The organism is Streptomyces sp. NPDC055013, assembly GCF_053608645.1.
On sequence record NZ_JBSGVW010000003.1, the window covers coordinates 283952 to 385015 of the forward strand.

The window sequence follows — 101064 nt, forward strand, 5'->3', positions numbered from 1 at the left end:
ACCCCGGCACCGAGGGCTACGGCGCCGAGGGGGCCGCCGCGGCCCGACAGCCGTACGAGGAACCGTATGCAGAGCCGTACATACCGCCCCCGGACGACGAGACGGTGGCCCTGCGGGTAGCTGATCCGCCGCCCCTCGGCGGCCGCGTATCGGCTTCTGACGCCTCCTCCGCAGCTTCCGCCACAGGAACCCCTACAGGCGGCCGTGCGGCCCGCAGAAAGGCCGCCAAGCGGCGTCACGGGCGCCATGGTGGCTCACATGCGGCGTCGGAACCCGCCGAGACGGGCTCGGAGCCCTCGCAGGCCCCACTCTCGCGCATGGAGGCACGCAGACAGGCAAGGGCACGCAAGCCCAGCGCGGGTGTCCTCGCCAGCCGGGCGATCGGCGAGGTCTTCATCACCACCGGCGTGCTGATGCTGCTGTTCGTGAGCTACCAGTTGTGGTGGACGAACGTCCGCGCGCACGCCCAGGCGGACAAGGAAGCCAGCAGCCTCCAGGACGACTGGGCGAGCGGCAAGCGCAACCCGGGAACCTTCCAGCCGGGGCAGGGCTTCGCCATCCTGCACATCCCGAAGCTGGACGTAGTCGTCCCGATCGCCGAAGGCATCAGCAACAAGAAGGTGCTCGACCGGGGCATGGTCGGCCACTACGCCGAGGGCAAACTGAAGACGGCGATGCCCGATGCCAAGACCGGCAACTTCGCGCTCGCCGGGCACCGCAACACCCATGGTGAACCGTTCCGGTACATCAACCGGCTCGCGCAGGGCGACGCGATGGTCGTGGAGACGCAGGACAAGTACTACGTCTACAAGATGGCGTCGATCCTGCCGGTGACATCGCCGAGCAACGTGAGCGTGCTGGATCCGGTCCCGCCGGGGTCGGGCTTCACCGGGCCGGGCCGCTACATCACACTCACCACGTGTACGCCGGAGTTCACCAGCAAGTACCGGATGATCGTCTGGGGCAAGATGGTCGAGGAACGGCCGCGCAGCAAGGGCAAGCCGGATGCGCTCGTCAGTTAAAGGCAGATGAAAAAGTGGCAGCGACCACCGACGGCACCGAAGAGCAGACGGCCGCCCCCGCAGCACCGCGCCCCCCGGCACGCCGCCGCGGCAGGGGCCGGATCGCGACGGCGGTCAGCGTCTTCGGCGAACTCCTCATCACGGCGGGCCTGGTGCTGGGCCTGTTCGTCGTCTACTCCCTGTGGTGGACGAACGTCCTCGCCGACCGCGCGGCGGACAAACAGGCCGACAAGGTGCGTGACATCTGGGCCCACGAGGACGAGGACAGCGGCCGGCCCGCCGAGTTCGACTCCAAGAACGGCATCGGTTTCCTGCACGTGCCCACGATGAGCGGGGACGACATCCTGGTCGAGAAGGGCACGACGTCGAAGATCCTCAACGACGGCGTCGCCGGCTACTACACCGACCCGGTCAAGGCGACCCTGCCGACCTCGGGCAAGAAGGGCAACTTCTCCGTCGCCGCCCATCGCGACGGCCATGGCGCGGAGTTCCACAACATCCACAAGATCAAGAAGGGCGACCCGATCGTCTTCGAGACGAAGGGCGACTGGTACGTCTACAAGGTCTACGCCGTCCTTCCCGAGACCTCGAAGTACAACGTCAAGGTCCTCTCCGACATCCCGAAGGAATCGGGCATGACGAAGGCGGGGCACTACATCACGCTGACGACCTGCACGCCGGTGTACACGAGCCGGTATCGGTATGTGGTGTGGGGGGAGTTGGAGCGGGTGGAGAAGGTGGATGCGGAGCGGACTTTGCCGGAGGAGCTGCGCGGCTGACAGACCTCCTTTGAGGAGGTCTGTCCCCTAGCCTGAGGGAGGCCCGAAGCCGCAACCTTCTCTTGCGGCTTCGGGCCTCTTCACGTCAGGCCGTGGGTTACTCCAGGACCTCCAGCGGTTCCCCTGCGCTCCATTCCTCCAGCACGCCACGGTGTACGGCGGTGATGCCGGCCTCGGCGGCGATGTTCAGGGCCTCAGGGGTGAAAGGGCACGTCGCCACGAAGAGCGCCACTTCCGCGCTGTGCAGGACCTTGGCCGAACCGACAAACCTCTGGACGTCAGGGCTTGTGATGTTCAGGTAGGGCGCGAACCTCTTGCACTGGGCGACGAGGCGCCTGCCGTCGGCGGTGAGCGCGATGATGTCGACGCCCCGGTCTCCGTGACCGCCCTGTACGACGACGTTGGTGCAGCCGTCGCGGCGCAGGAGTTTGGCGATGTGGTGCTCGAAGGTGCGGCCGTGCATGGCGTCCATGGCCGCCATGACCCCGATGGCGGGCCGGTCGTCTCGTAGGCCTTCGAGCCTCTGCAGCCGGGTGTGGTGCTGGTGGAGCCGTCGTTCGATGCGCTGGACGCCTGCGCGGAGCGCGATCAGCTCCTGGCGGTGCTCGCCCGACGTTTCGATCAGGGCGTTGAACATGGGGACGACCGTCTTGCCGAGGATGTGGGTGATGCGCTGGTCGATGCGGTCGTCAAGGGAGGCGATGTCGGCGGGGCCCGAGTTTTCCACAGGCTGTGTGCGCGCCCGGTACTCCATGTCGAGGAGGTACACACGCACCTGACGTGCTACTTCGCTGTCGCGGAGGAGCATGGCGACGTTGAGGACGGCACGGCGAGGGTAGAGAGTGAGGCTCGATCGCGGCTGTGGATAACCGTTCGGGAAGCGTGACAAGACGTCACGCTTAAATTCTGCGAGCTCAGGGCCCTGGAGGGTCACCATTCCATTGCTCGATAGCTCCTCGCGGTGGCGTGCCTTGAGCTGACGGATCGCCTCGGCGGTGACTCCGAAGTACGCCGCCAACATCGCCGTCGTCACATGCATACCGTCCGGCAGCAGTGACAGCGCCTTCACTCTGTCGAGGACGTCGGTTCGCTCCAACACGCTGTCGCGCAGGCTCTTCGATTCCAGCAGTGCCGAGTCGTTGATCACGTTCTGCCCTTCTGTTCGCGTTCTGGCCGTATGGCCGGGGCGGAGCGCTGACTCCTCACCCCATCCGATCAACGAGTCGTGAGATATGAAGACACGATCGAAGGGGGCACTGGTGCGCGACAGGGCGGACCGCTGAAGGAGCTGGGCTGGCTCAGTGAGCCGGGTAAGGGCTGCGAGATGAAACGCGAAGAGCCCCGGCACCTGCTGACAGGTGCCGGGGCTCTCTCGTGTCGGAGGAGGTGGCTTCAGTCCTCCGTGCGGGTCGACGTTCCCGTCACACCGCCGAAGATCCCGCCGTTGTCGCCGCCGCCGTTGTTGTTGCCTCCGTTGCCGCCTACGCCCAAGGTGGTCAGAGTGACCTGGGTGTTCGCGGGGTCGTCGACCGGCTGGTTGCCTGCCGGGTCCTGCTGGGTGACGAAGGCGTTGTCGTTCTGGTCACTGCCCTCGGCGAACTGAATGTTGGTGAAGCCGGCCTGCGCAAGGATCTGCTTGGCCTGAGCCACCCGCTGACCGACGACGTTCGGCACCTGCGTCTTCTGCTGGGCCTGCTTGCCGATCTGGATCGTCACCGTCGAGTTCTTGTCGGCGGAGCTGTTCGCCTCCGGTGAGGTCGCGATGACCTTGCCGACCTGGTTCGGGTCCTGGGTCTCCACATCGGTGCAGGTGCCGACCAGGTTGTTGGCCGTCATCTGCGCCTTGGCCTCGTCACAGGTCTTGCCGAGGACGTCCGGGACGGTGGACTTCTCCTCTTCCTTGGCGATGACGAGGGTGATCGTCGAGCCCTTCTCGACTTCCTCGCCCTTCACCGGGTCCTGACTGAGGACAGAGTTCGGCTCATCCGAGGACTCTCGGAACTTCGTCTTGACCACCAGCTCGTAGTCGTCGCCTTCGAGCTGGGACTTCGCTTCGTCCAGATCCAGCCCGATCACGCTCGGCACCGTAACCTTCGGCGCACCCGTCGACACCACCAGATCGACGGACGAATTCTTGTCGACCGTGGTCTTGGGCTCAGGGTTCTGTTCGCAGATCTTGCCCTGGGGCTGGGCCTCGCAGGGTTTCTTGGTGACCTCGCCCACCTTGAGGTCGCTGTTCGTCAGCAAACTCTCGGCGTCCTTCTGGCTCTGGCCGACCAGGTTGGGCACGGCCACCGTGCTGTTCCCGACGCCGTCGCCGCTGAACACCCACCGGCCGATCAGAACCGCGCCCACCAGTACCAGCACAGCCGCGACGACCAACAGGATCGTCGACGTGTTGGACTTCTTCTGCTGGCGGCGTCGGTCCGGGCGGTCGTCGTAGCCGTAGCCGCCGTCGTCCGGGTTCATGGGCGGCAGCATCGACGTGGCGCCGCCGTCGGCGGAGCGCAGGGCCGTGGTCGGCTGGTCGTCCGGGTAGCCGCCGTAGCCGACCGAGCCCATGGCCGCGGTGGCGGCGACGGGCTGGCCGTCGAGGCAGGCCTCGATGTCGGCGCGCATCTCGTCGGCCGACTGGTAGCGGTAGTTCGGGTCCTTGGTCAGCGCCTTCAGGACGATCGCGTCCATCTCGGGCGTGATCTCCGGGTCGAAGACCGAGGGAGCCTGCGGCTCTTCCCGCACGTGCTGGTACGCGACCGCGACCGGGGAGTCGCCCACGAAGGGGGGCCGCACCGTGAGGAGCTCGTACAGCAGGCAGCCGGCGGAGTAGAGGTCCGAGCGGGCGTCCACCTGCTCGCCCTTCGCCTGCTCCGGCGAGAGGTACTGGGCGGTGCCGATCACGGCGGCCGTCTGCGTCATCGTCATGCCGGAGTCGCCCATGGCGCGGGCGATGCCGAAGTCCATCACCTTGACCTGGCCGTTGCGCGTCAGCATGACGTTCGCCGGCTTGATGTCGCGGTGGACGATGCCGTTGCGGTGCGCGTACTCCAGACCCTGGAGGATGCCGATGGTCATCTCCATGGCGCGCTCCGGCAGCAGCTTGCGGCCACTGTGAAGCAACTCACGAAGCGTGGAGCCGTCGACGTACTCCATGACGATGTACGGGATCGACACGTTGTCGATGTAGTCCTCGCCCGTGTCGTACACCGCCACGATCGCGGGATGGTTGAGCGAGGCGGCCGACTGGGCCTCCCGGCGGAACCGGGCCTGGAAAGACGGATCGCGCGCCAGGTCCGCGCGCAGCGTCTTCACCGCCACGGTGCGGCCGAGCCGGGTGTCATGCGCGAGGTAAACCTCCGCCATGCCACCACGGCCGAGCACCTGGCCCAGCTCGTACCGGCCGCCGAGGCGACGCGGCTCTTCCATAGCTACCTACCAGCCCTCTCCGTCGGTCCCGCCGTCACCCTTGTGGGTGTGGCGGTGTGCCGTCCGGGCATACCGTACCCGGCTCATCTTGTGTGACCTGGCCAAGCCCGTAACCCGATACAGGACCGGTATCGCAACGTGCACCGATGTGAAGGGGACGTGAGCGGGGTCACTTCTTGCTGTCGATGACCGCCTCCATGACGCTCTTGGCGATGGGGGCCGCGAGGCCGCCGCCGGAGATGTCGTCGCGGACCGCGTTCTCGTCCTCGACGACCACGGCCACAGCCACCGGCGAGCTGCCGTCTTCGCCCTTGGCATAGGAGATGAACCACGCGTAGGGGTTCTCGCTGTTGTCCACGCCGTGCTGGGCGGTACCGGTCTTGCCGCCGACCTTGACGCCGTCGATCTGCGCCTTCTTACCGGTGCCCTCGTCGACGACCGTCTCCATCATCGACTGCAGGATCTGCGCGTTGGCCGCCGACAGCGGCTTGCTCATCTCCTCGGGGTCGGTCTTCTCGAGGGGGTCGAGGTTGTGGGTCTGGATCTCGTCGACCATGTACGGCTTCATCAGCGTGCCGTCGTTGGCGACGGCCGAGGCGACCATGGCCATCTGCAGCGGGCTGGCGGCGGTGTTGAACTGGCCGATGGAGGACAGCGCGGTCTGCGAGGGGTTCATGTCGTCGGAGAAGACCGACGCGCTGGTACGGATCGGCGTGAACTGCTCCTCGGTGAAGCCGAACTTCTTGGCCGTCTCCAGCATCTTGTCATTGCCGAGATCCGAGCCGACCTTGCCGAACACGGTGTTGCAGGAGTACTGCAGGGCGACCCTCAGGGTCGCGTTCTTGCAGGGGATGTTGCCCTCGTTCGGCAGCTTGGTGGTGGTGCCCTCCATGACCCACGGGTCCGGCGAGTCCGTCTTCGCGTCGGCGTCCGTGTACAGGCCGTGCTCCAGTGCCGCGGCGGCGGTGAGGACCTTGAAGGTCGAGCCCGGAGGGTAGACCTCGCGCAGCGCCCGGTTGAGCATCGGGTCGTCGGCGTTGTTCTTCTTCTGGAGCTTGTCCCAGGCCTCTTCGTCGGCGGTGCTGCCACCGGCGATGGTGGAGGGGTCGTACGACGGGAAGGAGGCCAGCGCCAGGATCTTGCCGGTGGACGGCTCGATGGCGGCGACGGCACCCTTGCCGCCCTGCTGCTTCAGTCCGTTGTACGCGGCCTTCTGAGCGGCGGCGTTGAGGGTCGTGACGACGTTGCCGCCCTCTTTGTCCTTGCCGGTGATCATGTCGAGGGTGTTGCGGAAGAAGAGGCGGTCGTCGGTGCCGCTGAGGATTCCGTCCTCGATGGACTCCAACTGGTTGGCGCCGTAGGCCTGCGAGACGAAGCCGGTGACGGGCGCCCACATCGGGCCGTCCTTGTACGTCCGCTTGTACTTGAAGTCGCCCTTGGTGGTCGCCGCGTAACCGGTGATCGGGTTGCCGCCGACGATTATGTCGCCGCGGGGCGTGGCGTACCGCGCGATGAGGACACGACGGTTCTTGGGGTCTTCCTTCAGGCTGTCGGCCTTCACGTACTGCAGCCAGTTGTCCCGGATCAGCAGCGTGAGGATCAGCAGGCCACAGAAGATCGCGATCCGGCGCAGGGGCTTGTTCACGGTCGGACCACCTGGGTCATCTCGGCGTCGGGGCTGGGAGCGGGGGCGGGCGCCGGACGGCGGGCGGTGTCGCTGATGCGCATCAGGATGCCGATGAGGGCCCAGTTGGCGAGTACTGAGGAACCGCCGTAGGCCAGGAACGGCATGGTCATACCGGTCAGCGGGATGAGCCCCATGACACCGCCGGCCACGACGAAGACCTGGAGCGCGAAGGCGCCGGACAGGCCGACGGCGAGCAGCTTGCCGAAGGGGTCACGGGCGGCGAGTGCGGTGCGTACGCCGCGCTCCACGATGAGGGCGTACAGCAGCAGGAGCGCCATGACGCCGGCCAGCCCGAGTTCCTCGCCGAAGGTGGCGAGGATGAAGTCGGAGTTCGCGGCGAACCGGATCAGCTCGGAGTGGCCCTGGCCCCAGCCGGTGCCGAGGGTGCCGCCGGAGCCGAACGCCCACAGGGCCTGCATGGCCTGCTCGGAGTGGCCGACGACGCCGTCCTGGCTCAGGGTGTACTCGCGCATCGGGTCGAGCCAGGCGTCGACACGCTGCTGGATGTGCGGCTCGAAGGAGGCCACGCCGACGGCGCCGACCGCGGACATCAGCAGACCGAAGACGATCCAGCTGGTCCGCTCGGTGGCGACGTACAGCATGATGACGAACATTCCGAAGAACAGCAGCGAGGTACCGAGGTCGGTCTCGAAGACCAGGATGAGGATCGAGATCGCCCAGACGACCAGGATCGGACCGAGGTCGCGGCCACGCGGCAGGTACAGCCCCATGAAGCGGCGGCTGGCGAGGGCGAGGGCGTCACGCTTGACCATCAGGTAGCCGGCGAAGAAGACGGCGAGGACGATCTTCGCGAACTCGCCGGGCTGGACGGAGCCGAGGCCGGGTACGCGGATCCAGATCTTGGCGCCGTAGATGTTGGCCCCGAGGCCGGGCACCAGCGGCAGCAGGAGCAGGACGAGGGCGACGAACATCGAGATGTACGTGTAGCGCTGCAGGACGCGGTGGTCCTTGAGGAAGATCAGCACGACGACGAACAGCGCGATGCCGAGCGCGGTGTACAGCAGTTGCCGGGGCGCGGCCGTGATGTACGTGGGCAGCGACTGCAGCAGCTTCGACTGGTCCAGCCGCCAGATGGCGACGAGCCCGAGTCCGTTCAGCAGCGTCGCCAGCGGCAGCAGCAGCGGGTCGGCGTAGGGCGCGAACTTCCGCACGACGAGGTGGCCGATGCCGGCCAGCAGGCCGAGGCCGATTCCGTAGCTGAGAAGACCGGCCGGCACCTCGTCGTTGATCGCCAACCCCACATTGGCGTAGGCGAACACCGGAATGACAACCGCGAACACCAGCAACGCGAGCTCGGTGTTGCGCCTGCTCGGCGCGCCGATTGCGCCGATCGTGGACGTGTGATGCGTCGGCGAGTTCGTAGTACTGCTCATCGTGTGACGGGGCCTCTCACGGCTTGCCTACTGCGTACCGCAGTTCGAGACGACCTTCTGCTCTTCCTCCGAGAGAGTGGGGCCGGGGTTTGGCGTCGCAGTCGGTGTCGGGGAGGTGGACGGGGGCGGGGACTTGGTGGACGCCGATGGATTCGGCGTCGGTGAGGCCTTGGACGTAAGGGAGGTACGGGTGGTTCCCGTGGTGCCTCCGGCCTCGCCCTCGCCCGTCTTGGAGTTCTGCTCGCTCTGGGCAGCCTGCTGATCGGAGCGCTTCTTGCACGCGGAGGCCTGAAGCGCCAGCTCGTCGATCTTCGCCTGGGCGTCCTTGAGGCCGCCCTCGGTGATGGTCCCCTCGACGAGTTTGCGCTGGTACGGCGGCAGGTACTTGAGTTCGATCTCGGGGTGATCCTTCTCCACCTTCGAGAGCGAGACCCAGGCCAGGTCCTGGCTGATCCCGCGGTACAGAGCGACGTGTTCCTCGTTGGTGCCGACGTAGTACTGGGTCTGCGTCCAGCGCCAGCCGCCGTACAGGCCGCCGCCGATGACGGCGAGCGCGAGGGCCGAGTAGAAGGATCTCTTCAGCCACTTGCGGCCCGTGCGGGGCTTGACGAAGTCGTCGTCGGTGTATTCACCGAAGCTGCCCGCCGGGACATAGCCGGTGGTGTCGCCGGAGCCGGGCGGGCCGAACTCGCCGCCCCCGCCGCCCTGTCCGGGCACCTGACGGCCGAGCCCGGAGGCGCGGCCGGCGGGGGTCTGCATGATGCCGTTGTCGTGCAGGTGGTGCTGCTGGTTCTCGGCGACCGCGCCGACCACGACCGGGGTGTCGGACAGCTGCCCGGCCAGGGTGTCGCCGGTGTCCAGATCGAGGACGTCCGCGATGATCACGGTGATGTTGTCGGGGCCGCCGCCGCGCAGTGCCAGCTGGATGAGCTCCTGGACGGTCTCCTGGGGGCCCTGGTAGCTGGCGAGGGTGTCCTCCAGGGTCTGGTGGGACACGACGCCGGAGAGGCCGTCGGAGCAGATCAAGTAGCGGTCGCCGGCGCGGACTTCGCGGATGGAGAGGTCGGGCTCGACATGGTCGCCGCTGCCCAGCGCGCGCATGAGGAGGGACCGCTGCGGATGCGTGGTCGCTTCCTCCTCGGTGATGCGGCCCTCGTCGACGAGGCGCTGCACCCAGGTGTGGTCCTGCGTGATCTGCGTCAGGACGCCGTCCCGGAGCAGGTACGCGCGCGAGTCGCCGACGTGGACGAGGCCGAGCCGCTGCCCGGTCCACAGCAGGGCCGTGAGCGTGGTGCCCATGCCCTCCAGCTGCGGGTCCTCGTCGACCATCCCGCGCAGCTGGTCGTTGGCGCGCTGTACGGCCGTACCGAGCGAGGTGAGGATGTCGGAGCCGGGGACGTCGTCGTCGAGGGCGACGATGGTGGAGATCGCCTCGGAGGAGGCGACCTCGCCCGCGGCGGCGCCGCCCATGCCGTCGGCGATGGCGAGCAGGCGGGGACCGGCGTATCCGGAGTCCTCGTTGCCCTCCCGGATCATGCCTTTGTGCGATCCGGCGGCGAAGCGCAGTGACAGACTCATGCGCACCTCGCCCGTCGGCTCCGGATACATCCGCACGGTGCCCACCCTCCGGTCGGGAGCGCGCCGGGGCCCCTGGTGGGGGCCGCCACTGCGTGCTCGCTCCGCTCGCTCATTGTCGTACTACTTCCGCAGCTCGATGACGGTCTTGCCGATGCGGATCGGCGCGCCCAGCGGAATCGGTGTCGGGGTCGTGAGCCGCGTTCGGTCGAGGTACGTGCCGTTGGTGGAGCCCAGGTCCTCGACGATCCACTGGCCGTCGCGGTCCGGGTAGATCCTGGCATGCCGGCTGGAGGCGTAGTCGTCGTCCAGCACGATCGTGCTGTCGTGCGCCCGGCCCAGGGTGATGGTCTGGCCCTGCAGCGCGACGGTGGTGCCGGTGAGTGTCCCCTCGGACACGACCAGCTTGGAAGGGGCGTTACGGCGCTGGCGGCCGCCGCCCTGCTGGCCGCGCTGCTGCGGCGGGGTCGCCGCCTGCCGTGCGGCCTGCTGCGGCCGTGCGGCCTCGCGACGCGATCCGCGCTGTGTGACGCGCGTACCGAACAGGTCGCTGCGGATGACCTGCACGGCCACGATCACGAACAGCCACAGGACGGCCAGGAAACCCAGCCGCATGACCGTGAGGGTCAGCTCTGACATTGCCCCCGCTTCACCCTTCGGCTTGCCGGTAAATGATGGTGGTGCTGCCCACGACGATCCGCGAGCCGTCGCGGAGCGTAGCGCGGGTGGTGTGCTGCCCGTCCACCACGATGCCGTTGGTGGACCCGAGATCCGCGATCGTCGAGGGCGTTCCGGTCCGGATCTCACAGTGCCGGCGGGAGACGCCGGGGTCGTCGATCCGCACGTCGGCGTCGGTGCTGCGGCCCAGCACCAGCGTCGCGCGGGAGATCTGATGGCGGGTGCCGTTGATCTCGATCCAGTAGCGGGTGCGGCCACCGGCCGCGGGTGCGGCGGGAGGTCGCTGGCCGCCCGCGGGCTGCGGGTAGCCGTAGCCGCCGGGACGGCCGCCGGGCGGCGGCGCGGCCGGCATGGGCGGTGCGCCGGCGGGTGCGGCGGCCGGCGGGTAGCCGTAGCCACCCTGGGCGCCACCACCGCCACCGGCACCGGGCCGCCCGGCCGGGGCGGCGGGTGCGGGGGCCGGCTGGCCGCTCTGCTGGTCGGTGGAGCCGGCGAGCGTACGGCTGCGCACGCGGTACAGGCCGGTGTCGAGGTCGTCGGCCTTCTCCAGGTGGACCTTGATCGGGCCCATGAAGGTGTAGCGCTGCTGCTTGGCGTAGTCGCGGACCATGCCGGCGAGCTCGTCGCCGAGCTGGCCGGAGTAGGGGCTCAGACGCTCGTAGTCCGGCGTGCTGAGCTCCACGATGAAGTCATTGGGGACGACCGTGCGGTCGCGGTTCCAGATGGTCGCGTTGTTGTCGCACTCGCGCTGGAGCGCTCCCGCGATCTCCACGGGCTGGACCTCGGACTTGAACACCTTGGCGAAGGTGCCGTTGACCAGACCTTCGAGACGCTGCTCGAACTTCTTCAGGACTCCCATGGGGCACCTCCTCCGTAGCCTGCTTCGTCCTTTTTCCCGCCGGGCGGGCACTGCCTTACCTGGTACTGCTTACTGATCGTATCCACGCGCCGGTGAATCGGCTGGTTCCCCCTGTCGGCCCGGTCGACGGGTGTCGACGCCCTCGAAGTTCCCTGTGGAGCTCCCCTTCGAACTCCTCACGGACACAGTCTTGCCATGGATCGTAGAGGCGGCCGCAGACCAGTGTCCCGCACCTGACTGTGGACCCCGACCCGCTCCTGGTGAGATGCGCGGTACCGGTACGAGGTTGATACGTGAACAGGTTCTCGCTGATACGGAGCGCGGGGCACCCCCGCGCGGCCGGTGCCGGGCGGGCCGTCCCGACTTGTGCTGGTGGGCGACTGTACGGCCGCCGCACGGCATCCGCATGGCCTCCGTACACCCGCTGAACGGCGGCTGCCTGGGGATAAGGGATGTGAATCCACCCTGGACGGCGTGCTAATGTTCTGCGTGTCGGAAGGCGCCGGACCGCAAGGGAAGAGCCCGAGGACACACCCAATGCGCGGGTGGCGGAATAGGCAGACGCGCTGGATTCAGGTTCCAGTGCCCGCAAGGGCGTGGGGGTTCAACTCCCCCCTCGCGCACCCTCGAAGAGGCGGCATCGTAATCACGATGCCGCCTCTTCTCGTTGTGCGGTGTTGCGTTCGACACGTCGTGCCTCTCGCTGCATCGATACGGCGCCCTCGGCGGCCGTGACCTGTGATGAAGCTCTCAGGCCACGGCGTCGGGCTCAGCCGCCGGCGATGACCGTGGCGAGGGTCACGGCTGCGGGCAGCGCCTGGGCGAAGAGGATGCGGCGGTTGGCGGTGGCCGCGCCGTAGACGCCCGCGACGACGATGCAGGACAGGAAGAAGATCTGGACGCGGTAGCCGGTCGGGTCGTCGGCGATCAGACCCCAGACCAGGCCCGCGGCGAGGAAGCCGTTGTAGAGGCCCTGGTTGGCCGCCAGCGGCGCGGTGGTGCGGGCCAGCTCGGCGTCGAAGCCGTGGAAGCGGCGCCCCGGAGCGCGCTGCCACAGGAACATCTCCAGGACCAGGATGTAGGCGTGCAGCACCGCCATGAGGGCGACGAGGACGACAGAGATCAGATGCATGCGGTGATTGTGCCGGTCGGTGTGCGGGCGCGGTGGGGCGGTGGGGCGGCGTGCGGTGACTGCGGTCGCCGGTGGGTTCTTCGGTATGCCCGGGACCCTGCGGGAGGCGGCCTGGTCGCCCGGTCGGTCTTTCGGCTGAGCGGCTTGCCGCGCGGGCTGTGAACGGTGGCCGTTCGGCCGAGGTGGCCGTTGCCGCCACGGCACGAGATTGGGGATCCCCTTCTCCGGGAGCCCGCCGATGCCACCCGAGTCCCTCTCCTTCGTCGCCGGAGTCCGGTCCGGTGGCGGCCCTGTCATCGCCCCAGTGCCGCAGGTGCCCGTCCGGAGTGGCCGTGATCGGTCGCGCCGGGCTCCCCGTGTTCGCCGCGACGTGCTGTTCTGGCTCGGATGCGCGGTCTTCGCGCTGTCGCTGGCCCTGGTCACGACCCTCACCCCGCACCGGATCTGGGGCGTCTGCGCCGCCGTCGGGTACGCCGTCGCCGCGGAGCTCGCCCGTAGGTCGCCGCGCCCTTGGAACGGCCGCGGTGCGTGTTGCCGCGCTGCTCGGATCCGTCGTCGTCCCGCTGGCGCTGATGATCGCGGCAGGTGCCGCGCAGTCGGAGGTGCGGGTGGTAGAGCACTCGGGCGCCTGCTGCTGGACTCCGGCAGCCCGTACGTGCCGCATCCGGCCGGCGTCGACGACTGCAACCCCTACCTGCCGGGCATGGCGATCTTCGGGATCCCTCACGCGCTGTTCGGCGGCACGCCGCTCGCGGATGCCCGGGTGTGGTTCGGCGGGGTGTTCATGGCGAGCATGCTCGCTGCCGCGCGGCGGGCCGTTCTCAACCGGCTTTTGTGGGGCGGGATTTCGGGCGGAGCCGGCCCGGGGCGAGCGGCTTCCGATCGATCGCCTTCCGACCGATCGGCTTCGGACCGGTCGGCTTCGAGCGCTGGGAAGGCGAGCCCGGACGCCGTACTCCTCCTCGCGTCCTTCCCCCCGGTGGCGCTCCCGCTGGCCGTCGGCGGAGTCGATCTGCCGGTGATCGGGCTGATGTGCCTCGGGCTGGCGCTGGCGGGCCGGGGCGGGTCCGGTACGGCGGCGGGGCTCGCGATGGGGGGTGCGGCCGCGCTGAAGTGGACGGCCTGGCTGCTGCTGCCGGTGGGGCTGGTGCTGCTCGCGGTGACGGCGGGGCGCCGGGGCGGCGATACGGGCCGGAACCGTCGCCGTGCTGGTGGCCGCGGTGGCTGTGGTGCCGGTGGCCCTGGCCGATCCGCATGCCTTCGTCGAGCATGTGGTGCTCTTCCCGCTCGGTGAGTGCGAGGGCGCACTCACCGGCGGCCAGCCCGCTGCCGGGGTACCTGCTGGCCACGTACGTCCCCGGCGGCTCCGTCCTCGCCATGGCCGGGCTCGCGGCCGCTGCCGTCGGCGTCGCGGTGTCGTTGGCGGTACGTCCGCCCAGGACCGTCGTCGCGGCCGCGGACCGGCGGGCGCTCGGGTTGGGGCTGGCGATGTGCCTGATGCCGGCGACGCGGTTCGGGTACCTGGTCTATCCGCTGGTGCCGGCCGACTGGTTCCGGAGGACGGAACTGGTGATGGCCGCTCGTGGGGCGGCGCGTTGGGTGGGGGCCGGACGTGGACGTGGGTGAGGGGCGGGGGCGCGCCCCTCAGGGAGTGCCCGAGCGCCGGGACGCGCATCTGGTGCGGGTCACCGTGCTCGCGGTGATCGGGCTGGTCGTGGCGCTGCGTTTGCCGTCGGCGGGGCGGGACTCGGCGGGAGCGGTGCCGGGGGCCTCGACCGGTGTTTCGGTTGTTTCGGGGCAGGGGGTTGGCGACGGCCCGTGACCGGTGGCCCGGGTGATCTGCTGGCCCGGTGTCCGGTGCCCGGTGCCGTGACCCGTGAAGCGTCGCGAGACGTTGCCTGGGCCGGCGGCTGGGCGTCGTATTCGACGTCGGGTTCGTTGCCGCATTCGTCGTCGTAGCGACTCTCGGCGTTGCGCACCGCCACGCGCGCGTGGAACCCGTTCGCCGGAGCGGGATCTCCCACGCGCGCGTGACTTCGATGCGGCGTTCGGCACGCGGCATGCGCGACTGTCCTTCGGCCGCGTGCGACGTGGCTACGCCGCGAGCTGCTGGGCCAACTGCTTCGCCCTCGCGGCGGCCTCGTCGAGGGCGCGCTCGCGGGAGGCCTCGAAGAGGGGGACCAGGTCGGCCATCTCCGGGTTGGCCGGGGCCATCGTGAGCTCCGGAACGATGAACTCGAGGTCGGCGCCGAGGAAGTCGGCCAGGACTGCCGACAGGTAGTTCTGCACGTACTCGTAGCCCTCGCGCGGGGTGCCCGGCCCGTACGCGCCGCCGCGGCTGGCCACGACGGTGACCGGGGTGCCCTTGACCGACTGGGCGTCGCCCGCGGTACGGCCGAACAGGACCACCTGGTCCAGCCAGGCCTTCAGGGTCGACGGGATCGTCAGGTTGTACATCGGAGCGCCGATCAGCACGGCGTCCGCACGCTCCAGTTCCTCGATCAGCGTCACGCGCTCGGCGAAGGCGGCGGCCTGCTCGGGGGTGTGCGTGGCCGGATCGGCGAAACCGGCGGTGTGGGCGTGGGCGGAGATGTGCGGCACCGGGTTCGAGGCCAGGTCGCGGTGGATCACCGTGCCCTCCGGGTGCTGTTCCTGCCAGATACGGCGGAAGGCGTCGGTGACGGCGCGGGAGGAGGAGGCGTCGGTCGGGAAGACCGAGGAGTCGATGTGCAGGAGCGTTGCCATGGGGGTCTCCAGAGGGACGGAAGCGGATGGGAAGCCGTTGGGAAGCCGTTGGGAAGCGGGCATGGGAAGGGCCGGGAGCCCGATGCACCTTCCGCAGTTCCTAAGCATTCGTACTCGACTATGAATAACACAGTCACTTACTTTTTTTCATCCCCGTACCGCAGGGCAGTACCCTGAAGGGCATGGCGGGTGAGCAGAGTCACGACGTATCGGCGTGCAAACGGGTCGACGAGGGCATCACTCGCGTCTTCCAGCTGCTCGGCAAGCGCTGGACCGGCCCGATCGTGTCCGTCCTGACCGCGGGGCCCGCGTACTTCGTCTCCCTGCGCCGGGCCGTTCCCGGCATCAGCGAGCGCATGCTGTCCGACCGGCTGACCGAGCTCGCCGCCGCGGGGCTGGTGGTGCGCGAGGTGTACGAGGGGCCGCCGCTGCGGGTGGTGTACCGGCTGACGGAGGCGGGCGCCGCGCTGGAGCCTGCGCTCACCGCGCTGGGACTGTGGGCGCAGGAACATTTGGCCGACGGTGTGGGGCCGGAGAGCTGCTGAGGCGAGGGCCTGATGACTGTCGATGCCCTGGTGGCTGCCGGTGCCCTGGTGACCGCCGGGGCGGACTCGCCAGAAACTGCCGAGGCGGATCGGGCTCCCTCGACCGGCGCTACGGCATCGCGCCAAGCCGTGTTTTCCACAACCACGGAGTTGTCCACAGGGTCTGACGTGTTTCGGCCACCGGCTGTAACGTCGGCACGAGTTGATGTTCGTGCGTGAGCGGGGGAGGCGGTCGGTATGACCGAGGTCGGTGCGGAGGCTACGGCGCAGGTGGCCGCGGTGGCATCGGAGTCGTCGTCGGATTCCGCGGCGCGTCGGCTGCCCAGCGTGCGCGGCTTCGCCGAGTGGCCCGGCGGTGGATCGCCCAAGGAGGACGGCAAGGCACTGCGCGGGCGGGTGCCGCGCGCTGACCACGCGGTTCTCGACCTCGACGACGCCCGCCCCGACGCCGTGGCCGCCGTCGAGGAGTCCAACCTCGGCCGGCTCCCCGAGCTCACGCCGATAAGGGTCGGCCGGATGGCGGCGACGCCCTTCGCGTTCCTGCGCGGCTCGGCGGGCCTCATGGCGTACGACCTCGCCCGCACCCCCATGACCCGGATCCGCGCCCAGATCTGCGGTGACGCGCACGCGGCGAACTTCGGCCTGTACGGCGACGCGCGTGGCGGCCTGGTCATCGATCTGAACGACTTCGACGAGACGCTGTACGGCCCCTGGGAGTGGGACCTCAAGCGGCTCGCCACCTCGCTCGTGCTCGCGGGCCGGGAAGCGGGCGCCGACGAGGACGCGTGCCGCAAGGCGGCGCACGACACGGTGGGTGCCTACCGGCGCACCATGCGGCTGCTGGCCAAGCTCCCGGTGCTGGACGCGTGGAACGCGATCGCGAACGAGGAGCTGGTCTCCCACACCGACGCCCATGACCTGATCGGCACGCTGGAGCGGGTCGCGGAGAAGGCGCGGGGCAACACCAGCGGGCGCTTCGCGGCGAAGTCGACGGAGCCGACCGGGGACGGAGGCCGCCGGTTCGTCGACGCCCCGCCGGTGCTGCGCCGGGTTCCGGACGCGGAGGCGGCGGCGGTCGCGGCGTCACTGGAGAGCTACCTCGGCACGCTCTCCGAGGACCGTCACCCCCTGCTCTCCCGGCACGCGGTGCACGACGTGGCGTTCCGCGTGGTGGGCACGGGCAGCGTGGGCACACGCTCGTACGTCGTCCTGCTGCTGGACCACCGGGGCGAGTCCCTGGTCCTTCAGGTGAAGGAGGTCCGCCCCTCGGCCCTCGTCCCGCATCTGGTGACGGCCGGCTTCGAAGTGCCGGAGCCGGAGCACGAGGGGCGGCGCGTGGTGCTCGGCCAGAAGCGGATGCAGGTGGTCAGCGACATCCTGCTGGGCTGGACGACGGTCGACGGCCGGCCCTTCCAGGTACGCCAGTTCCGCAACCGCAAGGGCAGCGTCGACCCGGCGGCACTGGCCGCCGACCAGATAGACGACTACGCCCGCATGACCGGCGCCCTCCTGGCCCGCGCCCACTCCCACAGCGCCGACCCCCGCCTGATCTCCGGCTACTGCGGCAAGAACGAGGAACTGGACGAGGCGATCGCCGGCTTCGCCGTCACCTACGCCGACCGCACGGAGGCTGACCACACCGCGCTGGTGTCGGCGGTACGGGCGGGGCGGATCGCGGCCGAGACGGGAGTGTGAGCGGCGGCGGTCGGTTCGCGGGGTCGGTCGGTGAGGTACGTCACCCTCGGCACCGGTGGGCCCGGTGAGGCAGTCGGCGTGATCGACCCGACCGCCTATCTGGCCCGGCTGCCCGAGCTCGCGGAGGGCCTGCCGTCCGGCGCGCGTGCGTTCGCCACCGACCCCGGCCACTACGACTTCTCCGGCAGACGCTGTGTGAAGGATCTGACGCCGCACGAGGTTCGGCGCGTCGGCGACAGGGCCGAGCTGCGGCTCCGGCACAACTGCTGGAAGCACGACGAGGACCTGGTCGTCCGCTACGACGGCGTCTCACGCTTCCACGCGGACGCGGCGGACGCGGCGGAGGTCTGCGATGTGCGCACCTTGGGAGACGTGATTCTCGACGAGGTGCTTCCGCATGCCGACGGCTGCACGCATGAGATCGCCTGTCGGACCGGGACGCTGCTCGTGGTGTGCCGGGACCTCGTGGCGGAGTGGGTGGCCGCCGGCTGTTCCGAGGCATGAGGGCGGGGCGGATAGGGCCGGGGAGCGGCGCCGTCGGTCGGGACGAACGTCGGGCCGAACCGGGCTCACCACCCGGACCCGCCGGGCCGAGCCGGAGAGAGTGAGGGACGTCCGGGCCTGCGGGGTGAAGGGCCGGGGGCGACGCGAGGGTCCGTAGCTGCCGGAGCTGAGCGCAGGCGATGGGGCCGGGCCGATGGGGGCGGGGGTGCGGAGGTCGCGGGGCACGAGGACGCCGGGCCGATGGGGGCGGGGGTGCGGAGGTCGCGGGGCACGAGGACGCCGGGTCGATTGGGGCGGGGGTCCGGAGCCGCGGGGCACGAGGACGCCGGGCCGGCTGGCGCGGGGGTCCGGAGCCGCGGGGCACGAGGACGCCGGGCCGGCTGGGGCGGGGGTCCGGAGCCGCGGGGCACGAGGACGCCGGGCCGGCTGGCGCGGAGGTCTGGAGGCCGCAGGGCGCGAAGACGCCAGGCCGACTCGCGGAGGCCCGAAGCCGCAGGGGCACGAAGGCTGCAGGCCGGCTGAGGCGAAGCGCCGGAGCTGTCCGGCGTGGAGTCGCAGGGCACGAAGGGCCGGGCAGGTGTGGCCTACGCTGGTCGGGTGACGACGCCGGAAGCTGAACAGTCCCAGGCCGAACCCGCTGGTGCGGGCACGTCGGGCGGTGCCGAGGTGCCCGCCGACGGAGCTGAGCAGGGTGGTGAGGCACAGGTGCCGGCCGAGGACGGGGCGGAGCGGCCCGAGGCGCGGCTGGAGCGGGCCGTGCGGGCCGCCGAGCAGGCGTTGATCGAATACGAGATCGCGGTGGAGACCTTCCGCGTCGAGGTGGAGAACTTCTCTCGGCTGCACCACCAGAAGCTCGGCCCGATGTACGCCCGCCTCGACGAGCTGGACGCCCGGATCGCCGAGGCCACGGCCGCCCGCACCGGTGACCCCGAGGACATCCGCAAGGCCGAGGAGGCCCGCGCCCGGGTGTTGCCGATGCCCGGCGTCGAGGAGCTGTTCCACGGCTGGATGGACGGCGAGGGGCTGTTCCCGGAGGCCGCGGCGATGCTCACGGACCAGCCGGTGCGGCCCCCGCAGCGGGTGCGCCCGAGCGACGAGGCCCGCAAGCTCTACCGCGAGCTGGCCCGCAAGGCCCACCCCGACCTCGCCCAGGAGTCGGACGAGCGTTCGAGGCGCGAGGAGTTCATCACCCGCGTCAACGCTGCCTATGCCCGAGGCGACGAGGCGCTGCTGCGGGAGCTGGCCGAGGAGTGGGCCGCGGGACCGGTGCCGAAGGAGCAGGGCCCGACCCCGGCCGAGGAGCTCTACGCCCGCCTCGAGTGGCTCGCCCAGCGCAAGGAGCTGCTCGCCCTGGTCGCGAACGAGCTGGAGGAGAGCGCGATCGGTGCGATGCTCCGCCTGGCCCCGGACGACCCCGACCGCCTCCTCGACGAGATCGCCGACCAGCTCCTGGCCCAGGTCGAGGCGAGGGAAGCAGAACTGGCAACGCTGCTCGACTAGGGGCCGGAAACTGCTCTGAACGGCTCTCCCCATGGGAGCTCCGTCGGGCACCCGCAGCCGTCCGGTAGCGTCGGACTCATGCATTTCGGATCTGGCGTGCCGACAGTCGAGGTCACCGACCTCAAGGACGACGACTTCCTGCTGGACGTCCGCGAGGACGACGAGTGGCAGGCGGGTCACGCCGAGAAGGCCCTGCACATCCCCATCAGCGACTTCGTGGCCCGCTACGGCGAACTGACCGAGGCCGCCCCGCAGGACGGCCGCGTCCATGTGATCTGCCGCTCCGGCGGCCGCTCGGCGCAGGTCGCGATGTACCTCGTCCAGCAGGGCATCGACGCCGTGAACGTCGACGGCGGCATGCAGGTGTGGGCGGCGGTGGGACGTCCCGTGGTGACCGACGAGGGCCAGCCGGGCTTCGTCCTGTAGGGACCGTACGTCCCCCAGGGCACCCGGTATCCGCAGGTCACCCCAGCGGATGCGCCGCCAGCAGATCCCCCAGCGCCTCCTCGTGTGCCGCCGCCGGGCCGAGCGCCAGCTCTAGGTGCTTGGCCCAGGCGTGGTACCGGTGCAGCGGATAGTCGACGTCGGCGCCGAAGCCGCCGTGCAGATGCTGGGCCGTCTGCACGACGCGGCGTACGCCCTCCGAGGCCCAGATCTTGGCCACGGCCACGTCTCCGGAGGCGGGCAGCGCTCCCGGCGCCCCCGAGGCGATCCGCCACGCGGCCTGCCACAGCGTGGCCTCCATCGCGCGCAGGTCGATGTAGCGGTCGGCGGACTGCACGGCGACCGCCTGGAACGTGGCGATCGGATGCCCGAACTGTTCCCGCTTGCCCGCGTACTCCGAGGTCATCCCGAGCACCCGTTCACCCAGCCCGAGCGCCAGCGCGCATGTCCCCGTGGCCAGCAGCTCCCGCAGCCACTCCCACGCCCCCTCGGCGTCGATGACGTCCCGCGCCGCGAGCTCCACCGAATCCAGCCGCAGCTCCCCCAGCCGCTCCCCGCTGGTCGAGAACTGCTCGGCGAGCGAGACCCCCGGCGCCTCGCGCGGGACCAGTGCGAGGACGGTCCGGTCGGCGGCCGTACGGGCCGGCACGGCGACGAGATCGGCGTCGTACGCCCAGGGCACCGCTGTCTGCACCCCGTCCAGCACCCAACCGGAACCGGAACCGGAATCCTGCCGGGCGGTCACCGCGAGCTCGGCCGGGTCGTGGCCGGTGCGGCCGTGCGCGGCGACCGTGAGCACGACTTCCCCGCGCCCCGCCCGCGCCAGCAGGTCGGCTTTCAGCTCGGGGCCGCCGTAGGCCTGGACTGCCGCGGTCGCCGCGCTGTTCTCCAGCAGCGGCACCCGTGCCAGTACCTTCGCCGACTCGCGCAGCACCAGGCACAGCGCGACGGCGTCGAGGCCCGCCCCGCCATGCTCCTCCGCGAGCAGCAGACTCAGCAGGTCGGCGTCCGCGAGCCGGGCCCACAAGGCGCGGTCGAAGTCGTCGGCGACGGCACCAGGCGTGAGCGCGGGAGAGGGCACGGAGTCGGGAGCGACCCCGGCGAACACCCCGCGCGCCGCCTCGGCCGCCGCCTGCTGCTCCTCGGTGAAGGTGAAGTCCACGGTCCCTGCCCTTCCACACGTCCACACCCACGGCGATCTGACGGAGCGTCAAGATAGAACAGGTTCTAGAAGAAGGGAATGCTCTGTGGAGGACCCACGCAGGGCCCCGTACGGCCTTGTGGGACCCCCGTAAGGTGTGGGCGACGGCGGCCCGGCTGGGGCTTTGCCCGGCGGGTGGGCCTGAGTACCGTTCCCGTGCGAGCGCCGAGGGAAGACGGACCGGAATCGGGAAACGGGGCTACATGGACGACGCGTACGACGCAGGCTCGGCGGCCCGGCACGGGCCGGACGAGGAGCCGCGGGACGCCGCTGTCCCGTCCGCCGTCGAGCCGTCTCCCGTGCTGCCGTCCGGCGAACCCCGCACCGGCGTGGCCGCCCTCTCCCTGCGCTACCAGATCGGCGCCGCCCTCGCCCTCGCGGTCGTGGCGATAGCCGTCTGTGTCCACATAGGCATGGTCTTTCTGCACGTCGCCCCGCCGAACACGGTCACCAAGCAGCACGGCAAGGCGATCGACGACTGGATATATCCGGAGTTCGAACAGAACTGGAAGCTGTTCGCCCCCAACCCGCTGCAGCAGAACATCGCGGTGCAGGTCCGCGCCCAGGTCGGCACGGCCGACGGCGGCCGCCGCACCACCGGCTGGTACGACCTGTCCGCCCAGGACGGCCGGGCCATCGACGGCAATCTGCTGCCCAGCCACACCCAGCAGAACGAGCTGCGCCGGGCCTGGGACTTCTTCGTCGCCACGCACGACGCCGAGAACCGTCCGGTGGGCCTGCGCGGTGCCCTGTCCGAGACGTACCTGCGACGCATAGTGGAGCTGCGTCTGGACCGTGCGAACGCGGCCGGTGAGAGCGGCGTCCTCGAACGCGTCCAGGTTCGCTCCCGCACCACCAACGTGGACCCGCCCAAGTGGAGCGGCGAGCAGGTCTCGGACAAGCCGACCTACCGGGTGCTGCCCTGGTGGTCGGTCACGGCCGACGCGACCGACACCGCGGGCGCGCACGAGGGGAGCGCCCCGTGAACCGCTTCTCCCTCGCCATCTCCGCCGGCATCGCCCGGGTCACCGAGACCGCCCTCGGCCCGTACCAGACGGCCGTGATCCGTATCGGCTTCACCGCGACCTGGCTGCTGTTCCTGCTGCGCGAGTTTCCGCACCGCCAGGAGATGTACGGCCCCGACGGTCCCTGGGACTTCGACCTGGCCCAGCAGCTGATCGGGACGAACGGGTCGTTCACGGCCCTGATCTGGTCGAGCAGCGGGTTCTGGTTCGAGAGCGTCTACGTCCTCGCGGTCCTGGCCAGCGTGCTGCTGCTGCTCGGCTGGCGCACCCGCACGATGTCCGTGCTCTTCATGGTCGGCGTGCTCTCGCTGCAGAACCGCTCCATCTTCATGGGCGACGGCGGCGACAACGTGCTGCACCTGATGTGCGTCTACCTCGTTTTCACGCGCTGCGGCCAGGTCTGGTCGCTGGACGAGCGCCGGGCGAGGCGCGCGGGCGAGGCACGTGCGCGTGGCGAGCGGGTCGGGCCGGACCGGATCGGTCCGCTCCTGTGGAGCGTGTTCGGGGTCGCGCTGGTCGCCGTGACCGCGGTGGGCCGTCTCGACGGCGACCTGACCGTGCCGGTGATCCTGTGGGGCGTCTGGCTCGCACTGGCCGTCCGGTGGATCGTGGGCCGCCTGGCGCGGACCGACCAGCCCCGCATCCTGCTCGACGTCATCGGCAACATCGTCCACAACGGCGCCCTGCTGGTGATCATGGCCGAGGCGTGCCTGATCTACGCCACCGCCGGCTGGTACAAGATCCAGGGCTCCCGCTGGCAGGACGGCACCGCCGTCCACTACCCGCTGCACCTCGACTACTTCTCGCCCTGGCCCGCCCTCGCCGACCTGCTGTCGTCCAGCGGCACGATGGTGATGCTCATCACCTACGGCACGGTCATCGTGCAGGTCGCTTTCCCGTTCACGCTGTTCAACCGGCGGGTCAAGAACGTCCTCCTCGCCGCGATGATCACCGAGCACGCCGTGATCGCGGTCGTCCTCGGGCTGCCGTTCTTCTCCCTGGCGATGATCGCGGCGGACGCGGTCTTCCTGCCGACGTCGTTCCTGCGCCGCCTCGGCGGCTGGGCGGCACGCGCGCGTGGGGGGCTGTCGCGGCTGGTCCGGCGCGGTGACGACCCCACGGAGCTGCCGGGGCCGCGCACCCCGGAGAACCCCGAGCACGCGCACGTAGGCTTCACGGCATGACCGTGACCTCCTGGAACCGGCTCGCCGGCACCTCCGTGCTGCTCGACGGTTTCCACGCCCTCAAGCACGCCGTGCGCTTCGGCGCCGAGGTCCCGGTCGCGGTCGCCGTCGACCGGGATGCGGCGCTCGCGCTCGCCGACGAGCTGGCACCGGACGTACGGGACGCTCTGGACGCGCTCCTGACGCAGGTCCCGGAGTCGACGTACACCTCGCTGGTGCCGCGCCCGCACCCCACCGGGGTCGCCGCCCTGGCGGTACGACCGTCTCGCGCCGCCAACCTGGAGAAGCTGGCGCGCACCCCGCGCACCGCCCCCGTAGTGGTCCTCGACAACCCGCGCAACCTCGGCAACGCGGGCGCCGTGATCCGTCTGGCCGCCGGCTTCGGCGCGACCGGCGTCGTCACCACCGGCACCCTCGACCCCTGGCATCCGACGGTCGTACGCGGTGGGGCGGGGCTGCACTTCGCGACCGCCGTGGAGCGGCTGGACGTGGCGGAGCTGCCGCCCGGGCCGCTGTTCGCCCTGGACCCCGAGGGCGACGACATCCGGGGCAGCAAGCTCCCGGACGACGCCGTCCTCGCCTTCGGCTCCGAACGCACCGGCCTGTCGACCGAACTACGCGCGCGTGCCGACCATTTGGTGGCGTTGCCGATGCGCCCCCAGGTCTCCAGCTACAACCTCGCGACCAGTGTGGCGATGACGCTGTACCACTGGAGTCTCACCGGGGGCTTCAGCGCCTAGGCCTCCCGGCGCACCTCGACGACCCGGAACCGGTTCGCCACGAACGCCCCGTCGCACAGCGCGGAGTTGGCCGCAGGGTTGCCGCCCGAACCGTGGAAGTCCGAGAACGCGGCCGTCTGGTTCACGTACACCCCGCCCGTGAGGTTCAGCGACAACTGGGCCGCCTCCTCCAGGCAGGCCTCCTGCACGGCCTGCTCGACCTCGTCGTCGGTCGTGTACGCACCGACCGTCATGGCGCCCTTCTCACGCACCGTCCGCCGCAGCAACTCCACCGCGTCCGCGGCCGAGTCGACCGCGACGGCGAAGGAGACCGGGCCGAAGCACTCGCTCATGTAGGCGGACTCGTCGTCCGGCTTGGCGCCGTCGAGCTTCACGATCACCGGCGTGCGGACCACCGCGTCCGGGAACTCCGGGTTCGCGATCTCGCGGGAGGCGAGGGCGACTTCGCCGAGACCGGCGGCAGCCTCCAGGCGCGCCTTGACGTCGGGGTTGACGATCGCGCCGAGCAGCGCGTTCGCGCGGGCGTCGTCGCCGAGGAGGCCGTCGACCGAGCGGGCGAGGTCGGCGACGACCTCGTCGAAGGTCCGCGGGCCCTCCTCGGTGCGGATGCCGTCGCGGGGGATCAGCAGGTTCTGCGGGGTGGTGCACATCTGGCCGCTGTACAGGGACAGCGAGAAGGCCAGGTTGGACAGCATGCCCTTGTAGTTGTCCGTCGAGTCGACGATCACCGTGTTGACGCCGGCCTTCTCCGTGAAGACCTGCGCCTGGCGGGCGTTGGCCTCCAGCCAGTCGCCGAACACGGTCGAGCCCGTGTAGTCGATGATCCGGATCTCCGGGCGGGTGGCCAGCGTCTTGGCGATGCCCTCGCCGGGGCGCTCGGCGGCCAGCGCGACCAGGTTCGCGTCGAAGCCCGCCTCGGCGAGCACCTGCCGGGCGACCTGCACGGTGAGCGCGAGCGGCAGTACTGCGCGCGGGTGGGGCTTCACCAGGACCGCGTTGCCGGTGGCGAGGGAGGCGAACAGCCCGGGGTAGCCGTTCCAGGTCGGGAAGGTGTTGCAGCCGATGACCATCGCGATGCCGCGCGGGACCGGCGTGAACTGCTTGTTCAGGGCGAGCGGGTCGCGCTTGCCCTGCGGCTTGGTCCACTCCGCCGTGTCGGGGGTGCGCACCTGCTCGACGTACGCGTACGCCACCGCTTCCATGCCGCGGTCCTGTGCGTGCGGGCCACCCGCCTGGAAGGACATCATGAAGGCCTGGCCGGAGGTGTGCATGACCGCGTGCGCGAACTCGTGCGTGCGGTCGCTGATCCGCTTGAGGATCTCCAGACAGACCACCGCGCGCATCTCCGCGCCCGCGTCCCGCCACGCCCGCATGCCGGACTTCATGGCGGGCAGCAGCTGGTCGATGTCCGCGTGCGGGTACTCGACGCCCAGCTCGATGCCGTACGGAGAGGCCTCGCCGCCGACCCAGCCGTCGGTGCCGGGCTGGCCGAGGTCGAGGCGGCCTCCCAGGAGGGCGTCGAAGGATGCCTTGCCCGCTGCCGCGTCCAGGCTGCCGTTCTCACCGTAGGCCTTGGGGTGCTCGGGGTGCGGGGACCAGTACGCACGTGTGCGGATCGCTTCCAGCGCCTGGTCGAGGGTGGGCCGGTGCTTGGCGATCAGCTCGTGGGCGGTCAGTTCGGCGGCCATGCGGGACCAACTCCTCGTTTCAAGAGCTCTCCGTCGAGCTCATGACCTGGGCAGAAACATGGGCAGGAAAGGCCAGTCAGAGTTAGAGTAACCGAACGATCGGTCGGTTCAAGGGGGTCCGCCGCATCTGTGGAAAACCCCGTGCGGGAGGATCGCGCACATGACAGCACTCGACCTCAGCAGCCCCGTGGCCGTCGTCGGCACCGGCACCATGGGCCAGGGCATCGCCCAGGTCGCGTTGGTGGCGGGCCACCCCGTACGGCTGTACGACGCTGCTCCGGGACGCGCCCAGGCCGCCGCCGACTCGATCGGCGCGCGCCTCGACCGGCTCGTCGAGAAGGACCGCCTCACCGGCGCCGACCGGGACGCGGCCCGCGCGCGGCTGCTGCCCGCCGAGTCCCTCGCCGAGCTCGCGGACTGCGCCCTGGTCATCGAGGCCGTCCTGGAACGCCTCGACGTCAAACAGGAGCTCTTCCGCGAGCTGGAGGGCATCGTCGGCGAGGACTGCCTGCTCGCCACCAACACCTCGTCCCTGTCGGTGACGGCCATCGGCGGTGCCCTGGACAGCCCCGGCCGCTTCGTCGGCCTGCACTTCTTCAACCCCGCTCCGCTGCTGCCGCTGGTCGAGGTCGTCTCCGGGTTCGCCACCGACGTCACGTCGGCCACGCGCGCGTACGAGACGGCCCGCGCGTGGGGCAAGACGCCGGTCGCCTGCGCGGACACCCCCGGCTTCATCGTCAACCGAATCGCGCGGCCCTTCTACGCCGAGGCCTTCGCGGTCCACGAGGCGCAGGGCGCGGATCCGGCCACCATCGACGCCGTCCTGCGCGAGTGCGGCGGCTTCAGGATGGGCGCGTTCGAGCTGACCGACCTCATCGGGCAGGACGTCAACGAGTCCGTCACGCACTCCGTGTGGCAGTCCTTCTTCCAGGACGTGCGCTTCACGCCCTCGCTCGCCCAGCGGCGCCTGGTCGAGTCCGGCCGGCTCGGCCGCAAGAGCGGACACGGCTGGTACGACTACGCGGAGGATGCCGAGCCCTCCGAGCCGCACACCGCCGAGAAGGCCCGGCAGCCCGCCTACGTCGTCGTCGAGGGTGACCTGGGCCCCGCCTCCGAGCTGCTCGCGCTGATCCGCGAGGCGGGCATTCCGGTCCGTGAGGAGGACGAGGACCACGGCACCCGCCTGGTGTTGCCCGGCGGCGGCCAGCTCGCGCTCGCCGACGGCCAGACGTCCGTGGAGTTCCGGGACGTCGTCTACTTCGACCTGGCCGTCGACTACCGCCGGGCCACCCGGATCGCGCTGTCCGCCTCCCAGGACACCTCGCCGCAGACCCTGGCCGAGGCCACCGGCCTCTTCCAGGCGCTCGGCAAGGACGTCAGCGTCATCGGCGACGTCCCCGGCATGATCGTCGCCCGCACGGTCGCCCGGGTCGTCGACCTCGCGCACGACGCGGTGGCCAAGGGGGTGGCCACCGAGGAGGACATCGACACCGCCATGCGCCTGGGCGTGAACTACCCGCTCGGGCCCTTCGAGTGGAGCCGCAGGCTCGGCCGCAACTGGGCGTACTCCCTCCTCGACGACCTGCATCTGCGCGACCCCTCCGGGCGCTACGCGCCGTCCCTCGCGCTGTACCGCCACGCGTACGCCTCCGACAAGCGGGAGGGCAGCACCTCATGACCACCGCCAAGCGCGACACGTACACCCCGGAGACGCTGCTCACCGTCGCCGTGCAGGTCTTCAACGAGCGCGGCTACGACGGCACCTCCATGGAGCACCTCTCCCGCGCGGCCGGCATCTCCAAGTCGTCGATCTACCACCACGTCACGGGCAAGGAGGAGCTGCTGCGCCGGGCTGTCAGCCGGGCGCTGGACGGCCTCTTCGGGATCCTCGACGAGGACCTCGCGCGCGGGGGGCACGCCGCCGACCGGCTGGAGTACGTCGTACGGCGCATGGTCGAGGTGCTCATAGCGGAGCTGCCGTACGTGACGCTGTTGCTGCGTGTGCGCGGCAACACCGACACCGAGCGGTGGGCCCTGGAACGGCGCCGCGACTTCGACCACCAGGTCGCCGCCCTGCTGAAGGCGGCCGCCGCCGACGGCGAGGTGCGCGCGGACGTGGAGGTCCGGCTGGCCACCCGGCTCGTCTTCGGCATGATCAACTCGATCGTCGAGTGGTACCGCCCGGACGGCCGCGGCATGAACGAGCGCGAGGTCGCCGACACGGTGGCGCGGCTGGTCTTCGGGGGACTGCGCCGGGCGAGCTGACCTCGCAGGACGCCGACCTTGCGTGACGGGCGACCTGAGTACGCGCGCGTGAGCGGGTGAGTACGCCGCCCGATGGACCGGGACGCGCTGGGCCGGAGAACTGGGACGCGTGATCCAGAACGACGCGCAGCTCTCCGGCGCCCATCCGACGTGGTGGAGGGCGCCTTCCGTGGCGGCGCTGCGCGGACTGCCGCTCCTCGTGTGGGAGTACGGCATGTTCCGCGCCGACGGCTACACGAGCGGCATCGAGGTGGTGATCCTCCGGGGGTTCGCCCTGCTCGCGATCGCCTGGGCACTGCCGCACCGCCGGTCCCTGCGGGTCCTGCGCATGACGGCGGCCGGTGCCGGGCTCGGATGCGCGCTCCTGCCGGTGCTGTTCGCGGCGCTGACGGCCATGGCGATGGCCTCGGGCCGGCCGTCCGACTCGGCGCTCAGCCCTGCGGCTCCAGGTCCTCCTCCTCGAACACCAGCAGCGTGCGGGTGCTGAGCACCTCGGGGATCGCCTGGAGACGGGTGAGGACCAGTTCGCGCAGTGCCCTGTTGTCGGAGGTGTGGACCAGCAGCAGGACATCGAAATCGCCCCCGACGAGGGCGATGTGAGAGGCACCCGGCAGCTGTCTGAGCTGCTCGCGGACCGTGCGCCAGGTGTTCTGGACGATCTTGAGGGTGATGTAGGCCGAGGTCCCGTGACCGGCGCGTTCGTGGTTGACGCGGGCGCCGAAACCGCGGATGACGCCGTCCTCGACGAGGCGGTTGATGCGGGCGTAGGCATTGGCACGGGAGACATGGACCCGCTCGGCGACCGACCGTATCGACGCGCGGCCGTCCGCCTGGAGCATCTGCAGGATGTCCTCGTCGATGGCGTCGAGCGGCCGCGCCGGTGGCAGGGGGGCGCCCTCTTCCGGGCTTTCGGCCATTTGTTCAGGCGCCATGTCCCCCCACCTTCCCTCCGTGGACGTACTGCGTTCATTGGAGGCTGTGGAGAACCGTTTGTCCACAGCCTGAGGGCGCCTGTAGCCAAAATGTGCCGACGACCGAACAATCGGTAGGTGAGGCGCGTCACTGGAGCTGCGCCTCCCGTAGTCGCTCCCACGAGGAGGTGCCGTCATGACGGTCATGGAGCAGCGAGGCGCGTACCGGCCATCGCCGCCGCCCGCCTGGCAGCCCCGCATGGACCCCGCGCCGCTGCTGCCCGACGCGGAGCCGTACCGCGTCCTGGGCACCGAGGCCGCCGCGAAGGCCGACCCGGACCTGCTGCGCCGGCTCTATGCCGAGCTGGTGCGGGGCCGGCGGTACAACGCGCAGGCGACCGCGCTCACCAAGCAGGGCCGCCTTGCCGTCTACCCGTCCACCACCGGTCAGGAGGCCTGCGAGGTCGCCGCCGCGCTCGCCCTCGAGGAGCGCGACTGGCTCTTCCCGAGCTACCGCGACACGCTCGCGGTCGTCGCACGCGGCGTGGACCCCGTCGAGGCGCTGACCCTGCTGCGCGGCGACTGGCACACCGGCTACGACCCGCACGAGCACCGCGTGGCCCCTCTGTGCACGCCGCTCGCCACCCAGCTCCCGCACGCCGTCGGTCTCGCGCACGCCGCCCGCCTCAAGGGCGACGACGTGGTCGCGCTCGCCATGGTCGGCGACGGCGGCACCAGCGAGGGCGACTTCCACGAGGCGCTGAACTTCGCCGCCGTATGGCAGGCACCGGTCGTCTTCCTCGTCCAGAACAACGGCTTCGCGATCTCCGTCCCGCTCGCCAAGCAGACCGCGGCCCCGTCGCTGGCCCACAAGGCCGTCGGCTACGGGATGCCCGGCCGCCTGGTCGACGGCAACGACGCGGCCGCCGTGCACGAGGTGCTGAGCGACGCCGTACGGCACGCGCGCGCGGGCGGCGGTCCCACGCTGATCGAGGCGATCACCTACCGCATCGACGCCCACACCAACGCCGACGACGCAACCCGCTACCGCGGCGACTCCGAGGTCGAGACCTGGCGCGGGCACGACCCGATCACGCTCCTGGAGCACGAGCTGACCGAGCGCGGCCTGCTCGACGAGGCCGGCAAGCAGGCTGCCCGGGACGCCGCCGAAACCATGGCCGCCGACCTGCGCGAACGCATGAACCAGGACCCTGCTCTCGACCCGATGGACCTGTTCGGCCATGTGTACGCCGAGCCCACACCGCAACTGCGGGAACAGCAGGCCCAGTTGAGGGCCGAGCTCGAAGCCGAGTCGGAAGGGTCGCACCGATGACCACCGTCGCCGCCAAGCCGGCCACCATGGCGCAGGCCCTCACGCGCGGGCTGCGCGACGCCATGGCGGACGACCCCACCGTGCACGTCATGGGTGAGGACGTCGGCACTCTCGGCGGTGTCTTCCGGGTCACCGACGGGCTCGCCAAGGAGTTCGGCGAGGACCGCTGCACCGACACGCCGCTGGCCGAGGCGGGCATCCTGGGTACGGCGGTGGGCATGGCCATGTACGGCTTGCGGCCCGTCGTGGAGATGCAGTTCGACGCGTTCGCCTACCCGGCGTTCGAACAGCTCATCTCGCACGTGGCGCGCACGCGCAACCGCACCCGCGGCAGGATGCCGCTCCCCATCACCATCCGCGTCCCCTACGGCGGCGGCATCGGCGGCGTCGAGCACCACAGCGACTCGTCCGAGGCGTACTACATGGCGACTCCGGGGCTCCATGTCGTCACGCCCGCGACCGTCGCCGACGCCTACGGGCTGCTGCGCGCGTCCATCGCCTCCGACGACCCGGTCGTCTTCCTCGAGCCGAAGCGGCTGTACTGGTCGAAGGACACCTGGAACCCGGACGAGCCGCAGAGCGTTGAACCGATTGGCCGCGCGGTGGTGCGGCGCTCCGGCCGGAGCGCCACGCTCATCACGTACGGACCGTCCGTGCCCGTCTGCCTCGAAGCCGCCGAGGCGGCTCGGGACGAGGGGTGGGACCTGGAAGTCGTCGACCTGCGCTCGCTGGTGCCGTTCGACGACGATACGGTCAGCGCCTCGGTACGGCGGACCGGGCGAGCGGTCGTCGTGCACGAGTCGGGCGGGTTCGGCGGCCCGGGAGGGGAGATCGCGGCCCGGGTCACGGAGCGCTGCTTCCACCACCTGGAGGCGCCGGTGCTGCGCGTGGCCGGGTTCGACATCCCCTACCCGCCGCCGATGCTGGAGCGTCACCACCTGCCCGGCGTGGACCGGATCCTGGACGCCGTGGGGCGTCTGCAGTGGGAGGCCGAGAGCTGATGGCACAGGTGTTGGAGTTCAAGCTCCCCGACCTCGGGGAGGGGCTCACCGAGGCGGAGATCGTCCGCTGGCTGGTGGAGGTCGGTGACGTCGTCGCCGTCGACCAGCCGGTCGTCGAGGTCGAGACGGCCAAGGCGATGGTCGACGTCCCGTGCCCCTACGCCGGGGTGGTCACGGCCCGCTTCGGCGAGGAGGGCTCCGAGCTTCCCGTCGGCGCGCCGCTGCTGACGGTGGCCGTCGGCGCGCCCGCCTCCGACGGCCCGGCCGAGGACTCGGGTGCGGCCTCGGACAAGGGCTCCGGCAACGTCCTCGTCGGCTACGGCACCTCCGAGGCGCCGGCGCGGCGCAGAAGGGTGCGCCCGGGGGAGTCGGCACCCGCCGTCCCCGTGGAACCCGTGTCCGCCAACGGCGCCGCTGCCGCGCGGGAGGTGATCGAGGGGCCCGTGCCGGTCATCTCCCCCCTCGTCCGCCGCCTCGCCCGGGAGAACGGCCTGGACCTGAGGGAGTTGCACGGCTCCGGACCGGAGGGGCTGATCCTGCGGGCCGACGTCGAGTACGCCCTGCGGGCCGCTCAGGCGCACGGACGCACGGCACAGCCGTCGGCCGAGCCGCACGCGCGCGTGACGCCCACCCCGGCACCGGCCCCGGCTTCCTCCGCTGCCGCCCCGGCCGCGCAGCCCCCCGTCCGTTCCTCCGCCCCTCCCGCCGGCATCCGTACGCCCCTCAAGGGCGTCCGCGGTGCCGTGGCCGACAAGCTCTCCCGCAGCCGGCGGGAGATCCCGGACGCCACCTGCTGGGTGGACGCCGACGCGACGGAGCTCATGCGGGCGCGGACCGCGATGAACGCCGCAGGGGGACCGAAGATCTCTCTGATCGCCCTGCTGGCCCGCATCACCACCGCGGCCCTGGCCCGGTTCCCCGAGCTCAACTCCACGGTCGACACGGAAGCCAGGGAGATAGTCCAGTTCGACCATGTGCACCTCGGGTTCGCCGCGCAGACCGAGCGCGGGCTCGTCGTCCCGGTCGTACGGGACGCCCACGCGCGGGACGCCGAGTCGCTGACGGCGGAGTTCGCCAGGCTGACCGAGGCGGGCCGCACGGGCACCCTCACACCGGCGGAACTCACCGGCGGCACCTTCACGTTGAACAACTACGGCGTGTTCGGTGTCGACGGCTCCACCCCGATCATCAACCACCCCGAGGCCGCCATGCTCGGCGTCGGCCGCATCATCCCCAAGCCCTGGGTGCACGAGGGCGAACTGGCGGTGCGGCAGCTCGTCGAGCTCTCGCTCACCTTCGACCACCGCGTCTGCGACGGCGGCACCGCGGGCGGCTTCCTGCGGTACGTGGCGGACTGTGTGGAACACCCGGCGGTGCTGCTGCGCACGCTGTGACCAAGGCCCCCGCGTTTCGGCTGCTTCCCCTGCGTTCCCTGTGATCGCGGAGGCACGCATACTCGGGGGGTGACCGCGTACGAACCGACGGGCGCGCCAGGCGCCGCCGATGCAGTTCACGACGTCGCGTACGACGCCGTCGTGCTCGCCGGCGGTGCCGCGCGGCGGCTCGGCGGGGTGGACAAACCCGGGGTGCGCGTCGGTGGGCGCCCGCTGCTCGACCGGGTGCTCGCCGCCTGTGCCGATGCCCGCACCACCGTGGTCGTCGCCGATCCCCGGCCCACCGCGCGTCCGGTGACCTGGGCGCGTGAGGACCCGCCCGGCGGCGGCCCGGTCGCCGCCCTCGACGCCGGGCTCCGGCACACCGGCGCGGAGCAGGTCGTCGTCCTCTCGGCCGACCTGCCGTTCCTCGACGCGGGCACGGTACGGCGGCTGTTGGCCGCCCTGCGCTCCGGCGGCGCCGACGGCGCGCTGCTCACCGACGCCGACGGCCGCGACCAGCCGCTCGTCGCCGCGTACCGCGCGCCCGCGCTGCGCCGCGAACTGGCGGCACTCACCCAAGGGCGGGACGGCCTCGCCGGCCTCCCCCTGCGCCGGCTGACCGGCGCGCTCGCACTCACCCGCGTCCCCGACCCCGTCGCGTCCTTCGACTGCGACACCTGGGACGACATCGCCACCGCCAGGGCACGCATCAGGGAGCATGGGCACGTGTTGGATGAATGGATTTCCGCAGTCAAGGACGAACTGGGCATCGACCTCGACGTCGACACCAAGGCGCTGCTGGACCTCGCCCGCGACGCCGCCCACGGCGTGGCGCGGCCCGCGGCCCCGCTGACCACCTTCCTGGTCGGGTACGCGGCGGCGCAGGCCAGGGACGGCGAGGGCGGGCCCGAAGCGGTCGCCGAGGCATCCCGCAAGGCCGCCGCCCTCGCCCTGCGCTGGGCCGAAGAGGCCGCCGCCAAGTCCGACGTGGCCCCCGACGCCACCCCCGACACCCGCCCGGACGCCGGATGACCCCCCGCGGCATCCGGGCGGACGAGGACGCCGAGGACCTCGACGTCGAGGAGGTGCTCGCCCTCGTGAACGAGGACAACGGCCACCACACACCGGGCGAGCCTGTGCCCGCAGCCACCCCGCCCGCCCCGGCCTCCCCCAAGCCGGCCGGCCACCACAAGGCCACCCCCTGGCCCGAAGCCCGCGACATCGCCGCCCGCGCCGCCCGATCCGGCACCCGGGCCGCCGGCCGTGCCCCTGTCTCCATCCCTCTCGACGCCGCCCTGGGCCTCGCCCTGGCCGCTCCCCTCACCGCCCTCACCGATCTGCCCTCCTTCGACACCTCGGCGATGGACGGCTGGGCCATCGCGGGCCCCGGCCCCTGGGACGTACGGGACGAGGGTGTGCTGGCCGGGCACGGCGAGCCCGAGCCGCTCACCGACGGCGAGGCCGTCCGTATCGCGACCGGCGCCCGCATCCCCCCGGACACCACCGCCGTCCTGCGCAGCGAGCACGGCCGCACGGGCGCTCAGGGCCATCTGCACGCCACCCGGGAGATCCAGCCCGGCCAGGACATCCGCGCACGCGGCCAGGAGTGCCGTAAGGGCGATCATCTGCTGGCCGCGGGCACCCTCGTGACCCCGGCCGTGCTCGGACTGGCAGCCGCCGCCGGATACGACACCGTCACTGCCGTACCCCGCCCCCGCGTCGAAGTGCTCATCCTCGGCGACGAGTTGCTCACCAAAGGGCTCCCGCACGACGGGCTGATCCGCGACGCCCTCGGGCCGATGCTGCCGCCCTGGCTGCGCGCCCTCGGCGCCGAGGTCACCGCGGTGCGCCGGCTCGGCGACGACGCCAAGGCCCTGCGCAAGGCGCTCACCAGCTCACACGCGGACCTCGTCGTCACCACCGGCGGCACCGCGGCCGGCCCCGTCGACCACGTCCACCCGACCCTGCACCGCATCGGCGCCGAACTCCTGGTGGACAGCGTCAAGGTGCGCCCCGGCCACCCCATGCTGCTGGCCCGCCTCAAGGAGAACCAGCACCTCGTGGGTCTGCCCGGCAACCCCCTCGCCGCCGTCTCCGGCCTGCTCACGCTCGCCGAACCCCTGCTGCGCACACTCGCGGCACGCCCCGCCCCGGAGCCCTACACGCTGCCGCTGAGCGAGGCGGCACACGGGCATCCGTACGACACCAGGCTCATCCCCGTCGTGCTGCGCGGCGATCATGCCGTGCCGCTGCGCTACCACGGCCCGGCCATGCTGCGGGGCATGGCGGCGGCCGACGCAATCGCCGTCGTCCCACCGGGCGGAGTCCGTGCCGGTCAGGAGACCGAACTGCTCGACCTGCCCTGGGCCACTGCCGGTATCGAGGTGTGTTTCACGTGAAACTTCCGGGCCAGGACGCCATAGCGCGCGAGGCGGACGAGCGGGTCGCCACCTATCGCGTGAAGCTCCCGAAGAAGATCGTGGAGCATCCGTTCCGGCAGGTCGCCAAGCGGGTCACGATCGCGATGTCGCTGCTCGTGGCGTCCGCCTTGATCGTCTACGCCGACCATGACGGCTACAACGACAACTCCGACGGCGCCGTCGACCTTCTCGACGCCTTCTACTACGCGACCGTCAGCCTCTCCACCACCGGATACGGCGACATCACCCCGGTCAGTGACGCCGCCCGGCTCACCAATATCTTCGTCATCACGCCGATGCGTGTGCTGTTCCTGATCATCCTGGTCGGCACCACGTTGGAGGTCCTCACCGAACGGACCCGCGAGGAATGGCGTCTGAACCGCTGGAGGTCCACCTTGCGCGACCACACCGTCGTCGTCGGCTTCGGCACGAAGGGCCGTTCGGCGATCCAGACCGTCTGCGCGACGGGCTTGAAGAAGGAACAGGTCATCGTGGTCGACCCGAGTTCCAAGGTGATCGAGGCGGCGGTCGCGGACGGATACGCGGGGGTCACGGGGGACGCGACGCGCAGCGAGGTCCTGAAGCGGGCCGAGGTGCACAAGGCACGGAAGATCATCATCGCCACCCAGCGCGACGACACCGCCGTCCTGGTGACGCTGACCGCCCGGCAGCTCAACCGCGGGGCGAAGATCGTGGCCGCGGTGCGTGAGGAGGAGAACGCGCCGCTGCTCAAGCAGTCCGGCGCCGACGCGGTCATCACCAGCGCCAGCGCGGCCGGGCGGCTGCTCGGCCTCTCCGTGCTCAGCCCCGCCGCCGGCATGGTGCTGGAGGACCTGATCCAGCAGGGCAGCGGGCTCGACATCGTCGAACGGCCGGTCATAAAGGCCGAGGTGGGCAAGAACCCGCGCCAGACGGACGACCTGATCGTGAGCGTCGTACGCGGGCACCGGGTGCTCGGATACGACGATCCGGACGTCGGCACACTGGAGTTGACGGACCGGCTCATCACCATCGTGAGGGCGACGCCGGGCAGTCAGGTCGCACCCGACGACCGCCGTCTGCCCCCAGGGATGAAGCCCGTCTGACGTCTCAAACGGGCTTCATCGTCGGTGCCGAGTGCGGCTGTACGCGCTACTTGCGGTTGTACAGCCGCATGGTGATCGGTCCGAAGACCAGGACGAGCAGGCCCGCCCAGCCCACCGACCAGGCGATCTCGTCCGCCGGCCAGTTGCCCGCCATCAACTCGCGGACGGCCGAGGCCAGATGAGTGATCGGGCTGTTGTTGACGAAGGCCTGGAGCCAGCCCGGCATGGTCTTCGGGTCGACGAAGATGTTCGACAGGAAGGTCAGCGGGAACAGCACCATCATGCTGACGCCCATCACCGACTTCTCGCTGCGCAGCAACAGCCCGAACATCGTCCAGACCCATGAGAACGCGAACGAGAAGGCGACCAGCAGGGCGATCCCGGCGAGGACACCGGCCACCCCGCCGTCCGGGCGGTAGCCGATGATCATGCCGACGGTGAGCATCACCACGGACGCGATCGTGTAGCGCAGGGCATCGCCCAGCAGATAGCCGACCATCGTCGACGGCCGCCAGATGGGCAGCGTACGGAACCGGTCGAAGACACCCTTCTCGATGTCGGTGTTCACCGAGACGCCCGTGTACATCGTGATCATCACGACCGACATCACCAGGATGCCCGGCAGAAGGAACTGGATGTACTCCTTCGGGGAGCCGGCCAGGGCACCCCCGAACAGGTACGTGTACATCAGCACCATCATGATCGGGAACGCGGTGACGTCGAAGAGCTGCTCCGGCACGTGCTTGATCTTCAGGATCGCGCGCCAGCCGAAGGTCATCGAGGCCGACAGGGCGCTGGGCCGCGGCGGTCGCTCCCCCGCGACGAGCAGCGCCGCGAGCGACTCGGCGCTGACGGGGGCGAGTTCCTTGTCCTCGGTCTGCGTCACGGTGCTCATGCCGCCACCCCGTCCTTGTCGTCCTTGCCGGCCTTGTCCGTCCGGTCGTCGTTGTCGCGTGCGTCGTGGGTGTCGTGTCCGGTGAGGGCGAGGAACACCTCGTCCAGGCTGGGCTGGCCCAGCGAGAAGTTGTCGACGGTGATGCCGGTGCGGGCCAGCTCGGCGAGCGCGCGGGCGGCCTGTTCCGCCGCGCCCTGGCCATTGGCGGCCCCGGAGCCGACACGTGCGGTGAGGGCCACGGGGTCCGGCTCCAGCTGCACCTCCGCGTCCAGGGTCAGTCGCAGGACGCGCTCGGCCTCCGGACGCTGCGCCGCGTCGCGCAGCCGCAGATGAACGGAACCGGCGCCCACGGACGCCTTGAGCTCGCCCTTGGTCCCCTCGGCGATCACCTTGCCGCGGTCGATGACGGCGATCCGGGAGGCCAACTGGTCGGCCTCGTCCAGGTACTGCGTGGTCAGCAGCACCGTGGTGCCCTGCGCGACGACCGCGCGCACGATGTCCCACACCTGGTTGCGGCTGCGCGGGTCGAGGCCGGTCGTCGGCTCGTCGAGGAAGAGCAGGTCGGGGGTGTTGAGGATGGAGGCGGCGATGTCGATACGGCGCCGCATGCCGCCGGAGTAGTTCTTGACCTGCTTCGCGGCCGCCTCCGTCAGCCCGAAGGCCTCCAGGAGCTGCGCGGAGCGCTGCCGCGCGGCCTGCTTGCCGTGTCCGAGGAGCCGGCCCAGCAGGACCAGGTTCTCGGTGCCGGTGAGGTCCTCGTCCACGGAGGCGTACTGCCCGGTGAGGCTGACGCGGCCACGTACCGCGTCGGCCTCGCGGACGACGTCGTGGCCGAAGACGTGGGCCTCGCCGCCGTCGGGTCGTAGGAGGGTGGCGAGCATCTTCACCGTGGTGGTCTTTCCGGCGCCGTTGGGGCCGAGGACGCCGTAGACCGTGCCGGCCGGAACCGCGAGGTCCACGCCGTCGACGGCCCGTGTCTCACCGAACGTCTTCACCAGGCCGGCGGTCTCGATCGCGAGACCGGACGTCGTCTGCGTGCTCATGCTGTCGGGGTCCTTCCGGGTGGTCCTTCCGCGTTCTTGGGCTACGCATGGGGAGACCTTTACGGTGGCGCAAACTCATCGGCGACGCACAGGGATTTTTCGAAGGACCCGCCCAAGGACCGAGAGGGATGGGACCGGGGACCGAGGCGGAGGGCTCCCCCGCGGGCCCGGGCGGGAGTACGGCGGCAGGGGCGCGAGGGCCGGGGAGTAGCGTCCGTCCCATGCATGCGATCACGATTCCCGAACCTGGTGGGCCCGAGGCGCTGGTGTGGGACGAGGTCCCCGATCCCGTCGCCGGAGAGGGCGAGGTGCTGGTCGAGGTGGTGGCCGGGGCCGTCAACCGTGCCGACATCCTGCAGCGGCAGGGCTTCTACAACCCGCCGCCCGGCGCCTCCCCCTACCCCGGTCTGGAGTGCTCCGGCCGGATCGCCGAGATCGGCCCCGGCGTCTCCGGCTGGGCCGTCGGCGACGAGGTGTGCGCGCTGCTCTCGGGCGGCGGCTACGCCGAGAAGGTCGCCGTACCGGCAGGCCAGTTGCTGCCCGTGCCCAAGGGCGTGAGCCTCACGCAGGCCGCCGCGCTGCCCGAGGTGGTCTGCACGGTCTGGTCGAACGTCTTCATGGTGTCCCATCTGCGCCCCGGCGAGACCCTGCTCGTGCACGGCGGTTCGAGCGGCATCGGCACGATGGCCATCCAGCTGGCCAAGGCCGTCGGGGCCAAGGTCGCGGTCACGGCGGGCAGCAAGGACAAGCTCGACCGGTGTGCCGAGCTGGGCGCCGACATCCTCGTCAACTACCGGGAGCAGGACTTCGTCGCCGAGGTCAAGGAGGCCACCGGCGGGGCCGGAGCCGACGTCATCCTCGACAACATGGGCGCCAAGTACCTCGACCGCAACGTCCGGACCCTCGCCGTGAACGGCCGCCTCGCCATCATCGGTCTGCAGGGCGGCGTCAAGGGCGAGCTCAACATCGGCGCGCTCCTGGCCAAGCGGGCGGCCGTCAGCGCGACCTCGCTGCGTGCCCGTCCCCTCGATGAGAAGGCGGCGATCGTCGCGGCCGTACGTGAGCACGTCTGGCCCCTGCTGGACGCCGGGCATGTACGGCCGGTGGTGGACCGTGAGATGCCGATGGACGACGCGGCCGGGGCACACCGGGTGCTGGAGGAGAGCGGACACGTGGGCAAGGTGCTCCTGGTCGTGCCGTAGGACGGCCACGGCGGCCAGGGCGGTCCGAGCGGTCCCAGCGGCCACCTGCTAGCCGCGCCGCAGCCTGAGTCCCACGAAGGCGAGGCCCAGCCCGAGCCCGATGAGCACCAGCCCGGCGCCGAGGGGCAGCACCTGCAGTACGGGTTCGGCGGGGTCCTCGGCATGTGTGACGGGCCGGTGCACGGGGTGGGTCGCCGGGGCGGAGGTCTCGCCGGCGGCCTCCGAGCTCTCGGTCGCCGTACCCCCGTCGTCCTCGCCCTCCGACTCCGGCCGCGTCGAGCTGTCACCCTCCTCCTCGCGGCCGGGTTCCCGCCCGGTCGCCGCTTCCTCGTCCTCCAGCGGCCCCTTCTCCCGCCCCGGCCGCTCCCGACCCTCACCGGCCCGGCTCCCGGCCCGGGACGGCCCGTCGGAGGGGCTGGGACGGGAGGCTGCGGGGCCGTGGGCCGTGGAGGTACGCGCCGCGCCGGGTTTCATGTCCCAGTGCTGTCCGGACTTCCCGGACTCCGTGGGGGAGGCGGAGGGGACATCGGACGCCGCGGGTGAGCCGGAGGGGGCCCCGGACGCGGAGGCGGAGCCGCCGGATCCCTCGGACGCGGTTGCAGGGGAACCCGAGGGCCCGGCGGAGGCCGGCGGTGCTGCCGTGGAGCCGGAGGCGCCCCGCGAGGCGGCAGACGGGCCGGGCCGAGGAGTGCTTGCGGGGCCGTAGGAGCCCCTGGACTCGGCTGCGGAGCGGGACGAGGCCCTGGCCCCGGCTGTGGAGTCGGAGGCGCCCTTTGACCCGGCCCTGGCGTCGGAGGAAGCCCGGGCCCCGGCTCTGGCGTCGGAGGAAGCCCCCGACGGGGCCGCGCCACGCGTGCCCTCAAGGCCGTACGCCATCACGGACCCGCCCGGCCCCATGATCAGCCCCACCGCCAGCACCCCCAGCAATCCGGCGGTGCGCAGCTCCCGCGGTCGCCCCCGCCCCGCCCGTACCGCCCCCAGCCAAGAAGTCATGGAACAAGCCTCACAGGACCCTGCAGACCCGGCATTTCGGAGACCGCCACCCGACCGAACCCGGCCCGACGGAATCTCCCCGCCCGCAAACGGTGGATCACCCCACACAGGGGGCACCACGATGATGAGCTGTACGGGTGCGAGAGAATGGCGGCATGGAGATGCCGAGGAACGAACGGTCGTCGGAGAACCCCCAGATCCTGGTCGTGGGCCAGGACGGGATGGCCATCGGCGGCGGAGGTGACGAGGACTCCCGTGAGGTTCCGGTGACGGAGATGGTCGAGCAGCCGGCGAAGGTCATGCGGATCGGAAGCATGATCAAGCAGTTGCTCGAAGAGGTCCGCGTGGCGCCGCTGGACGAGGCGAGCCGCGTCCGGCTCAAGGAGATCCACGCCAGCTCCGTGAAGGAGCTGGAGGACGGCCTGGCCCCGGAGCTCGTCGAGGAGCTGGAGCGGCTCTCCCTGCCGTTCACGGACGAGGCGACACCGAGCGACGCGGAACTGCGGATCGCGCAGGCCCAGTTGGTCGGCTGGCTGGAGGGCCTGTTCCACGGCATCCAGACCACGCTGTTCGCCCAGCAGATGGCCGCGCGGGCCCAGCTGGAGCAGATGCGCCGCGCCCTCCCGCCGGGCGTGGGCGGCCCCGAGGACGGCGAGCAGCACCCGGGCGGCCGCTCGGGCGGACCGTACCTGTAGGACACACCCGACTTGTAGGACACCGCCGCGTACGCGAAGGGCCCGGCAGCCGATGCTGCCGGGCCCTTTCGGTCACGGGATCAGTCCGAGTCCGGATTGCCCGTCGAGACCGTGAACTTCATCTCCGGCGGATCGTCCGGGTCGAAATCCGTGCCCTTCTCGGGCGACTGCCGCATGACGGTGCCCTCGCCAAAGGTGTTCTCGTCGGTGTCGACCTTCTCGACGTCCCACCCGGCGGCCTTGAGGCATTCCACGACCGACGGCCAGTACTTGAAGGTCATGTCCGGCATCGTCACCTTGTCGGGGTCGAGGTACGACTCCCGCGGCTCGGTGCACTCGGTCGTCTCGACCGTGTTCGCGCTGTCGCCCGCCCGGTATCCCGCCGCCTTCGTCGCCGACTCCGTGGCGGTCGTGCCGCCGCTGCCGCCGCTGCTGCCCCCGTCGTCCTCGGTCCCCCCGCCCTTCAGGTTCAGGGCCAGGATCAGGCCGCCCACCGCGACGACGGACACGATGATGGAGCCGATGATCATCGGCCGGTTGCTCTTGCCGCCGCCCGAAGTGGGCTGCGTCTGGGGCGACATGGTGTACGGCGCCGGGGTCGGGTGGCCCGGCTGCGGGGAGTACGAGGCCGGCGGCGGCGTCTGGAAGCCCTGCTGCTGCGGGTAGCCGTACGCCGGTGAAGGCATCGACGGCGGCGGGGTGCCGTACGGGTTCGGGGCCGGCGTCTGCTGGTACGGCGTCTGGACGTGGCCCGCGGGCGGCGGCGTCTGGCCGCCGACCGGCGGGAACACCGAGGCGCCGACGCCCTGGCCGCTCTGCGACTGCGAGCCCGGCACGATGCTGGGCGCGGCCGCCTGGAAGGACGCGGCCACGCGCAGGCACTCGTCGCGCATGGACTCGGCGCTCGGGAAGCGCTCGTTCGGGTTCTTCTTCAGCGCGCGGGCCACCAGCGCGTCCACGGCCGGCGGCAGAGCGCTGTTGATCGAGGACGGAGCGACCGGCTCCTCCTGCACGTGCGCGTACGCGATCGCCAGCGGCGAGTCCGCGTCGAACGGCAGCCGCCCGGTGACCAGTTGGAACAGCATGATGCCGACCGAGTAGAGGTCGGAGCGGGCGTCCACGCCCCGGCCCAGCGCCTGTTCCGGCGAGAGGTACTGCGGGGTGCCGACCACCATGCCGGTCTGTGTCATCGACGTCACACCGGACTGCATGGCGCGCGCGATGCCGAAGTCCATGACCTTGACCACGCCGCGCTTGTTCATCATCACGTTGCCCGGCTTGATGTCCCGGTGGACCAGGCCCATCTCGTGGCTGATCTCCAGCGCCGCGAGCACGTCGGCGGTGATCTTCAGCGCCTTGTCGGCGGGCATCGCGCCCAACTGCCGTACGTCCTCGTCGAAGACGGAGCTGAGCGGGCGGCCCTCGATGTACTCCATGACGATGTACGGCGTCGTCATGCCGTCGACGTCGTCCTCGCCGGTGTCGAAGACAGAGACGATATTGGTGTGCGTGAGCTTCGCCACGGCCTGGGCCTCGCGGCGGAAGCGCTCGCGGAAGGCCTGCTCGCGGCCGAGTTCGGTGTGCAGCGTCTTGACCGCGACCTGCCGGTCGAGCACGGAGTCGTAAGCGAGATGCACGGCGGCCATGCCGCCCTGGCCGAGCAGGTCGCGCAGCTGATAGCGGCCGCCGGCCAGCGACCGCCCCGCGTTCTGGCCCTGTGCGCCGTCCTGGCTCATGTTCTGCGTCCCCCGTACCCTCTCGGGCGCCTGCGATTGCCGTGGATCGAATGATCCCGAGTGATCCAATGTGGTATTCCCGGCCAAGTCTGCCCCACGGCACTGACAGGTCAAGCGCGGTGCCCGTTCCGTGACCGTACGCGAAGGGAGCGTCGCGGAAGCGTTACAGGGGCTGTACGGCCGGTGCACAGAATTTGCACGACGGGACGGGGTAACGGTTTGATGGCCGGTCCGTCTGCGTCAGGCCGGGGCCACCGTCTCGGACCGACGGCTTGCTTTGAGGCTGTAGCGTGGCCGACGGAGACCGTAACAACACCGCGCGCACCGCGGGCAGAAACGACGGCGAGGACCGATGGCACAGCAGCAGCGCGCTCAGGGCCCGTCCGACCCCGAGGCGGCTGGCGGCGGTATGTCAGACGCGCCGGAAATGTGGGGTAATGGCGGACTTGTCGGGGATGGCCGATATCGGCTGACCCGCAGACTCGGCCGGGGCGGCATGGCCGAGGTGTTCGCGGCCGAGGACGTACGTCTCGGACGCACCGTGGCGGTCAAGCTGCTGCGCTCCGACCTCGCCGAGGACCCGGTCTCCAAGGCCCGCTTCACGCGCGAGGCCCAGTCGGTGGCCGGCCTCAACCACCATGCGATCGTCGCCGTGTACGACTCCGGCGAGGACGTCGTGGGCGCGCACAGCGTGCCGTACATCGTGATGGAGATCGTCGAGGGCCGCACCATCCGCGACCTCCTCCTCAACGCCGAGGCGCCCGGCCCCGAGCAGGCCCTGATCATCGTCTCCGGTGTCCTGGAGGCCCTCGCCTACTCGCATCAGCACGGCATCGTGCACCGCGACATCAAGCCCGCCAACGTCATCATCACCCACAACGGCGCCGTGAAGGTGATGGACTTCGGCATCGCCCGCGCCCTGCACGGCGCGCAGTCGACGATGACGCAGACCGGCATGGTCATGGGCACCCCGCAGTACCTGTCGCCCGAGCAGGCGCTCGGCAAGGCGGTCGACCACCGTTCCGACCTGTACGCGACGGGCTGCCTGCTCTACGAACTTCTCGCGCTGCGCCCGCCGTTCACCGGCGAGACGCCGCTGTCGGTGGTCTACCAGCACGTCCAGGACATCCCGACCCCGCCGTCCGAGGCCTCCGACGCGGTGCCGCCGGAGCTCGACGGCCTGGTCATGCGCTCGCTCGCCAAGGAGCCGGACGACCGCTTCCAGACGGCCGAGGAGATGCGCGGCCTCGTCCAGTACGCCCTGCAGATGCTGTACGACCAGGGCGGCCACACCGGCACCTGGAACACCGGCCCGGTGACGATGCACGAGGGCCGGCACACCCCGGCGGCGGGTTTCGCGAACACCACCGTCATGGGGCACCCCGGCGACTCCGGTCCCGGCACCACGCAGATCCCGCAGCCGATCATGCCCTCCGGGTACGGCGGCGGTGACGACGGCGGCTTCGAGGGGCGCGGCAACAGGGGCAGCGGCCGCGGCAAGCTGTGGATCCTCGCCGTCCTCGCGGTGATCGCCATCGCGGCGGGTGTCGCGCTGGCGCTGAACAACGGCGGCGGCGGTGGTGGCGGCGACGACACCAAGCAGACGCCGACCACCTCGCAGACCACCGACGAGGACCAGGCCACCGACGAGCCGACGGACGAGCCGACCGACGAGCCGACCGACGAGGTCACCGACGACGGCTCCGGTACGGGCACCGACCCGGACTACACGCCCTCGGACACGCCGACCGAGGAGCCGACCGAGGAGCCCACCGAAGAGCCGACGGAGGAGCCGACCACCGAGGAGCCGACGGAGGAGCCCACGGAGGACCCGACCACCGAGGAGCCGACGGACGAGCCGACCCCGGATCCCTCGCTGCCGACAGATCCGACGGGCGGCGTCTAGTCCTAGGGCTGAACCCTTCCGCTGACCCCTTCCTGGCGCAAAACAGCCTGTACGCGCGCGTGCGGCCCCGGCAACGGGGTGCACGCGCGCGTGGCGTTTTCGGGACGTATCGGCCGGCCGGGTGGCACTCCGAGGTCACCCCCGGCTGGGATCTCACGTCCGGCGACTCTTCCCGTGACCTGGGTCACCGATATAACGTGCCGTTGTTCCGGCCCCCTGCAAGGCTGTGACCAGGACTTGTTCCCGACTTTCGCGGTTTACTTGGAAATCCAAGCAAAAACGCAGGTCAGGAGGGGTTTCACAGAAATGTGGAGCACTGGGTAACGTGCCTATTGCAGGGCGCTCGCCGGGGCACCTGTCACGCCTGTCCCCCAACGAGCCGCACCCACCCTGTGCGTCCGTAGGGCTTCAGGTGAGCCGCACTGGCACCCGGCGAACCCGGGTAGCCGGACCGACGGAGGAGCACACGTGACCGTGGAGAGCACTGCCGCGCGCAAGCCGCGACGCAGCGCCGGTACCAAGAGCACGGCCGGCAAGACAACCGCAAGGAAATCGCCGAGCACGGACCCCGAGCTCGTGCAATTGCTGACGCCAGAGGGTAAGCGCGTCAAGAATGCCGAATACGACAAGTACGTCGCCGGCATCACCCCCGAAGAGCTCCGCGGCCTCTACCGCGACATGGTGCTCACCCGCCGCTTCGACGCCGAGGCCACCTCCCTGCAGCGCCAGGGCGAGCTGGGCCTGTGGGCGTCGCTGCTCGGCCAGGAGGCCGCCCAGATCGGCTCCGGCCGCGCCACCCGCGAGGACGACTACGTCTTCCCGACCTACCGCGAGCACGGCGTCGCCTGGTGCCGCGGGGTCGACCCGGCCAACCTGCTCGGCATGTTCCGCGGCGTGAACAACGGCGGCTGGGACCCGAACAGCAACAACTTCCAGCTCTACACGATCGTCATCGGCTCCCAGACGCTGCACGCCACCGGCTACGCGATGGGCATCGCCAAGGACGGCGCCGACAGCGCGGTGATCGCCTACTTCGGCGACGGCGCCTCCAGCCAGGGCGACGTCGCGGAGTCCTTCACCTTCTCCGCGGTCTACAACGCGCCCGTGGTGTTCTTCTGCCAGAACAACCAGTGGGCCATCTCCGAGCCGACCGAGAAGCAGACCCGGGTGCCGCTCTACCAGCGGGCACAGGGCTACGGCTTCCCGGGCGTCCGCGTCGACGGCAACGACGTCCTGGCCTGCCTGGCCGTGACGAAGTGGGCACTGGAGCGCGCCCGCAGCGGCGAGGGGCCGACGCTCGTCGAGGCGTACACGTACCGGATGGGTGCCCACACCACCTCCGACGACCCGACGAAGTACCGGGCCGACGAGGAGCGCGAGGCCTGGGAGGCGAAGGACCCGATCCTGCGCGTCCGCCGGTACCTCGAGGCTTCAAACCACGCGGACGAGGGATTCTTCGCGGAACTGGAGACCGAGAGCGAGGCGTTGGGCAAACGAGTGCGCGAGGCGGTCCGTGCCATGCCGGACCCGGACCACTTCGCCATCTTCGAGAACGTGTACGCGGACGGGCATGCGCTCGTCGACGAGGAGCGCGCCCAGTTCGCCGCCTACCAGGCGTCGTTCGCGGACGTAGAGGGGGCCTGACATGGCAGCGGAGACAGTCAAGAGCATGGCTCTTGCCAAGGCGATCAACGAATCGCTGCGGCACGCGCTCGACGCGGACCCCAAGGTCCTCATCATGGGCGAGGACGTCGGCAAGCTCGGCGGCGTCTTCCGGGTCACCGACGGCCTGCAGAAGGACTTCGGCGAGAGCCGGGTCATCGACACCCCGCTGGCCGAGTCGGGCATCGTGGGCACCGCGATCGGCCTGGCCCTGCGCGGCTACCGTCCCGTGGTGGAGATCCAGTTCGACGGCTTCGTCTTCCCGGCCTACGACCAGATCGTCACGCAGCTCGCGAAGATGCACGCGCGCTCGCTGGGCAAGGTCAAGCTCCCGGTCGTCGTCCGCATCCCCTACGGCGGCGGCATCGGCGCGGTCGAGCACCACTCGGAGTCGCCGGAAGCCCTCTTCGCGCACGTGGCGGGCCTGAAGATCGTCTCGCCGTCCAACGCGTCGGACGCGTACTGGATGATGCAGCAGGCCATCCAGAGCGACGACCCGGTGATCTTCTTCGAGCCCAAGCGGCGCTACTGGGACAAGGGCGAGGTCAGCACCGAGGCGATCCCGGGCCCGCTGCACAAGGCGAAGGTCGTCCGCGAGGGCACGGACCTCACGCTGGCCGCGTACGGCCCGATGGTGAAGCTCTGCCAGGAGGTCGCCGCCGCGGCCGCCGAGGAGGGCCGGAACCTGGAGGTCCTGGACCTGCGCTCGGTCTCCCCGCTGGACTTCGACTCGATCCAGACGTCGGTCGAGAAGACCCGCCGCCTGGTGGTGGTCCACGAGGCCCCGGTGTTCTTCGGCTCGGGCGCGGAGATCGCCGCCCGGATCACGGAGCGCTGCTTCTATCACCTGGAGGCCCCGGTGCTGCGGGTGGGCGGCTATCACGCCCCGTATCCGCCGGCGCGTCTGGAGGAGGAGTACCTGCCGGGCCTGGACCGGGTGCTCGACGCCGTCGACCGTGCCCTGGCGTACTGAGGAGAGGGTCGTGACGACGATGACGGAAGCGTCCGTGGGCGAGTTCAAGATGCCCGACGTGGGCGAGGGACTCACCGAGGCCGAGATCCTCAAGTGGTACGTCCAGCCGGGCGACACGGTCACCGACGGCCAGGTGGTGTGCGAGGTCGAGACGGCCAAGGCGGCCGTCGAGCTGCCGATCCCGTACGACGGGGTGGTCCGCGAGCTGCACTTCCCCGAGGGCACCACGGTGGACGTCGGTACGGCGATCATCGCGGTGGACCTGGCGGGCGGGGCCGCTCCGGCGCCGACTGCTCCGGCGCCGGCCGCGCAGCCGGAGGCCGCTCAGGAGGAGCCCAAGCCGGAGGGCTCGGGCCGCCAGCCGGTCCTGGTCGGCTACGGCGTGGCCCAGACGTCGACGAAGCGCCGCCCGCGCAAGGGTGCCGACGTCCCGCAGCAGGAGCCCTCGACGCCGGCGCAGGCACTGCAGTCCGAGCTGAACGGCCACGGCCCCGCGCCGGCGGTGACGTCCGACCGACCGCTGGCGAAGCCGCCGGTGCGCAAGCTGGCGAAGGACCTGGGCGTCGACCTGGCCACGGTGACTCCGACCGGCCCCGACGGCATCATCACCCGCGAGGACGTCCACGCGGCGGTGGCCCCGGCCGCCGAGCCGGTGCCCCGGGCTGCCCCGGCTGCCCCGGCTGCGCCGGTCGTCGCCCCGGCCGCCGCACCGGCGCCGGTGGCCGCGGCCACGTACGACGCGGCCCGGGAGACCCGTATCCCGGTCAAGGGCGTGCGCAAGGCGACGGCGGCGGCGATGGTCGGGTCGGCGTTCACGGCGCCGCATGTCACGGAGTTCGTGACGGTGGACGTGACGCGCACCATGAAGCTGGTCGAGGAGCTCAAGGCGGACAAGGAGTTCGCGGGCCTGCGCGTGAACCCCCTGCTGCTGATCTCCAAGGCCCTGCTGGTCGCGATCAAGCGCAACCCGGACGTCAACGCGTCCTGGGACGAGGCGAACCAGGAGATCGTGCAGAAGCACTACGTCAACCTGGGCATCGCTGCGGCGACCCCGCGCGGCCTGATCGTCCCGAACATCAAGGACGCCCACGCCAGGACGCTCCCGCAACTGGCCGAGGCGCTCGGCGAGCTGGTGTCGACGGCACGGGACGGCAAGACCACCCCCGCCGCGATGCAGGGCGGCACGGTCACCATCACCAACGTCGGCGTCTTCGGCGTCGACACCGGCACCCCGATCCTGAACCCCGGCGAGTCCGCGATCCTCGCGGTCGGCGCGATCAAGCTCCAGCCGTGGGTCCACAAGGGCAAGGTGAAGCCGCGTCAGGTCACCACGCTGGCGCTCAGCTTCGACCACCGGCTGGTCGACGGTGAGCTGGGCTCCAGGGTGCTGGCGGACGTGGCGGCGATCCTGGAACAGCCGAAGCGGCTGATCACCTGGGCGTGAGCCACGGGAGACAGCGAAAGGGGCGGCCACTGTCGAGTGGCCGCCCCTTTGCGTGTGACGCGGGGCGTCAGCTGATCCTGGCGTAGCCGTAGTTGATCAGCTTCTTGACGTCCGCCGTGCGGTTGGCCTCCGAGGAGGCGGTCAGCACGGCGCCCATGACCTGCTCGCCGTTCTTCGTGGCGGCGAAGACGAGGCAGTACTTGGCCTCGGTGCCGGAGCCGGTCTTGATGCCGAGCGTGCCGTTCCAGCCGAGCAGCGCGTTGGTGTTCTTCCACGCCGCCATCGTGCGGGTGGAACCCGTCTTCGTGATCGTCTTGGCCGTGTACGACTTGGTCTTCACGACGGTCTTGAACGTGGAGCTCTTCATCACGCTGCGGGCGAGCTTCGTCAGATCGCGCGGCGTCGAGGCGTTGGAGCCGTTGCTGATGCCGTCGAAGGAGTCGAACTTCGTGTTCGTCATGCCCAGGCTCTTGGCCATGGTGTTCATCTTGCCGATGAAGTTCTTGGTGCGGGCCGAGACCGTCGAGCCGGAACCGAACTTGTCGGCGAGGGCCATCGCGGCGTCGCAGCCGGAGGGCAGCATCATCCCGTACAGCAGCTGACGGACGGTCACCTTGTCGCCGACGATCAGTCGGGCCGTCGACGGGTAGCCCTTGCGGACCATGTAGTCGCTGACCTCCTTCTTGATCGTCACCTTGGTGTCCAGGTTCAGGTTCGACTGCGACAGCACGACCTTCGCGGTCATGATCTTCGTGGTCGAGGCGGTGAGCCTCTTGGTGTCGGCGGCCTTGGTGAAGAGCGTCGTGCCGGTCGCGCTGTTCATCAGGTACCCGCCCTTGGCGGTGATGGAGGGCGCCGTCACGGCCTGCGCGGGAGCCGCGGTGAGAGCTCCGGTCACGAGCACGGCGCCGGTCGTGACGGCGACGGCTGCGGCTCTGCGGACGCGGAAGCCCTTTGTGGCGGTTATCAACTTAAATACCCCGATTACGTCGAATGCCCCGAAAGTGCGGCCGAGTTGGAGGGGGAAGAGTGGGGCCGCACGTGTGTGACACGTAGTTAACACAGAAGGTTGTGCGCCGGTTGCGGCAGGTGCCGCTTCTTTGCCCGGGGATTCCTTTCGGGGTCCGCATGGTGGACGCCGGCCGTCATGCGTACGTGTTGTATCTATGCTGTGGCCATGCCTTCCGCCCCGCCCGCCCCGCTCAAGCAGCCGCCCGCCGCCGACCGCGTCTACACCCACGTCAAACAGGGTGTCCTGGACCGCCGTTACGAGGGCGGCACGCTGCTCACCGAGGGCGAGCTCGCCGACGCCGTGGGCGTTTCGCGCACTCCGGTGCGGGAGGCGCTGCTGCGGCTGGAGGTCGAAGGGCTGATCAAGCTCTACCCGAAGAAGGGCGCACTGGTCCTGCCGGTCTCCGCACAGGAGATCAAGGACGTGGTGGAGACGCGGATGCTCGTCGAGGAGCACGCGGCACGCAAGGCCGTCCCCGCACCCCCCGGACTCATCGAACGCCTGGAGGAACTGCTCGCCCGGCAGAAGGCACAGGCCGCCGCCGGTGATCTCGCCGGGGCCGCCGTCACCGACCGGTGCTTCCACGTGGAGATCGTCCGCAGCGGCGGCAACGAGATCCTGTCGCGGCTCTACGACCAACTGCGCGACCGGCAACTGCGCATGGGCGTGGCCGTCCTGCACTCCCACCCCGACCGGATCGCCAAGACCCTCGTCGAGCACGAGGAGATCCTGCAGGCCCTGCGCGCCGGGGACGCCGAGGAGGCCGTCGGACTGGTCCACCGGCACATCGGCTGGTTCTCGCATCTGGCGCGGGGTGAGGAGCGATGAAGGCTGCCGCGTTGCCGGGCGATCCTCCCGGCGGCCGCCGCGCCCTCGCCATCTGGGGCATAGGCGTCTCGGTCTACTTCGTCGCCGTCATCTTCCGTACGTCCCTCGGGGTCGCCGGTCTCGACGCGGCGGACCGCTTCGACGTGAACGCCTCGGCCCTGTCGACGTTCTCGATCCTCCAACTGCTCGTGTACGCGGGCATGCAGATACCCGTCGGCCTGCTGGTCGACCGGCTCGGCACCAAGAAGGTGCTGGCCATCGGTGTGGTGCTGTTCACGGCGGGCCAACTCGGCTTCGCCTTCTCGCCGTCGTACGGCACGGCCCTCGCCTCGCGGGCGCTGCTGGGCTGCGGCGACGCGATGACGTTCATCAGCGTGCTGAGGCTCGGCACCCGCTGGTTCCCGGCCCGGCGCGGCCCGCTGATCGCGCAGCTCGCGGGCCTTGCAGGCATGGCGGGCAACCTCGTCTCCACGCTGGTCCTGGCGCGGCTGCTGCACGGGGTGGGCTGGACGGCGGCGTTCGCGGGCAGCGCGGCCGCCGGTGTCGTCGTACTCGTCCTGCTCCTCCTGTTCCTCAAGGACCACCCCGAGGGGCACGAGCCGGCGCCGCTGCCGCACCAGGGGTCGGCGTACGTACGACGCCAGATAGCCGCGTCCTGGCGGGAGCCCGGCACCCGGCTCGGGCTGTGGGTGCACTTCACGACGCAGTTCCCGGCGATGGTGTTCCTGCTGCTGTGGGGCATGCCGTTCCTGGTGGAGGCGCAGGGGCTGTCGCGGGCGGCGGCCGGTGAACTGCTCACCCTGGTCGTCCTGTCGAACATGGTCGTGGGCCTGGTCTACGGCCAGGTCGTCGCCCGGCACCACGAGGCGCGGCTGCCGCTGGCGCTGGGCACGGTGGGGGCGACGGCGGCGCTGTGGGCGACGACGCTGGCCTGGCCCGGTGAGACGGCGCCGATGTGGCTGCTGATCGTGCTGTGCACGGTGCTCGGGGCGTGCGGGCCCGCCTCCATGCTCGGCTTCGACTTCGCGCGGCCGGCGAATCCGCCGGAGCGTCAGGGGACGGCGTCCGGGATCACCAACATGGGTGGGTTCGTCGCTTCGATGACGACACTGTTCGCGATCGGCGTGCTGCTGGACGCGACAGGTGACGACTACGCCGTCGCCTTCTCGGCGGTGTTCGTCCTCCAGGCCCTGGGCGTCAGCCAGATCCTGCGGCTGCGCACGCGTGCGGCGCGCAGGGAGCGGGAACGGCTGGTCGCCAGCAGGGTGGAGACCGTACACGTACCGGCGTAGCCGCCGGCGCACGTCAGCCGCGTACGGGTACGAGCGTGAGGTAGGCGATCCCCAGCACCCCGCGGTAGCTCATCCACTGGGCGCGATGCCGGTCGAGGCGCTCGCGCGTCTCGGCCGCGAGCGGGTGATCCGGGTGTTCGGCGAGCCAGATCTCGACGTCCGCCTGGTACCCCGACTCGAACTCCTCCCACTCGCCCAGGGTCGCTGTCTCCGTCCACTCCGGGCGGAAACCGGCGTCGACCACGAGGTCGAGCAGGGTGGCGAGGTCGTGGTGGTCGGAGGGGGCGGCTCCGGGCCACATGCCGGACAGTTCGGCAGGGGTCGGGGTGCGCTGCCAGAAGCCCTCCCCGAGCAGCACGCGTCCGCCGTCGGCGACCAGGCGGCGCAGTTCGCGCAGGGCATCGGTGAGCAGATGCGGCGGCTCGGCCGAGCTCAGGGCCTGGCTCGCCCCGACGCACAGGACCAGGTCGGCCGGCCCGCGTGAGGTCCCGACCGCGGACTCCTCGGCGAACTCGGCCCTGCGCGCCAGCCCTCGGGCCTCGGCGAGGCGGCGGCCGCGCGCGAGATCCCCGGCCTTGATGTCGATGCCGACCCCCGTCGCGTCGGGCGCGGCGGCCAGGACGCGCAGCATCAGCTCGCCCCAGCCGCATCCGATGTCGAGGACCGACGTGGGGTTCGTACGGGTGAGCCGCTGGACGAGACCCTGCGCCCGTGCCTCGGACAGCGGACCGTGGAAGGTCAGCCGGGTGAGGCTTGGCGGTTCGTCGGTACGGGGGCCGGGGGCGGCCTCGGTTTCAGTTGTCGTGTCAGTCACGGCACGCACGCTAACTCCGCGTCCCCTGCCGCGGACAGCGAATAACGGGCAGCCGCCTCGCGGCACCCGGCGCCCGAGGGACTTCTACGGCGTGACCGTGAAGTTCCGCAGGATCGCCGCCGTCAGGTCCGCGTCGCCCTCCGACTTCAGCCGGTCCGCCGCCGACTCCGGCGTGATACGGCCGCAGGCCAGGCGGACGTAGGTCTCCCAGTCGAGGGTGAGGGTGGCGGCAGGGCCCAGCGCGGGGGCCGTTTCGAGGGTGCCGCGGCCCTGGATGTCGATGCGGATCGTGCGCAGGAACTCGATCGGGCCGTGGACGTCGAGGACGATCGCCGAGCTGCGGGGCGCGCCCGCCTCGGTGGCGACGATGTCGGGCAGCTTGCCGAGCAGGACGTCCCGGGCGACGTGCGCGCCGGGGGAGTCGAGGTTGCCGGGACGGCCGAGGGCCGCGCGCAGGTCCTGCTCGTGGACCCAGATGTCGAACGCGTGGGTCCGCATCGCCTCCTCGAGGGTGAGCTCCGCACCGAGCGGGCCGCGCACCTTGGTGCCGGGGTCGCGGGACTCGTTGCGCAGCTGGCGGTTGCGGCGGATGACCGTGTACTCCAGCTCGGAGGTCATCTCCGGCGCCGTGTGGTGGCGGCGGACGTCGACCTGCATCTCCATGTAGCGCTGGCTGTCGTTGGTGACGTGGAAGAGGTCGCGCGGAAGCGTGTGGATGGGACGCGGGTCGCCGAGCATCTCGCAGTCCAGGCCGATGACATGGGACACGACGTCGCGGACCGACCAGCCGGGGCAGGGCGTGCGCCGATTCCACTCGCCCTCCACAAGCGGCGTCACCAGCTCGGATATCGCTTCGATGGAGTGGGTCCAGGCGTCGGCGTAGGGCTGGAGGGTGGGATGCAGACTCACGGAAACGGGACCCCTCGGCGGTTGGAGCGTCGGTACGCGGGCAGGTTGTGGCGGCGGTGCCAGTGGGCGGCTGCTGTCGGCGGGTGTCTTGAAACGCTAAGTTACGCTGCTGTGAGGCACCCCGGCAGTGCTTTCGTGTGACGATCGTAGGCCCCGCGTGGATGCCCGTGTGGACCGCTCGAATGCCAGGACGGTGGTAGTGTGCGCGCCTCTCTGCTTCAGATCGACGTCAATGAGGGCGAATCGGTCGAATCGCGTCGGGTGAGGGTCGCCTCGCTGGTGCGGGACCAGGCTGGTGCGGATCTGGTCGTCCTGCCCGAGCTGTGGACCACCGGGGCGTTCGCCTACGAGGAGTTCGGCAGTGAGGCCGAGCCGCTCGAAGGGCCGACGTACGAGGCGATGGCGAAGGCCGCGAGCGACGCGGGCGTGTGGCTGCACGCGGGCTCGATCCCCGAACGGGACCCCGACGGGCCGCTCTACAACACCTCCGTCGTCTTCTCCCCCTCCGGCGATCTGGCCGCCGCCTACCGCAAGATTCATCGCTTCGGCTTCGACAAGGGCGAGGCGGTGCTGATGGGCGCGGGCGAGGAACTGGTCACGGTCCGGCTGCCCGGGACGACCCTGGGCGTGGCCACGTGCTACGACCTCCGTTTCCCCGAACTCTTCCGCGGCCTCGTCGACGCCGGCGCCGAGACCCTGGTCATTCCGGCGGGCTGGCCGGAGCGCCGCCGGGCGCACTGGACGCTGCTGGCTCAGGCGCGGGCGGTGGAGAACCAGGCGTTCGTGCTCGCCTGTGGAACGGCCGGGACGCACGCGGGAGTTCCACAGGCCGGTCACTCGATCGTGGTCGATCCGTGGGGCGAGGTGCTGGCGCAGGCCGGTGCGGGGGAGCAGGTCCTGACGGTGGAGTTCGACCCGGGGAAGGTCGCGGTGACGCGGGATCAGTTCCCGGCGCTCAAGGACCGGATGCTGGGGCTGACGCCGCCGCGTCGCTGACGGCGCACCGCTCTCCCCGGCCGCCGCCCGTCAGTCGTCCCCTCGCTCCTTCTCCGCCAGGTGGATCACGCACACCGCCACCGCGATCAGCAGCGCCGGATCAGCGTCGTCCCGTACGACGTCCACGCCGTAGGTCTCCCGCACGTGCAGCCACCGGCGGGAGACGACGGCCAGCAGTTCGCCGTCGTACTCGACGGCGAACTCCCGGTCGAGGATCTTGCCGCTGACGTCGAGTTCCGTGCTGCCGTCGGCCAGGGAGACCCGGTAGTGGTTGCGCAGCAGGGACAGCCGCTTGCGGCGGATCGCGGCGAGCGGTTCGCCGGCCCGCTCGATCACCATCGTGTCGCGCAGGGCGAGCATCTTCTGGTGGATGTCGACGAGGACGTGCCCCTGGGCGTCCTTCAGCTCGAAGGTGTCCCGCAACCGCATCGCCTTGCCGTCGACGAGGAACACCTTGTTGCCCCGGTCGTCCTCGATCCAGTAGTCGTCACCGAAGCCGAGGAGCCGGTCGCGTACGAGGAATCTCATGCCACGAGGGGTTCCCCGCCACCCGCCCCGAAACGCCGTCTGTAGGCCGAGGGGCTGAGTCCCGTGCGGCGCCGCTGAGGGGAGGGCGCGGGCATCCCGCACCCTCCACTCCCACCACTCCCACCGGCAGGGCCGGGGAGTCTCAGGCGCCGTAACCGTCGCTGTAGCCGTCCCGCCGGTGGGGCTGCTCGCCGACGACCGGTGTCGTCGGCGGCACCACCACGCGCTTGCGCCTGGCGATGCTGCTGAACGTCGTGACGCCGATGAGCCCCACGATCATCAGGATGACCCCGACCAGGTCGAGATTGATTCCGTCCATCTCCCAGTCGGTCGCAAACGTGAGGATGGCTCCCGCGGCGATGAGGATGATGCACCCGCCGAGGCCCATGAGTTGTCGCCTCCCTGTCCGGTCCGGTGGTTCCGGTCGGAGGCGGGTACCCCACCCCTGAGGAACTACCCCTCCAGGAACGCCACCAACGAGTTCGCCAGCAGCCACGGGTCTTCCGTGCCGCACAACTCCCGCGCGCTGTGCATGGAAAGGATCGCCACGCCGATGTCGACGGTCTTGATGCCGTGCCGGGCCGCGGTGATCGGGCCGATCGTCGTGCCGCAGGGCATGGAGTTGTTGGAGACGAAGGACTGGAAGGGCACGTCGGCCTTCTCGCAGGCCGCCGCCCACACCGCACGGCCCGAACCGTCGGTCGCGTAGCGGTTGTTGACGTTGACCTTCAGGATCGGCCCGCCGTTGACGCGCGGGTGGTGCGTCGGGTCGTGGCGCTCCGCATAGTTGGGGTGGACCGCGTGGCCCGTGTCGGAGGACAGACAGACCGTGCCGGCGAAGGCCCGCGCCCGGTCCTCGTACGATCCCCCGCGCGCGAACACCGAGCGCTCCAGGACGCCGCCCAGCAGCGGTCCGTCGGCGCCCGTGTCGCTCTGCGAGCCGTTCTCCTCGTGGTCGAAGGCGGCCAGCACCGGGATGTACGGCAGCCCGGCGCCCGAGCCGGCCACCGCGGCCAGCGCCGCCGCTCCGGCGTGGACCGAGAGCAGGTTGTCCATGCGCGGGCCCGCGACGAGCTCCTTGTCCCGGCCCAGGTAGGCCGGCGGCTCCACGGAGTGCACCATCAGGTCCCAGCCGGCGACCTCGCCCGCCGCGAGCCCGGCCGTCTCCTCCAGGAAGGCGATCAGGTCGCCGTCGCGCACGTCGCCGCCGAGGCCCCAGATGGGCTGCAGATGCCGCTGCTTGTCGAGCTTGAGCCCCTCCGCCGACACGGAACGGTCCAGGTGGATGGCGAGCTGGGGGACGCGCAGCAGCGGCCGGTCCACGTTCACCAGCCGCGTCGTGCCGTCCCGCAGCGTCAGCCGGCCGGCGATGCCCAGGTCGCGGTCGAGCCAGGAGTTGAGGAGCGGTCCGCCGTAGATCTCCACGGCCACCTGCCGCCAGCCGTGCGCTCCGGTGTCGGGCAGCGGCTTCACGCGCAGGTTGGGGGAGTCCGTGTGGGCGCCGACGATCCGGTACGGCGTGTGGGGCGCCGCGCCCTCGGGGACGTACCAGGCCACGATCGCGCCACCGCGCAGCACGTACTTGCCGCCGCTCGTCCCGTCCCAGGCGTCCGTCTCCGAGACCTGCCTGAATCCGGCCTTTTCCAGCCGTTCGGCAGTGTTCGCCACGGCGTGGTACGGCGTGGGGCTCGCCGCCAGGAAGGACATGAGGTCGTCGGTGTGGCCGCGGTCGAAGCGGGGGGGTTCGCTCATGGGGTTCACCTTAACGACGTACGAGGGCCCGCTCCCGGTGAAGGGGAGCGGGCCCTCGTAAGGGCGATGTGGAATGTCCGTGAGTGACTGGAACAGGTGGCTGGAAAGGGGCGGGTGGCGGCGCCCCTTCGCCGACTGGCAGGGGCCGACTAGAAGGCGGCCTCGTCCAGCTCCATCAGGTCCAGCTCGACGCCCTCGGCGAGCTTGCGCGCACCGGTGACGCCCGGCAGGACGTTGGCCGCGAAGAACTTCGCCGCGGCGATCTTGCCCGCGTAGAACGCCTTGTCCTTGGCGGAGGCCGTCGGCAGCTTCTCCGCGGCGACCGCGGCGCCCTTGAGCAGCAGGTAGCCGACGACCACGTCACCGGAGGCCAGCAGCAGGCGGGTGGTGTTCAGGCCCACCTTGTAGATGTTCTTGACGTCCTGCTCGGTGGCCGCGAGGTCCGTCAGCATCAGGCCGACGATCGCCTCCAGCTCGACGGCCGCCTTCGCGAGGTGCTCGCGGGCACCGGCCAGTTCCTCGCCGCCCTCGCCGAGCGCCAGGAACTTCTTGATGTCCTCGGCGAGCGAGTTCAGCGCGGCGCCCTGGTTGCGGACGATCTTCCGGAAGAAGAAGTCCTGGCCCTGGATCGCCGTCGTGCCCTCGTACAGGGTGTCGATCTTGGCGTCGCGGATGTACTGCTCGATCGGGTACTCCTGCAGGAAGCCGGAGCCGCCGAAGGTCTGCAGGGACTGGGCGAGCTGCTCGTAGCCCTTCTCGGAGCCGTAGCCCTTCACGATCGGCAGGAGCAGGTCGTTCAGCGCGTGCTCGGTCTTGACGTCCTCGCCCGCGGCCTCCTTGACGGCGATCGCGTCCTGCACCGACGCCGTGTACAGCACCAGCGCCCGCATGCCCTCCGCGTACGCCTTCTGCGTCATGAGCGAGCGGCGCACGTCCGGGTGGTGGGTGATGGTGACCTTGGGCGCGGTCTTGTCCATGAAGTTCGCGAGGTCGGGACCCTGGACGCGCTCCTTGGCGTACTCAAGGGCGTTCAGGTAGCCCGTCGAGAGCGTGGAGATCGCCTTCGTGCCGACCATCATGCGGGCGAACTCGATGATGCGGAACATCTGGCGGATGCCGTCGTGCTTGTCGCCGATCAGCCAGCCCTTGGCGGGGTGCCGGTCGCCGAAGGTCATCTCGCAGGTGTTGGAGGCCTTCAGACCCATCTTGTGCTCGACGTTCGTGGCGTAGGCGCCGTTGCGCTCGCCCAGCTCGCCGGTCTCGAAGTCGAAGAGGTACTTCGGGACGAGGAAGAGGGACAGGCCCTTGGTGCCCGGACCGGCGCCCTCGGGACGGGCGAGGACGTAGTGGAGGATGTTCTCCTCCATGTCGTGCTCACCGGACGTGATGAAGCGCTTCACGCCCTCGATGTGCCAGGAGCCGTCCTCCTGCTGGACCGCCTTGGTGCGGCCGGCGCCCACGTCCGAGCCGGCGTCCGGCTCGGTGAGCACCATGGTGGAGCCCCAGGTCCGCTCGACGGCGATCTGCGCGATCTTCTTCTGGACGTCGGTGCCCTCGTCGTGGAGGATGCCGGCGAACGCCGGTCCGGACGTGTACATCCACACGGCCGGGTTCGAGCCGAGGATCAGCTCCGCGTACGACCAGATCAGGGACGGCGGGGCCGTCGTGCCACCGATGGCCTCGGGCAGGCCGAGACGCCAGTACTCGGAGTCCATGAAGGCCTTGTAGCTCTTCTTGAAGGACGCCGGGACGGGCGCGGTGTTCGTCTCGGGGTCGAAGACCGGCGGGTTGCGGTCGGCGTCGGCGAAGGACTCGGCCAGCTCGTTCTCCGCGAGCCGGGTGAGCTCCTCGAGGATGCTCTTCGCGGTCTCGACGTCCATCTCCTCGAACGGACCCGTGCCGTACAGCTTGTCGCGTCCGAGTACTTCGAAGAGGTTGAACTCGATGTCGCGGAGGTTCGACTTGTAGTGCCCCATGGTCACGGCTCCGTAGAGGGTCGGCGAGGCACTTGGTTCCTCGCGCTAGTTCACGTACCAACAAGTAGCTACGATGATGCTACCCGTCAGTAATAAGACGCAACCCCGATCCGCAATCTGTGACAGGTCACACCGGAACCGTCAGTGTCGCCGTGTAACCCTCCGCCGCACTGCCCTTCGTAGCGGCCAGCTGCTGGTCGTGACCGTCGCTGAAGATCCCGTCCGTCTCCAGGGAGAGGCTGCTGAGGTTGCGCACGCTCTCGTCGTAGCCGTCCGTGGCGTACACCGTCTCGCAGACGTCCTTCGGGAAGGCGAGCTGCGAGGTGTTCGTGAGGGAGGTGGCCGCCGTGGCGTCGGCCAGGCTGCCGTAGACCTCGAAGTGGATGTGCGGCCAGCGGCCCGCGTAGCAGCCGGGGAAGATGCTCCTGAAGGTGACCTGGCCCAAGGCGTCGGTCTCCTGGACGCCGCGCAGGTAGTTCTCGTCGGTGACGCCCTCGGAGTACAGGGAGTAGTCGCCGGCCCGGTCGCAGTGCCAGATGTAGACCGCGGCGCCCTTCTTGGGCGTCCCGCAGCCGGAGGCGGCGTCCACGACCGTGAGCGTGAGGGTCAGGGGCACGCCCTCGGCGGTCCCGCCCGCGGAGTCGCCGAAGCTCTTGGTGATGTCGCTGCGGACTACACCGCTCTCCTTGAGGACGTTCACGCCGTTCGAGCCGTCGCCGGGGAAGGGGCCGGCGGTCTCGTCCGGGATGGTCGCGCACTCGGCGGACGACGACGCGGAGCCCTTGGCGGAGGAGGCCGAGGACGACGCCGAGGACTCGTCCTGCGACGTGCAGCCCACCAGCGGGACCAGGCTCGCCCCCGCCAGCAGCCGGATCATGCGCCGGCGGGCGAGGACGGGAAGGTCGTACGAGAGCCCTCCGTCGTGCTCGTGGACTTCGTCGTGGCCCTCGTCGGCGTGGTGTCGGCCCATGGCTGTCCCCTCGCTGGTGCGGTGCCGTCCGGCACTCCTCCCGGTACGGCAGACGGTAGTGAGGGACAGCTGTCGGAAAGCAGTACGGCAACTGTCGACTCGCTGTCGGTTTTGCCGGAGCCCCCGTAGCGGCCCCGGTACCGGCCCGCTCTCCCCACCGCTCTCGGTACCCTTGCGTCCATGTACGGCTACGACCAGAACGTCGGCGCTCAGCAGCAGTACGCCTCGCCGCAGCAGCCCATGCCCGGCGGCGTCGGCGGCTATGGCCAGCAGCCACCCCTGTACCCCGAGCCGTCACCGCCCTCGCTCGCGGACGCGGTGCGGGCCTTCACCACCGGGCAGATGTCCGCCGAGGACTTCCAGCAGGTCTTCGCGACGTCGAAGGTCTACTGCCCGCGCGGCGACAACCCGGGCTTCCTCGCCCTGCACAACACCCAGCAGCCGGTGATCCCGATGTTCACCTCGCTGAAGGAGCTGCGCCGGTACGCGGGCAAGGAGTCCAAGTACTTCGTCATCACCGGCGCCGAGGTGATCGACCTGCTGCCGACCGGCTACGGCTGCGTCCTCGACATGGAGGGCGAGCACCGCATGGTCTTCGACGCGAAGGCCGTGGAGCAGATGGTCGAGTTCGCGATGCGGCGCATGTACGGCTGACCTGCGCCCTGTCCTGTTTCCCGGACGCGGTGGGTTCCGCGGGCCGTCACCTGTCGGCGGTGGCCCGCGGATCGACCTCGCAGCGAGCGATCTCGTCCAGGGGCCGCCCGGCGCTGGCCATGGCCCGGCGGTAGGTCGTTGTGTCCTTCGCGGGCACCGACACTTGATCTCGAGTGTCGATCATGGTGAAGCCGTGCTCGTTCTTGAAGCTGATCTTCACGGTGAAGACGGCGTCGCGTGCGTTCGGATTCCTGATGTCGACAACCGCGTACGGATCGTCCGTGCTCGCGCAGCTGACGAGCACCGCGGTGCCGTCCTTCAGGGGCCGGGCGGGTTCGCTGGAGGGGGACGCCGTGGGGGTGGAGCGGTGAGTGGGCTGCGAGAGGTGCGCGTCACTGCCGGACGAGCCGCTCGACGAACTGGAATCGCTGCGGCTCTCGTGACCACAACCCGACGACAACCCGGTCAGGGCCACCACGGCCATCGCCGACACCGCCGTGAATCTGACTCTGGGCCCCCGCGTGTACATGCCGCCACCCTATCGACGGCCGTCGCACCCGCCCCGGCGGCGGCCGAGCGGCGGCCCGTCTCACTTGAGCCGTAGCGCCAGGCCGTCCAGGACGATGTCCAGGGCGTAGGCGAACTTGGCGTCGCGCAGCGCGACGGGGTCCGTGGTCACCTGTGCGGTCTCGGCGTACCCCCGGGCCAGGTGCTCGTGTTCCGCGACGGCCTGCTGGGCGGCGGGCAGCAGGCGGGTGATGAAGTCGGCCTCGGTCTCGCCGGAGCGGGCGACCGTGATGAGCCAGGCGCCCTCGGTGGTGCTCATGCCGATGACGTACGAGAGGACGGCGTCGATCGCGCCGTTGGGGTCCTGGAAGCCCGCTGCCGTGAACAGGGCGGCCAGCCGCTCCGAGTACGCCATCAGGTTGGGGCCGAGGTAGGCCAGCCCGGCCTGGCCGAGAACCGACGACAGCCACGGGTGCCGTAGCGCCGTCGTACGGAACGAGTGGGCCGCCTCGGCGACCGCCGCGCGCCAGTCGGGGCTGTCGGCGGGCGGTACGTGGATCTCGGCGGCGACCTCGTCGACGGCCAGCTCCATCAGCTCGTCCTTGGTGGCGACGTGCCGGTAGAGGGAGGCGGCGCCGGCGTTCAGCCGGGTCGCGAGCTTGCGCATGCTCAGCGCCTCGACCCCCTCCGCGTCCAGCATGGTGATCGCCTCGCGCACGATCGTGGCGCGGCTGAGCGCCGGCTGGTCGGACTCGCGCTGGGGGCGGGCCCAGACGGAGGGGATGGAGCTCTGCTTCGTCGTCCTGGCGGCCATCGGCACTCCTTCACATCCCTGCGTACATCGTTCGCATCGAGCGTACAGGAATCGGTGATTGCGAACACTGTTCCGTTGTGCGTACAGTGTTCGCAACAAAGGAACGGTGTTCACAGAGCCGGGGAGAGCGTCATGGAGGGGAACGTCATGGACGTCAAGGGAACTCGTGATCCACGCCGCTGGTGGATTCTGATCGTGCTCTGCCTGAGCACGCTGGTGCTGGTCGTCGACAGCATGGCGCTGACCGTCGCGGTGCCGGTGATGACCGGGGACATCGGGGCGAGCGCCCAGGACACCCAGTGGATCCTGGACTCCTACATCCTGGTCTTCGCCGGCCTCCTGCTCACGTCCGGCAGCCTGGGCGACCGGTTCGGGCGCCGGAAGGTGATGGTGATCGGGCTCCTGCTCTTCGGCGCGGCCTCGCTGGCCGCCACCTGGTGCACCAGCCCCGGCGAGGTGATCGCCGCACGCGTCGCGATGGGTGTCGGCGGAGCCCTGATCATGCCGTCCACCCTGTCGATCCTCATCACCGTCTTCGACGAGGACGAGCGCGGCAAGGCGATGGCGGCCTGGAGCTCGGTGTCGATGCTCGGTCTGGTCGGCAGCCCGGTGCTGGGCGGCGTCCTGATCGACCACTTCTCCTGGCAGTCGATCTTCTTCATCAACGTGCCGATCGTGGCGCTGGCGATCGTCGCCGCCCTGACCCTGATGCCGGAGTCCAGGGCGCCCTGGCAGAAGGCGGACCCGCTGGGTGCGGTGCTGTCGGCGGTCGGGATGACGGCCCTGGTCTGGTGGATCATCGAGCTCCCGCAGCACGGTGCGCTGGGCGGCCGCTCCACGGTCACCCTGGTGGTGGCGCTCGCCTCGCTGGTCGGCTTCGTGGTCTGGGAGAACGTCACGAAGTCGCCGATGGTCCCGCTGGTCCTGTTCAAGCACCGCAACTTCAGCGGCGGTTCGCTCTCGCTGGCGCTCGTACAGATCGCCAACGGCGGTCTGCTGCTGGTCCTCACCCAGTACCTGCAGTTCGTGCTCGGCTACTCGCCGCTCAAGGCGGGCCTCGCCTTCCTGCCGCTGGCGCTCACCGCCCTGATCGGCAACGGCGTGGGCGTCAAGCTCGCCGCGAAGTACGGCAACCGGTGGGTGATCCTCGCGGGGATGCTGGTGATGGTGGCCTGCTTCGCCCTCATGGCCACGGTCTCCGCGGACTCCGGCTTCACGGTCCCGGCGGTGGCGCTCGGTCTCCTCGGCCTCGGCGCGGGCCTCGCGATGCCGGCCGCCGTCGGCGCGCTGATGGGCACCATCCCCGAGGACAAGGCGGGCGTCGGCTCGGCCCTGAACGACACCATCCAGCAGGCCGGCACCGCGCTCGGCATCGCGATCCTGGGCTCACTCCTGTCGAGCGGCTTCGCGGACCGGATGCCCGAGGGGACGCCGGAGGAGGCGAAGCACTCGATCGCCGGGGCGGTGGCCGGTGGTGACGCCGGTCTGGTCGCGGCGGCCCGCGAGGCCTTCACCGCCTCGATGTCCACCACCTTCACGGTCAGCGCGATCGGTGTCCTGGCGGCGGCGCTGCTGGCGACGCTGGTCATGCGGGACGACCGGCGCAAGCCGGCCGCCGCCGACCCGGAGAGCACGCCCCGGAAGCAACCAGAACCGGTCGTCTGACCTCCAAGTCCGCGCTCTTACTGACACACTGAGCCGCTCCCGCACCACCGGGTCCTTGTGACGAAGGCCGCGCCCTCCTCGGGTGGCGGCCTTCGGCCGTGCCCGGAGGGAATGCCCTCCGGGTTCTTCCCGTTAGGGGTAGCAAGAAGTTCAACGCTCAACTAAAGTGGACGCACAAGGAGGTACCGACATGCCTGCAGTGACCGTCGAGAACCCGCTGACGCTGCCGCGCGTCGCCGCGCCCGTGGACGCCGTTGCCCGTCCCGTGCTCGCCGTCACGACCGCGCCGAGCGGTTTCGAGGGTGAGGGCTTCCCGGTGCGCCGTGCGTTCGCCGGGATCAACTACCGCCACCTGGACCCGTTCATCATGATGGACCAGATGGGCGAGGTGGAGTACGCGCCGGGCGAGCCCAAGGGCACCCCCTGGCACCCGCACCGCGGCTTCGAGACCGTCACGTACATCATCGACGGGATCTTCGACCACCAGGACAGCAACGGCGGCGGTGGCACCATCACCAACGGCGACACCCAGTGGATGACGGCCGGCAGCGGTCTCCTCCACATCGAGGCCCCGCCGGAGTCCCTCGTCATGTCCGGCGGCCTCTTCCACGGCCTGCAGCTGTGGGTGAACCTCCCGGCCAAGGACAAGATGATGGCCCCGCGCTACCAGGACATCCGCGGCGGCAACGTCCAGCTGCTCACCACCCCCGACGGCGGCGCGCTGCTGCGCGTCATCGCGGGCGAGCTGGACGGCCACCAGGGTCCCGGCATCACCCACACCCCGATCACGATGATCCACGCGACGCTGGCGCCGGGCGCGGAGATCACGCTGCCGTGGCGGGAGGACTTCAACGGCCTCGCGTACGTCCTCGCGGGCCGCGGCACGGTGGGTGCGGAACACCGCCCGGTCCAGCTGGGCCAGACGGCGGTCTTCGGCAGCGGCGGTTCCCTGACCGTCCGCGCCGACGAGAAGCAGGACTCCCACACGCCGGACCTCGAGGTCGTCCTCCTGGGCGGGCAGCCGATCCGCGAGCCGATGGCCCACTACGGCCCGTTCGTCATGAACACCCGTGACGAACTCCAGCAGGCCTTCGACGACTTCCAGAAGGGCCGGCTGGGCACGATCCCGGCCGTGCACGGGATGAGCGCCGACGGCCCGTCCAAGGCCTGACCCGCCCAACCCGCACGACACGCCTGACCCGCCGACACGAGAAGGCCCGCCTCCGCCCCCCCCGGTGCGGCTGCGGGCCTTCCGGCGTCCCGTCACCCACCCGGTCCGCCCGCGCACGACAGCCTCGCCCCGCGCGTGATCCGCTGGAACCGTGCAGGCCCCCACCCCGCTGCTCCCCGATCCCGTCCGGCGGCTCGCCGCATGGTGCGCTGTCGTGTTGCTCGTCGCCGGGGTGGTCTACGTCGGGATCCGGCTGGTCGTGGAGTTCAGTACGGCCGTGGTGCCCGTGCTGCTCGCGCTGCTCGGGACGGCGCTGCTCGGGCCGCTGCACCGGCGGCTGGTGAAGGCCAAGGTGAACCGGTCGGTCGCCGCCGGGCTCACCTGTGTCGCGGTGGTGGCCGTCGTGGGTGGGACCGTCTACATCGTCGGCGCCGCGATCGTCGACAGCGGGGACCAGATCGTCGCCTCGCTCAAACAGGCGGGCCAGGACCTGGCCGAGCACTTCGGGGCCGCCGGAACCTCGCTGGACGACCTCGCCACCAACTCCAAGGAGCTACTCACCAAGTTCGGCGGGACGGCCGCCTCCGGGGTCATCAGCGGGGTCAGTGTCGTGGGCGAGACCATCGCCATCGCCGTGCTCGCGCTGCTGCTCGTCTTCTTCTTCCTGCGGGACTCCCATCGGGCCGCCGGTGCCGTGCGGTCCGTGGTGCCCCGTAGCAGCGGGGACCTGGTGGAGGCCATGGCCAGGCGCGCCTTCCGGGCCGTGGAAGGGTTCATGCGGGGGACCACCTTCATCGCCTTCATCGATGCCGTCTGCATCACCGTCGGACTGCTGATCCTCGACGTGCCGGGTGCGGTCGGGCTCGGTGCGCTCGTCTTCATCGGGGCCTACATCCCCTATCTCGGCGCCTTCATCTCGGGAGCGGTCGCCGTGCTGGTCGCGTTGGCCGACCGGGGGTTCGTCGTCGCGCTGTGGGTGACGGGCATCGTGCTCGCCGTGCAGCAGCTGGAGGGGCATGTGCTGACGCCGGTGATCCAGAGCCGGACCGTTCAGATGCACCCGGCCGTGGTCATGGTGACGATCACCGCGGGGGCCTCCGTGGCCGGCATCCTCGGCATGCTGCTCGCCGTACCGCTCACCGCAGCCGCCACCGGAGTCGTGTACGAACTGAGAGAGCGCTACGCCGACTCCGAGCCCCCCGGCCCGTCCGTGCCCCCGGCGCCCTCGGACTCGTAGAACTCGAACCAGATGCTCTTGCCCTCGCCCCGAGGGTCCACGCCCCACGCGTGAGCCAGCAGCTCGATCAGCATCAGGCCCCGCCCGGACGACGCCAGTTCGCCGGGCCGGCGCCGGTGGGGCAGGTCGTCGCTGGTGTCCGTCACTTCGACGCGCACCCGGCGGTCCCCCGGCCCGCCCCGCACCTCCGCCAGCAGCAGGGCGTCGGCGTCGGTGTGGACGAGGACGTTCGTCAGCGTCTCGGACAGCAGCAGGACCGCCGAGTCCACCTGGTCGTCGCTGGCCCAGTCGTGCAGCAGTTCCCGCAGCTGCTGCCGGGCCACCGCGACCCGCTCCGGCTCGGCCTGCGCCACCGACAGCATGGTGCGCCGGACCGTCGGCCGTACGGTGACCGGGTCACCACAGCCGCACCCCTCCTCCTGCCGCCGCAGCAGCAGCACCGCTATGTCGTCCTCGCGCCGGTCGGCGAGCGGGCCGGTGGTGTGGTGGGAGGACGGGCCGTGAACGGCCTGGACGAGGGCGTCGGCGAGTGCCTCCAGGTCGCCGTCGTGTTCCTCGAGGATCGTGCGGATGCGCTTCCAGCCGGTCTCCAGGTCGTGGCCGCCGGTCTCGATCAGGCCGTCCGTGCAGATCAGCATGGTCTCGCCGGGTTCCAGGGTGATCCGGGTCGTCGGGTAGTCGGCGTCCGGGTCGATGCCGAGCGGGAGGCCGCCGGCCGTCGGACGGGCGAGCACTGTGCCGTCGATCATGCGGATCGCCGGGTCCGGGTGCCCGGCGCGGGCGATGTCCAGCAGCCCGGTCGCGGGGTCGACCTCGACGTACAGGCAGGTCGCGAAGCGCAGGTCGGTCGGGTCCTCGTCGAGGGAGCCGAACGTCATCCCGTGCAGGAAGCGCGAGGCGCGCGAGAGCACGGCGTCGGGGCGATGGCCCTCGGAGGCGTAGGCGCGCAGCGCGATCCGCAGCTGGCCCATCAGGCCCGCGGCCCGTACGTCATGGCCCTGGACGTCGCCGATGACGAGGGCGAAGCGGCCTCCCCCAGACTTCGTCCGGGAGGTGCCCCCAGGCAGCGGGATCATGTCGTACCAGTCGCCGCCGACCTGAAGCCCGCCGCCGGTCGGGACATAGCGTGCCGCCACGCTCATGCCCGGTATCTCGGGGCCGAGCTGAGGGAGCATCGAACGCTGCAGGCCGTCCGTCAGCTCGCGCGCGGACTCGGCGGCCTCGGCGCGGGAGAGGGCCTGGGCGAGCATGCGGGCCACCGTCGTCAGCACGGACCGCTCGTCGGGCGTGAAGGCGACCGGATAGGTGAACGCCGCCATCCAGGCGCCCATCGTGCGGCCTGCCACGGTCAGCGGCAGAAACGCCCAGGACTGGCGGTTGAAGTGCGCGGCGAGCGGCCAGGTGACCGGGTAGCGGTCCTTGTACCGCTCGGGTGAGGAGAGATAGACGGCACGGCCGGTGCGGACGACCTCGGCGGCCGGGTAGTCCGTCCCCAGGGCCATGTGTGTGAAGGGGCTTTCGTCGCCGGGCTGGTGGCCGTGATGGCCGATGATCGTCAGGCGATCGCCCGTGACGCCGAACACCGCCAGGCCGTCCGGTGAAAAGCCCGGCATCGACAGGCCCGCCGCGACCCGCAGCACCTCCGCCGTCGACCGTGCCTCGGCCAGCGCCCGGCCCGCGTCCAGCAGGAAGGCCTCCCGCGAGCGCCGCCAGTCACCCGTGACCGCCGTACGCCCGGCCGAGGTGCCCGGCACCGGTTCGGTGACCTCCTGGAGGGAGCCGGTCACCTCGTACGACTTCTTCTCGCGGTCGAACGAGGCGTGGAAGCGGCTGCGGCCGAGCCGGATCACCCGGCCCCGCTCGTCCATGATCCGCACCCGCGCCTCGCCGAGCGTGCCCTCGGCCACGGCGAGCTGGATCACCCCGCTGATCTCGTTCCAGTCGACCGGGTGCAGGCGGGCGCGCACCTGGGCCTGGCTGAGGGTGGCCTGTTCGGCGGGCAGCCCGAGCAGCCGTGCCGCCTCCGCGTCGACCGTGACCAGTCCCGTGGCGGTGTTCCAGTGCCACAGTCCGGTCGCGAGGGCGGCGAGAACCTCCCCCACGGCGGGCAGGGGCTCACCAGTGCGCATTGCCCCACTCTAAGAAGAGGTGATCGCACACTGCCACCGAAGCTGTACGGGGCACCCGGTCGGGAAGGGCCCGCGGGCACCGCCAAATGGTGGGGAGCCGATCTTGGGGTCCCCGGTAGGCTGGGGGGAGTTTCACGTGAAACAAGCCCCCCGATCCGCGAAGACTGGATGAACGACGATGCATCGGTACAGGTCCCACACCTGCGGCGAGCTCCGCTCCTCTGACGTCGGCACCGACGTCCGACTGAGTGGCTGGCTGCACAATCGGCGCGACCTGGGCGGCATCCTCTTCATCGATCTGCGCGACCACTACGGCATCACGCAGCTCGTCGCCCGTCCCGGCACGCCTTCGTACGAGGCCCTCGACAAGCTCTCCAAGGAGTCGACCGTCCGCGTCGACGGCAAGGTCGTCTCCCGCGGCGCCGAGAACATCAACCCCGAGCTGCCCACCGGTGAGATCGAGGTCGAGGTCGGCGAGGTCGAGCTGCTCGGCGCGGCCGCCCCGCTCCCCTTCACCATCAACGCCGAGGACGGGGTCAACGAGGAGCGGCGCCTTGAGTACCGCTTCCTGGACCTGCGCCGCGAGCGCATGCACAAGAACATCCTGCTGCGTACGTCGGTCATCTCGGCGATCCGCCACAAGATGACGGCGCTGGGCTTCAACGAGATGGCGACGCCGATCCTGTCCGCGACCTCCCCCGAGGGCGCCCGCGACTTCGTCGTCCCCTCCCGGCTGAACCCGGGCAAGTTCTACGCCCTGCCGCAGGCGCCGCAGCAGTTCAAGCAGCTGCTGATGATCTCCGGGTTCGACCGCTACTTCCAGATCGCGCCCTGCTTCCGTGACGAGGACGCGCGTGCGGACCGTTCGCCGGGCGAGTTCTACCAGCTCGACATCGAGATGAGCTTCGTCGAGCAGGAGGACGTCTTCCAGCCCGTCGAGAAGCTGATGACCGAGCTGTTCGAGGAGTTCGGCAACGGCCGCCACGTCACCTCGCCGTTCCCGCGGATCCCGTTCCGCGAGGCGATGCTGAAGTACGGCTCCGACAAGCCGGACCTGCGCGCCCAGCTGGAACTCGTCGACATCACCGACGTGTTCGAGGGCTCGGAGTTCAAGGCGTTCGCCGGCAAGCATGTGCGCGCGCTGCCGGTGCCGGACGTCTCCGCCCAGCCCCGAAAGTTCTTCGACCAGCTCGGTGACTTCGCGGTCTCGCAGGGCGCCAAGGGCCTGGCCTGGGTCCGTGTCGCCGAGGACGGCTCGCTGACCGGCCCGATCGCCAAGTTCCTCACCGAGGAGAACGTCAAGGTCCTCACCGAGCGTCTCGGCCTGGAGGCCGGCCACGCCGTGTTCTTCGGCGCGGGCGAGTTCGACGAGGTCTCGAAGATCATGGGCGCGGTGCGGGTCGAGGCCGCCAAGCGTGCCGGGCACTTCGAGGAGGGCGTCTTCCGGTTCTGCTGGATCGTCGACTTCCCGATGTACGAGAAGGACGAGGAGACCGGCGCGATCGACTTCTCGCACAACCCGTTCTCCATGCCGCAGGGCGGCCTGGAGGCCCTGGAGAACCAGGACCCGCTGGACATCCTGGGCTGGCAGTACGACATCGTCTGCAACGGCGTCGAGCTGTCCTCCGGCGCGATCCGGAACCACGAGCCCGAGATCATGCTCAAGGCCTTCGAGATCGCCGGTTACGACCGCGAGACCGTCGAGGACAAGTTCGCCGGAATGCTGCGCGCATTCCGCTTCGGCGCCCCGCCGCACGGCGGCATCGCCCCCGGCGTCGACCGCATCGTCATGCTGCTCGCCGACGAGCCGAACATCCGCGAGACGATCGCCTTCCCGCTCAACGGCAACGCCCAGGACCTGATGATGGGCGCGCCGACGGAGCTGGAGGAGGCGCGGCTGAAGGAGCTGCACCTGACGGTGCGCAAGCCGCAGCCGAAGTAGGCGGCTCGTTGCCCAAGCAGGCAGCGAACTCGAGAAGTGGCTCGGAACCGGCGTCGGTTCCGAGCCACTTTCTCTTGTGGCCGTCATGCAGGGCTCTCACTCAGGTCTTACCTAACCCCCTGACAGGCACGCTCCCTAACTTCCCTGCACATGACGGGAAACCAGACGGCCGAAGGGCCGAAACACAAGCGGGACCTCACGCGTCGCAAGGTCGTCGTCGCCGGTGCGGGAGCCGCCGCGGCGGTCGGCGTGGGCGGCACGCTGGCGGCGGGCGCCTTCGCGGGTGAGCCGGCGGCGGGCGGTGCGAAGGCGTCGGGTGCGAAGGCGTCGGCGAGCAGCGGCTCCACCGCCGCGGAGACCTGCTACAAGCTCACCTCGGAGACCACCGAGGGCCCCTACTACATCGACGCCGACAAGCTCCGCCAGGACATCACCGAGGACAAGGAGGGCATCCCGCTCACCCTCCGCATCAAGGTGATCGACGCCGAGAGCTGCAAGCCGGTCGGCAACGCGGCCGTGGACATCTGGCACTGCGACGCGCTGGGCCTGTACTCGGGCTATGAGTCCTTCTCGAACGGCGGCGGGGGCGGCACCCCGCCCACGGACGCCCCCTCGGGCACGCCCACCGCGGTGCCGTCCGGCACCCCGACCGGAGAGCCGCCGGCCGGCGGCGGTGGCGGCGGGCACGAGGAGCCGACCAGCGACACCCGCTATCTGCGCGGCACCTGGCGGACGGACCGCAAGGGCTTCGTCACCTTCAAGACCGTCTTCCCGGGCTGGTACCAGGGCCGTTGCGTCCATATCCACACCAAGGTGCACGTCAGCGGCGAGTGGACGGACGCCGGGTACGAGGGCGGCACGACCTGCCACACCGGCCAGTTCTTCTTCGACGAGGAGACGGTCCTGCTCTCCGCCGAGGAGGAGCCGTACTCGACGTCCACGACGGAACGCACCACGCTCGACGAGGACACGATCTACGACCAGAGCGGGACGACCGGCGGCCTGCTCAAGCTGAAGTACAAGAAGAACGACATCGCCAAGGGTGTCCTCGCGACGATCACGGTGGGCGTCGACCCGGAGGCGACGAACACCGGGACATGACCTGACCTGACCCGACGGACGACGCGGGGCGGATGTGCGCACACGTCCGCCCCGCATTCACAGTCCTCCAGTAGGCGCTCGGCGCTGTCGTCCGCCCCGAGCCTGAAGCCGCCAGGTCGCGAGATCGCGCCGTGTCGTCACTCCTCGTCCGGCGGAGGCCTGAGCGCTTCCTCCTCCAGCAGGCGTTCGGCGATGTCGTCGGCCCAGGCCCTGACCCACTGGCGCAGCGTTGCCACCGACTCCGCGGTGAGGCCCCGGGCGGTGAACACCCGGTCGTCCAGCAGTTCCGTCGCCTCCAGGCGGGACTGGAGGTCGGCCGGGTCGAACTCGTCCCAGGCGTGGCGGCGGCCCTGCTCCTCCAGGTCGGGGAAGCTCCAGTGGGCCGCGGCGGCGTAGACGTCGATCAGGTCGCGTGCGGTGCCGCGGTCGGTCAGGGCGCGGACCTTGGTGCCGATGAGGTCTTCGAGGGAGAGGGCCGGGCCGAGGCCGGTGGTGACCGGCGGGTGCCAGAGAGTCTCCTTCAGGAGGTCGAGCGTGTGCTCCTCGGCATGGCCTCCGGCGAGCTGGTCACCGGCGTCCGGGGCGGTGACGAGCAGCCGGGCGGAGAGCGGGTCGGTCTCCAGGGGGCGTACCCGCCAGCCGAGTCCGGTCAGGCCGCGCAGCATGTCGGCGGCGATCCGGGACATGGGCTCGGGCGACTCCGTCGCCACCTCCAGCGGCCCCCGCACCGACTCCCGCGACGTCAGACCGTGCGCCCGGACCGCGTACTCGCCGGCCAGGACGAGGGGATAGCGGGCGCCCAGAGCGAGGACATCGGTCAGGAGGTGGCGGGGCTGCTGGATCATCGTGCGCCGATTATGGCTGCCCCGCCGAGTCGGGCGACTTCGGCGGGGCCGGGCGTACGGCTACTTCGCCACGAACTGCGTCAGGATCGCCTGCACCTCGTAGATGTCGACGCCCTTGGTGAACGTCTTCTGGACCGGCGTCGCCGAGCCCGAGAGCCAGATCTTCAGCTCGGCGTCCAGGTCGAAGGTGCCGGCCGTCTCCACCGCGAAGTGCGTGATGCTGCGGTACGGGATCGAGTGGTACTCCACCTTCTTGCCGGTGATGCCCTGCTTGTCGACCAGGATCAGACGGCGGTCGGTGAACAGGATGGTGTCCCGTATCAGCAGGTACGCCGCGTGCACCTGCTCACCGTGGCCCAGCAGACGCGCGTAGTCCTGCTGCGCCTGCCCCTGGTCGATGGTGTGCGCGTTACCGAAGAGCGCCATGAATGGATCCCCCCACTTGATGGCCTTACATGATCTTCGCAATGTATAGCGCCTCGGGGGTGTCCAGGCATAGGGGCGTAAACGATCAGGTGTCGTACGAACCGTCCCAGGGCGCCCCGAAGCCCAGGTGGTCCGGGTACAGCTCGGCCCACGCCTCACCTTCGTCCTCGTCCGTCACGAGTCCGAACAGCACGCCGTCGACGGTGAGTTGGAAGGGTCGGACGGTGATGTCCGTGTACGTACGGCGGGGAAGGCTGCGCAGCCGGGTCGCGAGGTGGGCGCGGGCGCGGGCGAGCACCGAGTCGGGTCCGTGCGGGGCGCGCATCTGCTCGGCCCAGGTGCCGGCGCACCAGATCTCCGAGTCGCGGTACCGGCCCTCGGGGTCGAAGGTGTGCAGTACCGAGTACAGGCGTTTGTGCTCTTCCCAGCCGGTGCCGAGGTCGAAATCCTTGGGGAAGGCGTATGTGACCGACCCCAAGAACTGTCCGTCCGCGTAACAACCGATGGCCTCGGTACGGCCGTGCGGCTCGTAGGCGATCGGGATGACCTCTGGGACTGCCATGGCGGAAACCATACGGTCGTGACGGGGGGCATGGTGGCGGTGGGGGGTGATCCATGCCAACCGGATGGACAACATCCGCGTGATGTCCCCGAGTTGCACACCGATCAGTCAAGACCTCCACGGCAACCTTTCGGATCTCCGCGACCACAGAGGAGTCGGAAGCCCGCTCACGCGGGATCGCTCGCCGGTGTGCGAGCCCCACCGAAGCAGCCGAAGGACTCATTCGTGGCATCCGATTCCCCCCGCCCTGTCCAGCGCCCCTCCCATCGCCGTTCCCTGCGTCGGCGCCGTACCGTCATCGCCACCGCCGCGGTCGCGGCCGCCGGTGTCGGCGCGGGTGTCCTTGTGGTGAACGCGAGCGCCGACGCGGTCGACCTCTACCACCAGTCCCTGCCCGCGAAGGACGGGTGGGCGGCCTCCGGCTCCGGTACGACGGGCGGCTCGAAGGCCGACTCCGCGCACGTGTACACCGTCAGCACCCGCGCGCAGTTGCTGAAGGCCCTGGGGTCGGTCTCCGACACGACGCCCCGGATCATCAAGGTCAAGGGCACCGTCGACGCCAACACCAGCGACGCCGGCAAGAAGCTGACCTGCGCCGACCACGCCTCGGGTACCGGCTACTCGCTCGCGGCGTACCTCAAGGCATACGACCCGGCGACGTACGGCAGGAAGGCGCCGTCGGGCCCGCAGGAGAACGCCCGCAAGGCCGCCGCGGAGAAGCAGAAGAAGAACGTCGTCTTCCGGGTGCCGGCCAACACCACCCTCGTCGGCGTCCCGGGCACCAACGCCGGCATCACGGGCGGCAGCCTCCAGGTGCAGAACGTGAAGAACGTCACCGTCCGCAACCTGACGTTCTCCGCCACCGAGGACTGCTTCCCGCAGTGGGACCCGACGGACGGCTCGGCGGGCGAGTGGAACTCCGCCTACGACTCCGTCACCCTGCGCGGCGCGACGAACGTCTGGGCCGACCACAACACGTTCACGGACGCGCCGGTCTTCGACAAGTCGCTGAAGACGTACTTCGGCCGCAAGTACCAGATCCACGACGGCGCCCTCGACATCACAGGCGGCTCCGACCTGGTGACCGTCGAGCGCAACGTCTTCAGCAGCCACGACAAGACGATGCTGATCGGCAGCAGCGACACGGACAGCGCCGGCAAGCTCCGGGTCACCCTCCACCACAACGTCTGGAAGGGGATCGTGCAGCGGGCGCCCCTGGCCCGCATCGGCCGGATCCACCTCTACAACAACCTCTACGACACGACCGCGCTCAACGGCTACGAGCCGAAGTACAGCATCGACTCCCGCGCCAAGGCCCAGGTCGTCGCCGAGCACAACGCCTGGACGCTCCCGTCCGGTGCCAAGACGGCCAAGCTGCTGAGCGGCGACGGCACCGGCTCGATCGCGGGCACCGGCAACCTCGTCAACGGCACCGCGACCGACATCGTGGCCGCCTACAACGCCGCGAGCTCGAAGAAGATCAAGACGACGGTGAACTGGAAGCCGGCGCTCACCGCGGGTCTGCAGACCTCGGCGAAGAACCTCGCGACCGAGCTGGCGACCAGCACGGGAGCCGGGGTCCTCAAGTAGCCGGCGCCTCTTCCAGCCGTGGGAACAGCGCCGCGCCCTTGGTGACCGTCGTACCGGCGGGGAGCCTCCCCCAGTCGGCCGCCTCCTGGATCCTCTGGTCCCTCAGGCGGCCCAGGGAGGCGTCCGCACCCAGGGAGTCCCAGAGCTTCGCGGAGGTCTCCGGCATGACCGGAGCCAGGAGCACCGCGATCGCGCGCAGGGACTCCGCGGCCGTGTAGAGGATGGTGGCGAGACGGGCCCGGCCCTGCTCGGATTCGTCCTTCGCGACCTTCCACGGCTGCTGCTCGGTGAGGTAGCCGTTGACCTGCTTCACGAAGTCGAAGACCGCCAGGATGCCGCCCTGGAAGTCCAGCTCGTCGCCGATCCTGCGGTCGGCCTCCGCGACGGCCCTGGCGAGACCCTCCTGCACGGCCTGCTCGGCCTCGCCGTGGGCCGTCGACGCCGGCAGCTCGCCGCCGAAGTACCTGCCGACCATGGCCGCCACCCGGGACGCGAGGTTGCCGTAGTCGTTCGCCAGCTCGCTGGTGTAGCGGGCGGAGAAGTCCTCCCAGGAGAACGAGCCGTCCTGACCGAAGGCGATCGCGCGCAGGAAGTACCAGCGATAGGCGTCCACGCCGAAGTGCGAGGTCAGGTCCTGCGGCTCGATGCCGGTCAGGTTGGACTTGCTCATCTTCTCGCCACCGACCAGCAGCCACCCGTTGGCCGCGATCCGGCCCGGCAGCGGCAGACCGTTCGCCATCAGCATGGCCGGCCAGATGACCGCGTGGAAGCGGAGGATGTCCTTGCCGACGAGGTGGACGTCGGCCGGGAAGGTCGACTCGAACTTCCCGGGGTTCTCGTTGTAGCCGACGGCCGTGGCGTAGTTGAGGAGGGCGTCCGCCCAGACGTAGATGACGTGGTCGTGGTCCCAGGGGACCTTGACCCCCCAGTCGAACGTCGAGCGGGAGACGGAGAGGTCCTGAAGGCCGCCCCGGACGAAGTTCACCACCTCGTTGCGGGCCGACTCCGGCTGGATGAAGTCGGGATTGGCCTCGTAGTGGGCGAGGAGGCGCTCACCGTACTCGCTGAGCTTGAAGAAGTAGTTCTCCTCCTTGAGGAGGTCCACCGGGCGCTTGTGGATCGCGCACAGAAGGGTGCCGTCCGCCGCCTCGATCAGCTCGCCGGGGAGCTTGTACTCCTCGCACGCGACGCAGTACGGCCCCTCGTAACTCCCCTTGCGGATACGGCCGTTGTCGTACAGGTCCTGGAAGAACTCCTGCACCCGGTCCGTGTGCCGCTTCTCCGTCGTACGGATGAAGTCGTCGTGGGAGATCTCCAGGTGCCGCCAGAGCGGCTTCCAGGACTCCTCGGCCAGCCGGTCGGCCCAGACCTGCGGCGGCACGCCGTTCGCCTCGGCCGTCCGCAGGATCTTCTGGCCGTGCTCGTCGGTCCCGGTGAGGAACCACACGTCCTCGCCCCGCTGCCGGTGCCAGCGGGCGAGGACGTCGGCCGCCACCGTCGTGTAGGCGTGGCCCAGGTGCGGGGCGTCGTTGACGTAGTAGATCGGGGTCGTGACGAAGTACGTCATGACCTCACTCCATCACAGTCGCGCGACGCCCCTCATATCTTTTAGGCGCCTTCGCCGCCGAAGCGCTCCTTGTACGCCTCCAGGTCCTCGTCCGTGAGCTTGGCGAAGAGGACCGGCGGGACGGTGAAGGGGGTGCCGGCGGGGACGGCCGTGAGGGACCTGGCCTCCTCGGGGCTCACCCAGGTCGCCGTGTCGTTCTTCAGGGCGAAGGCCTGGCGCATGGCGGCCGCCGACGACGGGATGAACGGCTCCGAGACCACCGCGTACAGGTGGATCAGGTTCATCGCCGTACGGAGGGTGAGGGCGGCGCCGTCCTTGTCGGTCTTGATCTCCAGCCAGGGGGCCTTCTCCTCCAGGTAGGAGTTGCCCGCGGACCACAGCGCGCGCAGGGCGGCGGCCGCCTTGCGGAACTGGAGGGTCTCCATGTGCTGCTCGTACTCGGCGAGGAGCTCGGCGATCTGCTCCCCCAGTTTCGCCTCCGCCTCGCCGGCCTCGGCACCCGCCGGGACCTCCTCGCCGAAGCGCTTCTTGGAGAAGGACAGGACGCGGTTGACGAAGTTGCCGAGGGTGTCGGCCAGGTCCTTGTTGACCGTGGCCGTGAAGTGCTCCCAGGTGAACGACGAGTCGTCCGACTCGGGGGCGTTGGCGATCAGGAAGTAGCGCCAGTAGTCGGCGGGGAGGATCTCCAGGGCCTGGTCGGTGAAGACACCGCGCTTCTGGGACGTGGAGAACTTTCCGCCGTAGTACGTCAGCCAGTTGAAGGCCTTGACGAAGTCGACCTTCTTCCAGGGCTCGCGGATGCCGAGCTCCGTGGCCGGGAACATCACCGTGTGGAACGGGACGTTGTCCTTCGCCATGAACTCCGTGTAGCGGACGTCGGTGTCGACGTCGTACCACCAGGACTTCCAGTCACGCGTCGACGGGTCGAGGTCCGACCACTCCTTCGTCGCGCCGATGTACTCGATCGGGGCGTCGAACCAGACGTAGAAGACCTTGCCCTCGGCCGCCAGCTCCGGCCAGGTGTCGGCCGGGACCGGGACGCCCCAGTCCAGGTCACGGGTGATCGCACGGTCGTGCAGGCCCTCGGTCAGCCACTTGTGGGCGATGGAGGACGCCAGGTGCGGCCAGACGCCGTCGTGGCGGGCGACCCACTCCATGACCTCGCTCTGCAGCTTGGACTGGAGGAGGAAGAGGTGCTTGGTCTCGCGGACCTCCAGGTCCGTGGAGCCGGAGATCGCCGAGCGCGGGTCGATCAGGTCGGTGGGGTCGAGTACGCGGGTGCAGTTCTCGCACTGGTCGCCGCGGGCCTTGTCGTAGCCGCAGTGCGGGCAGGTGCCCTCGACGTAGCGGTCCGGGAGGAAGCGGCCGTCGGTGGGGCTGTACACCTGGCGGATCGCCCGCTCCTCGATGAAGCCGTTCTCGTTCAGCTTGCGGGCGAAGTGCTGGGTGATCTCGACGTTCTGCGGGGAGGAACTCCGGCCGAAGTAGTCGAAGGCCAGCGCGAAGCCGTCGTAGACAGCCTTCTGGGCGTCGTGCGCCTGGGCGCAGAACTCCGCCACGGGCAGGCCCTGCTCCTTGGCGGCCAGCTCGGCCGGGGTGCCGTGCTCGTCCGTCGCGCAGATGTAGAGGACGTCGTGGCCGCGCTGGCGGAGGTACCGGGAGTACACGTCCGCCGGGAGCATGGACCCCACCATGTTGCCCAGGTGCTTGATTCCGTTGATGTACGGAAGGGCGCTGGTGATGAGGTGTCGAGCCATCGGGGGCTGCTCCCAGGTCGGATTTCGGGGTTCTTGGTTCTTTGCGAACCTTGAAATCGTAGCCGACACGGGTGGGCCGCCCGCTTCCCATTTCGAGGGGTGGGAAGCGGGCGGCCCGGGGTGGTCTTCGGCGGTTACGGGCGCCAGGTGGCCAGGATGCCCTCGTAGATCTCCGCGTCCGTGAGCTCCTTCGGGTCCTCGCCGGCCAGGAAGTAGGACATGTTGTCCAGCTTCAGCTTGCGGAGGTAGTCGAAGGCCTTGTTCTCCGGGTCACCGAACGCGACGAAGGAGAAGAAGACGGCGGGGTGGTTCTTCGCGGCCACGGTGAGGGCGTGGGTGGCGGGGGTCTTGGCGTCGGGGGCGCCGTCGGTCTGGAAGACGACCAGGGCGGGGGCGTCGGGGGCGGTCTTGGCGTGGTGGGCGAGGACTTCCTCGACCGCGACGTGGTAGCTGGTACGGCCCATGCGGCCGAGGCCCGCGTGCAGCTCGTCGATCTTGTTCTCGTGGTCGGTGAGGGTGAGCTCGCCGGTGCCGTCGAGTTCCGTGGAGAAGAAGACGACGTGGACCTTGGGGTCGGCGGCCTCGGAGTCGAGGTGGGCGGCGAGGGCGAGGGTCTGCTCGGCGAGGGCCTGGGCGGAGCCGTCCTTGTAGTACGGGCGCATGCTCGCGGAGCGGTCCAGCACGAGGTAGAGCTTCGCTGTGGTGCCGGTGAGGTTGGTTTTGGTGAGGGTTTTTGCGGCGGCGGTGTGGGCGGTGCGTAGGGTTGCGGGGATGGCCTCGGCTTCGCCTTCGGCCTCGTTGTTCCCACCCGCACCACCCGTGCCGGTTTCGTCGTCGGCCGCGGGTGACTCCTGTGGGGCGGTCTCGCCGTCGGCGGCTGCGGGGGCCTTTGGCGTGGGCTCGGCCTCGGCTTCGCCTTCGGCCTCGTTGTTCCCACCCGCACCACCCGTGCCGGTTTCGCCGTCGGCTGCGAGTGGCCCCTGTGGGGCTTCCTCGCCGTCGGCGGCCGCGGCTGCGACGGGCTCCGGCTCCGGCTCGGTCTCGGCAGCCACGGGCTCGGGAGTGGTCTCCGCCGCCTTCGGCTCCTCGGTCACCTCCAGCGGCGCAGGCGCCTCGGCGGCAGCGGGCTCCTCCACGGCGGGCGCCTCGGCGGCAGCCGACTCTGCCGCAACCGGCTCCTCGGCCTCCACCGGCTCGGCAGCGGGCTCCTCCGTGGCAGGCGGCTCCGCCGTGACCGGCTCCTCGGCGGCCGGGGTCTCCGTGACCGGCTCCTCGGCCTGGGCCGGCTCCACTGCGGCAGGTGCCTCGGCGGCAGCCGACTCGGTGGCGGGCTCCTCCGCCGTGACCGGCTCCGCCGTGACCGGCTGCTCGGCCTGGGCCGGCTCCTCGGCGGCCGGGGTCTCCGTGGCCGGTTCCTCGGTGAGCGTCGGCTCTGCCGCAGGCGGCTCCTCGGTTGTGCGGGCCTCCGCGGGGTCCGCCGGCTTCGGCACCGAGATGTTGTCGAAGGCGGCCGAGACCAGCTCGTGCTCGTCGTCCGACTCGTCGGGCGTGGGCTGAGTCTGCGGCTCCGACGTGCGCGGTTCCGGGACCTGGGCCGTGGTCGGCGGGGTGGGTTCCGGGGAGGGGGACGGAAGCGTCGGCTGCGGTTCCGGCGCAGGAGTCGCACCCTCTGCTTCGGCCGTACCAACCTTGCGTGACCGGCCGAATGCGTTCCGCAGGAGAGTGAGAATGCCCATGTCCGCAACCCTTCGCGTGAGTTGATGCCCGTCGATCCCTGGCCAGGACGGACACGTAAGGTTAGCGGCCCCAGATGGCGATCTTGGGGAGGGGCGGACACAGAAGGATTCCGTCCGTCGGCGTACGTCAAGGGCTGCATCGCGCCGATTCCGCGGCGCGGGCTCAACTCCCGTACGGATACCTCTGATTCACCTCCAGTTCATGCAGTCGCCCCGCTCCCGCACAAACGTGCCCCTACCGTCCCCCACGCTGCACTCAAGGGGAAGCAAGGGGAGTACAAAAAATCATGCGTATTCAGCTGCCGATCATCAGAACGAACAGTGACTCGCATCCCGGCGGCCGGGCCGCCCTGACCTGCCGGTTCCGGTGTGGTGACGCCTGTTTCCACGAGGTGCCCAACACCACCACGAACCCGTACGTGGGTGACGTGATCGCCGAGGCCGTCAGCCGCCGTACGACGCTGCGCGCCGCCGCCGTCGTCACCGCGGCCGCCGCCGTGGGAGCCTCCGCCACCGTCGCCGCGCCGAAGGCCGAGGCAGCCGAGGCCGCCGCCGCGACCGAGCGGACCGGTACCTTCGGCCGCGGTGCCCGTGGTCTGCGGTTCAACCCCGTCGCGCCCAACACCGCCGACACCGTGACCATTCCGGACGGATACGGGCAGAACATAGTCATCCGCTGGGGTGAGCCCATCCTGCGCGGTGCGCCCGCCTTCGACCCGGCGAAGCAGACCGCCAAGGCCCAGGCCGGTCAGTTCGGGTACAACTGCGACTTCCTCGCGCTGCTGCCGGTCCCCGGCGAGCGCGGCCGCCAGATCCTCGTCGCCAACCATGAGTACACCGACGAGGTACTCATGTTCCGTGGCTACGACGCCGCCAACCCGACCAAGGAGCAGGTCGAGATCGCCTGGGCCGCGCACGGTCTGTCCGCGGTCGTCGTCGAGTCCGAGCACCGCACCGGCAAGCTCACCCCGGTCTCCCGCCACCCGCTCAACCGCCGCGTCACCGCCACCACCGAGTTCCGGATCACCGGCCCCGCCGCCGGCTCCGACCTGCTGAAGACCTCCGCCGACCCGACCGGCCGCAAGGCTCTGGGCACCCTGAACAACTGCGCCGGCGGCGTCACCCCGTGGGGCACCACGCTGCACGGCGAGGAGAACTTCAACCAGTACTTCGGCAACGCCACCCGCGCCACGGACAAGCGCTACGGCATCGGCACCGGCGCCACCGAGCGCAAGTGGGAGCGTTTCGACAAGCGCTTCGACGTCGCGCAGGAGCCGAACGAGGTGCACCGCTTCGGGTACGTCGTCGAGCTCGACCCGTACGACCCCGACTCCAAGCCGCGCAAGCACACCGCGCTCGGCCGCTTCAAGCACGAGGGCGCGACCGTGCGCCTGACCGACGACGGCCGCCCGGTCGTCTACTCCGGTGACGACGAGCGCTTCGACTACTTCTACAAGTTCGTCGGCAGCAAGCGGATGAAGAAGGGCAGCTCGCGCGCGGTGCGGGAGCACAACCTCTCGCTGCTCGACGAGGGCACGCTCTACGTCGCCAAGCTCACCGGTGACTCCCCGGCCATCGAGATCGACGGGACGGGGAAGCTTCCCGCCGACGGCGAGTTCGACGGCAGCGGCGAGTGGATCCCGCTGGCCACGGCGACCGCGAAGGGCGCCGTCTCGCACGTCGAGGGCATGACCGCCGAGGAGGTCTTCGTCTTCACGCGCCTCGCCGGTGACAAGGTCGGCGCGACGAAGATGGACCGGCCCGAGGACATCGAGCCCAACCCTCACACCGGCAAGGTGTACGTCGCCCTCACCAACAACACCAACCGCGGCATCGGCGCGAACGCCAAGGCGGACGAGGCCAACCCGCGCAACGCCAACAAGCACGGGCAGATCCTGGAGCTGACCGAGCGCTGGAACCGGGCCGACAGCAAGAAGTTCGCCTGGTCGCTGTTCCTGGTCGCCGGTGACCCGGAGGACCCGGCCACCTACTTCGCCGGGTACCCGAAGGACGGCGTCTCGCCGATCTCCTGCCCGGACAACGTCGCCTTCGACTCGTACGGCAACCTGTGGATCTCCACCGACGGCGCGCAGCTCGGCTCGCACGACGGCCTCTTCGGTGTCGCCACCCGCGGTGACCGGCGTGGTGAGCTCAAGCAGTTCCTGACGGTGCCGAAGGGCGCGGAGACCTGCGGGCCGCTCATCCAGGACCGCCGCGTGCTCGTCGCCGTGCAGCACCCGGGCGAGATCGACGGCGCCACGGCCGAGAAGCCGCTGAGCGCCTGGCCCGACGGTGCCGGCAAGATCAACCGCCCGGCGGTCGTGGCGGTCTGGCGCAAGGACGGCTGCGACATCGGCGTCTGAGCCGGTGTCCTACGGGAGGGCTGGGACCGGCGGCTGCGGCTCGCCGTCGTGTTCCAGCCACTCCCGGTACGCCGGTGCCTGCCGCGCCGCCTCCCAGTACGCCTCCTCCAGCGCGGGATAGACCCCGTCGAGGTCCGTCTCCGTACGGGCCGCGAGGAGGAGCCGCACGCCGAGCGGGTCGCCGTGCAGGCGCCGTACCGCCATCGTGGGACTGTCGGCGTGGGTGGGCTGGCAGACGGCGACGACCTCGCCGGTGGCGACCAGGGCGTCGGCCGTGTAGTAGTCGCCGTGCAGGACATGGGGGTTGACGCCGGCCGCGCGGAACATCCGCTGTACGGCGTCCCACTCGCCGTCGACCGTCGGGTCGACCATCCAGCGGTCGTCGGCCAGGTCACGCAGGGCGACCTCGGACTTCGCCACGGCCGGGTGGTCGGTCGGCAACGACACGAACTGCGGCTCGCGCTCCATCAACACGCGTAGCCGTAGCTCCGGCGGAATCCGCAGCGGGCAGCCCTCGACCTCGTGCACGAAGGCGACGTCCAGCTGGCCGTCGGCGACCATGCGCAGCAGGGCGTTGGGGGAGACGTTCATGTGGAGCGTGGGGTCCTGGCCGTGGCCGCGCAGCCGGCGCAGCCAGCCCGCCAGGGCCTTGCTCGCGGTCGAGCCGACCCGCAGCTCCGGGCCGCCGACCGCGGCCGCCCTCGCCTCGGCGACCAGGGCACGCATATCGGCCACCAGCGGGCGGGCCCGGCTGAGGACCAGCCGGCCCAGCGGTGTGGGCCGGCAGCCGGTTCTCGCGCGCAGGAACAGCGCGCCGCCCAGTTCCTGCTCGATCCGTCGCAGTTGCGTGCTCAACGATGGCTGGGCGACGCCCAACTGGCGGGCGGCCCGGTGCAGACTGCCGGTGTCGGCTATGGCGCACAGCGCGCGGAGGTGTCTCACCTCGAGCTCCATGCCCTCGGAGACTAAAGCGGAACAGCTGGTTTCACCAGCCGCACAAATCCCCCCTGATGCCCGCCAATTGGGGCCCCGATAGGGCCGCCCTATCACCGATTGCCATCATCACAGCGGCCACACAGGCGCCGACACTCGCCTTGACGACTCACCCCCCACCTAGGAGTCATCGATGCGTATGTCCACATCCATGTCCGCCCGTACGGCGGCGGCAGTCGGTCTCAGTGTCGCGGCACTCGGCCTGGGCACGGTGGCCCCGGCCACGGCGGCACCCGCCCACACCGCCGCCACCGCCGGCTACGTCGCCAAGTCCGCGGAGTCCGACGCCAGTCGGGCCTTCTTCGAGGCGGTCGTGAAGTCCGTCGCCGAGAAGCGCGCCGCGAACCCTCGGGCCGCGGCCGTCACCGTCGTCTACGACGCCTCCGGGGCGCCCACGTTCAGCGCGCAGATAGCCAGAAGCACCCAGATCTGGAACGGCTCGGTGTCCAACGTCCAGCTCCAGCAGGGCTCGAACGCCGACTTCACCTACCGCGAGGGCAACGACCCGCGCGGCTCGTACGCCTCGACCGACGGTCACGGCAACGGGTACATCTTCCTCGACTACGCGCAGAACCAGGAGTACGACTCGACTCGCGTCACCGCGCACGAGACCGGGCACGTGCTGGGTCTGCCGGACCACTACGAGGGCCCGTGCAGTGAGCTGATGTCGGGCGGCGGTCCCGGCCCGTCCTGCACGAACCCCAACCCGGACGCCAACGAGCGCTCCCGCGTGGAGCAGCTGTGGGCCAACGGGTTCGCCGCCGCGATGGACAAGGCGCTGCACAAGGCGGCTCGCTAGCCGCGGAAGCAAGCCACCCCCCACACACGGCGCGGTCGCCCTCCTGCACGGGGCGGCCGCGCCGCTTTTTGAGACGGTGCGCCCAATGGCTCGGGGCGGCTCGTCATGGTGGGCGACTGCGGCTTCGTCGTGGCTGGTCGCGCAGTTCCCCGCGCCCCTGGGTCGGCTGCCGCTCAGGTATCTCAATGCGGTGAGGCGATTGCGCGTGCCGCCGCCACCTCCTGGCGTACTGGTTCCAGGACGCTGTCGGTTGGGCCCGTCAGGTCCGTGCGGACCTCGTACAGGGTTTCCGACTCGCGCAGACCCTCCGCCAGTTCTCTCAGCTGTCGGGCCACCTGGGTCGCCTCGGTGGTGGACGGTGGCGGGGCGCCGTGGGCGACTCGTACCCTCGCCGCCGTTGTCGCGTCGACGATGCGTTCCACCGCGACGACCAGGGGCCACCAGGCGGCCGCCCGGCGGCCGGTGGGCGGGGGTTCGGTCAGGGCGCGCTGGAACTCGGTGCGGATGGCGGAGAGGGTGCGGTAGAGGCCGCGGCGCATCCGGGCGCGGGCCGCCGGGTCCACGGGGTCCGGGCCGAAGGCGGCCTCCACGTAGCGTGCCGTGTCCTGCACCGCGTCCGCGAGGCGGGCGCCGACCCGGGTGTGCCAGCTCTCCGGCCACAGCAGATAACCGGCGATCAGCGCGATCGCGCACCCCATGAGGGAGTCGCCCAGGCGGGGCAGCAGCAGGGCGGTGCCCTGGCGGTTCAGGACGTCGGACAGGAGCAGGATCACCGGCGTGATGGCGGCCGTCTGGTAGCCGTATCCGCGCGGGGTGAGCGCCGGGATCAGCGGTGCGAGCAGGAACAGCACCGGTACGTCCCACCAGCCGCGCGGCACTTGCGCGAGCACCGCCGCCGCGATGACCAGCCCGGCGACCGTGCCGAGGGCGCGCAGCAGGGCGCGGGAGAAGACGGAGCCGAAGTCGGGCTTGAGGACGAAGGTGATGGTCAGCGCGACCCAGTAGGAGCGGGGGACCGGGATGAGGGACACCAGCGCCTGGGCGATCCCGATGCACAGGGCGAGACGCAGGCCGTAGCGCCAGGAGGCGGCGGAGAGCGTGACGTTCCGCAGGGCGCGGGCGGCGCGGATGCTCAGGGCGGCCGGGCGGCCCAGGCGGTCGTCGATGCCATGGGGAGGGTCGACGTCCGGGTTGCTGACGACCTCGGCGGCGTGCCGCAGGGCGTGGTCGACGGCGCGGCCGGTGTCGGTCGTCGGGGCGGGCAGTTCCAGCCCGGTCGGTCCGGTGTGGCCGGTCTCCACGGCGGAGGCGAGGCGCCGTACCGCGGCCGGGACCTCGGGCGGGAGGGGGGTGCCGCTGAGGCGGGCGGCGGGGGCGGCCTCCACGACCGGGGTGATGGCGTTCAACTGGGCCATCAGGCGGGTGAGTTCGGGGCTGCGGCCGTGGTGGCGGGCGCGGTGGCCGAGGATGATGTCGTAGGACTGGTTCAGGGACTGGGTGACGGCGTGCCGGCCGGCATCGTACGCCTGGGTGGTGCCGCCGTCGCTGCCGCCGACCTCCAGCAGCTCGGCGACCGTCCGGTAGGTGTCCGCCACCGCGGCCCGCTCCGGCACCCCCGACCGCAGCGGCCAGGCGAGCAGCGCCAGGGCCAGCACGAGCAGCCCGCCGCCGGCCATCAGCAGCGGTGCCATCCACCACTCGCCCGGCAGCGGCAGCCCCGCGCCGATCACGGACGTCAGCAGCAGCAACAGCCCCGACACGGAGGCGACCGCGCCGATCGTCGAGATCATCCCGGAGACCAGCGCGACGCCGGTCACGGTGGCGACGGCGACCCAGCCGTGGCCGAACACCAGGGCGCCGAGGGTGATGCCGACGGCGCCGAAGAGCTGCGGGATCGCGATGGTGGGGATGCGCAGGCGGTACGCGGAGGCGGTGTCGCTGATGACGCCGTTGAGGGCGCCCATCGAGGCGAGGGCGCCGTATCCGGGGCGGTCGACGGCGAGCCCGATGGCCAGGGGCAGGGACAGGGCGATCGCCGCGCGGACCACGGCGGGCCAGTTGACGGGGGCCGGCTGGGCCCGGAGGTTGCGCACGAGCCAGTCGGGCGGGGTGAGGCCGATGGGGAGCTCGCGGGACATGGGGCCCATTATGGGCACGCTTGTTCAGTTCGTCGTCGACCTCATCGCCGCTGGTGAAGCGTGACGTCGACGAGCAGGGCACGGTGGTCGGTGTCCGGCAGGTCGAGGAAGCGGGCGGCGCGGGCGGAGAAGTCGGCCGAGAGGAGCACGTGGTCGATCTGCGCCCCGAGGGGCGGCGCGGTACGGGCCGGCCAGCTGGGTGTGCGGTCCTCGCCGGTGAGCCGGGTGGCGTCGCGCAGACCGGCGTCGAGGATGCGGCGGAAGGCGGCGTGGTCCTGGGAGGCGTTGAAGTCCCCGGCCAGGACGACGGGGGTCCTGCCGTCGCCGCCGATGCTCTCGGCGGCGAAGTCCCGCAGGTCGCCGAGCTCCCGGCGCCACAGGTCGACGTGCTGGGGCAGCGGCGGCATGGGGTGCGCGAGCTGCAGCCGTACGGCATGTCCGCGCACGTCGGCGACGGCGCCGGGCATGGCCATGGTGCCGTCGACCGCGTCCGCGGGGTCCAGTGGGAAGCGGCTGAGGACGACCGACCCCGCCGACCCGGCCTCGACCTGCGCCGCCCGGTGCGGATAGTCGGTACCGAGGGCTTCCTTGAGCCCGGCGTCGCAGGTGTACTCGCACTCCTGGACGAACACGATGTCCGGCCGCTCACGGCGGACGGCGGCGACCAGGGCCTCGGTCGCCTGCCCGAACTCGACGTTCGAGGTCAGCACCCGGAAGGAGACGAGCGGGGGCCCGCCCGCCTGACCGGTCTTCCCGTACGGCTCGATGTACCAGGCCAGCAGCCCGAGGAGTGCGACGGCCCATACGACGCCGAACCACCAGCGCGAGAAGAGCGCCACCAGCAGTCCGAGGCCGGTGGGCACGAGCAGCCACGGCAGGAAGGCGAGCAGCTGAGGGACGGGCGTCACGCCGTCGACGTCGGCGACCCGGCAGCCGACGACCACGCCGACACCCAGGAACAGCAGGGCGGCGATCCATCGGCCGAGCCTGTGCCCGGCCCGCCGTCCTGACTCACCGCCCCGGGAAGCCGTCCACTCGGCAGCCGCAGTCTCCAAGTCCCGGCCCTCCGCTCGCGTGTGGGATGCCCGAATCCTCCCTCAAAGACGGGGGCCGCGGGGGGAAGGTTGCGCGGCGGCCACGGGTACGGATCACCCGTCCACGCGCGCCAGGAACTCCCCCAGCGCCTCGTCGAACTCCCCCGGCCGCTCCAGGTTCGGCATATGGGCCGCGCCCTCGATCACCCGCAGGGTCGACTCCGGGAGGGTCGCGTGCATGGCCTGCGCGTCGGAGACGGGCGTGTAGGCGTCGTCCGCGCCGACGACGACCAGGGTGGGGACCGTGACGCGGGTGAGCAGGCCGCGGTAGTCGGGACGTTCGGCGCGGCCGCGCAGGGCCGCTGCGGCGCCCTCGGGCGGGGTCGCCGTCATCATGCCGTGGACGTGGGCCTTGACCTGGGCGTCGGCGTACGGCGCAACCATCTTCTCCAGCACCTCGTCGGCGTAGCCGCGCATGCCCTCGCGCAGCAGCCGGTCCGCCATGGCGTTGCGCGTCTCCTTGCCCTCCTCCGTCTCCGCCGCCGGGAACGTGTCGGCGAGGACCAGGCCCCGGATGCGGTGGGGGAAGCGGGCGTAGCACTCCATGACGATCTGGCCGCCCATCGACAGGCCCGCCAGCACGAAGGTCTCCACCTTCAGGTCGTCCAGCAGCGCCTCGATGTCGTCGGCGAAGTCGGAGAGCGGGGTGACGCCCGGGACGACCGGGGAGGCGCCGTAGCCGCGCAGGTCGGGGGCGACGACCCGGCGGGAAGCGGAGAACGTCGCGATCTGCGGCGCCCACATCGTGCGGTCGAAGGGGTGGCCGTGGACGAGGACGAGGGGGACCGCCGCGGAATCGGCGCCTTTGTCCTCGTATGCGAGGAAGGGGCTCATGTGGACGACCCTAGATCGGCCAACTCCTCGGTGCAATAAGATCTTTGCCCTCGGTGCAATCGGGAAGGCCTGAGTAAGGGGAAGTTCGTGGACGACTACCGGCGTCTCGCCGACCGCATGGCCGACGACATCGCCGCCGGACGACTCAGGCCCGGTGAACGGCTGCCCCCACAGCGGTTGTTCGCGCGGCGGCGCGGGATCGCCGGGTCGACGGCCGGGCGGGTGTACGCCGAACTCGTACGGCGCGGGCTGGTCGTCGGCGAGGTCGGCCGCGGGACCTTCGTGCGGGCCGCTCCGGCGGGCAACGGGCGGGCCCTGGTCGAGGCCGCCACCGCGGCGCCGGTCAACCTGGAGCTCAACTACCCCTGCGCGCCTGGCCAGTCCGAGCTCCTGGCCCCCGCCCTCGCGCCGCTCCTGCGCCCCGACGTCCTGACCGAGGCCCTGCGCCCGGCCCCCGTCACCGGCACACCCGAGGCCCGCCGGGCCGCGGCCGGCCTGCTCGCGACCCCCGCCCGGCAACCCGCACCCGACCGGATCCTCTTCACCGGCAACGCCCGCCAGGCCGTCGCCGCCGCCCTCGCCTCCCTGGTCCGGCCGGGCGGCCGGGTCGGCGTCGAGGCGCTGACGTATCCCGTGGTCAAGGAGATCGCCGTCCGGCTCGGCATCACCCTGGTGCCGCTGGCCACGGACGAGGAGGGCCCGCGCCCCCAGTCCGTCGCCGCCGCCCACCGCACCGCTCCCCTGGCCGCCCTCTACCTTCAGCCGACCCTGCACAACCCGACCTCGGTGACCACGAGCCCCGAGCGCAGAAGCCAACTCGCCGACACGGCAGTCGACTTGGACATCCCCGTCATCGAGGACCGCATCTGGTCGTTCCTCACGGACGACGACCCCCTCGCCACCCACGCGCCCGGCCTCACCCATGTCGTCGACGGTCTGTCCAAGCGCGTCGCACCCGGGCTCACCGTCGGCTTCCTCGTCGTACCCGAGGAGCGGGTCGAGACGGTGGCCGCGGCCGTACGCTCCGGTGGGTGGAGCGCGGGGCGGTTCGCGCTGGAGGCGGCCGTGCGGTGGATCGGTGACGGGACGGTGGAACGGCTGGTCGCGGCGAAGCGGGCGGACGCGGCAGGCCGGCAGCGGATCGTCGGCGAGGAACTGCACGGGTTCGCCGTACGGTCCGATCCGCGGGCCTATTTCGCCTGGTGGGAGCTGCCCGCGCCGTGGCGCGCTGACACCTTCACGGCCGCTGCCGCCGAGCACGGCATCGCCGTGACACCCGGCCCCGCCTTCGCCGTCGACCCGAACCGCACGCCCGACGCCGTCAGGCTCGGGCTCGCGTCGGTTCCTGGGCCGGATCTGCGGCGGGCGCTGCGGACGCTCGGCGGCGTTGTGCGAGCAGGTCCGTGAGGGGGCGGACGAGGGCGAGGGTCGTGCCGGAGGTGGGGCGGCGAGGCAGGGGGGCCGGCAGCGGGTCGTGGGTGAGGAGGTGTGCGGGGTCGCGGGACGCCGTCAGGCTCGGGCTCGCGTCGGTTCCTGAGCCGGATCTGCGGCGGGCGCTGCGGACGCTCGGCGGCGTCGTGCGAGCAGGTCCGTGAGGCGGCAGAGGAGGGCCACGGTCAGGCCGAGGGTGATGAGCAGCCAGGACACCGTGCGCAGGGTCTGGGTCAGGGCGTCGTAGACCGCGCCCGCGGCCGGGCGGTGGGCCGCCTCGGCCAGGCCGTCCAGCGTGAGCCTGCGGCCGATCACCAGCGTGAGGAGCAGGAGCGAGCCGCCGAGTGCCGTGCCCAGCGCGGTCGCCGTGACCGCGCGGCGGCGGCAGGCGGCGACGGCGATGCCGGTCGCGGCGAGCGCGGCGGCCGAGACGGGCAGCCAGAACCCGGCGACCTCGAGCACGTCGTACCCCTTCCTGAGCCGGTCCAGCTCGTGGGCCGGGAGCACGGGGACGTCGGTGTGCTCGACCGGGATGTGATGCGCGAACGGGATGCGGTCCTCGGTGAGCCGGTGTTTGACCTGGGCGGTGACCGGGGCGAGGTCGACGGTGACCGTGCCGCGTCGTCCGTCCTGGAGGGCGCTGAGCACCGCGTCGTGGACGGCTCTGTTGCCCGCCTCCCACGCCGTGCGGAAGGCCTCGGTCCGGGTGAAGGAGCGCACCGCGTCCTGCACGAAGGGGCGCACCGCCCCGCTCTCGGGCGACACCGGGGACACGGGGGACGTGTCCAGTCTGTCGCCGACCGCGTCCATGATCCCGGCCCCGACGGTGTCCGCGACCGCGCCCTGCACCGCCGGATCGTGGGCCAGCGGCGCCATCGCGGTCACATACCGGCCCGTGTCGACCAGCGCGTACGACACCCACGCCGCCAGCGCGCCGAACGGCACGAGGAGGCACGACAGGGCGATCAGCGCTGCCGACAGGGCGTTCCGCAGACGGGTGGACACCCTCTCAGGCAAGGTTCACCGGTGCGTGGGCGCCAGCCCCGTGCCTGCATACGGCCGCACGATTGCGCTCTCCGGTGGAGCGTTCACCCGAACGGGTGTCTTATGGATCAGGGGAGCAAGGAGGCCAATCATGCGCAGAACTCCGTCCCTGCGGATCATGGCCGCGGCCCTGCTCACCGGTGGCACTCTCGCCCTTGCGACGACAGGTACCACCGCGGTGGCCAACGACCGTGGCGACGACAGGAATGGCATCGAGTGCCAGTTCCGCGGTCACCACTTCAACGACGACCGGTTCTGGAACTGGTGCCCGGACTTCGGCGACGGATCCGTGAACGTGATCGTGATCGTGGCTGGATGAACGTGATCGTGGGTGGATGAAGGGGAACGGGTCGGCCCCGGCACCATCGGTGGCAGTCCGCCATCGGTAGCCGGGGCCGATCCGTATGTCAGCCGGGGCGCTCCGCTTATCAGCCGGTACGGCGGCCCTGGGCGTCCTCGTGCGTGTAGTAGCGGTAGAACAGCACGACGAAGAAGGCCGCGCCGATCGCGAGCCCCATGATCGAGGACCTCAGGACCGAGTTGCCGCCCTGGCTGTACAGGAACCCGAACGTGCCGCCCGCGAAGGCGGCCCACAGGACCGCGTGCAGCTCCCGGATCACCTGCGAGGCGACCCAGCGCACGGCGACGTACAGCACCATGAACGCGGCCGCGGTGACGAAGCCGAAGAGCAGGTTCCAGCCGGTGATCTCCCCGCCGGAGCGCCGGTTGGCCGCGGCCCAGTAGCCGTAGACCAGCCCGAGGACGACCGGCACGGCCACACTCGCGACGCGGTGCGTCCGCGCGCTGAACACATCGGGCAGACCGCTCAACCCGGTCGTACCCACCCGCCGGGCCCGTCGGGGCACGGGTGCCGCATGAGCCATGAGAGCACTCCTCTCTCTCCACGCCCCCGCCATCCAGAGCACACCTGGTGCGGTCGGGTGGCAAGTCGGCGGTGCCGATCCCGCCCGTCCGGCGTTCGAGGACGGGGCCCGGTTACCCGGATGCGGCGCGTCGAACGCCGTGTTTCGCTGAAGCCCATGAGGGCCGTAAGCGACGGTGAGGCCGGCCCGCAGGGCGACGCGCGCCGGTCGGGGCTGCTGAGCGTGCGCGGTCACAGCGTTGCCTGGGTGCCGCCGCTGGTGTTGCTCGTCGCCATCGTGGCCGTCGACTTCAGAACCGGCAGCGATTTCCGGATCCTGTCCTGGATCGTGCTGGTGCCCGGTATCGCCGCCGCGATCTGCGGGGTGTGGGGAACGGCCGTCTTCGCGGTGCTCGCACCCGCCACCTACCTCGCAGCCGACGCGGCCCTGCCGCACGAGTACCAGGCCGGGCTGCCCGACCTCGTCCTCGCCGGCATCGGCGGCGTCCTCGCCACGCTGGCCTGCGTGGTCCGGGTGCGTGGTGAGCGGCGCATGCTGCACATCCAGGACGTCGCTGCCACCGTCCGCCGTACCGTGCTGCGCCCGCTGCCGCCGGGCTGGGGCGGTCTGGAGCACGCGGCCGTCTATCTCGCCGCCGACAGCGAGGCAAGGGTCGGCGGAGACTTCTACGACATCCAGATCGGCCTGCACGGCACCCGCGTCATCCTGGGCGACGTCCAGGGCAAGGGGCTGGGCGCCGTGGAGGCGGCGGCCGCACTGCTCGGCACCTTCCGTGAGAGCGCCTACCACGAGCCTGACCTGGCGAGGGTCGCCGTACTGCTGGAGGAGCGTCTGCTGCGGCACATCCGGCTGCGCGCGGCTCTGGGCAAGGAGGAGGGAGACCGGTTCGCCACCGCCGTCCTGATCGGCTTCCCCGAGGAACAGCCGGACACCATCGAGGCCGTCGTCCTCGGCCACGACTGTCCGCTCGTCGTCGGCCCCGACGGCGTGGAGCCGCTGCCGCCCGGCCACGCCCTGCCCCTCGGCTACGGCGGACTGGCCCCCGCCGACGGTCCGCCGCCCATGCACCGGGTGCCCCTGCGGCCCGGCGAGACCCTGCTGCTGACCACGGACGGCGTGACCGAGGCACGGGACGGCGACGGCGTCTTCTTCCCGCTCGACATCGAGGTCGCCAAGGCCGTCGCCGCCGACCCCGACATCGCGCAGCCCCGGCGCCTGGTCGACTTCGTGCGGGAGAGCACGCTGCGGCACTGCAGAGGGCATCTGTCCGACGACACGACGGTGTTCGCGGTACGGCGGGCGGCCGGTGCGGGGAATGGGGACGGAAATGGACGTTTGCAGCCCTGAGATCCCCTCTTTGCAGCCGCAGCGGTTACGGTGCTGCCGTACGTGATCGACGGGGGATGGGGAGGGACCGATGCCCGGAACAGTGCTGTTGCTCGCCGCCTCACCGGCGGGCAGGGGCTCTCTGGTGGACGCCGCCTCCGTGCTCCCCGTCCTCGCGGCGGTCCCGCCCGCGGTGCTGTCCGGCACGGACACCGCCAACGTCGTCGAGCTGGCCGACCCCCTGGAGCCGCAGGCCGTCCTCACCCGCCTGCGCGCCGCGGCGGTCGCCCCCGGCCCGCTCACCGTCTTCGTCGCCGGCCAGCTGCAACTGGACCGCCGCCAGCACCTGCCCCACCTGGCGCTGGCCCGGTCCACCCCGTCGACGGTCCGCTACAACGGCTTCCCCTGGCACTGGATCCGCGAGGAACTGCGCCTGCGAGCACCGGGTTCCACCTCGCTGGTCCTCGATCTGCACGCCGACCACGAGACCTGGCAGTGGCTGCTCGCGAACCCCCTCGACTCGGGCCGCGACCACGCCGTCTACGGCCGGATCGCGCCGCCGCCGAACCGGCGGACCCTGGCGGGCCCGGCGTACATGAAGGCGGTCGCGACGCTGCTGCGCAGTGGACACCGCCCGCCTCTCGACCAGTTGCACCAGTTGGCCTTGCAGCGGATCGCGCCCGAGGGCGGGGTCGGCATCGACATCGTGCTGACCGCGCAGGGCCCCGTGCCGAGCGACCCGCACGCCGCCATCACCAGCGCCGTCCAGGCGGGCCGGCACGGTGACGCCGACGCGCTGGCCGCCCGGCACGAGCAGACCGCCGTCCACACCCATGGCCATGCCTCCGAGGAGGCCCTGCACTGGGGCGAGGTCCGCGCGGACCTGGCGATGCTGGCCGGGGACCCGGTGCGCAGCTGCCGCACCTGGCTGACGGTCGCCTCCTCCCGGCTCTCCGCCGGACAGCCCCCGGACGCGCCCGCGGTGGAGGCCGCGGTGGACCGCGCCCACCACCAGTGGGGGCAGATCCACGACACGACCCTCGCCCGCGAACTGGGCCCCGTCCTCGTGGAGTTGCGAAGCCGGGTGCCGGGGCGCCGCAGCGGCGCCCTGGAGAACGTCCATCGACAGCTGCGGCAGCTGCAGGTCAGCGGGTGACGGTTCGGCGATGACGTTCAGCGGGTGAAGGTGAAGTACTTCCAGTCGCCGTACGTCGCCGTGTGGGCGTGCCTTGCCGGACGAGTTGAGGGGCACCCCCCCCGCATCGCGTGGAAGGCGTCCACCGACAGGTGGAACCAGGTGCCGTCGGCGTGGTCATGGACGTGCGTCGGCAAGGCGGGTTCCCCGTGTGAGCGGTGGTTGTGGTGTGGTTGCTCCGTGAGATCTACGGCGTGGGCGACACCCGGATGACATGCTGGGTCGGTTGCTCTGTTCGGGTCGGTTCCGCCGCTCGGGCGGGGCCCGTGTTGGCTGCCAGGATCAGGGTTGCCACGGCGATGACCGCCGCGGCGAGACCACGGGTGTAGCGCTCGGTGGTGCTGGTGCGTTCCTGCACGGCGACCTCGCAACAGCCAGGTGTTAACCACGTTTAATACGCGGTTTAACCTATGGGCTGTCGGAGTCGAACGGCAAGGGGCACAGGGGGAGTTGGGGGCGTTGAGCGTGTCTGACCGTGATGATCCGGGGACGATCGGGCGAAGAGTGCAGCAGTTGCGGGCCGATCGTGGGCTGACGCAGCGACAGCTGGCGGAGCCGGCGTACACCCCCGCGTACATCTCCACCCTGGAGGCCGGGCGGGTGCGCGCCTCCGACGAGGCGTTGCGGCACATCGCCGACCGGCTCGGCGTCGCCTTCGAGGAGCTCGCCACCGGACGGCCCGCGCACCTCGTCACCGCCCTGCGGATGCGACTGACCGAGGCCCAGCGCGCCCTCGCCACCGGCGACGCCGAGGCCGCGGCCGAGCAGTACGCCGCGCTGCTCGCGGAGGCGGACGCGCACGGGTTCGCCGAGGAACGGGCGGCGGCGCTGCTCGGGCTCGGCGACTGCGACATCGACGTCGGGGAAATCGACTCCGCCCGGCGGTACTTCGAGCGTGCCGAGCAGGTCCTCGCGGACGCCGACACGCCACTGCCCGCCCGGGTGCCCGCGCTGCGCGGCCGGGCCGTGTCGCACTACCTCGCCGGTGAGCTGCGCTACGCCGTCTACCTCATCGAATCCACCCTCGACGAGCTCAACCGCGGCGGCCTGCACGACCCCGACGCCCTCCTCCTGCTCTACGCCAGCGTCATCGGCCCCTACATGGACATGGGCGCCCACGCCCGCGCCGCCCAGGCCGCCGAGTACGCCCTCGCCCTCGCCCCGCAGGCCGCGGACCCCGCCCTGGTCGCCCGTATGCACCGGTCAGTCGCCCGCACCCTGCTCGCCGAGGGCCGGGTCGCCGAGGCCGACGCCTCCCTGGCCAAGGCCGCCGAGCTGTACCGGCAGCTCCAGATCCGCACCGAACTCGCCAACTGCCACTGGATGCGCGGCTACGTCTACGCCCAGAACGGCGACCTCGCACGCGCCGAGGCCGAACTGCGCGAGGCCCAGACCATGCTCACCGCCAAGCGCGCCGCCCTCTACACCAGCCAGGTCGCCGTCGAACTCGCCGACGTACTGCACCGTCGCGGCAAGTCCGACGAGGCCGCCGCCCTCCTGCACGAGGTGCTCAGCGACCTCAGCCCCGAACGCGGCGCCCTGCACTCCGCCGCCGCCCACCGCCTCCTCGGCATCATCGCCGAGGACGCCCGCGACACCGAGGCCGCCGAGGAGCACTACGTCCGCGCCCTGAGCCTGCTGGAGCGCGCCGGTGCGGCCGGCGACCTGGCCGACCTGTGCCGGCTGCTGGGCGACCTGCTCCGCCGTACCGGCAGGGTGGAGGCGGCGCTGGACGCGTACCGGACGGGACTCGGCCACCGTACGGCCCCCGGCACCACGACCCTCGGACCCGCACCCGCACAGCCCCCTCTGTAAGGAACCCAAGCCGCCCCACAGGTCGTTCCGGTTGGCTGCCCGGGACATCCGGACAGGTGGGGACAGGCACGTGGACAACCAGCGGACCGCGCGGACGACGGCCGACGGGCTGCGGCTCGTCGTACGCGCGCTCGTGTACTCCGTCGTCGGTGGCGCCGCGCTCATCGCCATCGCCACGGTCGCCGCAGTCCTCGGCCCCACGCTGGCCCTCGACCTCTATACCCCGCCCGTCGCCGCCTGGTGGACCGTCTTCACGGCGATCGCGGTGCAGGGCGTGCCGTTCCTGCTGCTCGGCACGGTCGTCTCGGCGGCGATCGGGGCGTTCGTGCCGGAGCGGGTCCTCAGTCGCCTGCTGCCGAGCAACCAGGCGCTCGCGGTACCCGTCGCCGGGGCGGCCGGTGTCGTCCTGCCGGGCTGCGAGTGCGCGTCCGTGCCGGTGGCCGGGAGCCTGATGCGGCGCGGGGTCGCCCCCTCGGCCGCCCTCGCCTTCCTCCTCTCCGCTCCCGCCGTCAACCCGGTCGTCCTGGTGGCCACGTCCGTCGCCTTCCCCGGGCAGCCGCGGATGGTCCTCGCCCGGCTGGTCGCCTCCCTGGCCACGGCGGTACTGATGGGCTGGCTGTGGGCCCGGTTCGGCCGCGAGGAGTGGCTGCGCCCACCGAGGCGGCACGCCGGCCCGGCCGCCACCGGCATGCGCGCCTTCACCGCCGGCCTCCAGCACGACTTCCTGCACGCGGGCGGCTTCCTCGTCCTCGGCGCGGCGGCCGCGGCGACCTTCAACATCGCGGTGCCGCGCTCGGTACTGGACCCCTTCACCGGCTCGCCCTGGCTGTCGGTGCTGCTTCTGGCACTGCTGGCGGTCGTCCTGTGCGTGTGCAGCGAGGCGGACGCGTTCGTCGCCGCGTCGCTGAGCGGCTTCTCGCCGACCGCGCGACTGGCGTTCATGGTGGTCGGCCCGATGGTCGACCTGAAGCTGATCGCCCTGCAGGCGGGGACGTTCGGCCGGTCCTTCGCCCTGCGGTTCTCGTCCGTGACATGGGTGACGGCCGTGGCGAGCAGCGCGCTGGTGGGGTGGTGGCTGCTGTGAGGCGGTACGGGCCGGCGGCGCTGCTGCTCCTGACGGGGGCGGCGATCCTGCGGATCTCACTCCTGAGCGAGCTGTACCTGCGGTATGTGCAGGCGGGGCTACGGCCCTACCTGGTCGTGTCCGGATCCCTGCTGGTGCTGTTGGGGACGGCGGCGGCGGTGGTCGGGCGACGGGAACAGGAACCCCACGGCGAGCACGGCGGCCACCACCACGGCCCCCGCATCGCCTGGCTCCTCGCCCTCCCCGCCCTCGCCCTCCTCCTCTTCCCGCCCCCCGCCCTCGGCTCCTACAGCGCCGGACGCGAGGCGGCGCAGCGGGCCGCGCAAGGGGTCGGGGCCTTTCCCGCGCTGCCGGCCGGAGACCCGGTGGCGCTGACGCTCGCGGAGTTCAGCTCCCGGGCGATCTACGACAGCGGACGGTCCCTGACGGGCCGTACGGTCCGGATGACCGGGTTCGTCACCCGGGACGACGACGGCACCTGGTACGTCACCCGCCTCCTCGTCTCCTGCTGCGCCGCCGACGCCACCACCGGCAAGGCCGAGATCCGGGGCGCGGACGCCCCGCCTGCCGACGCCTGGGTCACCGTCACCGGCACCTGGCACCCCAGGGGCGCGCTCGGCACGGACGGAGCGTGGCCGCCGGTCCTGGACGCCGCGTCGGTGCGGCGGGTCGCGCAGCCCGCGAACCCGTACGAGAGGCGCTGAGCGCTCCGCGGTACCGATACGGCCCCGCGCCCCTGGGGTGCCGGCGGGGTTTCGCGGTACGGGCCAGGGGTAGTCGGGCGTCGTCCGGGGCGGGCGGTGGGGCGGCCGCGGAGCCCTGGACCACGCAGGCCGCGCAAGGTGAGGAGGCTGCCGTGCGGCCAAGAGACGATCACCGTGGTGAGGCAGGGCGGAAGCGGACCGGTGCCGCCGACGCGCTCGCCGAGAGCGTGCGCGGGATGGGCCCCGGCGAGATCCCGGCGCGGCTGTGCGATGTCGCCGTCGAGCTGCTGCCCGTGACCTGCGCGAGCGTGTCGCTGCACAGCGACGGCATGCCCGTACAACTGGGCGCGAGCAGTGCGCAGGCCGCCTATGTGACCGAGATCCAGGCCACCTTGGGCGACGGGCCCTGTCAGTCTGCCGTGCAGAGCGGCACGGCCGTGCTCGCGCGCGACCTGACGGCGGGCCGGGACGTCCGGCGCTGGCCGGTCTTCGCCCAGCAGGCCACGGCCGCCGGGGTGCGGGCGGTGTACTCGATGCCGCTCGGGAACGACACGGTGTGCGTGGGCACCCTGGACCTCTACTGCGATACGCCCGGCGACCTCACCGACCGGGACCTGCGCACGGCGCGGGTGGTGGCCGGAATGATGACCGTGGCGCTGATGGCGCTGCCGCACGCGGAGGAGGCGGGCGACCCCGGCGACGAGCGGTGGCTGAGCGGCCTCGCCGCCGACCAGGACCAGATCTACCAGGCCACCGGCATGATCATGGCCCAGCTGGGCGTCGGCACGGGCGAGGCGCTGGCACGGCTGCGGGGGCACGCGTTCGCGCACGGGCGTACGGCGGTTGATGTGGCCCTGGACGTGGTGGACCACCGGTTGCGGTTCGACCGGGACCAAGGCCCCCTATGATCGCCGACCATGGAAATAGTGGGTTACCTCATCGCCCTGGTCGTGATCGTCGGCTTCGTCAGCGTCGAGAGCCGGATCTCCCGTGCCGACCGGCGAGTTGCCCGGGTCGAGCGCAAACTCGACCTGATTCTGGACCACTTGGGGCTGCGTGACGACGATCCCCGGATGGCGAAGGTCGTGGCGCTGCTGCGGGAGGACAAGAAGATCAAGGCGATCAAGGAGTACCGGGAGATCACGGGAGTGGGACTGGCGGAGGCCAAGGAGGCGGTGGAGCGCATGGAGCGGACGTCCTAGCCGGTCCGGCCCCTCCGACCGTCCGGCCCCTGTGACAGGGTGGACGAATGACCACCCCGGCACACGGCGATCTCGCGGCGGCGAAAGAGCTCGTCTACGACCCGTGCGGATTCGCCTGCTCGCAGCCGGTTCCCGAACCCGAGAGCGCCGAGTACGCCGCCCACACATTCACCTTGGACGGCCTCTCCGTCCGGTTCCGCGCGGCCAGGACGACCCCCACCAAGGTCGGCCAGTTCGTCACCGTGTGGAAGCGGTCCCCGGGCGGGCCCATCCAGCCCTTCGACGTCACGGACCCCGTCGACCTGTTCGTCATCAGCTGCCGTGACGGTGAGCACTACGGCCAGTTCGTCTTTCCCAAGGCCACGCTCCGCCGGCGCGGTGTCGTGTCGGCGGACGGTTCCGGCGGGAAGCGGGCCTTCCGCGTGTACCCGCCGTGGGTGACCACCACCAACCGCCAGGCGACCGGCACCCAGGCATGGCAGCTGGACCACTTCCTGCCCCTGGACCAGGGCGGTCCCGTCGACTCCGCTCGCGCCCGGAAGCTCTACCACCCGTAGGACGCCGCCCCGGCCGACCGTCCTAGATCTCCGCCCGGCCCCGCTTCCTGACCTCCGTCAGTCGTTGGGTGCCCGTCTCGATCGCCGTCCAGGTGGCGTCGGCCGGTACTTCGCCGAGGCCGCCGTTGGTGATGGCGAGCGCGTCGTCGCCCACGCGGATGGCGGCGACGTGCAGCGTGAGCGTGGGTGCGTCGTCGTACTCGGAGACGGCGCGCAGGAGGACCCGCAGCCCCTGCCGGGCATCCCCTACCTCCGGCATCTCGGCCGCACTCACCTCGACGGCCATCTCCCCGCCCTGCGCGGTGGCCGTGAACTCGCCGCACCTGTCCGGCAGGCGGCCCAGCCACGCCAGCGTCCGGTCCAGGTCCGCGGGCCGATGGGCCACGACCTGGTAGCGCAGCTGGGCCTCGTCCCAGGCGTCGTCCAGTCCGACCGACGCGCGCGTACGGGCCTCCGGGCCGAAGAGCTCCTCGGCGTACAGGGCGTCGAGGAGCCGCCGGCAGTCGGCCGACTCGGTGTCCGCCTTGAGCATCGCCTCCCGCCAGGTGGCGAAGCCCTGCGTGGCCGTCCAGCCTTCACCGAGGTCGGCCTCGCTGATCAGCGCGTCCCGCGCCTGCGCCTCGGTGAGCGTGGGGGCGGCCGCGGGGGTCGCCGACGTGGTGGGGCTCGCGGCGGAGGCGTGGCTGCGGGCGGCCGAGACCGGTCTGCCCAAGCCGGCGATGGAGGAGCATGCGGCGGTGGTCAGCAGGGTGGCTGCGGAGAGCGTCGCGGCGATGACGGCTCGGGCCGGGGGACGGGGCATCGCGGGCTCCTGGGGTGCGCTCAAGATCAGTACGTGCTCTTAAGGCACCACCCCAGGAGTACGGCCACCAGTGCGCCGGGCCGTCCGGGTGACGGCTGTATGCGGGTCCTACTGCGTCCGGACGTACCCGACGAAGGTGGCGTACGCCTCCGGGGAGAGCGTGAGTGTGCCGACTTCAGGGTGCTTGGAGTCGCGGACGGCTATGCAGGGGGTGAGGTCGGCGACCTCGACGCAATCGCCGCCGCTGCTGCCGCTGTACGAGGACTTGCGCCAGGCGACTTGGCCGAGCGGGGCGCACTCGACGCAATCGCCACCCGTGTTGCCGCTGTAACTGGACTTACGCCACGGGACGTTGGCCAGTTCCGCTGTGCTGCCCATAACGCTCCTCCAGTACGCCCTTGATCAGTTTCGCCGAATCCTCCACGGAGAGGGCGGCTCCCTGCAAGCCAGCGTAACGAAGGGCGGCTTCGCGGATAGTCTCCGGATTGGCCGTCATGTGACCCGAGATCAGGTCCTCCGTGTAGACGATGTCCGGGTCGTCGACGAAGCGAAGCCAGTTGAATGACCCCGCCAGACTGACGTGCTCGCCCACGCAGAAGGGCAGCACCTGGACACGGATCCAGCGCTCGTCCTTGAAGCTCAACAGGTGGAGGAGCTGCTCGCGCATGACCTCCGCGCCACCGATCGGACGGTGTAACACCGCCTCGTCGAGCACGACCAAGGTCAGGGGCGGCCGCTCCCGATTGAGGATGCGCTGTCGCTCCATGCGGGCGGCGAGCAGCTCGTCGAGCTTGTCCGGATGGCCCGTGGCCAGCACGGCGCGGGCGTACTCCCTCGTCTGAAGCAGCCCGTACACCAACTGGCACTGATACGTGGAGATGTACGTCGCCTTCGCCTCCAAGTCGGCGTACGGCTGAAACCACGTCGGCAACTGGCTCCGCAACACCAGCCCCACCAACCGCGAGAACATCCCGTCCGTCATCAGCGCCGCATCCAGCCGCTCGGCGAAATCCCGCGTCGGCACCTTCAGCGTCGTCTCGATCTGGCCGATCAGCGAGCCCGTGCAGAACAGCACCGAACCCAACTGCTTCAGCGTCAGCCCCGCCTCCTCCCGTTTCCTCCTCAGCTCGTAGCCGAAGTAGTCCAACGGAGAGGCCGTGGGATCTAGGGTGCGTCTTCAAACGGATCTTGCCCAGAGTAAGAATGACGCGAGACTGACCGCTGCTTCGTAGGAGGTGGCGGTCTTGTCGTACCTGGTG

General features: G+C 70.8%; 93 protein-coding genes and 1 tRNA gene (1 of these 94 running past the window's edge). 51 read left to right on the top strand and 43 right to left on the bottom strand.

Annotated elements, in window-relative coordinates:
• Both ACWGDB_RS05985 and ACWGDB_RS05990 read left to right on the top strand, forming a co-directional pair.
• Positions 1-1022, top strand: the 3' portion of a protein-coding gene (locus ACWGDB_RS05985; protein WP_453821271.1) for a class E sortase. Its footprint begins 253 nt before the window's first position; the window shows 1022 of its 1275 coding nt (coding positions 254-1275); its start codon lies beyond the left edge, outside the window; its stop codon occupies positions 1020-1022.
• A 14-nt stretch (positions 1023-1036) separates the two neighbouring features.
• A complete protein-coding gene (locus ACWGDB_RS05990; RefSeq protein ID WP_453821272.1) occupies positions 1037-1801 on the top strand; it encodes a class E sortase in 765 nt (254 codons plus the stop codon).
• Between the two features lie 97 nt (positions 1802-1898).
• Here ACWGDB_RS05990 and ACWGDB_RS05995 read toward each other — a convergent pair whose 3' ends face one another.
• The 7 genes from ACWGDB_RS05995 to ACWGDB_RS06025 all read right to left on the bottom strand — a co-directional run bounded on the left by ACWGDB_RS05995 (position 1899) and on the right by ACWGDB_RS06025 (position 11417).
• A complete protein-coding gene (locus ACWGDB_RS05995; protein ID WP_453821273.1) occupies positions 1899-2948 on the bottom strand; it encodes a restriction endonuclease in 1050 nt (349 codons plus the stop codon).
• A gap of 245 nt (positions 2949-3193) precedes the next feature.
• On the bottom strand, positions 3194-5224 hold the full coding sequence (gene pknB, locus ACWGDB_RS06000) for a Stk1 family PASTA domain-containing Ser/Thr kinase (RefSeq protein WP_453821274.1): 2031 nt from the start codon (positions 5222-5224) through the stop codon (positions 3194-3196).
• A gap of 169 nt (positions 5225-5393) precedes the next feature.
• The gene (locus tag ACWGDB_RS06005) at positions 5394-6869 is read right to left on the bottom strand and encodes a peptidoglycan D,D-transpeptidase FtsI family protein (protein WP_453821275.1); all 1476 of its coding nucleotides are present in this window, start codon (positions 6867-6869) and stop codon (positions 5394-5396) included.
• Complete coding sequence (locus ACWGDB_RS06010) at positions 6866-8305, bottom strand: FtsW/RodA/SpoVE family cell cycle protein (RefSeq protein WP_453821276.1); 1440 nt, start codon at positions 8303-8305, stop codon at positions 6866-6868. Before ACWGDB_RS06010 ends, ACWGDB_RS06005 begins: the two co-directional genes overlap by 4 nt.
• A gap of 27 nt (positions 8306-8332) precedes the next feature.
• Positions 8333-9913 carry a Stp1/IreP family PP2C-type Ser/Thr phosphatase gene (locus ACWGDB_RS06015; RefSeq protein WP_453821360.1) on the bottom strand — a complete coding sequence of 527 codons (1581 nt, stop codon included), beginning with the start codon at positions 9911-9913 and terminating at the stop codon, positions 8333-8335.
• Between the two features lie 90 nt (positions 9914-10003).
• Positions 10004-10519: an FHA domain-containing protein FhaB/FipA gene (locus tag ACWGDB_RS06020; RefSeq protein WP_383608365.1), complete on the bottom strand. Its 516-nt coding sequence runs from the start codon at positions 10517-10519 to the stop codon at positions 10004-10006.
• A gap of 10 nt (positions 10520-10529) precedes the next feature.
• A complete protein-coding gene (locus tag ACWGDB_RS06025; protein WP_453821277.1) occupies positions 10530-11417 on the bottom strand; it encodes an FhaA domain-containing protein in 888 nt (295 codons plus the stop codon).
• A gap of 539 nt (positions 11418-11956) precedes the next feature.
• On the opposite strand from ACWGDB_RS06025, the gene ACWGDB_RS06030 reads away from it, so the two are divergent.
• Positions 11957-12040: transfer RNA gene (locus tag ACWGDB_RS06030), tRNA-Leu, on the top strand.
• Between the two features lie 146 nt (positions 12041-12186).
• On the opposite strand, the gene ACWGDB_RS06035 is transcribed toward ACWGDB_RS06030, so the two are convergent.
• Positions 12187-12549: a DUF1304 domain-containing protein gene (locus ACWGDB_RS06035; protein ID WP_453821278.1), complete on the bottom strand. Its 363-nt coding sequence runs from the start codon at positions 12547-12549 to the stop codon at positions 12187-12189.
• 655 nt (positions 12550-13204) lie between these two features.
• Here ACWGDB_RS06035 and ACWGDB_RS06040 point away from each other — a divergent pair.
• Genes ACWGDB_RS06040 through ACWGDB_RS06050 form a run of 3 tightly spaced genes read left to right on the top strand, consistent with a single transcriptional unit; the run spans position 13205 to position 14371 of the window.
• On the top strand, positions 13205-13843 hold the full coding sequence (locus tag ACWGDB_RS06040; protein WP_453821279.1) for a hypothetical protein: 639 nt from the start codon (positions 13205-13207) through the stop codon (positions 13841-13843).
• A complete protein-coding gene (locus ACWGDB_RS06045; RefSeq protein ID WP_453821280.1) occupies positions 13840-14175 on the top strand; it encodes a hypothetical protein in 336 nt (111 codons plus the stop codon). The genes ACWGDB_RS06040 and ACWGDB_RS06045 overlap by 4 nt, the downstream gene beginning before the upstream one ends.
• Positions 14162-14371, top strand: a complete 210-nt coding sequence (locus ACWGDB_RS06050; protein ID WP_453821281.1) for a hypothetical protein — start codon at positions 14162-14164, stop codon at positions 14369-14371. The genes ACWGDB_RS06045 and ACWGDB_RS06050 overlap by 14 nt, the downstream gene beginning before the upstream one ends.
• Before the next feature lie 272 nt (positions 14372-14643).
• Here the strand turns inward: ACWGDB_RS06050 and ACWGDB_RS06055 are convergent, their stop codons facing one another.
• Positions 14644-15294, bottom strand: coding sequence for an FMN-dependent NADH-azoreductase (locus ACWGDB_RS06055; protein ID WP_453821282.1), 651 nt, complete (start codon positions 15292-15294; stop codon positions 14644-14646).
• A 182-nt stretch (positions 15295-15476) separates the two neighbouring features.
• Here ACWGDB_RS06055 and ACWGDB_RS06060 point away from each other — a divergent pair, with 182 nt between their 5' ends.
• The 5 genes from ACWGDB_RS06060 (at position 15477) to ACWGDB_RS06080 (ending at position 19964) form a co-directional block, all read left to right on the top strand.
• Entirely contained in the window at positions 15477-15839 is a 363-nt protein-coding gene (locus ACWGDB_RS06060) for a winged helix-turn-helix transcriptional regulator (RefSeq protein WP_453821283.1), read from the top strand.
• A gap of 237 nt (positions 15840-16076) precedes the next feature.
• Entirely contained in the window at positions 16077-17534 is a 1458-nt protein-coding gene (locus ACWGDB_RS06065; RefSeq protein WP_453821284.1) for a DUF2252 domain-containing protein, read from the top strand.
• Positions 17535-17564: 30 nt separating this feature from the next.
• Positions 17565-18038: a hypothetical protein gene (locus tag ACWGDB_RS06070; RefSeq protein WP_453821285.1), complete on the top strand. Its 474-nt coding sequence runs from the start codon at positions 17565-17567 to the stop codon at positions 18036-18038.
• A 597-nt stretch (positions 18039-18635) separates the two neighbouring features.
• The gene (locus ACWGDB_RS06075; RefSeq protein WP_453821286.1) at positions 18636-19538 is read left to right on the top strand and encodes a hypothetical protein; all 903 of its coding nucleotides are present in this window, start codon (positions 18636-18638) and stop codon (positions 19536-19538) included.
• Positions 19539-19634: 96 nt separating this feature from the next.
• On the top strand, positions 19635-19964 hold the full coding sequence (locus ACWGDB_RS06080; protein ID WP_406210253.1) for a rhodanese-like domain-containing protein: 330 nt from the start codon (positions 19635-19637) through the stop codon (positions 19962-19964).
• 37 nt (positions 19965-20001) lie between these two features.
• Here ACWGDB_RS06080 and ACWGDB_RS06085 read toward each other — a convergent pair whose 3' ends face one another.
• Complete coding sequence (locus tag ACWGDB_RS06085) at positions 20002-21144, bottom strand: acyl-CoA dehydrogenase family protein (protein WP_453821287.1); 1143 nt, start codon at positions 21142-21144, stop codon at positions 20002-20004.
• 242 nt (positions 21145-21386) lie between these two features.
• Between ACWGDB_RS06085 and ACWGDB_RS06090 the strand changes: the two genes are divergently transcribed.
• Genes ACWGDB_RS06090 through ACWGDB_RS06100 form a run of 3 tightly spaced genes read left to right on the top strand, consistent with a single transcriptional unit; the run spans position 21387 to position 24132 of the window.
• A complete protein-coding gene (locus ACWGDB_RS06090; RefSeq protein WP_453821288.1) occupies positions 21387-22169 on the top strand; it encodes a DUF5819 family protein in 783 nt (260 codons plus the stop codon).
• Positions 22166-23392 carry an HTTM domain-containing protein gene (locus ACWGDB_RS06095; protein ID WP_453821289.1) on the top strand — a complete coding sequence of 409 codons (1227 nt, stop codon included), beginning with the start codon at positions 22166-22168 and terminating at the stop codon, positions 23390-23392. Before ACWGDB_RS06090 ends, ACWGDB_RS06095 begins: the two co-directional genes overlap by 4 nt.
• Positions 23389-24132 (top strand): TrmH family RNA methyltransferase, encoded by a 744-nt coding sequence (locus tag ACWGDB_RS06100; protein WP_453821290.1) that lies wholly within the window; start codon positions 23389-23391, stop codon positions 24130-24132. The genes ACWGDB_RS06095 and ACWGDB_RS06100 overlap by 4 nt, the downstream gene beginning before the upstream one ends.
• Here ACWGDB_RS06100 and paaN read toward each other — a convergent pair.
• On the bottom strand, positions 24129-25820 hold the full coding sequence (gene paaN, locus ACWGDB_RS06105) for a phenylacetic acid degradation protein PaaN (RefSeq protein WP_453821291.1): 1692 nt from the start codon (positions 25818-25820) through the stop codon (positions 24129-24131). The genes ACWGDB_RS06100 and paaN overlap by 4 nt on opposite strands.
• A gap of 160 nt (positions 25821-25980) precedes the next feature.
• On the opposite strand from paaN, the gene ACWGDB_RS06110 reads away from it, so the two are divergent.
• The 3 genes from ACWGDB_RS06110 (at position 25981) to ACWGDB_RS06120 (ending at position 28572) form a co-directional block, all read left to right on the top strand.
• The gene (locus tag ACWGDB_RS06110; protein WP_453821292.1) at positions 25981-27498 is read left to right on the top strand and encodes a 3-hydroxyacyl-CoA dehydrogenase; all 1518 of its coding nucleotides are present in this window, start codon (positions 25981-25983) and stop codon (positions 27496-27498) included.
• On the top strand, positions 27495-28085 hold the full coding sequence (locus ACWGDB_RS06115; protein ID WP_453821293.1) for a TetR/AcrR family transcriptional regulator: 591 nt from the start codon (positions 27495-27497) through the stop codon (positions 28083-28085). Before ACWGDB_RS06110 ends, ACWGDB_RS06115 begins: the two co-directional genes overlap by 4 nt.
• A gap of 109 nt (positions 28086-28194) precedes the next feature.
• Complete coding sequence (locus tag ACWGDB_RS06120; protein ID WP_453821294.1) at positions 28195-28572, top strand: hypothetical protein; 378 nt, start codon at positions 28195-28197, stop codon at positions 28570-28572.
• On the opposite strand, the gene ACWGDB_RS06125 is transcribed toward ACWGDB_RS06120, so the two are convergent.
• A complete protein-coding gene (locus ACWGDB_RS06125; RefSeq protein ID WP_453821361.1) occupies positions 28517-29002 on the bottom strand; it encodes an Lrp/AsnC family transcriptional regulator in 486 nt (161 codons plus the stop codon). The two genes, ACWGDB_RS06120 and ACWGDB_RS06125, sit on opposite strands and share 56 nt — an antisense overlap.
• Before the next feature lie 190 nt (positions 29003-29192).
• Here ACWGDB_RS06125 and pdhA (ACWGDB_RS06130) point away from each other — a divergent pair, with 190 nt between their 5' ends.
• The 6 genes from pdhA (ACWGDB_RS06130) (at position 29193) to ACWGDB_RS06155 (ending at position 36211) form a co-directional block, all read left to right on the top strand.
• Positions 29193-30329, top strand: coding sequence for a pyruvate dehydrogenase (acetyl-transferring) E1 component subunit alpha (gene pdhA, locus ACWGDB_RS06130; protein WP_427843586.1), 1137 nt, complete (start codon positions 29193-29195; stop codon positions 30327-30329).
• Positions 30326-31330 (top strand): alpha-ketoacid dehydrogenase subunit beta, encoded by a 1005-nt coding sequence (locus ACWGDB_RS06135; RefSeq protein ID WP_453821295.1) that lies wholly within the window; start codon positions 30326-30328, stop codon positions 31328-31330. Before pdhA (ACWGDB_RS06130) ends, ACWGDB_RS06135 begins: the two co-directional genes overlap by 4 nt.
• Positions 31330-32724, top strand: a complete 1395-nt coding sequence (locus tag ACWGDB_RS06140) for a dihydrolipoamide acetyltransferase family protein (RefSeq protein ID WP_453821296.1) — start codon at positions 31330-31332, stop codon at positions 32722-32724. Before ACWGDB_RS06135 ends, ACWGDB_RS06140 begins: the two co-directional genes overlap by 1 nt.
• Before the next feature lie 69 nt (positions 32725-32793).
• Entirely contained in the window at positions 32794-33738 is a 945-nt protein-coding gene (locus tag ACWGDB_RS06145; protein WP_453821297.1) for an NTP transferase domain-containing protein, read from the top strand.
• The gene (locus tag ACWGDB_RS06150; RefSeq protein ID WP_453821298.1) at positions 33735-35105 is read left to right on the top strand and encodes a molybdopterin molybdotransferase MoeA; all 1371 of its coding nucleotides are present in this window, start codon (positions 33735-33737) and stop codon (positions 35103-35105) included. The genes ACWGDB_RS06145 and ACWGDB_RS06150 overlap by 4 nt, the downstream gene beginning before the upstream one ends.
• Entirely contained in the window at positions 35102-36211 is a 1110-nt protein-coding gene (locus ACWGDB_RS06155; RefSeq protein WP_453821299.1) for a potassium channel family protein, read from the top strand. The genes ACWGDB_RS06150 and ACWGDB_RS06155 overlap by 4 nt, the downstream gene beginning before the upstream one ends.
• 46 nt (positions 36212-36257) lie before the next feature.
• On the opposite strand, the gene ACWGDB_RS06160 is transcribed toward ACWGDB_RS06155, so the two are convergent.
• Positions 36258-37106, bottom strand: a complete 849-nt coding sequence (locus ACWGDB_RS06160; protein WP_453821300.1) for an ABC transporter permease — start codon at positions 37104-37106, stop codon at positions 36258-36260.
• Positions 37103-38149, bottom strand: coding sequence for an ATP-binding cassette domain-containing protein (locus ACWGDB_RS06165; RefSeq protein ID WP_453821301.1), 1047 nt, complete (start codon positions 38147-38149; stop codon positions 37103-37105). The genes ACWGDB_RS06160 and ACWGDB_RS06165 overlap by 4 nt, the downstream gene beginning before the upstream one ends.
• A 221-nt stretch (positions 38150-38370) precedes the next feature.
• Here ACWGDB_RS06165 and ACWGDB_RS06170 point away from each other — a divergent pair, with 221 nt between their 5' ends.
• Complete coding sequence (locus ACWGDB_RS06170) at positions 38371-39351, top strand: NAD(P)H-quinone oxidoreductase (protein ID WP_453821302.1); 981 nt, start codon at positions 38371-38373, stop codon at positions 39349-39351.
• Positions 39352-39399: 48 nt separating this feature from the next.
• Here the strand turns inward: ACWGDB_RS06170 and ACWGDB_RS06175 are convergent, their stop codons facing one another.
• The gene (locus tag ACWGDB_RS06175; RefSeq protein WP_453821303.1) at positions 39400-40344 is read right to left on the bottom strand and encodes a hypothetical protein; all 945 of its coding nucleotides are present in this window, start codon (positions 40342-40344) and stop codon (positions 39400-39402) included.
• 155 nt (positions 40345-40499) lie between these two features.
• Here ACWGDB_RS06175 and ACWGDB_RS06180 point away from each other — a divergent pair, with 155 nt between their 5' ends.
• Positions 40500-41039: a bacterial proteasome activator family protein gene (locus ACWGDB_RS06180; protein ID WP_328425801.1), complete on the top strand. Its 540-nt coding sequence runs from the start codon at positions 40500-40502 to the stop codon at positions 41037-41039.
• Between the two features lie 80 nt (positions 41040-41119).
• Here ACWGDB_RS06180 and ACWGDB_RS06185 read toward each other — a convergent pair whose 3' ends face one another.
• A complete protein-coding gene (locus ACWGDB_RS06185) occupies positions 41120-42775 on the bottom strand; it encodes a protein kinase domain-containing protein (RefSeq protein ID WP_453821304.1) in 1656 nt (551 codons plus the stop codon).
• A gap of 352 nt (positions 42776-43127) precedes the next feature.
• On the opposite strand from ACWGDB_RS06185, the gene ACWGDB_RS06190 reads away from it, so the two are divergent.
• The 4 genes from ACWGDB_RS06190 to ACWGDB_RS06205 all read left to right on the top strand — a co-directional run bounded on the left by ACWGDB_RS06190 (position 43128) and on the right by ACWGDB_RS06205 (position 48760).
• Complete coding sequence (locus ACWGDB_RS06190) at positions 43128-44681, top strand: protein kinase domain-containing protein (RefSeq protein ID WP_453821305.1); 1554 nt, start codon at positions 43128-43130, stop codon at positions 44679-44681.
• Positions 44682-45149: 468 nt separating this feature from the next.
• Positions 45150-46325: a pyruvate dehydrogenase (acetyl-transferring) E1 component subunit alpha gene (pdhA, locus tag ACWGDB_RS06195; protein ID WP_328425795.1), complete on the top strand. Its 1176-nt coding sequence runs from the start codon at positions 45150-45152 to the stop codon at positions 46323-46325.
• A 1-nt stretch (position 46326) separates the two neighbouring features.
• The gene (locus ACWGDB_RS06200) at positions 46327-47316 is read left to right on the top strand and encodes an alpha-ketoacid dehydrogenase subunit beta (RefSeq protein WP_328880473.1); all 990 of its coding nucleotides are present in this window, start codon (positions 46327-46329) and stop codon (positions 47314-47316) included.
• Positions 47317-47326: 10 nt separating this feature from the next.
• The gene (locus ACWGDB_RS06205; protein ID WP_453821306.1) at positions 47327-48760 is read left to right on the top strand and encodes a dihydrolipoamide acetyltransferase family protein; all 1434 of its coding nucleotides are present in this window, start codon (positions 47327-47329) and stop codon (positions 48758-48760) included.
• 67 nt (positions 48761-48827) lie between these two features.
• Here ACWGDB_RS06205 and ACWGDB_RS06210 read toward each other — a convergent pair whose 3' ends face one another.
• Positions 48828-49730 (bottom strand): D-alanyl-D-alanine carboxypeptidase family protein, encoded by a 903-nt coding sequence (locus tag ACWGDB_RS06210; protein WP_453821307.1) that lies wholly within the window; start codon positions 49728-49730, stop codon positions 48828-48830.
• A 207-nt stretch (positions 49731-49937) separates the two neighbouring features.
• On the opposite strand from ACWGDB_RS06210, the gene ACWGDB_RS06215 reads away from it, so the two are divergent.
• Positions 49938-50600 (top strand): GntR family transcriptional regulator, encoded by a 663-nt coding sequence (locus tag ACWGDB_RS06215; protein WP_453821308.1) that lies wholly within the window; start codon positions 49938-49940, stop codon positions 50598-50600.
• A complete protein-coding gene (locus tag ACWGDB_RS06220) occupies positions 50597-51892 on the top strand; it encodes an MFS transporter (protein ID WP_453821309.1) in 1296 nt (431 codons plus the stop codon). The genes ACWGDB_RS06215 and ACWGDB_RS06220 overlap by 4 nt, the downstream gene beginning before the upstream one ends.
• A gap of 13 nt (positions 51893-51905) precedes the next feature.
• On the opposite strand, the gene ACWGDB_RS06225 is transcribed toward ACWGDB_RS06220, so the two are convergent.
• Both ACWGDB_RS06225 and ACWGDB_RS06230 read right to left on the bottom strand, forming a co-directional pair.
• Entirely contained in the window at positions 51906-52706 is an 801-nt protein-coding gene (locus ACWGDB_RS06225) for an SAM-dependent methyltransferase (RefSeq protein ID WP_453821310.1), read from the bottom strand.
• A gap of 84 nt (positions 52707-52790) precedes the next feature.
• Positions 52791-53615 (bottom strand): maleylpyruvate isomerase family mycothiol-dependent enzyme, encoded by an 825-nt coding sequence (locus ACWGDB_RS06230; RefSeq protein WP_453821311.1) that lies wholly within the window; start codon positions 53613-53615, stop codon positions 52791-52793.
• A gap of 201 nt (positions 53616-53816) precedes the next feature.
• Here ACWGDB_RS06230 and ACWGDB_RS06235 point away from each other — a divergent pair, with 201 nt between their 5' ends.
• On the top strand, positions 53817-54611 hold the full coding sequence (locus ACWGDB_RS06235; RefSeq protein ID WP_453821312.1) for a carbon-nitrogen family hydrolase: 795 nt from the start codon (positions 53817-53819) through the stop codon (positions 54609-54611).
• Positions 54612-54641: 30 nt separating this feature from the next.
• On the opposite strand, the gene ACWGDB_RS06240 is transcribed toward ACWGDB_RS06235, so the two are convergent.
• The 5 genes from ACWGDB_RS06240 to ACWGDB_RS06260 all read right to left on the bottom strand — a co-directional run bounded on the left by ACWGDB_RS06240 (position 54642) and on the right by ACWGDB_RS06260 (position 59837).
• Positions 54642-55139 (bottom strand): LURP-one-related/scramblase family protein, encoded by a 498-nt coding sequence (locus tag ACWGDB_RS06240; RefSeq protein ID WP_453821313.1) that lies wholly within the window; start codon positions 55137-55139, stop codon positions 54642-54644.
• A gap of 142 nt (positions 55140-55281) precedes the next feature.
• Positions 55282-55527, bottom strand: coding sequence for a DUF6458 family protein (locus ACWGDB_RS06245; RefSeq protein ID WP_453821314.1), 246 nt, complete (start codon positions 55525-55527; stop codon positions 55282-55284).
• A 65-nt stretch (positions 55528-55592) separates the two neighbouring features.
• Positions 55593-56891: a M18 family aminopeptidase gene (locus ACWGDB_RS06250; RefSeq protein WP_453821315.1), complete on the bottom strand. Its 1299-nt coding sequence runs from the start codon at positions 56889-56891 to the stop codon at positions 55593-55595.
• A gap of 149 nt (positions 56892-57040) precedes the next feature.
• Positions 57041-58867: an acyl-CoA dehydrogenase gene (locus ACWGDB_RS06255; RefSeq protein WP_383628788.1), complete on the bottom strand. Its 1827-nt coding sequence runs from the start codon at positions 58865-58867 to the stop codon at positions 57041-57043.
• 127 nt (positions 58868-58994) lie between these two features.
• The gene (locus ACWGDB_RS06260; RefSeq protein ID WP_453821316.1) at positions 58995-59837 is read right to left on the bottom strand and encodes an intradiol ring-cleavage dioxygenase; all 843 of its coding nucleotides are present in this window, start codon (positions 59835-59837) and stop codon (positions 58995-58997) included.
• Positions 59838-60017: 180 nt separating this feature from the next.
• Between ACWGDB_RS06260 and ACWGDB_RS06265 the strand changes: the two genes are divergently transcribed.
• A complete protein-coding gene (locus ACWGDB_RS06265) occupies positions 60018-60491 on the top strand; it encodes an SseB family protein (protein WP_328425767.1) in 474 nt (157 codons plus the stop codon).
• A 46-nt stretch (positions 60492-60537) separates the two neighbouring features.
• Here the strand turns inward: ACWGDB_RS06265 and ACWGDB_RS06270 are convergent, their stop codons facing one another.
• Both ACWGDB_RS06270 and ACWGDB_RS06275 read right to left on the bottom strand, forming a co-directional pair.
• The gene (locus ACWGDB_RS06270; protein WP_453821317.1) at positions 60538-61020 is read right to left on the bottom strand and encodes a hypothetical protein; all 483 of its coding nucleotides are present in this window, start codon (positions 61018-61020) and stop codon (positions 60538-60540) included.
• A 60-nt stretch (positions 61021-61080) separates the two neighbouring features.
• Entirely contained in the window at positions 61081-61812 is a 732-nt protein-coding gene (locus tag ACWGDB_RS06275; protein WP_453821318.1) for a TetR/AcrR family transcriptional regulator C-terminal domain-containing protein, read from the bottom strand.
• A 132-nt stretch (positions 61813-61944) separates the two neighbouring features.
• Here ACWGDB_RS06275 and ACWGDB_RS06280 point away from each other — a divergent pair, with 132 nt between their 5' ends.
• From ACWGDB_RS06280 to ACWGDB_RS06290, 3 genes are all read left to right on the top strand, one after another.
• Positions 61945-63477, top strand: coding sequence for an MFS transporter (locus ACWGDB_RS06280; protein ID WP_453821319.1), 1533 nt, complete (start codon positions 61945-61947; stop codon positions 63475-63477).
• A 190-nt stretch (positions 63478-63667) separates the two neighbouring features.
• Positions 63668-64648, top strand: a complete 981-nt coding sequence (locus ACWGDB_RS06285) for a pirin family protein (protein WP_453821320.1) — start codon at positions 63668-63670, stop codon at positions 64646-64648.
• 151 nt (positions 64649-64799) lie between these two features.
• Entirely contained in the window at positions 64800-65885 is a 1086-nt protein-coding gene (locus ACWGDB_RS06290) for an AI-2E family transporter (protein WP_453821321.1), read from the top strand.
• On the opposite strand, the gene ACWGDB_RS06295 is transcribed toward ACWGDB_RS06290, so the two are convergent.
• On the bottom strand, positions 65828-68014 hold the full coding sequence (locus ACWGDB_RS06295) for a SpoIIE family protein phosphatase (RefSeq protein ID WP_453821322.1): 2187 nt from the start codon (positions 68012-68014) through the stop codon (positions 65828-65830). The two genes, ACWGDB_RS06290 and ACWGDB_RS06295, sit on opposite strands and share 58 nt — an antisense overlap.
• 178 nt (positions 68015-68192) lie before the next feature.
• On the opposite strand from ACWGDB_RS06295, the gene aspS reads away from it, so the two are divergent.
• Both aspS and ACWGDB_RS06305 read left to right on the top strand, forming a co-directional pair.
• On the top strand, positions 68193-69956 hold the full coding sequence (gene aspS / locus ACWGDB_RS06300; RefSeq protein WP_453821323.1) for an aspartate--tRNA ligase: 1764 nt from the start codon (positions 68193-68195) through the stop codon (positions 69954-69956).
• A 150-nt stretch (positions 69957-70106) separates the two neighbouring features.
• Positions 70107-71057, top strand: a complete 951-nt coding sequence (locus ACWGDB_RS06305; RefSeq protein ID WP_453821324.1) for an intradiol ring-cleavage dioxygenase — start codon at positions 70107-70109, stop codon at positions 71055-71057.
• 137 nt (positions 71058-71194) lie between these two features.
• On the opposite strand, the gene ACWGDB_RS06310 is transcribed toward ACWGDB_RS06305, so the two are convergent.
• The 3 genes from ACWGDB_RS06310 to ACWGDB_RS06320 all read right to left on the bottom strand — a co-directional run bounded on the left by ACWGDB_RS06310 (position 71195) and on the right by ACWGDB_RS06320 (position 72890).
• Positions 71195-71902 carry a nucleotidyl transferase AbiEii/AbiGii toxin family protein gene (locus ACWGDB_RS06310; protein WP_453821325.1) on the bottom strand — a complete coding sequence of 236 codons (708 nt, stop codon included), beginning with the start codon at positions 71900-71902 and terminating at the stop codon, positions 71195-71197.
• A gap of 60 nt (positions 71903-71962) precedes the next feature.
• Positions 71963-72328: a PH domain-containing protein gene (locus tag ACWGDB_RS06315; protein WP_093907565.1), complete on the bottom strand. Its 366-nt coding sequence runs from the start codon at positions 72326-72328 to the stop codon at positions 71963-71965.
• An 85-nt stretch (positions 72329-72413) separates the two neighbouring features.
• Positions 72414-72890, bottom strand: a complete 477-nt coding sequence (locus ACWGDB_RS06320; protein ID WP_453821326.1) for a hypothetical protein — start codon at positions 72888-72890, stop codon at positions 72414-72416.
• A gap of 225 nt (positions 72891-73115) precedes the next feature.
• On the opposite strand from ACWGDB_RS06320, the gene ACWGDB_RS06325 reads away from it, so the two are divergent.
• A complete protein-coding gene (locus ACWGDB_RS06325) occupies positions 73116-74480 on the top strand; it encodes a pectate lyase family protein (RefSeq protein ID WP_453821327.1) in 1365 nt (454 codons plus the stop codon).
• On the opposite strand, the gene metG (ACWGDB_RS06330) is transcribed toward ACWGDB_RS06325, so the two are convergent.
• The 3 genes from metG (ACWGDB_RS06330) to ACWGDB_RS06340 form a co-directional block, all read right to left on the bottom strand.
• The gene (metG, locus tag ACWGDB_RS06330; RefSeq protein ID WP_453821328.1) at positions 74473-76047 is read right to left on the bottom strand and encodes a methionine--tRNA ligase; all 1575 of its coding nucleotides are present in this window, start codon (positions 76045-76047) and stop codon (positions 74473-74475) included. The genes ACWGDB_RS06325 and metG (ACWGDB_RS06330) overlap by 8 nt on opposite strands.
• A 41-nt stretch (positions 76048-76088) precedes the next feature.
• Entirely contained in the window at positions 76089-77804 is a 1716-nt protein-coding gene (gene metG / locus ACWGDB_RS06335) for a methionine--tRNA ligase (RefSeq protein WP_453821329.1), read from the bottom strand.
• Positions 77805-77938: 134 nt separating this feature from the next.
• Positions 77939-79540 carry a VWA domain-containing protein gene (locus ACWGDB_RS06340; protein WP_453821330.1) on the bottom strand — a complete coding sequence of 534 codons (1602 nt, stop codon included), beginning with the start codon at positions 79538-79540 and terminating at the stop codon, positions 77939-77941.
• A gap of 287 nt (positions 79541-79827) precedes the next feature.
• Here ACWGDB_RS06340 and ACWGDB_RS06345 point away from each other — a divergent pair, with 287 nt between their 5' ends.
• Complete coding sequence (locus tag ACWGDB_RS06345) at positions 79828-81903, top strand: PhoX family protein (RefSeq protein ID WP_453821331.1); 2076 nt, start codon at positions 79828-79830, stop codon at positions 81901-81903.
• A gap of 9 nt (positions 81904-81912) precedes the next feature.
• On the opposite strand, the gene ACWGDB_RS06350 is transcribed toward ACWGDB_RS06345, so the two are convergent.
• The gene (locus ACWGDB_RS06350) at positions 81913-82857 is read right to left on the bottom strand and encodes a LysR family transcriptional regulator (RefSeq protein ID WP_453821332.1); all 945 of its coding nucleotides are present in this window, start codon (positions 82855-82857) and stop codon (positions 81913-81915) included.
• A 172-nt stretch (positions 82858-83029) separates the two neighbouring features.
• Between ACWGDB_RS06350 and snpA the strand changes: the two genes are divergently transcribed.
• Entirely contained in the window at positions 83030-83695 is a 666-nt protein-coding gene (gene snpA, locus ACWGDB_RS06355) for a snapalysin (protein WP_453821333.1), read from the top strand.
• Positions 83696-83877: 182 nt separating this feature from the next.
• Here snpA and ACWGDB_RS06360 read toward each other — a convergent pair whose 3' ends face one another.
• From ACWGDB_RS06360 to ACWGDB_RS06370, 3 genes are all read right to left on the bottom strand, one after another.
• Positions 83878-85833 carry an FUSC family protein gene (locus tag ACWGDB_RS06360; protein WP_453821334.1) on the bottom strand — a complete coding sequence of 652 codons (1956 nt, stop codon included), beginning with the start codon at positions 85831-85833 and terminating at the stop codon, positions 83878-83880.
• Between the two features lie 41 nt (positions 85834-85874).
• Positions 85875-86888: an endonuclease/exonuclease/phosphatase family protein gene (locus tag ACWGDB_RS06365; protein ID WP_453821335.1), complete on the bottom strand. Its 1014-nt coding sequence runs from the start codon at positions 86886-86888 to the stop codon at positions 85875-85877.
• Positions 86889-86981: 93 nt separating this feature from the next.
• Entirely contained in the window at positions 86982-87761 is a 780-nt protein-coding gene (locus ACWGDB_RS06370) for an alpha/beta fold hydrolase (RefSeq protein WP_453821336.1), read from the bottom strand.
• 87 nt (positions 87762-87848) lie between these two features.
• On the opposite strand from ACWGDB_RS06370, the gene ACWGDB_RS06375 reads away from it, so the two are divergent.
• A complete protein-coding gene (locus ACWGDB_RS06375) occupies positions 87849-89168 on the top strand; it encodes an aminotransferase-like domain-containing protein (RefSeq protein ID WP_453821337.1) in 1320 nt (439 codons plus the stop codon).
• 102 nt (positions 89169-89270) lie between these two features.
• Here ACWGDB_RS06375 and ACWGDB_RS06380 read toward each other — a convergent pair whose 3' ends face one another.
• Complete coding sequence (locus ACWGDB_RS06380) at positions 89271-90197, bottom strand: hypothetical protein (protein WP_453821338.1); 927 nt, start codon at positions 90195-90197, stop codon at positions 89271-89273.
• Between the two features lie 130 nt (positions 90198-90327).
• Between ACWGDB_RS06380 and ACWGDB_RS06385 the strand changes: the two genes are divergently transcribed.
• Positions 90328-90555, top strand: a complete 228-nt coding sequence (locus ACWGDB_RS06385; RefSeq protein ID WP_453821339.1) for a hypothetical protein — start codon at positions 90328-90330, stop codon at positions 90553-90555.
• Between the two features lie 109 nt (positions 90556-90664).
• Here the strand turns inward: ACWGDB_RS06385 and ACWGDB_RS06390 are convergent, their stop codons facing one another.
• Positions 90665-91120, bottom strand: coding sequence for a hypothetical protein (locus ACWGDB_RS06390; RefSeq protein ID WP_453821340.1), 456 nt, complete (start codon positions 91118-91120; stop codon positions 90665-90667).
• A 156-nt stretch (positions 91121-91276) separates the two neighbouring features.
• Here ACWGDB_RS06390 and ACWGDB_RS06395 point away from each other — a divergent pair, with 156 nt between their 5' ends.
• Positions 91277-92467, top strand: coding sequence for a PP2C family protein-serine/threonine phosphatase (locus ACWGDB_RS06395; RefSeq protein WP_453821341.1), 1191 nt, complete (start codon positions 91277-91279; stop codon positions 92465-92467).
• Positions 92468-92537: 70 nt separating this feature from the next.
• Entirely contained in the window at positions 92538-93602 is a 1065-nt protein-coding gene (locus ACWGDB_RS06400; RefSeq protein ID WP_453821342.1) for a hypothetical protein, read from the top strand.
• Positions 93603-93619: 17 nt separating this feature from the next.
• On the opposite strand, the gene ACWGDB_RS06405 is transcribed toward ACWGDB_RS06400, so the two are convergent.
• Positions 93620-93778, bottom strand: a complete 159-nt coding sequence (locus tag ACWGDB_RS06405; protein ID WP_453821343.1) for a hypothetical protein — start codon at positions 93776-93778, stop codon at positions 93620-93622.
• Between the two features lie 328 nt (positions 93779-94106).
• Between ACWGDB_RS06405 and ACWGDB_RS06410 the strand changes: the two genes are divergently transcribed.
• The 6 genes from ACWGDB_RS06410 (at position 94107) to ACWGDB_RS06435 (ending at position 99003) form a co-directional block, all read left to right on the top strand.
• Complete coding sequence (locus ACWGDB_RS06410) at positions 94107-95456, top strand: tetratricopeptide repeat protein (RefSeq protein WP_453821344.1); 1350 nt, start codon at positions 94107-94109, stop codon at positions 95454-95456.
• Between the two features lie 70 nt (positions 95457-95526).
• On the top strand, positions 95527-96540 hold the full coding sequence (locus ACWGDB_RS06415) for a permease (RefSeq protein ID WP_453821345.1): 1014 nt from the start codon (positions 95527-95529) through the stop codon (positions 96538-96540).
• On the top strand, positions 96537-97244 hold the full coding sequence (locus ACWGDB_RS06420; protein ID WP_453821362.1) for a TIGR03943 family putative permease subunit: 708 nt from the start codon (positions 96537-96539) through the stop codon (positions 97242-97244). The genes ACWGDB_RS06415 and ACWGDB_RS06420 overlap by 4 nt, the downstream gene beginning before the upstream one ends.
• A 152-nt stretch (positions 97245-97396) precedes the next feature.
• Positions 97397-98152 carry a GAF and ANTAR domain-containing protein gene (locus tag ACWGDB_RS06425; RefSeq protein WP_453821346.1) on the top strand — a complete coding sequence of 252 codons (756 nt, stop codon included), beginning with the start codon at positions 97397-97399 and terminating at the stop codon, positions 98150-98152.
• A gap of 9 nt (positions 98153-98161) precedes the next feature.
• Positions 98162-98446 (top strand): ribosomal protein L7/L12, encoded by a 285-nt coding sequence (locus ACWGDB_RS06430; RefSeq protein ID WP_453821347.1) that lies wholly within the window; start codon positions 98162-98164, stop codon positions 98444-98446.
• Positions 98447-98493: 47 nt separating this feature from the next.
• Positions 98494-99003: a MepB family protein gene (locus ACWGDB_RS06435; RefSeq protein WP_453821348.1), complete on the top strand. Its 510-nt coding sequence runs from the start codon at positions 98494-98496 to the stop codon at positions 99001-99003.
• A gap of 22 nt (positions 99004-99025) precedes the next feature.
• Here ACWGDB_RS06435 and ACWGDB_RS06440 read toward each other — a convergent pair whose 3' ends face one another.
• The 3 genes from ACWGDB_RS06440 to ACWGDB_RS06450 form a co-directional block, all read right to left on the bottom strand.
• Positions 99026-99805, bottom strand: a complete 780-nt coding sequence (locus ACWGDB_RS06440) for a hypothetical protein (protein WP_453821349.1) — start codon at positions 99803-99805, stop codon at positions 99026-99028.
• A 108-nt stretch (positions 99806-99913) separates the two neighbouring features.
• Positions 99914-100183, bottom strand: a complete 270-nt coding sequence (locus ACWGDB_RS06445; protein ID WP_453821350.1) for a DUF397 domain-containing protein — start codon at positions 100181-100183, stop codon at positions 99914-99916.
• Positions 100143-100952, bottom strand: a complete 810-nt coding sequence (locus ACWGDB_RS06450; protein ID WP_453821351.1) for a helix-turn-helix domain-containing protein — start codon at positions 100950-100952, stop codon at positions 100143-100145. The genes ACWGDB_RS06445 and ACWGDB_RS06450 overlap by 41 nt, the downstream gene beginning before the upstream one ends.
• Positions 100953-101064 lie beyond the last annotated feature (112 nt).

Coding starts and splice junctions, on each gene's coding strand:
- ACWGDB_RS06215 (WP_453821308.1), top strand. CDS start 49,938: ATGCCTTCCGCCCCGCCCGCCCCGCTCAAGCAGCCGCCCGCCGCCGAC.
- ACWGDB_RS06260 (WP_453821316.1), bottom strand. CDS start 59,837: ATGGGCCGACACCACGCCGACGAGGGCCACGACGAAGTCCACGAGCAC.
- ACWGDB_RS06345 (WP_453821331.1), top strand. CDS start 79,828: ATGCGTATTCAGCTGCCGATCATCAGAACGAACAGTGACTCGCATCCC.
- ACWGDB_RS06150 (WP_453821298.1), top strand. CDS start 33,735: ATGACCCCCCGCGGCATCCGGGCGGACGAGGACGCCGAGGACCTCGAC.
- ACWGDB_RS06015 (WP_453821360.1), bottom strand. CDS start 9,913: ATGTATCCGGAGCCGACGGGCGAGGTGCGCATGAGTCTGTCACTGCGC.
- ACWGDB_RS06135 (WP_453821295.1), top strand. CDS start 30,326: ATGACCACCGTCGCCGCCAAGCCGGCCACCATGGCGCAGGCCCTCACG.
- ACWGDB_RS06115 (WP_453821293.1), top strand. CDS start 27,495: ATGACCACCGCCAAGCGCGACACGTACACCCCGGAGACGCTGCTCACC.
- ACWGDB_RS06340 (WP_453821330.1), bottom strand. CDS start 79,540: ATGGGCATTCTCACTCTCCTGCGGAACGCATTCGGCCGGTCACGCAAG.
- ACWGDB_RS06065 (WP_453821284.1), top strand. CDS start 16,077: ATGACCGAGGTCGGTGCGGAGGCTACGGCGCAGGTGGCCGCGGTGGCA.
- metG (WP_453821328.1), bottom strand. CDS start 76,047: ATGACGTACTTCGTCACGACCCCGATCTACTACGTCAACGACGCCCCG.
- ACWGDB_RS06160 (WP_453821300.1), bottom strand. CDS start 37,106: ATGAGCACCGTGACGCAGACCGAGGACAAGGAACTCGCCCCCGTCAGC.
- pknB (WP_453821274.1), bottom strand. CDS start 5,224: ATGGAAGAGCCGCGTCGCCTCGGCGGCCGGTACGAGCTGGGCCAGGTG.
- ACWGDB_RS06265 (WP_328425767.1), top strand. CDS start 60,018: ATGTACGGCTACGACCAGAACGTCGGCGCTCAGCAGCAGTACGCCTCG.
- ACWGDB_RS06445 (WP_453821350.1), bottom strand. CDS start 100,183: ATGGGCAGCACAGCGGAACTGGCCAACGTCCCGTGGCGTAAGTCCAGT.
- ACWGDB_RS06255 (WP_383628788.1), bottom strand. CDS start 58,867: ATGGGGCACTACAAGTCGAACCTCCGCGACATCGAGTTCAACCTCTTC.
- ACWGDB_RS06165 (WP_453821301.1), bottom strand. CDS start 38,149: ATGAGCACGCAGACGACGTCCGGTCTCGCGATCGAGACCGCCGGCCTG.
- ACWGDB_RS06385 (WP_453821339.1), top strand. CDS start 90,328: ATGCGCAGAACTCCGTCCCTGCGGATCATGGCCGCGGCCCTGCTCACC.
- ACWGDB_RS06010 (WP_453821276.1), bottom strand. CDS start 8,305: ATGAGCAGTACTACGAACTCGCCGACGCATCACACGTCCACGATCGGC.
- ACWGDB_RS06175 (WP_453821303.1), bottom strand. CDS start 40,344: ATGACTTCTTGGCTGGGGGCGGTACGGGCGGGGCGGGGGCGACCGCGG.
- ACWGDB_RS06275 (WP_453821318.1), bottom strand. CDS start 61,812: ATGGCCGCCAGGACGACGAAGCAGAGCTCCATCCCCTCCGTCTGGGCC.
- ACWGDB_RS06170 (WP_453821302.1), top strand. CDS start 38,371: ATGCATGCGATCACGATTCCCGAACCTGGTGGGCCCGAGGCGCTGGTG.
- ACWGDB_RS06440 (WP_453821349.1), bottom strand. CDS start 99,805: ATGCCCCGTCCCCCGGCCCGAGCCGTCATCGCCGCGACGCTCTCCGCA.
- ACWGDB_RS06400 (WP_453821342.1), top strand. CDS start 92,538: ATGCCCGGAACAGTGCTGTTGCTCGCCGCCTCACCGGCGGGCAGGGGC.
- ACWGDB_RS06140 (WP_453821296.1), top strand. CDS start 31,330: ATGGCACAGGTGTTGGAGTTCAAGCTCCCCGACCTCGGGGAGGGGCTC.
- ACWGDB_RS06240 (WP_453821313.1), bottom strand. CDS start 55,139: ATGAGATTCCTCGTACGCGACCGGCTCCTCGGCTTCGGTGACGACTAC.
- ACWGDB_RS06360 (WP_453821334.1), bottom strand. CDS start 85,833: ATGTCCCGCGAGCTCCCCATCGGCCTCACCCCGCCCGACTGGCTCGTG.
- ACWGDB_RS06430 (WP_453821347.1), top strand. CDS start 98,162: ATGGAAATAGTGGGTTACCTCATCGCCCTGGTCGTGATCGTCGGCTTC.
- metG (WP_453821329.1), bottom strand. CDS start 77,804: ATGGCTCGACACCTCATCACCAGCGCCCTTCCGTACATCAACGGAATC.
- aspS (WP_453821323.1), top strand. CDS start 68,193: ATGCATCGGTACAGGTCCCACACCTGCGGCGAGCTCCGCTCCTCTGAC.
- ACWGDB_RS06320 (WP_453821326.1), bottom strand. CDS start 72,890: ATGGCAGTCCCAGAGGTCATCCCGATCGCCTACGAGCCGCACGGCCGT.
- ACWGDB_RS06390 (WP_453821340.1), bottom strand. CDS start 91,120: ATGGCTCATGCGGCACCCGTGCCCCGACGGGCCCGGCGGGTGGGTACG.
- ACWGDB_RS06305 (WP_453821324.1), top strand. CDS start 70,107: ATGACGGGAAACCAGACGGCCGAAGGGCCGAAACACAAGCGGGACCTC.
- ACWGDB_RS06185 (WP_453821304.1), bottom strand. CDS start 42,775: ATGAGCCAGGACGGCGCACAGGGCCAGAACGCGGGGCGGTCGCTGGCC.
- ACWGDB_RS06090 (WP_453821288.1), top strand. CDS start 21,387: ATGGACGACGCGTACGACGCAGGCTCGGCGGCCCGGCACGGGCCGGAC.
- ACWGDB_RS06020 (WP_383608365.1), bottom strand. CDS start 10,519: ATGTCAGAGCTGACCCTCACGGTCATGCGGCTGGGTTTCCTGGCCGTC.
- ACWGDB_RS06285 (WP_453821320.1), top strand. CDS start 63,668: ATGCCTGCAGTGACCGTCGAGAACCCGCTGACGCTGCCGCGCGTCGCC.
- paaN (WP_453821291.1), bottom strand. CDS start 25,820: ATGGCCGCCGAACTGACCGCCCACGAGCTGATCGCCAAGCACCGGCCC.
- ACWGDB_RS06200 (WP_328880473.1), top strand. CDS start 46,327: ATGGCAGCGGAGACAGTCAAGAGCATGGCTCTTGCCAAGGCGATCAAC.
- ACWGDB_RS06025 (WP_453821277.1), bottom strand. CDS start 11,417: ATGGGAGTCCTGAAGAAGTTCGAGCAGCGTCTCGAAGGTCTGGTCAAC.
- ACWGDB_RS06190 (WP_453821305.1), top strand. CDS start 43,128: ATGGCACAGCAGCAGCGCGCTCAGGGCCCGTCCGACCCCGAGGCGGCT.
- pdhA (WP_427843586.1), top strand. CDS start 29,193: ATGACGGTCATGGAGCAGCGAGGCGCGTACCGGCCATCGCCGCCGCCC.
- ACWGDB_RS06270 (WP_453821317.1), bottom strand. CDS start 61,020: ATGTACACGCGGGGGCCCAGAGTCAGATTCACGGCGGTGTCGGCGATG.
- ACWGDB_RS06100 (WP_453821290.1), top strand. CDS start 23,389: ATGACCGTGACCTCCTGGAACCGGCTCGCCGGCACCTCCGTGCTGCTC.
- ACWGDB_RS06245 (WP_453821314.1), bottom strand. CDS start 55,527: ATGGGCCTCGGCGGGTGCATCATCCTCATCGCCGCGGGAGCCATCCTC.
- ACWGDB_RS06060 (WP_453821283.1), top strand. CDS start 15,477: ATGGCGGGTGAGCAGAGTCACGACGTATCGGCGTGCAAACGGGTCGAC.
- ACWGDB_RS06250 (WP_453821315.1), bottom strand. CDS start 56,891: ATGAGCGAACCCCCCCGCTTCGACCGCGGCCACACCGACGACCTCATG.
- ACWGDB_RS06055 (WP_453821282.1), bottom strand. CDS start 15,294: ATGGCAACGCTCCTGCACATCGACTCCTCGGTCTTCCCGACCGACGCC.
- ACWGDB_RS06280 (WP_453821319.1), top strand. CDS start 61,945: ATGGAGGGGAACGTCATGGACGTCAAGGGAACTCGTGATCCACGCCGC.
- ACWGDB_RS06125 (WP_453821361.1), bottom strand. CDS start 29,002: ATGGCCGAAAGCCCGGAAGAGGGCGCCCCCCTGCCACCGGCGCGGCCG.
- ACWGDB_RS06370 (WP_453821336.1), bottom strand. CDS start 87,761: ATGAGCCCCTTCCTCGCATACGAGGACAAAGGCGCCGATTCCGCGGCG.
- ACWGDB_RS06350 (WP_453821332.1), bottom strand. CDS start 82,857: ATGGAGCTCGAGGTGAGACACCTCCGCGCGCTGTGCGCCATAGCCGAC.
- ACWGDB_RS06035 (WP_453821278.1), bottom strand. CDS start 12,549: ATGCATCTGATCTCTGTCGTCCTCGTCGCCCTCATGGCGGTGCTGCAC.
- ACWGDB_RS06110 (WP_453821292.1), top strand. CDS start 25,981: ATGACAGCACTCGACCTCAGCAGCCCCGTGGCCGTCGTCGGCACCGGC.
- ACWGDB_RS06295 (WP_453821322.1), bottom strand. CDS start 68,014: ATGCGCACTGGTGAGCCCCTGCCCGCCGTGGGGGAGGTTCTCGCCGCC.
- snpA (WP_453821333.1), top strand. CDS start 83,030: ATGCGTATGTCCACATCCATGTCCGCCCGTACGGCGGCGGCAGTCGGT.
- ACWGDB_RS06220 (WP_453821309.1), top strand. CDS start 50,597: ATGAAGGCTGCCGCGTTGCCGGGCGATCCTCCCGGCGGCCGCCGCGCC.
- ACWGDB_RS06435 (WP_453821348.1), top strand. CDS start 98,494: ATGACCACCCCGGCACACGGCGATCTCGCGGCGGCGAAAGAGCTCGTC.
- ACWGDB_RS06315 (WP_093907565.1), bottom strand. CDS start 72,328: ATGGCGCTCTTCGGTAACGCGCACACCATCGACCAGGGGCAGGCGCAG.
- ACWGDB_RS06310 (WP_453821325.1), bottom strand. CDS start 71,902: ATGATCCAGCAGCCCCGCCACCTCCTGACCGATGTCCTCGCTCTGGGC.
- ACWGDB_RS06180 (WP_328425801.1), top strand. CDS start 40,500: ATGGAGATGCCGAGGAACGAACGGTCGTCGGAGAACCCCCAGATCCTG.
- ACWGDB_RS06395 (WP_453821341.1), top strand. CDS start 91,277: ATGAGGGCCGTAAGCGACGGTGAGGCCGGCCCGCAGGGCGACGCGCGC.